Source organism: Microbacterium sp. NPDC079176 (assembly GCF_040686675.1).
Lineage (GTDB): Bacteria > Actinomycetota > Actinomycetes > Actinomycetales > Microbacteriaceae > Microbacterium.
In genome coordinates this window covers 113539-198105 of record NZ_JBFBLM010000002.1, presented here as the reverse complement: position 1 = coordinate 198105, position 84567 = coordinate 113539, and the positions used below count along the sequence as shown (strand labels likewise).

86 protein-coding genes, 3 tRNA genes and 1 pseudogene (1 of these 90 only partly in view) are annotated in these 84567 nt (G+C 67.4%); 21 read left to right on the top strand and 69 right to left on the bottom strand.

The genetic code is table 11. The annotated features are described in order from the left end of the window. Window positions 1–309, bottom strand: a pseudogene (locus AB0P11_RS04990) (hypothetical protein); the annotation flags it as partial. Between the two features lie 360 nt (window positions 310–669). On the opposite strand from AB0P11_RS04990, the gene AB0P11_RS04985 reads away from it, so the two are divergent. Beyond that, window positions 670–1944, top strand: coding sequence for an FAD-dependent oxidoreductase (locus tag AB0P11_RS04985; RefSeq protein WP_056278903.1), 1275 nt, complete (start codon window positions 670–672; stop codon window positions 1942–1944). A gap of 48 nt (window positions 1945–1992) precedes the next feature. Here the strand turns inward: AB0P11_RS04985 and AB0P11_RS04980 are convergent, their stop codons facing one another. The 3 genes from AB0P11_RS04980 to AB0P11_RS04970 form a co-directional block, all read right to left on the bottom strand. Then, window positions 1993–2598 (bottom strand): ComEA family DNA-binding protein, encoded by a 606-nt coding sequence (locus tag AB0P11_RS04980; RefSeq protein ID WP_053096553.1) that lies wholly within the window; start codon window positions 2596–2598, stop codon window positions 1993–1995. A 107-nt stretch (window positions 2599–2705) separates the two neighbouring features. Next, the gene (leuS, locus tag AB0P11_RS04975) at window positions 2706–5282 is read right to left on the bottom strand and encodes a leucine--tRNA ligase (RefSeq protein ID WP_363520849.1); all 2577 of its coding nucleotides are present in this window, start codon (window positions 5280–5282) and stop codon (window positions 2706–2708) included. 33 nt (window positions 5283–5315) lie between these two features. Then, window positions 5316–6641: an anthranilate synthase component I family protein gene (locus AB0P11_RS04970; RefSeq protein WP_363520235.1), complete on the bottom strand. Its 1326-nt coding sequence runs from the start codon at window positions 6639–6641 to the stop codon at window positions 5316–5318. 41 nt (window positions 6642–6682) lie between these two features. Between AB0P11_RS04970 and AB0P11_RS04965 the strand changes: the two genes are divergently transcribed. The 3 genes from AB0P11_RS04965 to AB0P11_RS04955 are packed head-to-tail and all read left to right on the top strand — an operon-like array spanning window position 6683 to window position 9261. After that, entirely contained in the window at window positions 6683–7354 is a 672-nt protein-coding gene (locus AB0P11_RS04965; RefSeq protein ID WP_363520232.1) for a DedA family protein, read from the top strand. Window positions 7355–7358: 4 nt separating this feature from the next. Further along, window positions 7359–8384, top strand: coding sequence for a phosphatase domain-containing protein (locus tag AB0P11_RS04960; RefSeq protein ID WP_056278907.1), 1026 nt, complete (start codon window positions 7359–7361; stop codon window positions 8382–8384). A 7-nt stretch (window positions 8385–8391) separates the two neighbouring features. Next, complete coding sequence (locus tag AB0P11_RS04955; RefSeq protein WP_363520846.1) at window positions 8392–9261, top strand: 3-methyladenine DNA glycosylase; 870 nt, start codon at window positions 8392–8394, stop codon at window positions 9259–9261. 22 nt (window positions 9262–9283) lie between these two features. Here AB0P11_RS04955 and AB0P11_RS04950 read toward each other — a convergent pair whose 3' ends face one another. The 4 genes from AB0P11_RS04950 to AB0P11_RS04935 are packed head-to-tail and all read right to left on the bottom strand — an operon-like array spanning window position 9284 to window position 12736. Further along, window positions 9284–10471 (bottom strand): glycoside hydrolase family 3 N-terminal domain-containing protein, encoded by a 1188-nt coding sequence (locus AB0P11_RS04950; protein WP_363520229.1) that lies wholly within the window; start codon window positions 10469–10471, stop codon window positions 9284–9286. A gap of 4 nt (window positions 10472–10475) precedes the next feature. Beyond that, window positions 10476–11132, bottom strand: a complete 657-nt coding sequence (locus AB0P11_RS04945) for an SDR family oxidoreductase (RefSeq protein ID WP_053096566.1) — start codon at window positions 11130–11132, stop codon at window positions 10476–10478. 57 nt (window positions 11133–11189) lie between these two features. Continuing rightward, entirely contained in the window at window positions 11190–12254 is a 1065-nt protein-coding gene (locus AB0P11_RS04940) for an NAD(P)-binding domain-containing protein (protein WP_295105685.1), read from the bottom strand. Window positions 12255–12295: 41 nt separating this feature from the next. Further along, window positions 12296–12736, bottom strand: a complete 441-nt coding sequence (locus tag AB0P11_RS04935; protein WP_320488664.1) for a GNAT family N-acetyltransferase — start codon at window positions 12734–12736, stop codon at window positions 12296–12298. A 107-nt stretch (window positions 12737–12843) separates the two neighbouring features. Between AB0P11_RS04935 and AB0P11_RS04930 the strand changes: the two genes are divergently transcribed. From AB0P11_RS04930 to AB0P11_RS04920, 3 genes are all read left to right on the top strand, one after another. Next, a tRNA-Ala gene (locus AB0P11_RS04930) sits at window positions 12844–12916 on the top strand. Window positions 12917–13177: 261 nt separating this feature from the next. Beyond that, window positions 13178–14260, top strand: coding sequence for an AI-2E family transporter (locus AB0P11_RS04925; RefSeq protein ID WP_230100734.1), 1083 nt, complete (start codon window positions 13178–13180; stop codon window positions 14258–14260). Between the two features lie 133 nt (window positions 14261–14393). Next, window positions 14394–14576: a hypothetical protein gene (locus AB0P11_RS04920; RefSeq protein ID WP_053099155.1), complete on the top strand. Its 183-nt coding sequence runs from the start codon at window positions 14394–14396 to the stop codon at window positions 14574–14576. 61 nt (window positions 14577–14637) lie between these two features. On the opposite strand, the gene AB0P11_RS04915 is transcribed toward AB0P11_RS04920, so the two are convergent. The 11 genes from AB0P11_RS04915 to rplU all read right to left on the bottom strand — a co-directional run bounded on the left by AB0P11_RS04915 (window position 14638) and on the right by rplU (window position 22412). Beyond that, window positions 14638–14922: a hypothetical protein gene (locus AB0P11_RS04915; protein WP_053096570.1), complete on the bottom strand. Its 285-nt coding sequence runs from the start codon at window positions 14920–14922 to the stop codon at window positions 14638–14640. Between the two features lie 97 nt (window positions 14923–15019). Beyond that, on the bottom strand, window positions 15020–15709 hold the full coding sequence (locus AB0P11_RS04910) for an SDR family oxidoreductase (protein WP_363520223.1): 690 nt from the start codon (window positions 15707–15709) through the stop codon (window positions 15020–15022). Between the two features lies 1 nt (window position 15710). After that, window positions 15711–16094: a ribosome silencing factor gene (rsfS, locus tag AB0P11_RS04905; protein ID WP_042537705.1), complete on the bottom strand. Its 384-nt coding sequence runs from the start codon at window positions 16092–16094 to the stop codon at window positions 15711–15713. Then, window positions 16094–17275: a hypothetical protein gene (locus tag AB0P11_RS04900; protein WP_363520219.1), complete on the bottom strand. Its 1182-nt coding sequence runs from the start codon at window positions 17273–17275 to the stop codon at window positions 16094–16096. Before AB0P11_RS04900 ends, rsfS begins: the two co-directional genes overlap by 1 nt. Then, a complete protein-coding gene (gene nadD / locus AB0P11_RS04895; RefSeq protein ID WP_053096575.1) occupies window positions 17272–17874 on the bottom strand; it encodes a nicotinate-nucleotide adenylyltransferase in 603 nt (200 codons plus the stop codon). Before nadD ends, AB0P11_RS04900 begins: the two co-directional genes overlap by 4 nt. A 6-nt stretch (window positions 17875–17880) precedes the next feature. Continuing rightward, entirely contained in the window at window positions 17881–18105 is a 225-nt protein-coding gene (locus AB0P11_RS04890) for a hypothetical protein (RefSeq protein WP_053096577.1), read from the bottom strand. A gap of 66 nt (window positions 18106–18171) precedes the next feature. Next, window positions 18172–19425: a glutamate-5-semialdehyde dehydrogenase gene (locus AB0P11_RS04885; RefSeq protein ID WP_072591409.1), complete on the bottom strand. Its 1254-nt coding sequence runs from the start codon at window positions 19423–19425 to the stop codon at window positions 18172–18174. Window positions 19426–19434: 9 nt separating this feature from the next. Next, window positions 19435–20220, bottom strand: coding sequence for a glutamate 5-kinase (gene proB, locus AB0P11_RS04880; protein ID WP_053096581.1), 786 nt, complete (start codon window positions 20218–20220; stop codon window positions 19435–19437). Beyond that, window positions 20217–21719, bottom strand: coding sequence for a GTPase ObgE (gene obgE, locus AB0P11_RS04875; RefSeq protein WP_053096582.1), 1503 nt, complete (start codon window positions 21717–21719; stop codon window positions 20217–20219). The genes proB and obgE overlap by 4 nt, the downstream gene beginning before the upstream one ends. A 107-nt stretch (window positions 21720–21826) precedes the next feature. Beyond that, window positions 21827–22084: a 50S ribosomal protein L27 gene (gene rpmA, locus AB0P11_RS04870; protein WP_028501603.1), complete on the bottom strand. Its 258-nt coding sequence runs from the start codon at window positions 22082–22084 to the stop codon at window positions 21827–21829. Window positions 22085–22103: 19 nt separating this feature from the next. Continuing rightward, the gene (rplU, locus tag AB0P11_RS04865) at window positions 22104–22412 is read right to left on the bottom strand and encodes a 50S ribosomal protein L21 (RefSeq protein ID WP_072591411.1); all 309 of its coding nucleotides are present in this window, start codon (window positions 22410–22412) and stop codon (window positions 22104–22106) included. 211 nt (window positions 22413–22623) lie between these two features. Between rplU and AB0P11_RS04860 the strand changes: the two genes are divergently transcribed. Next, on the top strand, window positions 22624–22890 hold the full coding sequence (locus AB0P11_RS04860; protein ID WP_295104386.1) for a DUF4031 domain-containing protein: 267 nt from the start codon (window positions 22624–22626) through the stop codon (window positions 22888–22890). On the opposite strand, the gene AB0P11_RS04855 is transcribed toward AB0P11_RS04860, so the two are convergent. Next, window positions 22855–25392: an Rne/Rng family ribonuclease gene (locus AB0P11_RS04855; RefSeq protein WP_363520213.1), complete on the bottom strand. Its 2538-nt coding sequence runs from the start codon at window positions 25390–25392 to the stop codon at window positions 22855–22857. The genes AB0P11_RS04860 and AB0P11_RS04855 overlap by 36 nt on opposite strands. Before the next feature lie 328 nt (window positions 25393–25720). Between AB0P11_RS04855 and AB0P11_RS04850 the strand changes: the two genes are divergently transcribed. After that, the gene (locus AB0P11_RS04850; RefSeq protein ID WP_363520210.1) at window positions 25721–26776 is read left to right on the top strand and encodes a site-specific integrase; all 1056 of its coding nucleotides are present in this window, start codon (window positions 25721–25723) and stop codon (window positions 26774–26776) included. Beyond that, window positions 26773–27012, top strand: coding sequence for a hypothetical protein (locus tag AB0P11_RS04845; protein ID WP_363520207.1), 240 nt, complete (start codon window positions 26773–26775; stop codon window positions 27010–27012). Before AB0P11_RS04850 ends, AB0P11_RS04845 begins: the two co-directional genes overlap by 4 nt. Here the strand turns inward: AB0P11_RS04845 and AB0P11_RS04840 are convergent. Beyond that, complete coding sequence (locus tag AB0P11_RS04840; RefSeq protein WP_363520204.1) at window positions 27009–27389, bottom strand: hypothetical protein; 381 nt, start codon at window positions 27387–27389, stop codon at window positions 27009–27011. The genes AB0P11_RS04845 and AB0P11_RS04840 overlap by 4 nt on opposite strands. Before the next feature lie 70 nt (window positions 27390–27459). On the opposite strand from AB0P11_RS04840, the gene AB0P11_RS04835 reads away from it, so the two are divergent. After that, a complete protein-coding gene (locus AB0P11_RS04835) occupies window positions 27460–28725 on the top strand; it encodes a protein kinase family protein (protein ID WP_363520201.1) in 1266 nt (421 codons plus the stop codon). Window positions 28726–28763: 38 nt separating this feature from the next. Here the strand turns inward: AB0P11_RS04835 and AB0P11_RS04830 are convergent, their stop codons facing one another. The 7 genes from AB0P11_RS04830 to AB0P11_RS04800 form a co-directional block, all read right to left on the bottom strand. After that, window positions 28764–29345 (bottom strand): recombinase family protein, encoded by a 582-nt coding sequence (locus tag AB0P11_RS04830; protein WP_363520198.1) that lies wholly within the window; start codon window positions 29343–29345, stop codon window positions 28764–28766. Between the two features lie 518 nt (window positions 29346–29863). Next, window positions 29864–30103, bottom strand: coding sequence for a hypothetical protein (locus AB0P11_RS04825; protein ID WP_363520195.1), 240 nt, complete (start codon window positions 30101–30103; stop codon window positions 29864–29866). Next, the gene (locus tag AB0P11_RS04820; RefSeq protein ID WP_363520192.1) at window positions 30100–30546 is read right to left on the bottom strand and encodes a hypothetical protein; all 447 of its coding nucleotides are present in this window, start codon (window positions 30544–30546) and stop codon (window positions 30100–30102) included. Before AB0P11_RS04820 ends, AB0P11_RS04825 begins: the two co-directional genes overlap by 4 nt. A 153-nt stretch (window positions 30547–30699) precedes the next feature. Continuing rightward, window positions 30700–31083 carry a hypothetical protein gene (locus tag AB0P11_RS04815; protein ID WP_363520189.1) on the bottom strand — a complete coding sequence of 128 codons (384 nt, stop codon included), beginning with the start codon at window positions 31081–31083 and terminating at the stop codon, window positions 30700–30702. Further along, a complete protein-coding gene (locus tag AB0P11_RS04810) occupies window positions 31080–31688 on the bottom strand; it encodes a hypothetical protein (RefSeq protein ID WP_363520186.1) in 609 nt (202 codons plus the stop codon). The genes AB0P11_RS04815 and AB0P11_RS04810 overlap by 4 nt, the downstream gene beginning before the upstream one ends. Continuing rightward, window positions 31685–32092, bottom strand: coding sequence for a hypothetical protein (locus AB0P11_RS04805; RefSeq protein WP_363520183.1), 408 nt, complete (start codon window positions 32090–32092; stop codon window positions 31685–31687). Before AB0P11_RS04805 ends, AB0P11_RS04810 begins: the two co-directional genes overlap by 4 nt. 293 nt (window positions 32093–32385) lie before the next feature. Then, entirely contained in the window at window positions 32386–32817 is a 432-nt protein-coding gene (locus AB0P11_RS04800; RefSeq protein ID WP_363520180.1) for a hypothetical protein, read from the bottom strand. A 581-nt stretch (window positions 32818–33398) separates the two neighbouring features. Between AB0P11_RS04800 and AB0P11_RS04795 the strand changes: the two genes are divergently transcribed. From AB0P11_RS04795 to AB0P11_RS04785, 3 genes are all read left to right on the top strand, one after another. After that, window positions 33399–33659, top strand: a complete 261-nt coding sequence (locus AB0P11_RS04795) for a hypothetical protein (RefSeq protein ID WP_363520177.1) — start codon at window positions 33399–33401, stop codon at window positions 33657–33659. Window positions 33660–33686: 27 nt separating this feature from the next. Next, window positions 33687–34289 (top strand): hypothetical protein, encoded by a 603-nt coding sequence (locus tag AB0P11_RS04790; protein ID WP_363520174.1) that lies wholly within the window; start codon window positions 33687–33689, stop codon window positions 34287–34289. A gap of 229 nt (window positions 34290–34518) precedes the next feature. Further along, complete coding sequence (locus AB0P11_RS04785) at window positions 34519–35136, top strand: vitamin K epoxide reductase family protein (RefSeq protein ID WP_053096588.1); 618 nt, start codon at window positions 34519–34521, stop codon at window positions 35134–35136. A gap of 67 nt (window positions 35137–35203) precedes the next feature. Here the strand turns inward: AB0P11_RS04785 and ndk are convergent, their stop codons facing one another. The 5 genes from ndk to AB0P11_RS04760 all read right to left on the bottom strand — a co-directional run bounded on the left by ndk (window position 35204) and on the right by AB0P11_RS04760 (window position 41976). Beyond that, a complete protein-coding gene (gene ndk, locus AB0P11_RS04780; protein ID WP_029261664.1) occupies window positions 35204–35620 on the bottom strand; it encodes a nucleoside-diphosphate kinase in 417 nt (138 codons plus the stop codon). 1 nt (window position 35621) lies between these two features. Continuing rightward, a complete protein-coding gene (locus AB0P11_RS04775) occupies window positions 35622–36044 on the bottom strand; it encodes a DUF4233 domain-containing protein (RefSeq protein ID WP_053096593.1) in 423 nt (140 codons plus the stop codon). After that, a complete protein-coding gene (locus tag AB0P11_RS04770) occupies window positions 36032–37384 on the bottom strand; it encodes a folylpolyglutamate synthase/dihydrofolate synthase family protein (RefSeq protein ID WP_363520169.1) in 1353 nt (450 codons plus the stop codon). Before AB0P11_RS04770 ends, AB0P11_RS04775 begins: the two co-directional genes overlap by 13 nt. Continuing rightward, window positions 37381–40746 (bottom strand): isoleucine--tRNA ligase, encoded by a 3366-nt coding sequence (ileS, locus tag AB0P11_RS04765; RefSeq protein ID WP_363520166.1) that lies wholly within the window; start codon window positions 40744–40746, stop codon window positions 37381–37383. The genes AB0P11_RS04770 and ileS overlap by 4 nt, the downstream gene beginning before the upstream one ends. Before the next feature lie 420 nt (window positions 40747–41166). Next, complete coding sequence (locus AB0P11_RS04760; RefSeq protein ID WP_363520163.1) at window positions 41167–41976, bottom strand: DUF559 domain-containing protein; 810 nt, start codon at window positions 41974–41976, stop codon at window positions 41167–41169. Window positions 41977–42330: 354 nt separating this feature from the next. Between AB0P11_RS04760 and AB0P11_RS04755 the strand changes: the two genes are divergently transcribed. Then, window positions 42331–42981 carry a pentapeptide repeat-containing protein gene (locus tag AB0P11_RS04755; protein ID WP_363520160.1) on the top strand — a complete coding sequence of 217 codons (651 nt, stop codon included), beginning with the start codon at window positions 42331–42333 and terminating at the stop codon, window positions 42979–42981. Here AB0P11_RS04755 and AB0P11_RS04750 read toward each other — a convergent pair. The 4 genes from AB0P11_RS04750 to AB0P11_RS04735 all read right to left on the bottom strand — a co-directional run bounded on the left by AB0P11_RS04750 (window position 42971) and on the right by AB0P11_RS04735 (window position 47940). Next, window positions 42971–44479: an ABC transporter ATP-binding protein gene (locus AB0P11_RS04750; RefSeq protein ID WP_363520157.1), complete on the bottom strand. Its 1509-nt coding sequence runs from the start codon at window positions 44477–44479 to the stop codon at window positions 42971–42973. The two genes, AB0P11_RS04755 and AB0P11_RS04750, sit on opposite strands and share 11 nt — an antisense overlap. Further along, window positions 44476–45288, bottom strand: coding sequence for an ABC transporter permease (locus AB0P11_RS04745; RefSeq protein ID WP_363520154.1), 813 nt, complete (start codon window positions 45286–45288; stop codon window positions 44476–44478). Before AB0P11_RS04745 ends, AB0P11_RS04750 begins: the two co-directional genes overlap by 4 nt. Further along, a complete protein-coding gene (locus AB0P11_RS04740; protein ID WP_363520151.1) occupies window positions 45285–46226 on the bottom strand; it encodes an ABC transporter permease in 942 nt (313 codons plus the stop codon). Before AB0P11_RS04740 ends, AB0P11_RS04745 begins: the two co-directional genes overlap by 4 nt. A 103-nt stretch (window positions 46227–46329) precedes the next feature. After that, on the bottom strand, window positions 46330–47940 hold the full coding sequence (locus AB0P11_RS04735; RefSeq protein WP_285363325.1) for an ABC transporter substrate-binding protein: 1611 nt from the start codon (window positions 47938–47940) through the stop codon (window positions 46330–46332). Window positions 47941–48141: 201 nt separating this feature from the next. Between AB0P11_RS04735 and valS the strand changes: the two genes are divergently transcribed. Beyond that, on the top strand, window positions 48142–50736 hold the full coding sequence (valS, locus tag AB0P11_RS04730; protein ID WP_363520148.1) for a valine--tRNA ligase: 2595 nt from the start codon (window positions 48142–48144) through the stop codon (window positions 50734–50736). Further along, window positions 50736–50951, top strand: a complete 216-nt coding sequence (locus AB0P11_RS04725) for a hypothetical protein (protein WP_056279118.1) — start codon at window positions 50736–50738, stop codon at window positions 50949–50951. The genes valS and AB0P11_RS04725 overlap by 1 nt, the downstream gene beginning before the upstream one ends. Before the next feature lie 66 nt (window positions 50952–51017). On the opposite strand, the gene AB0P11_RS04720 is transcribed toward AB0P11_RS04725, so the two are convergent. Together AB0P11_RS04720 and AB0P11_RS04715 are read right to left on the bottom strand one after the other, a co-directional pair. Continuing rightward, window positions 51018–51236: a hypothetical protein gene (locus AB0P11_RS04720; protein WP_056278923.1), complete on the bottom strand. Its 219-nt coding sequence runs from the start codon at window positions 51234–51236 to the stop codon at window positions 51018–51020. Then, complete coding sequence (locus AB0P11_RS04715) at window positions 51233–51856, bottom strand: helix-turn-helix domain-containing protein (protein ID WP_053096611.1); 624 nt, start codon at window positions 51854–51856, stop codon at window positions 51233–51235. The genes AB0P11_RS04720 and AB0P11_RS04715 overlap by 4 nt, the downstream gene beginning before the upstream one ends. A 156-nt stretch (window positions 51857–52012) precedes the next feature. On the opposite strand from AB0P11_RS04715, the gene AB0P11_RS04710 reads away from it, so the two are divergent. Further along, complete coding sequence (locus AB0P11_RS04710; protein WP_363520143.1) at window positions 52013–54064, top strand: M3 family metallopeptidase; 2052 nt, start codon at window positions 52013–52015, stop codon at window positions 54062–54064. A 22-nt stretch (window positions 54065–54086) separates the two neighbouring features. Here AB0P11_RS04710 and AB0P11_RS04705 read toward each other — a convergent pair whose 3' ends face one another. The 11 genes from AB0P11_RS04705 to AB0P11_RS04655 all read right to left on the bottom strand — a co-directional run bounded on the left by AB0P11_RS04705 (window position 54087) and on the right by AB0P11_RS04655 (window position 64025). Continuing rightward, window positions 54087–54623 (bottom strand): NUDIX hydrolase, encoded by a 537-nt coding sequence (locus AB0P11_RS04705; RefSeq protein WP_056278925.1) that lies wholly within the window; start codon window positions 54621–54623, stop codon window positions 54087–54089. Continuing rightward, window positions 54620–55888: an ATP-dependent Clp protease ATP-binding subunit ClpX gene (gene clpX, locus AB0P11_RS04700; protein ID WP_053096617.1), complete on the bottom strand. Its 1269-nt coding sequence runs from the start codon at window positions 55886–55888 to the stop codon at window positions 54620–54622. The genes AB0P11_RS04705 and clpX overlap by 4 nt, the downstream gene beginning before the upstream one ends. Before the next feature lie 172 nt (window positions 55889–56060). Then, the gene (locus tag AB0P11_RS04695; RefSeq protein ID WP_053096636.1) at window positions 56061–56912 is read right to left on the bottom strand and encodes an aldehyde dehydrogenase family protein; all 852 of its coding nucleotides are present in this window, start codon (window positions 56910–56912) and stop codon (window positions 56061–56063) included. After that, entirely contained in the window at window positions 56909–58351 is a 1443-nt protein-coding gene (locus AB0P11_RS04690; protein WP_053096638.1) for an aldehyde dehydrogenase family protein, read from the bottom strand. The genes AB0P11_RS04695 and AB0P11_RS04690 overlap by 4 nt, the downstream gene beginning before the upstream one ends. Window positions 58352–58361: 10 nt before the next feature. After that, complete coding sequence (gene deoC, locus AB0P11_RS04685; protein WP_072591429.1) at window positions 58362–59363, bottom strand: deoxyribose-phosphate aldolase; 1002 nt, start codon at window positions 59361–59363, stop codon at window positions 58362–58364. Beyond that, window positions 59360–60295 carry a sugar-binding domain-containing protein gene (locus AB0P11_RS04680; protein WP_056278928.1) on the bottom strand — a complete coding sequence of 312 codons (936 nt, stop codon included), beginning with the start codon at window positions 60293–60295 and terminating at the stop codon, window positions 59360–59362. The genes deoC and AB0P11_RS04680 overlap by 4 nt, the downstream gene beginning before the upstream one ends. 157 nt (window positions 60296–60452) lie before the next feature. Continuing rightward, on the bottom strand, window positions 60453–61094 hold the full coding sequence (locus tag AB0P11_RS04675; protein WP_042540774.1) for an ATP-dependent Clp protease proteolytic subunit: 642 nt from the start codon (window positions 61092–61094) through the stop codon (window positions 60453–60455). A 20-nt stretch (window positions 61095–61114) separates the two neighbouring features. Then, the gene (locus AB0P11_RS04670; RefSeq protein ID WP_053096644.1) at window positions 61115–61711 is read right to left on the bottom strand and encodes an ATP-dependent Clp protease proteolytic subunit; all 597 of its coding nucleotides are present in this window, start codon (window positions 61709–61711) and stop codon (window positions 61115–61117) included. Between the two features lie 81 nt (window positions 61712–61792). Then, window positions 61793–62302, bottom strand: a complete 510-nt coding sequence (locus tag AB0P11_RS04665; protein WP_315985294.1) for a tetratricopeptide repeat protein — start codon at window positions 62300–62302, stop codon at window positions 61793–61795. A 66-nt stretch (window positions 62303–62368) separates the two neighbouring features. After that, a complete protein-coding gene (gene tig / locus AB0P11_RS04660; RefSeq protein WP_056278929.1) occupies window positions 62369–63889 on the bottom strand; it encodes a trigger factor in 1521 nt (506 codons plus the stop codon). 62 nt (window positions 63890–63951) lie between these two features. Further along, a tRNA-Pro gene (locus tag AB0P11_RS04655) sits at window positions 63952–64025 on the bottom strand. Between the two features lie 109 nt (window positions 64026–64134). On the opposite strand from AB0P11_RS04655, the gene AB0P11_RS04650 reads away from it, so the two are divergent. Further along, window positions 64135–64208, top strand: a tRNA-Gly gene (locus tag AB0P11_RS04650). Between the two features lie 112 nt (window positions 64209–64320). Further along, window positions 64321–65523: a hypothetical protein gene (locus tag AB0P11_RS04645; RefSeq protein WP_363520134.1), complete on the top strand. Its 1203-nt coding sequence runs from the start codon at window positions 64321–64323 to the stop codon at window positions 65521–65523. A gap of 73 nt (window positions 65524–65596) precedes the next feature. On the opposite strand, the gene AB0P11_RS04640 is transcribed toward AB0P11_RS04645, so the two are convergent. The 16 genes from AB0P11_RS04640 to AB0P11_RS04565 all read right to left on the bottom strand — a co-directional run bounded on the left by AB0P11_RS04640 (window position 65597) and on the right by AB0P11_RS04565 (window position 81514). Next, the gene (locus AB0P11_RS04640) at window positions 65597–65950 is read right to left on the bottom strand and encodes an RNA polymerase-binding protein RbpA (RefSeq protein ID WP_042540778.1); all 354 of its coding nucleotides are present in this window, start codon (window positions 65948–65950) and stop codon (window positions 65597–65599) included. Further along, on the bottom strand, window positions 65950–66198 hold the full coding sequence (secG, locus tag AB0P11_RS04635; protein WP_053096652.1) for a preprotein translocase subunit SecG: 249 nt from the start codon (window positions 66196–66198) through the stop codon (window positions 65950–65952). The genes AB0P11_RS04640 and secG overlap by 1 nt, the downstream gene beginning before the upstream one ends. Before the next feature lie 81 nt (window positions 66199–66279). Then, window positions 66280–67071 carry a triose-phosphate isomerase gene (gene tpiA / locus AB0P11_RS04630; RefSeq protein ID WP_053096653.1) on the bottom strand — a complete coding sequence of 264 codons (792 nt, stop codon included), beginning with the start codon at window positions 67069–67071 and terminating at the stop codon, window positions 66280–66282. Next, window positions 67062–68276, bottom strand: a complete 1215-nt coding sequence (locus AB0P11_RS04625) for a phosphoglycerate kinase (protein ID WP_187249801.1) — start codon at window positions 68274–68276, stop codon at window positions 67062–67064. Before AB0P11_RS04625 ends, tpiA begins: the two co-directional genes overlap by 10 nt. 10 nt (window positions 68277–68286) lie before the next feature. Next, window positions 68287–69297 carry a type I glyceraldehyde-3-phosphate dehydrogenase gene (gene gap, locus AB0P11_RS04620; protein ID WP_053096657.1) on the bottom strand — a complete coding sequence of 337 codons (1011 nt, stop codon included), beginning with the start codon at window positions 69295–69297 and terminating at the stop codon, window positions 68287–68289. Window positions 69298–69412: 115 nt separating this feature from the next. Next, window positions 69413–70039 (bottom strand): superoxide dismutase, encoded by a 627-nt coding sequence (locus AB0P11_RS04615; protein ID WP_042540783.1) that lies wholly within the window; start codon window positions 70037–70039, stop codon window positions 69413–69415. Between the two features lie 187 nt (window positions 70040–70226). After that, on the bottom strand, window positions 70227–71204 hold the full coding sequence (gene whiA / locus AB0P11_RS04610; protein ID WP_042540784.1) for a DNA-binding protein WhiA: 978 nt from the start codon (window positions 71202–71204) through the stop codon (window positions 70227–70229). Between the two features lie 68 nt (window positions 71205–71272). Beyond that, window positions 71273–72145, bottom strand: coding sequence for an RNase adapter RapZ (gene rapZ / locus AB0P11_RS04605; RefSeq protein ID WP_053096659.1), 873 nt, complete (start codon window positions 72143–72145; stop codon window positions 71273–71275). A gap of 30 nt (window positions 72146–72175) precedes the next feature. Next, complete coding sequence (gene uvrC, locus AB0P11_RS04600) at window positions 72176–74089, bottom strand: excinuclease ABC subunit UvrC (RefSeq protein ID WP_053096661.1); 1914 nt, start codon at window positions 74087–74089, stop codon at window positions 72176–72178. Then, entirely contained in the window at window positions 74089–76977 is a 2889-nt protein-coding gene (uvrA, locus tag AB0P11_RS04595) for an excinuclease ABC subunit UvrA (protein WP_053096663.1), read from the bottom strand. The genes uvrC and uvrA overlap by 1 nt, the downstream gene beginning before the upstream one ends. Before the next feature lie 58 nt (window positions 76978–77035). Then, on the bottom strand, window positions 77036–77566 hold the full coding sequence (locus tag AB0P11_RS04590) for a hypothetical protein (RefSeq protein ID WP_363520125.1): 531 nt from the start codon (window positions 77564–77566) through the stop codon (window positions 77036–77038). Further along, window positions 77563–78822 carry a DUF58 domain-containing protein gene (locus AB0P11_RS04585; RefSeq protein ID WP_363520122.1) on the bottom strand — a complete coding sequence of 420 codons (1260 nt, stop codon included), beginning with the start codon at window positions 78820–78822 and terminating at the stop codon, window positions 77563–77565. Before AB0P11_RS04585 ends, AB0P11_RS04590 begins: the two co-directional genes overlap by 4 nt. Further along, entirely contained in the window at window positions 78819–79784 is a 966-nt protein-coding gene (locus AB0P11_RS04580) for a MoxR family ATPase (RefSeq protein WP_056278936.1), read from the bottom strand. Before AB0P11_RS04580 ends, AB0P11_RS04585 begins: the two co-directional genes overlap by 4 nt. Window positions 79785–79794: 10 nt before the next feature. Further along, window positions 79795–80322 (bottom strand): hypothetical protein, encoded by a 528-nt coding sequence (locus tag AB0P11_RS04575; protein WP_157538214.1) that lies wholly within the window; start codon window positions 80320–80322, stop codon window positions 79795–79797. Further along, on the bottom strand, window positions 80319–81050 hold the full coding sequence (locus AB0P11_RS04570) for a DUF4129 domain-containing protein (protein ID WP_363520118.1): 732 nt from the start codon (window positions 81048–81050) through the stop codon (window positions 80319–80321). Before AB0P11_RS04570 ends, AB0P11_RS04575 begins: the two co-directional genes overlap by 4 nt. Window positions 81051–81070: 20 nt before the next feature. Then, the gene (locus AB0P11_RS04565) at window positions 81071–81514 is read right to left on the bottom strand and encodes a MarR family transcriptional regulator (RefSeq protein ID WP_053096674.1); all 444 of its coding nucleotides are present in this window, start codon (window positions 81512–81514) and stop codon (window positions 81071–81073) included. A 45-nt stretch (window positions 81515–81559) separates the two neighbouring features. Between AB0P11_RS04565 and AB0P11_RS04560 the strand changes: the two genes are divergently transcribed. Beyond that, entirely contained in the window at window positions 81560–81802 is a 243-nt protein-coding gene (locus AB0P11_RS04560) for a hypothetical protein (RefSeq protein WP_053096676.1), read from the top strand. A 59-nt stretch (window positions 81803–81861) separates the two neighbouring features. Here AB0P11_RS04560 and AB0P11_RS04555 read toward each other — a convergent pair whose 3' ends face one another. The 3 genes from AB0P11_RS04555 to AB0P11_RS04545 form a co-directional block, all read right to left on the bottom strand. Continuing rightward, entirely contained in the window at window positions 81862–82194 is a 333-nt protein-coding gene (locus AB0P11_RS04555; RefSeq protein ID WP_230100727.1) for a TfoX/Sxy family protein, read from the bottom strand. A 19-nt stretch (window positions 82195–82213) separates the two neighbouring features. Then, the gene (gene uvrB, locus AB0P11_RS04550; RefSeq protein WP_053096678.1) at window positions 82214–84286 is read right to left on the bottom strand and encodes an excinuclease ABC subunit UvrB; all 2073 of its coding nucleotides are present in this window, start codon (window positions 84284–84286) and stop codon (window positions 82214–82216) included. Window positions 84287–84351: 65 nt separating this feature from the next. Further along, window positions 84352–84567, bottom strand: the 3' end of a protein-coding gene (locus tag AB0P11_RS04545) for a GNAT family N-acetyltransferase (RefSeq protein ID WP_056279123.1). It continues 570 nt past the right edge of the window; only the last 216 of its 786 coding nucleotides appear in the window; its start codon lies off the right edge, out of view — the gene reads right to left on this strand; the stop codon is at window positions 84352–84354.

The window sequence follows — 84567 nt, the reverse complement described above, 5'->3', positions numbered from 1 at the left end:
CGACGCCGAGGTGCTGACCTCCCCCGTCACCTCGACCACACGTCCGTCCCACGACGCGGCGCCCTCGCGCGCCGGTGTCGCGGCAAGAGCAGTGACGGAGACAGCGGCGATCGCGGCGAGCATCACGAGCACCACCCCGGCCATGGACGCCGCGGCGGACGACCGCCGCAGCATCCACAACAGCGACGCCGCCGCCCCCAGCACGCCACCGAGAAGGCACCACTGCGCAGCTGGAGGCACGAACACGCAGACCAGGGCGAACGCCCACACTCCGCCCGCGATCGGCAGCAGACGCAGATCCCGGCTCATGCCCGCGCGTCATCGCGCGGTCGAACCCGCGGGTCGCATCTCATCGGCAGCCGGTGCATCAGGACAACGTAGCGGCGTGCGACCACCTCGCAGCGCAACCGCGCCCCGGTCGGTGGACAACACATCGATGCCGACGCGGCGTGCAGGAGCGCCGAATGCGAAGCGATGATCTCTGCGTGAGGACCGCGGGCACTTCGATTCACCGACCGCGGGCCGTTCCGACAGCCGACACCGTCCACCACACCGAGCGACTCAGGCATACTCGGGGAATGGTCGACGTACGCGACATCGCAGAGCACCAGCCCAGTCACCTGACTCTGGTGCGGAACTTTCTGGCGCGCCGAGCAGAGGTCATCGCGAATGCATGACGTGATCGTGATCGGCGCCGGCCTCGCAGGGCTCCGCTGCGCGGGACTGCTCTCCGCTCACGGACTCGACGTCGTCGTCCTCGAGGCCGCGGATGCGGTCGGCGGACGCCAGCGCACCGACATCATCGACGGCTTCCGGCTGGACCGCGGGTTCCAGGTCCTCAACCCGGCCTACCCGGCACTTCGGCGCAGCGTCGATCTCGACGCACTCGCGCTCGGGAGCTTCCCTGTGGGCGTGCGGGTGCGCACGACGGACGGGGTGGCCGAGCTGCGGCATCCGCTTCGGCATCCGCTGTCGATCGTCACGTCTCTGCGCAGCGACCTGGTGAGCGGTCGGGATGCCGTCGCGCTGGCACGCTGGGCCGCGCCGGCACTGGTGCGTCCGCTCTCGCATCTGGCTCGGAACGATGCCACCATGCGCGAGGGATGGGATGCCGCGGGGCTTCGTGGCCCGCTTCGCACCGCTGTACTCGAGCCGTTTCTCGCCGGGGTTCTGGCGGAGAGAGGCGGCGAGACATCGAACGCCTTCGCGCGACTGCTCGTACGCTACTTCGCGCTCGGCCGACCCGGGCTTCCCGCACAGGGGATCGCCGCTGTCCCCGAGCAGCTCGCCGCGCACGCGCGCGCGGCGGGTACTGACATCCGTCTCGGCGCGCGCGCGGGAGGCATCTCAGCAGGAGGAGAGGAGATCACGGTGGGGCTGAGCGACGGCGACTCCGTGCGAGCGGCTCGGGCGGTGGTCGCAGTCGGCGCCGATGCCGTCAGCGACCTCACCGGTCTCGCCCGTCCGGTCACGAGAGGTCTGCAGACGTGGTGGTTCGCCGCCACTGAACCTCCCAGCAGATCCGCACTGCTCACCGTCGACGGCCGAGGTGGAGGCCCCGTCGTGAACACCGTCGTGATGACGCACACCGTGCCCTCGTATGCGCCGGCCGGACGTCACCTCATCGCCGCGACCTGCCTGCTGCCGCGTGGCGGCGCATCCGCCGACGAGTTCGACGTGCGCCGCCACCTCGAAGAGGTCTGGGATACGGACATCAGCGCGTGGCAGCTGATCCGGCGCGACGACATCGTCGACGCGTTGCCTGCCCAACCGGCACCGCTCGGCCCACCGCGATCGCCGCGCTACGCCGAGCGGCTGTATGCAGCCGGGGATCACAGAGACACCGCGTCGATCCAAGGCGCCCTCGCTTCCGGCGAGCGTGCCGCACGTGCCGTCCTGACCGACTCGGGGGCGTCGAGAAGCGGCACGTCGCTGCACAGCTGACGACGCTCGGACTCAGGCGAGAGAGAGACAGCGCCCGCAGACCGCACATCACACCCGCACACCGTCGCGGATGCCGGCGAGCAGCTTCTCTCCGATGCCGGGGACCGACAGCAGGTCATCGACCGATGTGAACCGACCGTTCTCGTCACGCCAGGCGATGATCCGCTCGGCCAGGGCGGGGCCGATGCGCGGCAGAGTCTCGAGCGCCGCCTGATCTGCGGTGTTGAGATCCACCAGATCGTCCGCGGGCGCGCCTGCTCCCGGCGACCCCTCCGCGGCTGCGGCACCCACGACCGGCACGCTGATCTGTTCGCCGTCCGAGAGCACGCGGGCGAGATTGACCGCGGTCAGGTCGGCATCGTCAGTGGTCCCGCCGGCCGCTGCCACCGCATCGACCAGCCGGGAGTCGAGATCGAGGACATAGAGTCCCGGATGCTCGACCGCGCCCAGCACGTGCACGTAGAGCTCTCCCGTCGATCCGCCGCTCTCGGCGGCCTCGGTGGCCAACGGCACCGATTCGGTCGGCACGGCCTGCCCCCGCATCAGTCCGAGTCCGACGGCCGCGGACAGCACGACGAGCGCCAACACGACGGCGGCGCCGACCCCCAGCCGCAACCGGCGCGGCGCCGGTGAGGAAGCGGCGGATTCGGGCATTCCGCAACGCTATGCCAGCGAACGGACGCCTCTCATGCATCCGGCCGCCCGTCGGGGAGAACCCCCGTGGGCGGCCGGATGTGCAGAGCGGCTGGCGACGCGGTCGGTCAGCCCTTCACGACGATGCTGACGATCTTCGGGGCGCGCACGACGACCTTGACGATCTCGCGGTCGCCGATCGAGCGAATGACCCGCTCGTCGGCACGGGCGAGCGATTCGAGCTCGGCCTCGCCGATGCGCGCGGGCACCTCGAGCTGAGCGCGGACCTTGCCGCCCACCTGCACGACGGCGGTCACGGTGTCCTCGACGAGCAGCGCCGGGTCGGCGGAGCGCCAGGTGACGAGCCCGACGGACGGCTCGTGTCCGAGGATCTGCCACATCTCCTCCGCGGTGTGCGGGGCGATCAGATCGAGCATCACGGCGACGGTCTCGGCCGCTTCACGCACCGCCGGATCAGCGGCGCCTGCAGCACCGTCGATCGTCTTGCGGGTGACGTTGACCAGCTCCATCAGACGCGCGACCAGGACGTTGAACTTCGTCTGCTCGACGAGCCCAGGAGCATCTGCCAGCAGCTTGTGCGTGGCTCGACGCAGCGCCGCATCTCCGCCCGCGAACACGACGTCGACAGGAGAGGACACCTCGTGGGCGATGCGCAACGCGCGGGCCAGGAACTTCTGCGCACCGGTCGTCGAGACGTCGGCCCAGTCCTTGTCGTCTTCGACCGGTCCGGCGAACGCGAGACCCACGCGCAGCGCATCGGCGCCGTAGGCGTCGAGCTCCTCTTCGAAGAGCACCAGGTTGCCCTTGCTCTTCGACATCTTGGCGCCGTCGAGCAGGACCATGCCCTGGTTGATGAGGTTCGAGAAGGGCTCGGTGAAGTCGATCAGCCCCATGTCGAACAGCACCTTGGTGATGAATCGCGCGTACAGCAGGTGCAGGATGGCGTGCTCGACGCCGCCGATGTAAGAGTCGACCGGCGACCAGCGGGCGGCCTGAGCCGGGTCGAACGCGACCGTGTCGCTGTTCGGCGACAGGAATCGCAGGAAGTACCACGAGCTGTCGACGAACGTGTCCATCGTGTCCGGATCCCGCAGAACGGGGTCACCGCTGGCGGCATCCACCGTGCGGACCCAGCTCTCAGCGGCGCCGAGCGGCGACGATCCCTTGGGCTTGAGGTCGAGCCCCTCGACGCTGGGCAGCTTCACCGGCAGCTGCTCCTCGGACACGGGGATGATCCGGCCGTCCTCCGCGTGCAGCATCGGGATCGGCGTGCCCCAGAAGCGCTGACGCGAGATCAGCCAGTCGCGCAGACGGTAGTTCTTGGCGGCGCGCCCGGTGCCGGACGCCTCGAGCTGCTCGATCGCACGGGCGATCGCATTGCGCTTGGACAGACCGTTGAGCGGTCCGGAGTTGATCATCCGGCCCTCTCCCGTCAGAGCGATGCCGGTGGAGGCGGGGTTCTGCTCGTCGAGCGCCGCGCCGGTGTCGATCGGCACACCCTCTTCATCGACCTCGATGACCGGCATCGCACCGGTGACGGGCGCCGTCGTGTCGACGACGACCTTCACGGGCAGGTCGAAGGCGCGGGCGAAGTCCAGGTCTCGCTGATCGTGCGCCGGCACGGCCATGACCGCTCCGTGACCGTAATCGGCCAGCACGTAGTCCGCCGCCCAGACCGGCAGCTTCTCGCCATTGACCGGGTTGATCGCGTACCGCTCGAGGAAGACCCCGGTCTTCGGGCGATCGGTGGCCTGTCGGTCGACGTCGGTGGTCTTCTGCACATCGGCCAGGTACTTCTGGAAACGCTCGCGCACGTCGGCCGGAGCATCCGCTGCGAGCTCCGAAGCCAGGTCGGAGTCGGGGGCCACGACGAAGAACGTCGCTCCGTGCAGGGTGTCAGGACGCGTCGAGAACACGGTGACGGGCTCGTCGCGCCCCTCGATGCGGAAGTCGACGTCGGCGCCGATCGAGCGTCCGATCCAGTTGCGCTGCATCTGCAGCACCTTGTGCGGCCAGAAGCCCTCGAGCTGGTTCAGATCATCGAGCAGCCGGTCGGCGTAGTCCGTGATCTTGAAGTACCACTGAGTCAGCTTCTTCTTCACGACCTCGGCACCGCAGCGATCGCAACGGCCGTCGACGACCTGCTCGTTCGCGAGCACGGTCTGGTCGTTCGGGCACCAGTTGACCGCGCTCTTCTTGCGGTACGCCAGACCTCGCTCGTGCAGCTTCAGGAACAGCCACTGGTTCCAGCGGTAGTACTCGGGGTCGGAGGTGTGCAGCACTCGCGACCAGTCGAACGAGACGCCGTAGTTCTGGAACGCCTGCTTCTGCTGAGCGATGTTCTGGTAAGTCCACTCACGGGGATCCGCACCCTGACGGATCGCCGCGTTCTCCGCAGGCAGTCCGAAGGAGTCCCAGCCGATCGGGTTGAGCACGTTGTGCCCACGGTGGCGCCAGAACCGGGCCACGATGTCCGAATACAGGTAGTTCTCCGCGTGCCCCATGTGCAGGTCGCCGGAGGGGTAGGGGAACATCGCCAGCACGTAGCGGCGGGGCCGCTTGTCATCGTCGCCGCCGGTGAGGAACGTCTCGTTCTCCGCCCAGTACTTCTGCCACTTGGCCTGGATAGCGTGCGCCGAGGAGGTCTCCTCGGCGACGGGAGAGGTGGACAGGTTCTCAGACAACGAACGCACGACCAATCTGAAGAGAAAAGGGGATCAGTTCAGGATATCGGAAGCCCAGGCCGCGGGCATTTCCACTCCCAGCGCAGCGAGCGGCGCCCGAGCCTTCGTCGCGACCTCGGCGACCTCCGAGGCGGCGACCGATCGCCAGGTGATCCCCCCGCCTGCGCCGACCACAGCGCCCGCACCGTCGATCACGATGCTGCGGATGACCATCGCGAGGTCGAGCGACCCCTCATCGCCGATGTAACCGAAGCACCCGGCGTAGATACCGCGAGGCCCTCCCTCCAGCTCATGCAGGCGCGTCATCGCCGAGAGCTTCGGCGCGCCTGTCATGCTGCCCGCCGGGAAGGTCGCTGCGAGAAGTTCGCTCGCCGTCGTGCCCGCGGCCGCCGTGCCGCTGACGGTACTGACGAGCTGGTGCACCGCCGGATACGTCTCCACGGCCCACAGCGCCTCGACCCGGATCGACCCGGGTCGGCACACCCTCGACAGATCGTTGCGCATCAGATCGACGATCATGACGTTCTCAGCCCGTTCTTTCGGGTCCGCGGCGAGCTCGTCGGCGAGCTCGGCATCGTGCGCGGCGTCCGCGCCGCGGGGCCGCGTGCCCTTGATCGGCCGCGTGCGGATGACGCCGCCGTCAGCGTGGAGGAACTGCTCGGGGCTCGCACTGAGCAAGGAGCGGCCGCCGATCCGGATGAAGCCGCCATGGTGAGCGGGAGTGGCGGCACGGAGGCGTCGGTACACCGCGACTCCGTCGTGCTCCCCCGGCACGGTGAACCGGGTGGTGAGACAGAGCTGGTAGGCGATCCCCGCTCTGATGAGCTCGCGGCAGCGCTCGATGAGTCCTGCGTACTCCGTCGGAGTGTGTCGCGCCTCGCTGCGTACGGACGAGGCCGCACTGAACACCGTCTCCCCGCGCGGCACGGCGGAGGGGGTGACGCGCGCGACGACGGCGCTCCACTCGTCGAGATCGGCATGGGCTGCGGCAACCCATACGGTGCCGGTCGCATGATCGAACGCCGCCAGCCGGGAGACCCGCAACCAGGCGTCGCCGGGCTCGTCAGCGGCTTCCGATACGGGTGCTCCCGCTGCTCGGGCGCCGGTCTCGTAGTCGTACCAGCCGACCCACCCACCCCGCAGCGGAGGACCGGGATGCGCGGCGGCCGTGCGGGTATCCATCCGCACTTCACCGGGGAACGACGCCGGATCGCCCGTCCCGACGAAGCTCCATCCCTCCGTCGCTTCCGCCCCGGCGTCGAGCCAGAACAGGTCGGCGCACGACCGCTCGAGGGCGAGGAAGAGCGCGTCAGGCGTCACCCGATCGGGCAGGACGCGGGCGCTCAGAGGTTCGGGCACGTTCTCAGCCTAGGCGGCGCGCACTCCCGTATTCTCGAGGGGTGGACGACTTGGTGCCGTGGCTGATCGACTTCATGCGGTCCATCGACCCGATCACTCGCACCCTCGTCGCGGGGCTCGCCGTGATGTTGGAGACGAGCGTCTTGATCGGGCTCGTATTCCCCGGTGACACTGTCGTGCTCGTCGCGTCCATCGGCATCACCAGCCTCCCTCAGGCCGTGGCGATGGTCGTCTCGGTCGTCGTCGGCGCGCTGATCGGCGAGAGCATCGGCTTCTGGCTCGGGCGGTGGGTCGGCCCGCACATCCGTGCCTCCTGGGTCGGCCGACGCGTCGGCGAGGAGAACTGGGTGCGGGCGGAGCGTTACCTCGCCCGCCGCGGCGGCATCGCCATCTTCCTCTCGCGGTTCCTGCCGGTGCTGCATTCCCTCGTGCCGCTGACCGTGGGCATGAGCCATTACTCATATCGGCGCTTCCTCGCGTGGACGGCGCCGGCCTGCCTGCTCTGGGCGACGGCCTACGTGAGCATCACCTCGCTCGCCGCTGGCAGCTTCGATGAGCTCGCCGACCGGGTGCACTACGCGGGATACATCTTCGTCGGCATCATCGCCCTCTTCCTCGTCGCCGTGTTCGTGGGCAAGAAGGTGATCTCGCGCCTCGAGGCGCGCCATCTCGACATCTCCGACGCGAAGGACGCGACCGACGTGAAAGACTGAAGCAATGGCTTCGTCACCTCCGGCGCCCCGGATCCACTGGTTCGCGCGCCTCGAACACCGCCTCCACGTGTGGCGCGAGGGGCGAGCGCGCCGTCGCGGCCGCACCGCGACCATCCTCCCGTTCCCCGGTTACGGCGGGCCCGGCTGGGTGCGTGTCGTCGGTCGCGTTCTCATCGTCCCTCCCGCACGGAGCACGAAGGACGGCGAGCCGGCCAGCGTCCGCGGCTGGCGGAGCTTCGTCGGCATCCCCGTGAGCTTCGCGAAGGTCGCCGTGCAGATCGGCGACTCGGTGCACTATGTCGTCGCAGACCGGGGCGGTGTGATCGACTCGGTCGTGCACGCCGAGCTCGAGCCAGGATGGCAGACCTTCACGTTCTCCGTCGAGGGTCAGGACCCGGTCGAGACGACCGCGTTCATCGTGGCCGAGTCGACCCACTTCGGGGTCGTCTCCGACGTCGACGACACCGTGATGGTCACCGCTCTCCCCCGACCTTTCATCGCCGCCTGGAACTCTTTCGTCGTCGACGAGCACGCGCGCATCCCCGTGCCGGGCATGGCCGTGCTGCTCGATCAGGTGCTCCGCGAATATCCCGGTGCTCCCATGGTCTACCTCTCGACCGGAGCCTGGAACGTCGCCCCGACTCTCCGCCGGTTCCTCGGGCGCCACCTGTTCCCCGCAGGCTCCATGCTCCTCACCGACTGGGGCCCCACGCATGACCGATGGTTCCGCAGCGGACGCGAGCACAAGCTCACCAACCTGCGTCGCCTGGCCACGGAGTTCCCGCACGTGAAATGGCTGCTGATCGGCGACGACGGCCAGCACGACGAGGCGATCTACTCCGAGTTCATGGATGAGCACCCGGACTCCGTCGCCGGCGTCGCCATCCGTCGGCTGCTCCCGGCCGAGGCCGTGCTCGCCGGTGGTCGCGCGGGCCACGAGCCGCACTCCGACGACGTCGCCCCCTGGGTCAGTGCCGAGGACGGCGCGGGGCTCCGTGACCTGCTCGGCAAAGCCGGCATCCTCCGCTGAGGTGACCATGACGCTGGCGCGGGCCGACTGGCTGGAACGCGAACGAGCGCACCAGACGAGAGCCGACGCCCTCACGGCTGAGCATCGGGAACGAGCCGCGCGGGGCGAGAAGCACCCGGTATGGGACTTCCTGTTCACCTATTACAGCTACAAGCCCGCGCAGCTGCGTCGGTGGCACCCCGGCGCCGGGGTCGAGCTCGAGGAGGCCGACGAGCGGCTGACCTGGCGGTGGTACTCCCCCGGCGCGACCGAAGCCGGTGCGGTGCCGGATGCCGCTGCCTTCGCGCGCGAGAAGGCAGACCTCGCCGGCCTCATCGAGCGGATGCTGCGTCGCACCGCCTCTCGACCCGGGCAGTTCGGATGCTTCGGACTGCATGAGTGGGCGATGGTCTATCGAGCGGATGAGCACAGACACGCGGTGCCCCTGCGTCTTGGGCAGGACGCAACGGATCTGGTCGTCGAGAGCCATGACCTCAGATGCACGCACTTCGACGCCTTCCGGTTCTTCACACCCGCGGCCGTGCCTCGCAACCGCACGGAACTGACCCGCGACGAGCAGCCCCTGTTCGAGCAGCCCGGATGCCTTCATGCCGGCATGGACCTGTACAAATGGGCGGTCAAGCTGGGCCCCCTCGTGCCCGGCGAACTTCTGCTCGACACCTTCGAGCTCGCAAGAGACATCCGCCTTCTCGACATGCAGGCCGCGCCGTACGACCTGGCACCGTGGGGTGTCGAGCCCGTACCGATCGAGACGACCGAGGGCAAGGCGGAGTACGTCCGCCGGCAGCGCGTGTTCGCAGAGCGCGGTGGGCATCTGCGCGGCGAGCTGCTGCATGCCTGGCTCGGCTCCACCACCGCCGTCACGCTCGCGGGCTGACCGGCGTGAGCGGGCTGAACGATCAGTCCGCCGGCTCGCACTCCGGGCACGGTGCCCAGTCGGTGGTCGCTGACGTCGACTGCAGGCGCAACGTCATCACGCGGGTGGCCGCGTCGGCGAGCCGATCGGCGGGCAGCACCCCCGCGTCGACCGCATCCGCGAGCCCGCGGACGATCTGGCCGGCGGTGTCGGGAGTCGAACCGGCGATCATCAGCACGAGGTCGCTCCCGGCGACGACCGCCGACACGGCGTTCGTCACGGGGTCGGCGTACTCGGGTATCCCCGAGGACTGCAGCATCCCGAGGTCATCGGTCACGATCACGCCGTCGAATCCCAGTTGTTCACGGGCGATCTCGTGCCAGCGCGCCGACAGAGACGCGGGAGCAGGATCGATCGAGGTGTAGGCCAGGTGGCCGAACATCAGCAGAGAGGCACCGGCCTCGATACCTGCAACGAAAGGCACCGCGTCCGTGGAACGCCACTCATCGATGGTCTCGGCTGTGGCAGGGACAGCACTGTGGGAGTCGCCCGGTGCCGCCCCATGACCGGGGAAGTGCTTCAGCGTGGAGGCGATGATCTGCTCTTGCGCCGTGGTGGCGGCAGCGACTCGCTCGGCGGCCGTCTGGGGGTCGGTGCCGAGTGCCCTGCCGTAGATGAATGACGACGGGTCGGACGTCACGTCTGCGACCGTGCCGAAGTTCACGGTGATCCCCGCTCTCGCCACCAGCGCCGCGCGGGCGGAGAAGGCCGACGACGTGTCGGAGACCGGCTGCGATTTCAAGACGGTCGAGGCGGGGAAACCATCGCCGACGAGGCGCGACACGATCCCGCCCTCCTGATCGACCGCCACGAGCGGAGGCAGCGCGGGGTCGACCGTGAGAGCAGACGTGAGGGTCTGGAGCTCGACGTCGGTCGCCGGGATGTTCGCTCCCATCAGGATGAAACCGCCCAGGCCCTGCTGCATGTAGGCGCGGAGCGCTCCGGCATCCGTCGTCGGGATGTGCCCCATCACAACGCTCGCCGCCTGCTCGACCGTCGTCATCTCGGCGACGAGAGCCTCGGCGTGCTCGCCGATCGCTGGTGAGGAGATCTGCGCATGGGCGAGACCGCCCTGCACCGAGCCGACAGCCGCGGCAGAGGCCGGTCCGGCCGCCGTCGCGAGGGCGACGAACGCCGCGGCACTGACCGCTCCGAAGCGACGTCGCAGCATGAAGTCAGGTGGTGAGAGCGTCGGCGATGGGCACGCCGGAGTCGGCCGTGCCGTTTCCGAATCGGATGGTGCGGCCGAACGTCGAGGGGTTGCCGAGAGATTCCGCGATCACAGCCGCCACATCGGCGCGCGCGACCTCGCCCTTGCCGTCCGGGTCGAGCAGGATACGGCCCGTCGGCTCATCGAACGTGAGCGTGCCGGGGCCGAGGATCGTACCGTCGAGGTCCGTCGATCGCAGGTGCTCGTCAGCCGCCCACTTCGCATCCGCGTAGGCGAAGAACCCGTCGTCCTCAGCTACTCCGTGATCGGCCTTCGAACCGATCCACGAGACCATGACATAGCGCATGACGCCCGCCGCCTCTGCGGCATCCATGGTGCGGATCGCCGCGTCACGATCGACGGCGTACGTGCGATCCGCGGAACCCCCACCGGCCCCGGCCGACCAGACGACGGCATCGTGACCGCGGATGATCTCCGCGAGTTCAGACGTGTCGAGGGTCTCGACGTCGGCGACGAGCGCATGCGCCCCTGTCGCCTCGACCTCCGAGACGTGGTCGGGATTGCGGATGACCGAGGTGACCTCGTCACCCCGCTCGACGAGAAGAGGAGCGAGAAGCAGTGCGATGCGGCCGTGGCCGCCGAAGACGATGATTCGCGACATGTCTTCACCCTACGCGCCCTCGCCGACGTCGGCTCGGGACGAACGGGCCGAGATCGCTCAGGGGCTCCGGACCGATGCGACGGCCAGCGCCCGCTGGACGCCCTTCGCCGCTGAGCGTCCCGCCCTGTTCGCACCGATCGTGCTCGCCGACGGACCGTAGCCGACGAGCTGGATCCGCGGGTCCTGCACCGCGGTCGTCCCCCGCCCGCCGCGGTCGAGCTGGATGCCCCCGGCCGCACTGCGGAGGTGCAGCGGCGCGAGGTGCGCGATCGCCGGGCGGAACCCCGTCGCCCAGAGGATGACGTCGACCCGCTCAAAGGTGCCGTCGGCCCAGCGGACGCCGTCCGGCTCGATGCGCGAGAACATCGGGCGGCGAGCAGCGTAGGCGCCGAGCCTCTCCGCCTCCCGTTCCTGCGGCCGCAGCATGAGCCCTGTGACGCTCACCACGCTCTCGGGAGGCAGCCCCTGGGCGACCCGTCGCTCGACGAGCGCGACAGCGGCTGCTCCTGCTTCGGGCGTGAAGTCGTCGCTGCGCCACACCGGCTCACGCCGCGTCACCCAGAGTGTGTCGGTGATCGGCGCCAGAGCTCCGAGGAACTGGACAGCCGACGCGCCCCCGCCGACGACGAGGACGCGCTTGCCCACGAAGTGCTCTGGTCCCGGATAGTCGACCGTGTGCAGCTGCTCGCCGAGGAACGTCTCCATCCCCGGGTAGTGCGGCAGGAACGGATGCGTCCACGTCCCGGTCGCGTTGACGAGCGTCCGACTGCGCCATTCCTGTTCCCCCGCGCGCACGACCAGGAGGCCATCCTCGTCGACCACCCGGTCGACTCCCACGGGCCGGATCACCGGCAGGCGATGAGCGCGCTCATACGCCGCGAAGTATGCCGGCACGGCCATATTGGCGCGCTGCCCGTCTCGCGGCGGTGGAGAATCCCCCGGCAGCTCCGCCACGCCGTGCACGTCGCGCATCGTCAGAGCATCCCACCGGTGCCGCCATGCGCCTCCGGGCTCGGAGTCCGAGTCGAGCACGACATGACCGATGCCCAGACGGGTCAGATGAAAGGAGGCCGACAGACCGGCCTGACCGGCGCCGATCACGACGCTGTCCAGGATGCTCACGATGATGACAACACCCGCGATCACGCGGTTGTTCCGGGGCGTCAGAGGGCGATCTGGTAGTGCGTGTACCCGGTGTGCGTCGCCACGCTGTCGTAGAGCGCGCGGGCTGTCATGTTGGTCTCCTGCGTCAGCCAGTAGACCTTCTCGCACCCGTTCTCGACAGCCCAGGCACGCACGTGGGCGATCAGCAGCCGCCCCACCCCGGAGCCTCGGGACTCGCCATCGACATAGAGGTCCTCCAGGTAGCAGTAGGGCGACGTGCTCCACGTCGCCGGGTGCGTGAGCCAGTGCACGATGCCGATCGCGCGCCCGTCGCCGTCGCGCGCGACCGCTCCGTGCAGATCCCGCCCCTCGACGATCCGCCGAAACGACTCTGTCGTGATCTCGTCAGGGAGCTCCGTGCCGTAGAAGGTCAGATACCCGCGCCACAGACCGGCCCATTCGTCGAAGTCGGCCTCTACGGTGGCGGTGATCGTCGTCATGCGGTCAGCCTAATGCGACGCGCCCGGGGGCCCCGCGCCGATTGGTGTTGCGCGCGATCCGTGTAGTACTCTGTTCAAGTTGCTTCGAGCAGTGAGGAAGCAGTTCTGGGCCTGTGGCGCAGCTGGTAGCGCACCTGCATGGCATGCAGGGGGTCGGGGGTTCGAGTCCCCCCAGGTCCACCCGATAGAAGGCCCCGCGAGAGATCGCGGGGCCTTCTTCTCGTTCATCCGGCACACCGGCGCGCGCGGGCGCCCTCGTCATCGGCGAAGGGCCGCCCACGGCAGAGCGCCAGGGACTTGCCATCGTCCGCTGCGCCGGATAGAAAGGCCAGGCCGTCTTCGTCACCGAGACGGTCTTCGACGAGGTGGAGGACGCACGTGCTGGGACTGTTCCGACGACCGGAGACCATGTCATCGTCTCTGTCAGACGCGTCGACCCCGATGACGGAGACGCGACTGTGGTCGCGGGGATTCGGCCTCGCCGCCACACGGAGTCTGCAGACCCTCTCGGTGCTCGCCCTGGTCGCCATCGGCGTGCTGGTGATCACGCAGCTCTCTCTCGTGTTCATCCCCGTGACGATCGCGCTGATCCTCGCCTCGGCCATCCACCCGCTCGTCGCGTTCATGCGGCGTCGCGGAGTGCCGTCGATCCTCGCCACCTGGATCGCGCTGATCGGCATCCTCGCGATCCTCGGCGGCATCGTCTGGGTGATCGTGCTGACGGTCCGTTCCCAGTGGGACGATCTGATCGAGTCGGCCACCGACGGCGTGACGCAGGTGACGGCCTGGCTCGACACCCTGCCTTTCGACATCGCATCGATCGATCTCGACGAGGTGTGGGCAGGAGTCGGCGACTTCCTGACCAGCGCCTCGTTCGGACGCGGCGCTCTCGCGGGGGTCTCGGCCACTGCGAGCTTCTTCACCGGCCTCGCCCTGATGATCGTCGTGCTGTTCTTCTTCCTCAAGGACGGACCGCGCATCTGGGAGTTCCTGCTCCGTCCCTTCACCGGGAACAGCTATGAGCGTGCGCGCCGCATCGGCGACAAGACCGTCGACGTCTTCGGAGGCTACATCCGCGGCACGTCGATCGTCGCCGCCGCCGATGCTCTCGGCATCGGCATCGGCTTGGCGATCCTGCAGATCCCTCTTGCACTCCCCCTCGCCGTGATCGTCTTCCTGACGGCGTTCATCCCGCTGGTCGGCGCAACCGCCGCCGGGATCCTCGCGGCTCTCGTGGCGCTCGTCACGCACGGCCCGGTGGCAGCCCTCATCGTCGTCGGCATCGTCGTGCTCGTGAATCAGCTCGAGGGCAACTTCCTTCAGCCGGTCGTGATGGCCCGCTCCCTCAAGCTCCACGCTCTCGTGATCCTCCTCGCCCTGACCACGGGCACCATCCTCGGCGGCATCGTCGGCGCGGTGCTCTCGGTGCCGATCGCCGCTGTCGCCTGGGGCATCATCACGGTGTGGGACGGCCCGCACACCCCCGCGAAGCCGTTCCGCAAGAAGCGCCCCGAAACGGTGTGACGCCGCCGACCCATCGAGTGCCGCAGAATCGTCGCACCGCCGGATACTCCTCCGGACCTCGGTCGTCAACCCACTCCCTGTCTGTGCACGCCCGTCCTATCGTGGCGCGCACATCTCACGAGAGGAGTCGATGATGACCAACAACCCGATACCGCCGCTGGTCCCCCGCCCGGACGACGAAGGAGAGATCGACGGCGTGCCTCACCGCGACGTCGACGGCGAGCCCGTTCTCGACACGGATGCGGATGCCGACCAGGTCGACGGCGCCGCGGCCGACCGCCTGGCGTCGGAGAAGCCGCTGGGCGAGGACTCCTGAGTCCTCGCCCAGCACGCCCCTGCGCGGCAGGCCCCTCCCCGGGTCCTGCCGCGCAGCCTGTTCAGGTCGCGAGAAGAGGGGGCAGGTGCGGGATCGCGATGGGCCTCGTCGCCCGACTCGAATCCTGCACTCGCGTCACCTCTTCGAGAACTTCGTAAGCGGTCGTGTACCGCACTGCCAGAGGCAGGTCGCGAAGCCACACGACCTCGACCTCGGTGTCCGCGTACTCGTAGACGCATGCCACCACGTGCCGCGGATCGTTCGTCTCGTATCGTCGGTCGTTGATCACCCACTCCGACGGTGTGACGCGATGCAGCACGTATCTAGGATCTGGATCTCCGGACATGTGATTCCCTCCAAGACTCTCTCCCCACTCAAGATCATCCCCGCTCCGACCGAAAGGTCACAGGGGCTTGACAGCTGAGACGAGAGACTTCAGGGGGTCACGCCCGAGGGCGGATGGTCAGATCGGTGAGAGCGGCGTCGTCCGGCAGGTCGAGCGCGGTGAGGATCGTCGTCGCGACGGAATCCGCCGTGATGAACCGCTCCGGGTCGTAATCCCGCCCTTCCTGCTGGTGCACTCGTTCCTGCATGGGGGTCGCGGTGCGTCCGGGGTAGATGGAGGTCACCCGCACACCATGCTCGCTCTCCTCGGCCCGCAATGCGTCGGCGAGAGCCTTGAGTCCGTGCTTCGATGCGGCATACGCCGACCAGCCGGCGTGCGCGTGCAATCCCGCACCGGAGTTGACGAACACGATCCGAGCGCGAGAGACGCGCAGCACAGGGAGGAGCAGACGGGTGAGCTCGGCAGGCCCCACGAGGTTGACCGCGAGCTGGCGCTCCCAGAGATTCGCCGGAAGGTCGGCCACGGGTCCGAGGTCGACGACGCCCGCCGCGTGCACCAGCGAGTCGATGCGCTCGGGAAGCGCCTGCTTCGACAATGCCCACGACAGCCTGCCGGGTTGCGCGAGGTCGCCGACGACGGCCGAGGCTCCAGGCAGCGCCGCGGTGATCTCCTTGGCGCGCCCGGCATCGCGGGCGAGCACCACGACCTGATCGCCCCGATCGAGGAGGCGGCGCGCGACGACCGCGCCGATGCCGGATCCGGCACCGGTGATCAGGTGGGAGGTCACGTCAGTCGCGGTCTGCTGCGGCGGAGTCTGCGAGCTCGAACGGCACGACGGGGCAGTCCTTCCACAGACGCTCGAGGCCGTAGTAGACGCGCTCTTCCTGGTGGAAGACGTGGACGATCAGATCGCCGAAGTCGAGGAGAACCCATCGGGCCTCCGCGCGACCTTCGCGGCGGACCCGCTTGTGACCGGCTTCGATGAGCTTGTCCTCGATCTCATCGGCGATGGCGGCGACGTTGCGCTCGCTGTTTCCGGTGACGAGCAGGAAGATGTCGACGAGCGGCAGAGGCTCCGAGACGTTGAGCGCGACGAGATCCTCACCGCCCTTCGAGACGGCGGCGTCGGCCGCGAGCTGGAGCATCTCTTCGGCGGTTTCAGGTGACTGCATCAGAACACATTCGTGGTGAAGGCGACGATCAGGGACACGCCCAGCGCGAGCGCGAGACCACCCGCCACGATCGCGAGGATGAGCATGAGTTTGTTGCCCTTTTCGGGGGCGGGCGGGCGGATGACCTCGCCGGCGGGCTTGATGGTGCTGACGGCCGCGCTGGCGGCGATCGGCGTGGGCGAGGATGCCGGGGGCAGCTCGCCGTCGATGAGCACGGCGTCCACGTCCTTGCCGTCCGTGGTGCCGTGCGCGTGGCCCTGCGAACCGAGTCCCTTGGGAAGTTCGTAGGAACCGGTCACGAGGATCTCTCCCGTGGAGGCGACGGGGCCTGAGAGCGACCCCTCTCCCGGGGAGGGGTTGAAGATGAGGGTGTTCGGAGCGAGATGCTGAGAACCGGTCGAGTCTCCGACGGTTAGCAGCTCGTCGAAAGACGGCGAGAAGGGCTTCCGTGTCTCCGCGTCGTCGCTGAGCAGATCCTGACCGAAGGCGGAGTTGACGACGGGGCGCTCCCCGTCCGCGATGTCGTCGTCGGCGTCGTCCACATCCGCCAGAACGTCGCCTTCGTCGATCTCGTCGGTCGCTTCTGCATCGATTCCGAGCTCCGCGACGGCGGCACTCGTGTCGCCCGCGCCGGAGGTGACCGGCTCGCGGTCGTCGTCCGTCGTGTCGAGGTTCGTCGAGGCGCTGACCGGTGCGGGCAGATCCGCCGCAGCCGAGTCCTCGTCTTCCTGGTCATCGTCGTCAACGACATCGGAGTCGTGGACATCGGGGTCATGGACGTCGGAGTCGGGAGCGTCGGCTGCCTCAGCCGCGGGGACCTCGACGGGCGGAACCTCGTCGGTCGAGTCCGCATCATCCGCACTGTCCGGCGCGTCGGACTCGTCAGCGTCGCCGACGGGAACGGATCCGGTCATGGAGCGTTCGCGCTCGCGAACCTGGCGACGCGTCAGCGGCGTGTTCCCCGGCTCGGTCTCGCCGCGGACGGCCGGTGCCGACGGTGCAGCGGGTTCGGTCTCGGCGGCGTCCTGCTCCTCGGGCGGCGTTGCGGCGGGCGGAGTCGCGACCGCGGCGGCAGCCGCAGCCTCCTCCGCTGAGATGACCGGTGTGGAGCCGGTCAACCGGATCTCACGCAACTGCTTTCGCGTCAGCGGACCCTGTTCCTGCCGATCCGATGTACTCATGCCTTGCTCCGATACAGATGATGCTTCGCGATGTATTGAACGACTCCGTCGGGGACGAGGTACCAGACCGGCTCGTCGTCACGGACCCGCGCCCGGCAGGCCGTCGACGAGATGGACAGCGCCGGCACCTCCAGTTGGCTGACGTTGTCGCTCGGGAGGCCGTCAGTGCTCAGGACGTGTCCTGGACGTGAGACCGCGACGAAGTGGGCCAACTCCCACAGTTCATCATGGTCCCTCCAACTGAGAATTTGCGCCACGGCATCGGCACCCGTGATGAAGAACAGCTCGGCGTCGGGCCGCTTCTCCTTCAGGTCGCGGAGGGTGTCGATCGTGTACGTCGGCCCTTCACGGTCGATATCGACTCTGCTCACCGTGAACTGCGGGTTGGACGCCGTCGCGATCACGGTCATGAGGTAGCGGTGCTCACTGGGGGTGACATCCGACTTCTGCCACGGGTGTCCGGTGGGCACGAAGACGACCTCGTCGAGATCGAAGGAGTGCGCGACCTCGCTCGCGGCGACCAGGTGCCCGTGGTGGATGGGGTCGAACGTGCCGCCCATCACACCGATGCGCGCCGGACGCGAGGTCGTGTCGTTCATATGGGCCTAGTGGCCGTGCCCTGCCTCGTGGCCGTCCTTGCCGTGCCTCGCGGCCCAGGCGTCAGCCTTGGCGGAGTGACGGTTGGCGACGTTCTTGTATGACAGCGTGACCAGGCCGAGGAAGGCGAAGACGATGATCGCGATGACGCCGAAGATCAGCGTCTCGAGCTGGACATTGCCGTGGTGCTCGGTTTCGGCAGCGACCATCGCGATCTGTGCGACGAGGTTCATCCTGACTCCGTTTCGTGGCTGGCGGGCGTGGCTCACGAAGAGCCACAGCGCCCCCTAGTCTAGCCCTCAGCCGCGCGTCTGCCCTGCCCCACGCGCCAGCCATTTCGTGCTGGTCAGCTCGGAAAGCCCCATCGGGCCCCTCGCGTGCAGCTTCTGCGTCGAGATCCCGACCTCGGCACCGAACCCGAACTCCCCGCCGTCGGTGAACCGCGTGGAGGTATTCACCATCACGACCGCCGAGTCGACCTCGGCCAGGAACCGCTCCGCGTTGCGCGAATCCGTCGTGATGATCGACTCCGTGTGGCCGGTGCTGTAGCGACGGATGTGGTCGAGAGCGTCATCGAGCGTGTCGACGACCTTGATCGCGATGTCGAGGCTCAGATACTCCGTCGCCCAGTCCTCCTCGGTCGCGGGGATCACGTTCGAGACGAGGCCGACCACCATGTCGTCGCCGTGAATGGCCACGCCCTCGCTCTGCAGCGCACTCGCGACCAGCGGGACGAGCCGTGGCGCGGCCTGACGGAGCACGAGGACCGTCTCGACCGCATTGCAGACGCTGGGGCGCTGCACCTTCGCGTTCACGACGATGTCCTGCGCCCAGTCGTCAGGGGCGCTCTCGTCGAGGACGATGTGCACGTTGCCGGCGCCGGTCTCGATCACGGGCACGGTCGCCTCGGTCACGACGGTCTCGATCAGCCCCGCACTGCCGCGAGGCACCAGCACGTCGATGTAACCCCGTCCGTGCATGAGGGCGGTGGCGCCGTCGCGACCGAAGTCGTCGACGGTCTGCACCGCTTCCGCGGTGACGCCTGCCTCCTCGAGTGCCTGGCGCATGATCTCGACGAGCACCGCGTTGGAGTCTCGTGCGGCGCTGCCACCGCGCAGGACCACGGCGTTCCCCGAGCGCAGCGCGAGCGCCGCGATGTCGACCGTGACATTGGGGCGCGCCTCGTAGATCGCCCCGACTACCCCGAACGGCACCCGCACCTGCTCGAGAGCGACGCCGTTCGGCATCCGGTGCCCTCCGACGACACGACCGACAGGGTCGGGAAGAGCCGCCACCTGACGGACCGCAGCGGCGAGGGAGGCGACGCGCTTCTCATCGAGGCGCAGTCGGTCGATGAGCGACTCGCCGATGCCGTCAGATCGACCGCGCTCGATGTCTCGGCCGTTGGCCTCGATGATCGCGGCCGCATTCCCCTCGAGAGCCACCGCGATGGCTTCGAGCGCGCGGGACTTGTCGTCGCTGGTCAGTCTGGCCGTGGCGCGGGACGCCTCTTTGGCACGCTCGAGCCGCACCTGCGGGGTCTGGTCGGTCATCCGCCCAGTCTAGGAGAGCGCGGGCTCGAACCAGGTCCCTATGTCGGCGCCCGCGAGGGCCTTGTCGACGAGGTCGGCGCTGGTCACGAGCACACCGATCCCGGACGCGGCCGCCAGTCGGGCGGCGGACACCTTCGTCGCCGCTCCCCCGGTGCCGACACTGTTGACGACCGTCGAGCCGAACTCGAGGCCTGAGAGATCGGCGTCCGGAGCGACGACGTCGATGGGCTCAGCGGTCGGGTCGGACGGCGGCTTGGTGTACAGCGACTCGATGTCGCTGAGCAGCACGAGCGCATCCGCCTCGATCAGCTGGGCCACGAGCGCGCCGAGGCGGTCGTTGTCGCCGAATCGGATCTCCTGCGTCGCGACCGTGTCGTTCTCGTTCACGATCGGCAGGATGCGAAGACCGAGAAGTCGCTCCATCGCCCGTCGCGCGTTGCTGCGCGAGGTCGGATTCTCGAGATCACCGGTCGTGAGCAGCACCTGTCCCGCGACGATGTCGAAAGGACGCAGCGACTCCTGGTAGCGGTACACGAGGATGTTCTGTCCGACGGCGGCTGCGGCCTGCTGAGTGGCCAGGTCCGTGGGGCGAGCATCGAGACGCAGGAACGGGATGCCCGTGGCGATCGCTCCGGAGGAGACGAGGATCACCTCGGCCCCGCGCGCGTGCGCTGCCGCCAGTGCCTCCACCAGAACGGGGATGCGCCAGGAGGACTCCCCGCTGATCGAGGAAGACCCGACCTTGACGACGATCCGTGAGGCTGTGGCGAGATCCGCCCTCGTGCGGGCGGTCACTCCCCGTCCTCGCGGTAGGCCGCGAGCCGCTGAGCCTCGACCTCGGCGCGAGCCTCGGCCTTGGCATCCATGCGCTCGTAGTAGTTCTCACGACGCTCGGAGGTGGTGCGACGCCCGTTGGGGGCGAGACGCGGGTCGGTGCCACGGGGTGCGGTCATCAGCTCGGCCGCAGACGTCATGGTGGGCTCCCAGTCGAAGACGATGCTGTCGCCCTCGCCGATGACGACCGTCGACCCCTGCACGGCACCGAGGCGGAAGAGCTCGTCCTCGACGCCCAGCTTCTCGAGACGGTCGGCGAGGTAGCCCACCGCCTCTTCGTTCTGGAAATCGGTCTGCTGGACCCAGCGCACCGGCTTCTCGCCGAGGATGCGGTAGACGTTGCCGTAGCTGCCGCCCTCGACGCGGATCTCGAAGCCCTTCTTCGGGCCACGCGGGCGAAGGATGACGCGCTCACGCGGGACCTCGGTCGCGGCGAGCTCGGCACGGTGCTGGTCGACGATCTCGCCGAGCGCGTAGGTCAGCGGGCGCAGACCCTCGTGCGAGATCGTGGAGATGTCGAAGACACGGAATCCGCGAGCCTCGAGGTCGGGGCGCACGAGGTCTGCGAGGTCGCGGGCCTCCGGCACGTCGATCTTGTTCAGGGCGATGAGCTGCGGGCGCTCGAGCAGAGGGGTCTGCCCCTCGGGAACCTCGTATGCGGCGAGCTCTCCCAGGATGACATCGAGGTCGGAGATCGGGTCGCGACCGGGCTCGAGCGTTGCGCAGTCGAGCACGTGCAGCAGTGCGGTGCAGCGCTCGACGTGACGGAGGAACTCCAGTCCGAGACCGCGTCCCTCGCTCGCTCCTTCGATGAGTCCGGGGACGTCAGCGACCGTGTATCGCGAGTCCCCTGCCTGCACGACACCGAGATTGGGGTGCAGCGTGGTGAAGGGGTAGTCGGCGATCTTGGGGCGTGCGGCCGAGATCGCGCCGATCAGGCTGGACTTGCCCGCCGAGGGGTAGCCGACCAGAGCGACGTCTGCCACGGTCTTGAGCTCGAGGATGACATCGCCCTCGTACCCGGGGGTCCCGAGCAGCGCGAACCCGGGAGCCTTGCGCTTCGGGGTGGCGAGTGCGGCGTTGCCGAGTCCGCCATGCCCGCCCTTGGCGACGACGTAGCGCTCACCGGGCTCGATCATGTCGATGAGCACCTCGCCGGCCGGGTTCTTCACCACGGTGCCGACGGGAACGGGAAGCTCGAGATCCTCGCCCATGAACCCCGCACGGTGGTCGCCCATTCCGGGGCCGCCGTTTCCGGAGCTGCGATGCGGAGAGTGGTGGTACGAGAGGAGCGTTCCCGTCTGGGTGTCGGCGACGAGCACGACGTCGCCGCCGTCACCGCCGTTGCCGCCGTCGGGGCCGCCGAGCGGCTTGAACTTCTCGCGGTGCACCGAGACACAGCCGTTGCCGCCCTTGCCCGCGCGCAGATGCAGCGTCACGGTGTCGACGAAGCTGACCATGTCTCTCTCCTCAATTGATGCGGCCTGAGATGTGGACTCGGCCGGAAACGCAGATTCGGGACGGGCCGAAGCCCGCCCCGAATCGGATGACTAGTGTCGTGCTGTGATCACTCAGCAGCGGCGACGATGTTGACGACCTTGCGGCCGCCCTTCGCGCCGAACTGGACCGCACCGGCGGCCAGAGCGAACAGAGTGTCGTCGCCACCACGGCCGACGTTCACGCCGGGGTGGAAGTGCGTGCCGCGCTGGCGGACGATGATCTCGCCGGCGAGAACCTGCTGTCCACCGAAGCGCTTGACGCCAAGTCGCTGAGCGTTGGAGTCACGACCGTTACGGGTGGAGCTTGCGCCCTTTTTATGTGCCATGTCCTGGTCTCCTCGGTCTTTACTTGATGCCGGTGATCTTGACGCGCGTGAGCTCCTGGCGGTGGCCCTGACGCTTCTTGTAGCCGGTCTTGTTCTTGTACTTCTGGATGATGATCTTCGGGCCGCGGAGGTTGCCGATGACCTCTGCCGTGACCTTGACCTTCGCCAGCGAATCAGCGTCGGTGGTCACCGAGGCGCCGTCGACGAGCAGCACTGCGGCCAGCTCGATCTTCTCGCCCTGTGCAGCCTTGACACGGTCGAGCTGAACGATCGTGCCGACCTCGACCTTCTCCTGCCGCCCACCGGCGCGCACTACTGCGTAAACCACTTCATACCTGTTTCGTTGGGGAGCTCGCGGCTCCGAGATCTCACGGGAAGACTGTTGCTTGCATGCATCGCGGGGCGACGGGCACGAACGCAAGACTCTCCGCTCCGACCGTCCAGGACGACGCGGCATACGCACCAAGGGACTACTTTACCGGATGCGGGACACTGTGGCAAAACGTGCCGCCCGGTGTGTCCGGTCATAGGCTGGAGGGATGACCGTTCTCGTCGATGACCCCCTGTGGCCTGCGCACGGGCGCCTGTGGGCTCATCTCGTCAGCGATGACACCCTGCAGGAGCTGCACGACTTCGCGAGGGCGCATGACGTGCCCGCGCGCGCGTTCGATCTCGACCACTACGACGTTCCGGAAGAGATCATCCCCCGGCTCCTCACCGCCGGCGCACAGCATGTCGGCGGCAAGGAGCTGGTCAGGCGGCTGATCGCCTCAGGACTGCGAATCCCCGCTCGCGACCGGCGCTGACGGCTCGGAGTTCACCGAGACGGGCGTGCCTGTGAGGGCAGCCGTCGAGACGCGGCGACGACCGCGACCCTGACCGGGCGCCTTCGGCTCGGGAAGAGCATCGAGCACCGAATCGAGCAGCGCCTCCGCCGGGGACTTCGGCGACGACTTGCGGTCGGATCCACGCTTCTTGCGAGGCTTCTTGGCGCGCTCCTGCGGTGCGGTCGCTTCCGTCGGCTCAGCCACGGGAGCGACGGCCTCTGCCGGCTCGTCGGCATTCGGAGTGCGCGTCGAGGCTGCGATCTGCGCGAGTGCCGACTTCGCTCCCTCGGGGATGCTGTGCGTCGTCACCGCGGCCGGAGCAGCGCTCTGCGACTGACCGTTGCCGCCGCGCTGGCGACGGTTGGACTGAGAGCTGCCGTTCCCGTTGCCGTTGCCGTTCCCGTTGCTGCTGGAGCGGTGCTTGACGACGGGGTCGTGGTGGACGATGACGCCGCGGCCGGCGCATACGTCGCACGCCTCGCTGAACGTCTCGAGCAGGCCGAGGCCCAGCTTCTTGCGGGTCATCTGCACGAGGCCGAGCGAGGTGACCTCGGCGACCTGGTGCTTCGTCCGATCCCGGCTGAGGCACTCGATCAGGCGACGCAGAACCAGGTCGCGATTGGACTCGAGCACCATGTCGATGAAGTCGACGACGATGATGCCGCCGATGTCACGCAGCCTCAGCTGGCGGACGATCTCCTCGGCCGCCTCGAGGTTGTTCTTGGTGACGGTCTCCTCGAGGTTTCCGCCCGAGCCGACGAACTTGCCGGTGTTCACGTCGACGACGGTCATCGCCTCGGTGCGGTCGATGACCAGCGAACCACCCGAGGGCAGCCACACCTTGCGGTCGAGCGCCTTCTCGATCTGCTCCGTGATCCGGAAAGCGTCGAACGGGTCGGTCTCGTCCTCATACGACTCGACGCGCTCGAGGAGGTCGGGTGCGACGCTCTCGAGGTAGGCGCGGATCGTGCGCTGCGCGTCCTCGCCCTGGATGAGCATCTTCGTGAAGTCCTCGTTGAAGACGTCGCGGACGATCTTGACGAGGAGGTCGGGCTCGGCGTGCAGCAGTGCGGGTGCCTGCTGGTTCTCGACCTGCTTGCGGATGTGCTCCCACTGGCTGGTCAGCCGCTGGACGTCACGCGTGAGCTGGTCCTCGGTGGCGCCTTCGGCCGCCGTGCGGACGATCACGCCGGAGGACTCGGGCAGGACCTCCTTGAGGATGCGCTTCAGGCGCGTGCGCTCGTTGTCGGGAAGCTTGCGGCTGATGCCGTTCATCGATCCGCCCGGCACGTACACGAGGTAGCGGCCCGGGAGCGAGATCTGGCTGGTCAGACGCGCGCCCTTGTGGCCCACCGGATCCTTGGTGACCTGCACGAGGACGCGGTCGCCCGCCTTCAGCGCGAGCTCGATGCGACGCGGCTGGTTGCCGGTCTCGACGCCGTCCCAGTCGACCTCACCGGAGTACAGCACGGCGTTGCGGCCGCGGCCGATGTCGACGAACGCCGCCTCCATGCTCGGCAGCACGTTCTGCACGCGACCGAGGTAGACGTTGCCGATCAGCGATGCGTCCTGGTTGCGAGCGACGTAGTGCTCGACGAGCACGCCGTCTTCGAGGACGCCGATCTGCGTGCGGCCGTTCTTGGAGCGGACGACCATCTTGCGGTCGACCGACTCGCGACGCGCGAGGAACTCCGCCTCGGTCACGACCGGGCGACGACGACCTGCGTCACGTCCGTCGCGGCGGCGCTGCTTCTTCGCCTCCAGGCGCGTGGAGCCCTTGATGGCCTTCGGCTCGGTGATGTACTCCACGACGCGCTGACGGGGCTGGCGCGGTTCATCGCGCTGCTCCCGCGGCTCACGCTGATCGCGAGTGTCGAGGTCGTCCGAACCGCCGCGACGACGACGGCCGCGGCGACCGGCCGGCTCGTCCTGCTCGCGGTCGGCGATGCGGTCGAACACACGCTCGCGACCCGTGCGCGCAGGAAGCGGCAGGACCTCGGGTGCGTAGAAGTGCAGCTGGGTCGAGACCTGCGAGACGAAGACCTCGGGGAGCAGCCCCAGCGAGACGGCGGTGAGGGGCTTGGGCTCCTCCGGCTTCTCGGGTGCGGTCTCGGCAGCGGGCTTCTCGGCAGCGGGCTGCTCGGCAGCGGGCTGCTCGGGTGCGGCTTCGACAGCGGGCTGCTCTGCAGAGGCGTCGGGCGCGTCCTGCGACGGAGCCTCCGCAGCAGCGGCATCCTCAGCCGGGGCATCCTCGACAGGAGCCTCCTCAGCAGGAGCATCCTCAGCAGGAGCATCCTCAGCGGGAGCCTCCTCCGCAGGAGTCTCCTCGGCCGAGGCGGTCTCGCTCGTCGAACCCTCGCCGTCGTCCGGAGCGTCGGATGCGACAGCCTCCGGAGCGTCGGCGACTACCTCTGCGGGCGCATCAGCATCCGCAGTGAAGTCGAGGGTAGGGGCGTCGTAGTCATTGTTCTCATCGGCCATCTCTGGCTTGCTCCTCGCGCGGACACTTCGTGTTCCGCTAACTCTCATGCGACACCCGCAGGTGTCGCGAACTCATTCGGTGTGCGACCGGCCCATGGCTCTGATCACGAGGGGCATACGGCCCCGAAGTCTGCGTCGATGCGCGCCACGACGGGGTCGAGCGATGCATCACAGGCCATTATCGCACGCCGCACCCAAACGTCCTACATCCCAGGCACCACATGGCATGTCGGGGCGGTGGGCCAAAACGGGTAGGCCAAGATCCGCGGACCACACACTGGATGCCAGCTCTCTCGAAGGCGTAACACGAGCGAGAGGAGCGGCCATTATGAGCACCAAGAAATACCGCGCGCGGATCTGGAACCCGACGATCAAGAAGAAGATCGACCTGGGCTACTACGGCACCGAGGAGGAGCGCGACCTGGTCGAAGCCCAGGCCAAGCTGGACCTGTCTCAGCAACGAACCCCGAAGGCCATCGAGGACCGCACTCGGGGCGGTGAGTTGTTCGTGACTTTTGCAGAGCGGACTCTCCTCGACCGGAAGCGTCGGGTGACCCTGTCGACCTGGACCAACTACCAGGCCATGCTCCGGAAGTGGGTGGTACCCACCTTCGGACAGATGAAGCTCCGCGACATCACTCCCCGCGACGTGGACCGCTGGTTCAACGAGGTACTCCCCCAGGGCTCGCCGTCAAATGCCCAGCGGTACAGCGTTCTCTCCATGGTGATGATCCGCGCGGTGAAGATGCAGGAGATTCCGTCCAACCCCTGCATCGTGGAGGGCGTCGCCGCGACGAAGACGAAGCGACGGCCCACGTGGGCTTGGGAAGACTTCCAAGTCCTCTACGGGGCCGCAGCGACCGATCAGGAGCGAGCCCTCCTCTGGGTGCTCGCTGGCTCGGGATGCCGCATCGGTGAGGCTCTCGCACTCAACGTGGAGGACATCGACATCCTGGGCTCCACGATCACCGTCTCGCACCACATGGTTCGCACGGAGAGGGTTGACGGCACCAAGGCGCACCCGGAACAGGTGCGCTATCTGACGATCCCTCCACAGGCCCTGGAAGCCCTCCAGACGCACTTGGATAGAGCCGGGCGCGTGATGTCCCAGCCGGTCTTCGTGAACTCCCGAGGAGGGCGTCTGGGCTACGACCGGGCACGCCGGACCTTCGACAGCATCCGCTCGTCGCGAGGTCTGGATGACCTGGTGATCCACGACCTCCGTCACCTCAGCCTCACAGCCTTCGGCAAGACCGGCGCGACCCTTGCCGAGATCATGCAGCGCGGCGGGCATTCCGACATGCGCACGGCGCTCCGCTACCAGCACGCCTCTCGTGATCGGGATCGTGCGTTGGTCCAGAAGATGGCGGAGATGATCCCGTGACAACTCCATGGGATCTCAATGCGCTGCTCGTGGACGGCGAGATCGACAGCGACGCTGTCGCTGCAAGGGAGCGACTCGACATCGCCGCTCGTGATCGGGCGTTCGAATACTCCCTGCTGCACGACTTCGAGATGATGCTGGAGATCGCCAAGGCGGCGAGCAAGGCGGCGGAGAAGGAAGAGCGCCGCATAGCTGCTCGGGCTGCGAAGGCCCACGCTGCTGCTCTCGGAGACTAGGGGCGCGGTACCTGAAGCTCCGGCAGACGAGGGTCGTCCAGCTCGAAGGTGAGGTGCCCCTCCTCTGCTGCGTCGATGCAGACGACGGCGTCGATTCTGCGGATGCATGCGATGTCGAGGAAGTCGATGGCTTCGGCTCTCGTGTACGAAGTGAAGGAACCGGCTGTTGGGTGCGCCTGCAAGCCAACGATCCAATCCTCAGCGGTCCCGCATTCGTCGAGGGTCGCGAGGATGGCGGTCTCGCTCTCGCCGGTCTCTTGCTCAGCGGCGATCATGGCCGCGTCGCACGCCGGAGTGACAGTGGGGCTGGAGCTGCACGCCGTGAGCCCCATGACGGACAGAGCGATCAGCGCGAGTGCCTGTCCAACTCGTTTCATGCCCTCAGTATGTCGGTCGTGAGCGACTCGCGTTCGCGACCGCCCTGCGGCTCATCGATACCCTGGGGCCATGAAGACCATGGAGCAGGAGAGGGTCGAGCGCTTCGAGCGGACGTTCTACGACGTCGAGATCGACTCGACCTATCTGGAGCTGTACCGGCGCGAGCAGGTTGCTCCTCGGGCCTTCGCGTACATTCACGCCGGTCTTGACGCAGAGTTCAAGTGGATGAATATCAAGGCTCGAAACGGATCGAACGGTCATTTCAATGCCGACAACTCGCGAAATCTTCTCCATCTCATCGACCGACTCACCGAAGCCCGAACGGTACTCAGCAAGGCCGGGCACGAGCTAGTGATGAGCGCTGAGTATCAGCGAGTGATCGAGAACGCCCCCGCTTGGCTCTCGGACAGTGGCGGCAGCCCGATTCCCGAGGGCTTCACTCCGATTGAGGTGGAAAGCTACGCGCCCGTGCTCAGCTTGGGTGACCAGGCGATCACCCTATCCGACTCGCGGACGGTGAAACTCACCCCAATCGGGGAGGGAGCCTTTGCTGTGGTGCACCGATTCACGGACCCCAACCATGGGCTCACCCTGGCACGCAAGAAGCTGAAGCCCACCGCCGACGACCGCGAGAAGGAGAGGTTCCGGCGCGAGTTCGAGCTGATGAAAGAACTCCAGTTTCCCTACGTTCTGGAGGTCTACCAGTTTCGGGAAGCCGACTGGTCCTACACGATGGAGCACTGCGATGTGTCCCTGGAGCAGTACGTGGAGCGTCGAAACAATCAGCCTGCCTTCGGCTTCACGACTCGCAAGCGGATCGCCCTCCAGTTTCTCTACGGACTCAACTTCATCCACTCGAAGGGCCATTACCACCGTGACCTGAGCACGCGGAACGTCCTCCTGCGAACGTTCGGAGGTTCGGCGGTCCTGGTGAAGCTGTCTGACTTTGGGCTCGCCAAGCGCAAGGGGTCCGAGTTCACCGTGACGGAGACTGAGCTGAAGGGGACCAAGCTCGATCCGTCCTTGGGCTCGTTCAAAGAATTCGGTGCGGTGCACGACATCTTTGCTGCCGGATTTGTCTTGCTGTACATCTTCACGGGGCGGAAGAACGTTGGACGAGGCATCGACGAAGATGTGGAACGGATTGTGCAGAAATGCGTCGATTCGCGGACTGATCGGCGCTACCAATCCGTCATGGAGCTGATCGCGGACGTAGAAGCGCTCGGTGCACCACCCGCCCCAGGAACACCGCCGCGAACGGCCGGCCAAGATCATCCCGCGCGAGAAGTCTTCGATTTCTTGAACCGCGTTTCGGGGACCGAGACGCCCTCGTAGACGTGGTTAGCAGGGCTCTAACGCCACGAGCCCGGGGCCTACTTGGCTGCGAGGTAGCGGTACACGGTCGCGCGGCTGATCTTCAACGCGCGCGTGATCTCGGGCACCTTGTGGCCCTCGTCGTACATCCTCTGAATGAGATGCGCCTGCGTCGCGTCCACCGAGCGAGGGCGTCCACCAGTGATGCCCTGCTCGCGTTTGTGGTCGAGAGCTGCGCGCGTCCGCTCTGAATTAAAGTCGCGCTCCATCTGCGCGAACACGGCGAGCATGCCCATCATGGCCTTGCCGGTCGTCGTCGTAGTGTCGATGCCGTCGAGGGTCCGCACGTGGATGCCCCGGCTCACGAGGGCTTCAATGGTCGTGATGACGTGGCCGGAGTTGCGGCCCAACCTGTCGAGCTTCCACACCACGAGGGTGTCACCCTCCTGGAGCCCGCGTTCCTCGTCCAGCATGTTGTCCCAGGCGGGGCGGCTTGTCTTGGTGCCGCTCACGCCGTGATCGACGTAGATGTCGCGGGCCTGCACCCCGGCCTCAGAGAGCTTGGCGCGCTGATATGCCTCGTCCTGTTCGGCGGTAGAGACCCGCGCGTATCCGATCAGTCGGCCCGTGGTCGTTGTCATGCTCAAAGTCTCGCATCTCGTGTCTCCAAAGGCAAGGGTTTTGCAGAGGATTGGAGACACATTCCACGAGACGCTTTCAGGGGAAGTTTCGATACTCGGCGCGGGCTCCGAACTTGTCTCAGCTCGCGTTCGTTTCTGAGACAGTCGCGCACCCCAGTTCAAGGATCGGTACGAGCATGACTAGTCGGTCCCGTACGACGCGGAGTTGACTGCTCGGTCTCGTCGCTTCGTCGCGCGCACGGTATCAATCGAGATCTTGAAGTGAGCGGCCAGTTTTCGTTGTGACCATCCGGCCCGCGCTAGGTCAACCAGCTCATCCTCCTGCTCAGCGGTGAGGCGTCGGCGTCCTCGCGTGGTTTCGACGCCCTGTCGCCGGAGGATTGCGTGCATCGTGCGAGGGCCGATGTCGAAGACCGCGGACACGGCGGCGATACCGAAGCCTGCTCGTCGCAGAGTCGCGACCATCGCCTCCTGCTCAGCGGAGAGCTTACGGGGCTTGCCTCGACCTCGTGCGGCAGTCATCCGGCGATCCCGAAGAGGTCGAGGGCGTGACTGCGCTGCTCCGTGCTCATGGGCGCGTCGTGCACCTCGCCGTCGCGCTCGATCAGCCGGTACACCCGGCCCTCTGAGGAGCGCACGACGGTGTACCCGTCCATGACCCTCACGTCGGCATCGAGCGGAATCGACCACGTGAGCGCACCGCCTACGGAGACGACACGGCCCACTCCACGGATGCTGGGCTCGTTGTAGGCGCTCATCGTCCCAGGAAGACCTCTCTGAGCTGGGTGAGCTGATTCGGAGCGAGCCCGATCATCTCGCGGACGCCCTGGGGGCGCACCACGAGCACCTGAACTCGTCCTGCCTCTCGGCTGCTGTCGAGGTAAGCGAGTACGGCAACCTGCCGGGACGTGCGGACGATCACATCGGCGGGGATACGGATGTCCTCATCACCGATTCGAATCCACGGCCCCGTAGTGCTGCGGAATCGTGGTTTGACGAGCTTGACGCCGTGCAGCGACATAGCCTGCGCGAACCCGCTCAGCGTCTCCTGCATGGTCTTGGCGTCTTGCGGGCGCTGCGGAGCCGTAACCGGCGCGGAGGGCCGCTCAGGCGGTTGTGAGGCGGGCTGCTGATGCTGCGGTCGAGGATTCTGTCCAGAGCTGCGGAAGGCTCCGATGGTGCGCGCGTGCTTGGTTCTCACGGTCTCCTCCTGGTGACGTTGGTGGTGTTGGTCCGGCTCCCGCATGCGGTTGTCCCAAGGCCCCTCGGTGTGATCGAGCGGAAGCCGGAGTCTGAGAGGTAGTCCCGTGCGCGTTGCACTCACCACAGGAAACGCGCACGGGGGTCTATGGGGTCATGACGGCGGGAGGTTGTCGCCGCGAAGGAGCTTCGTGAAATCTCGAAGCGAGGTGACGACGTAGCTCTCTTCGATTGGTCGGTCACCGCGCCAGAGGACGAACGCGCCGACGCCGACGCCGCGAATCGCGGCGGTTCGCTGCACGCTCTCCAAGTTCTCAGCCAGCCGGTGAGGGCGCAGGCGACTCGTCACGTCGAGGGCCACGCCATCGATGCTGAGATCCGGCGCGAGGGCGACGTCGTCAGTCAGAGAGTCCGACAGGCTCGTCGGCGTGCGCTTCGTGATCGCGGGGATGCCCTGAGAGTCCAAGTAGGACTCTGCGAGATCCACGACGGCGCGGTGGATGCTCCGCGACTTGTTGCCGTACGCCTCGCCGGTCATCGCTTGGCCCCGGCTTCCTTGGCCTCGACATGCTGTGAGAAGCGGATGCCGCCTTCGTCCAACGCCTTCTGCTGCGCGGCTGCTGCGGCAACGGACGGATCTTCGCTGATCCAGTAGTTGGCCGTCGATGCGATGGGTCCGAATCGTGCGTTCACTTCTGCGAGGGCTGCGGCCCGCGCTTCGGCGGTCGGCATGGCCCATGCCTCGGCCTTCGCGGCATCTCGTGCTCGGGTCCATTCGACGTCGCCCACGGTGTTCCACGTGCGGGCGTCGGCGGGAGCCGGTCCGATTCTGAATCTGACCTCACCCCATCGCTGCACCTGCGCGTCGTCGTCATCGATGATCGCCATCCAGCTCTGGCCGAAGTTGTCGTACGAGGCCGCGATCATGTTCTGCGTCACGATGATGTTCTCGCCCGCGGTGGTGATGTGCGCCGTGCTCATGAAGCCATTGCCCAAACTGATGGTGACGCCGGTCACCAGACAGTGAAAGGTGTCAGCGGGTCGCACGGGAAGCTCTGCGCTCGCCGCCTGTGTGCGCTGGGCTACCTCGGCGCGAAGCCGGTCCAGTCGCTGCCGCGGCGTCTCGGTCTGATTGGTGCTCATGAAGCGACCTCTCTCGTTTCTCGAATCGAACTGTTGGCCAGCTCTCGGATGCGGTCGGCCCAGTCGCGTCTGTTGCGACCCTCCATCACGGCGACGATGACGTCAGCGACCTCGGGGCGCTCGCGCACGGTCGTCGCGAGGATGCTCAGCGCGTCTGTGGCGTCCTGGATCGACTCAGCGACATCAGCGCCCAGGTTGTCCAGCGGGGCGAGGATGCCGATCACGCGCGCCTCGGCCTGCCCAGCGAGAAGGGCCGTCTTGTGGTCTCCTGCAAGATCGGCTGTTGCCCGGGTGTCTCGTGCGTGATCGGCAACGTCGAGCAGACGGCCTGCAAGGGTGAGCCCTGGAGCGCCGTCCACCTCGGCCAGTGCTGCACGAGCTGCTGCGGTGAGGTGATCGCGCACATGGCGACGTACGGACTCGGGAGCGAGGCCGTGGTGACCCGCAACGCCTCGAATCGAGGAGGTACCTGCCGTCAGGTCGAACTCGATCTGTGCACGGTCAGGATGGGAGCACAGCACACAGCGACGCCCAGGTCGGGCTGTGGTGATCGCTGTCGTATCCATGTCAACAGGGATATCGGCACATCGGACATCGAAGTGTGTTCGGTGTCCGGTGCTCTGCTGGGACAGCGTGCGTTCGCGCAAACGCCGGTCAGGTCACCAAGGGCTTCGGGATGTGCGGGAGACCTTGTTACCTACCCTTCGCGGAGCGCTCGCCGCATCCGGTCGATGCTGCTCATCGAGACGTCGAGGGCGATGGCCTGTTGCGCCACGGTCATGCCGTCCAGTGCAGCGAGTGCATCGAGGTCCGCATCGGTCCACGAAGGCCTTCGTTTCGAGATCTTGCCGCCGACGCTGCCGAGTCGCTGCATCTCGTGGATGTAGTCCGGGCTCCAGGTGTCTAGCGCGTAACGCGCAGAAGATCGGGCCACGCTCTCGATGGCGGTCAATCCAGATCGGGACTCATCCAGGTAGGTCCGGCGCAGACGCTGCGGCTCTCGCTGCTCGCCATAGTCGTGGTGATACACGAGGTGCCAGCACTGCTGGTGGAGGTAGCGCTCCAGCGCGAGCACCAATAGATCGTGATCGGGAAGTACCGCTTTGTCCCGGCCACGGTCGTTCAGCACGCGACGACACAGACGACGGAGGTGGAGGCGGACGACGTCGAACAGGTCGGACTGACCGCGACGACGGGAAGGTCTGCGCATCGCCTTCCGGGGACCACGAGGATCACGAGCTGCGACGAGATCAGCGACGAGCGCGTCGATCTCCTCATCCCCATATGCCCTGGACGGGCGTAGGTTATCTGACGCGATATACGCGCTAACCGCGGTCCGCTTATCTGACGTGTTTGCACTAACGCTTGCCTGCATCTCCGCAAGGGTTAGCTTGCGAGGAGCGGAGGGGGTGCGACGAGTATCGTCGGCGGGTACGCTGGACATCGAGATCAACAATCTTCTGCCGCCTCGTGTCTGCCAGGACCGGGGCGGCTTTCTCATGCTCGCCCCTGGACGGGTTCAGGGTGAGAGTACCCCCTCTAACGCGAGCTGTCTATATATTGAAAATACGCGCTAACCTGGGATTATTTGGTGCGCGTCACGCGCTAGGTAGGCACAGCTTTGTGCACTGGCGTACGCGCTAACGGCGGGTCGCCCGCGCTTGCCGATGCCTGCGAGTAACGTGCGGGCTACACAGAGAGGTGGCCCCCATGGACTTCCAGATGAACCCCGACTTCCCGCGACAGATGCAGGAGCAACTCAACAAGCTGAAGGCGGTGCTGGACGGCATCTCCACCGAGTACGCCGGTCAGGACGTGGAGGTCATCAAGGAGGCACTCAGCACCCGCTGGAGCGCGGTGGGAAACGGTGCCAACGTGACTGATCCAGATCTCTCGAACGTCGCCACGCGGGTGAGCTTGGGCAAGCGAGTGTGGATGGAAGATAACGGGAAGATCATGTCCGACGACTAGCCGTGCCTGTGCCGATAGCGTCGTGACATGGTCGAAGCTGAAGAGACGCATGATGAGTGGATACCGCTCCCGGATGCAGTCGCCGTACTCCTCGGTCGGCTGACCTTTTACGCCGCATGGTTGGACGACAAGCTCGGTGACGCCGTTGTGATGGGCAACCCGGAAGCAACCCACCTTGCCGAATCCACTCCCGATTGGGCGGCAAGTGGCGCACGTCTTGTGGCAGCCGTGCGCGGTATCACGGCCTTTGCGCCTGTTGGCGATCAGCTCGCTGACCGTCTCGCGGGCCTGAATCAATATCGGAACCTCCTGGTCCACGGCGTGTGGCTCTGGCGACGGGGGGCCGTCATGGTGGTGAAGCGCTCCCTCAACTCAGGTGGGGAGCGGATGGTCGAGTACGACACGCTCTCCTACGAAGAGATCGAGGAGCTGGTGGGCGACTACCAGAAGCTCGGGAAGTATGCGGACCGGTTCGTCGCCGCCCTTAGGAAGTACGTTGAGCGGCCGTATGAGGATCGCTACCGGTGCCCGAATGACGGCACATCACTGGAGGGCTCGCTCGTGGACGACATCATGGTCCAGCTCTGTCCAACCTGCGGATATACCGCCGAGGCGACAGCCGCCCTCTAGCTGACGAAGCCAGCCGCACCAGTGGGCCACGAGGTGGGCCACGATCTGCGGCCCACCCTTGCTAGTGTTGGCCCCGCAGAGAGCTCTAATTTCAGAAATGGCATCGACTTCTGGGCATAGCCGTATTTATCGCACCAAGTGCCCCGGTTCGCGGCATCCTCGCGACTCCGGGTCGTTTTCTCCGGCGCGCTCACGCCCGATACATAGCGATCGCTGAGAGAATCCACACATGAGCGAGCAGCGCACCCGCCCCGTCGTCTATGCCGTGTGGTTGATCATCGCGAGCGTCATCGGCTGGTTCGCCGCCTTCCAGCTGACGGTCGAGAAGTTCGTGCTTCTGGAGAACCCGACCGATGCGCTCGCCTGCGATGTGAGCCCCTTCATCCAGTGCAGCAAGAACCTCGGGTCCTGGCAGGGTGAGATCTTCGGCTTCCCCAACCCGCTGCTCGGACTGACCGGGTGGATGGCCCCGTTGGTGATCGGCGTCGCGATCCTCGCCGGGGCGAGGTTCCCGCGGTGGTTCTGGGCGGCCTTCGGCGCGGGGATCACCTTCGCCTTCGGACTCGTCTGCTGGCTCATCGGCCAGAGCCTTTACGCCGCGAACCTCGGGGTTCTGTGCCCGTGGTGCATGGTGACGTGGGCAGTGACCATCCCGACCTTCTTCGCGACGATGCTGCATCTGACCCGCAACGGCACCTTCACACGCAACGAGAAGACCCGGGAACGCGCCGACAAGCTGATGGTCTGGGTTCCGCTGGCCACCATCCTGGCCTACGCGGTCATCATCATGATGGCGCAGCTGCAGGGCCTGGACTTCCTCGGCGAGATGGCGCGCATCATCTTCTGACCCCGCCTGGACATGACGAAGCCCGCCGCACGATCTCGTGCGGCGGGCTTCGTCGTGTGCGGATCGGTCAGTCGAACCAGATGCCGAGCTCGCGTGCGGCCGACTCGGGGCTGTCCGAGCCGTGCACGAGGTTCTGCTGCACTTTGAGACCCCAGTCGCGGCCGAAGTCGCCACGGATCGTGCCGGGCGCGGCGGTGGTGGGGTCGGTCGTGCCGGCGAGCGAGCGGAAGCCCTCGATCACACGGTTGCCGGCGAGGCGGATGGCGACCGACGGACCCGAGAGCATGAACTCCAGGAGCGGCTCGTAGAAGGGCTTGCCCTCATGCTCCGCGTAGTGCTCGGCGAGCAGGTCGCGGTCGGGCTCGACCAGGCGGATGTCGACGAGGGCGTAGCCCTTCGCTTCGATGCGCGCCAGGATCGTGCCGGTGAGGCCGCGGGCGACACCATCGGGCTTGACGAGGACGAGGGTTTCTTCGGTGGCCATGTCATTCACTCTCTGTCTGAGTCTCAGTCGTGGGCCCGTCGGGACGTCGTGCGTCCAATCGGGCCCCCATGATCGTCGCATACCCCCACATGCCGCCGAAAACCACGACGACGAGCAGGATCGCGGGGACCAGGATAGCCGCCAGAGCGATGACGACCTGCAGGACCCAGCCCGCCGTGATCGCCCACGGCTTCGTGATCATGCCGGCGAGGGCGAGGCAGGCGAGCCCGACGACGGCACCGCCGACGATCCCCCACCATTGCGGGATGCCCGCGGGCAGCGTCTTCAGACCGAAGACCGTGAGCCCCGCGAGGAAGACGACGATGGACTCGAAACCGAGCACGATCGGCGCCAGCTTCTGCACCAGAGTGCGTGGGGGACGCGGCGGACGGGCCGGGCGGGATGCAGCGGTCACGCGCGCCATCCCGACTTCCAGTCCTCTTCCTCGGCGAGAGCGATCGCCTCGCCGGCGAGCACGACCGAGCCGGCGATCACGACGGCCCGGCGATCCGATGACGCCGCCCACTCGCGGGCGGCGTCCGCTGCCTCGGCGAGCGTCGGGTGCACCGTCGCGCGCTGTCCCGTCGACTCGACGAGATCGGCGATGAGATCCGCGTCGCTCGCACGGTCGGACTCGGGCGCCGTGGCGAACACATGGGCCGCCGCGGGCGCGAGCTTCGAGACGATACCGGCGGCATCCTTGTCCGCGAGCACGCCGAGCACCACACCCCACTCGTCGAAGTCGAAGCTGTCATCCATCGCCTGCACGAGCGCCGCTGCGCCGTGCGGGTTGTGCGCAGCATCCACGATCACCGTGGGAGCGACGCCCAACAGCTGAAGTCGCCCCGGCGAGGTCGAGCCCTGCAGGCCCTCCGAGATGATGTCGGCGGCGATCGGCTGCTGCGCCCCGCCGATGAGCGACTCCACGGCTGCGACCGCAAGGGCCGCGTTGTGTCCCTGGTGCGCTCCGTACTGGGGCAGGTACTCCTCGACATACGCTCCGGCGAGACCGCGGATGGTCAGCAGCTGTCCGCCGACGGCGAGCTTCTGCTCGGCGAGTCCGAACTCCTCCCCTTCGAAGGCGATCGTGGCGTTCCTCTCGGCAGCGACACGGCGCAGCACCTCGGCGGCCTCCGCGGGCTGCTGGGCCGACACGACGGCAGCGCCCTCCTTGATGATTCCCGCCTTCACGGTCGCGATCTCGGCGATCGTGCCGCCGAGACGATCGGCATGGTCGATGTCGATGGGCGCGAACACCGCCACATCACCGTCGGCCGTGTTGGTCGAGTCCCACTCGCCGCCCATTCCCACTTCGAGGACGAGCACGTCGACCGGGGCATCCGCCACCGCCACGAAGCCGAGCACGGTGAGCAGCTCGAAGAACGTGAGCGGCTCCTCACCCGCTGCCTCGAGCTCGGCGTCGACGATCTCGACGAACGGTTCGATCTCGTTCCAGGCGTCGACGACGGCGGCATCCTCGATCGGCTCTCCATCGATCACGATGCGCTCGGTGAAGCGCTCGAGGTGCGGACTGGTGAAGAGGCCCGTGCGCAGCCCGTGCGCGCGCAGCAGGGTCTCGATCATGCGAGCCGTCGAGGTCTTGCCGTTCGTACCCGTGATGTGGACGACGCGATACGTGCGCTGCGGATCGTCGAGATACGCGAGGATGCGCGCCGTGCGCTCCTTGCGCGGCTGCACCCAGCGCTCCCCCGCACGACTCAGCAGCTTGTCGTAGACCGCATCGGCCTTGTCGCGTGCGCTCATGCGGCGGGCTCCTTCGTCGTGACGTCGATCGTGACGATGATCGGGCGCTTGTCGGCGCCCAGGGCGGTCGCACCACTGCGGAAGACGCCGTCACCGGGGCTGGTGACCTCCTGCACGAGGGTGTCCATGTCGTCGGTCGCCTGCACCGCGAACGCGACGGCCAGGGTCTCCCCCGCGATCAGGTCCGCATGCGCCTGCAGCGCCTCGGCATCGGCCGGGCCCACGTTCAGTGCCAGAACGATGCGGTCGCTCACATCGAGGTCCGCATTCTTGCGGGCCTCCTGCACGACGCGGATGGCGTCTCTCGCCAGTCCCTCGGCTTCGAGCTCAGGAGTCGTCGTCGTGTCGAGCAGCACGAATCCGCCGCTCGGCACGATCGCGAGCGCCTCCCCCTCGGGCCGGCCGGTGGTCTCGAGCACGAGGTCGTACTCGCTCGGCTCGAGCACGATGCCACCCGCGGTCACGACGCCGTCGACCTCCGACCAGTCGCCGGACTTCGCGGCCTTGATCACCGTCTGCACGTTCTTGCCCAGGCGCGGACCCGCCGCACGGGCGTTCACGCTCAGCCGGTGGCTGATCCCGTATCCGCCGGCGGTCGTGTCCGACTGCTGGACGAGCTCGACCGACTTGACGTTGAGTTCCTCGCGCAGGATGTCCTCGAACTGGCCGAGCGTGGCCGCCAGAGGTGACACCACCGTGAGGCGTGCGAGTGGCAGCCGCACACGGAGCTTCTCCTTCTTGCGCAGGGCGTTGCCGACGCTCGACAGCTCGCGAACCGCATCCATCGCGTCGCGGATCTCGTCCGCCGCGGGGAACGCTGTGTCATCCGGCCAGTCCTGCAGGTGCACGCTGCGTCCGCCCGTGAGCCCCTGCCACACGCGCTCGCTGATGAGCGGCACGAGAGGCGCGGCGACCCGGGTCAGCGTCTCGAGCACCGTGTAGAGCGTGTCGAAGGCGTCTGTGCTCGACCCCTCCCAGAACCGGTCGCGCGAGCGACGGATGTACCAGTTGGTGAGCACCTCGGCGAAGTCGCGCAGACGCGCGGACGCGGTCGTGGAGTCGAGACCCTCGAGGTCCGCTCGCACCTCGCGCACCAGGTCGCCGAGACGAGCGAGGATGTAGCGGTCGAGGACGTCGGTCGAATCAGTGCGCCAGGTCGCCTCGTATCCGCCGGGCTTCGCCGCGTTGGCGTACGTCGCGAAGAAGTACCACGAGTTCCACAGCGGGAGCAGGAACTCGCGCACGCCCGAGCGGATGCCCTCTTCGGTCACTGCGAGGTTGCCGCCGCGCAGCACCGAGCTCGACATGAGGAACCAGCGCATCGCGTCGGAGCCGTCGCGGTCGAGCACCTCGGAGACGTCCGGATAGTTGCGCAGCGACTTCGACATCTTGTAGCCGTCGTTGCCCAGGACGATGCCGTGGCAGCTGACGCCCGTGAACGCCGGTCGATCGAACAGCGCCGTCGAGAGCACGTGCATGACGTAGAACCAGCCACGCGTCTGCCCGATGTACTCGACGATGAAGTCGGCGGGCGCATGCGTGTCGAACCACTCCTGGTTCTCGAACGGATAGTGCACCTGCGCGTACGGCATCGAGCCGGAGTCGAACCACACGTCGAAGACGTCCTCGATGCGGCGCATGGTGCTCCGGCCGGTCGGGTCATCGGGGTTCGGACGGGTGAGGTCGTCGATGTACGGGCGGTGCAGATCGATCTCGCCCTCGGGGTTGCGCGGGAGCGTGCCGAAGTCGCGCTCCATCTCCTCGAGCGAGCCGTAGGCGTCGACGCGCGGGTACTCGGGGTCGTCGCTCTTCCAGATCGGGATCGGCGAGCCCCAGTAGCGGTTGCGGCTGATCGACCAGTCGCGCGCGCCTTCGAGCCACTTGCCGAACTGGCCGTGCTTCACGTTCTCGGGCACCCAGGTGATCTGCTCGTTGTTCGCGAGCAGGTCGTCCTTGATGTCGGTGACGCGGATGAACCAGCTGGACACGGCCTTGTAGATCAGGGGATTCCGGCACCGCCAGCAGTGCGGGTACGAGTGCACGTAGCTCTGCTCGCGCAGGAGGCGCCCCTCGGTACGCAGCAGGCGGATGAGCGGCGTGTTCGCGTCCATCCACAGCTGCCCGGCGACGTCGGTGACGTTCGGCAGGAATCGTCCGCCATCGTCGAGCGACAGGATCGTCGGGATGCCGGCAGCACCGGCCACCCGCTGGTCGTCCTCACCGTAGGCAGGAGCCTGGTGGACGATGCCGGTGCCGTCGCTGACCGTGACGTAGTCGTCGACGAGGATGCGCCAGGCGTTCTCCGTGCCGTAGGTCTCGGCGTCGGCGTAGTAGTCGAAGAGCCGGTCGTAGGTGACGCCCTCGAGCTCGGCTCCGCGCACCGTCGCGTCGACCGCGGCGAGCGCCTCGTCGAGGCTCTCGTATCCGAGCTCCTTGACGTAGCCGCCGAGCAGCTCACGCGCCAGAAGGTAGCGGTGGGCCGAGGCCTCGACGGCGGCATCCGTCGTTCCCGCGACCTGGTGCACGTCGGCGGCTCCTCCGGGACCGGCGGGCAGCACGACGTACTCGATGTCGGGGCCGACGGCGAGCGCGAGGTTGGTGGGGAGGGTCCAGGGGGTGGTCGTCCAGGCGAGTGCCCGCACGGCGGTGAGACCGAGGGCCTCAGCCTTCGCACCGGTCAGCGGGAACGTGACGGTGACCGACGGGTCCTGACGGTTCTGGTACACGTCGTCGTCCATGCGCAGCTCGTGCGCCGACAGCGGGGTCTCGTCGCGCCAGCAGTACGGCAGCACGCGGTATCCCTCGTAGGCGAGTCCCTTGTCGAACAGGGTCTTGAACGCCCAGAGCACGCTCTCCATGTAACCGAGGTCGAGCGTCTTGTATCCGCGCTCGAAGTCGACCCAGCGAGCCTGACGCGTGACGTAGTCCTGCCACTCATGGGTGTACTTGAGCACCGAGTCCTTCGCCTTCGCGTTGAAGACGTCGATGCCCATCTCCTCGATCTGGCTCTTCTCGGTGATGCCGAGCTGCTTCATGGCCTCGAGCTCGGCGGGCAGACCGTGGGTGTCCCAGCCGAAGACACGATCGACCTTCTTGCCGATCATGGTCTGGAATCGCGGGAAGACGTCCTTGGCGTAGCCCGTGAGCAGGTGCCCGTAGTGCGGCAGGCCGTTGGCGAACGGCGGGCCGTCGTAGAAGACCCACTCGTCTTCGCCCTCGCGCTGCTCGATCGAGGCGCGGAAGGTCTGATCGGTCTCCCAGAAGTCGAGCACCTCGCGCTCGATCTGAGGGAACCGAGGGCTCGGGGCGACGGAGGCAGCCTGGTCGGCGGCGGGGCCGAAGGAGGAACGCGGGTAGGTCATGTCGTCTCGCAGGAGTCGTGGCGGATGCTGCTGCGAGGACGATCCGTCCGGCTTGTCGTTCCGGGGACCGCGGTACCACCTCGCGTGCCGCGCCTCACGGCGGAGCCACTCTCACTGCGGCTGTGACGGGCCTGCCCCGCTCGGTTCTACTGAGTCCGCCCTCGCGAGCCGACCGTTCTTCCGAGAGCTCCCCGGTGATGTCCGGATCACAGCTCTTGTCTCCCATTGTACGCGCGGTGCGGCGCGTACGCCTCCTGCCTCCTGAGCGCGGCCGAAGTCCGTGCGCGCTTCCGACGTCGGTTCTGTCTTCGGAGCCCGCGCCCCCGTCGGCCGAATGCACCTCCGTCGGCCAGTCTCCGGGAATTCGGCCGAGGCACGACGATCTGTCCGACGGTGCGAAGCGTCTGAACGGCGGGTCACTCACCCCGCGCGGTGCAGTCCCTGCGCGACCGCGCGCATGATCAGGTCCTGCACGATGTGCCAGTCGAACATGACGTGCGTGTACGACACGCGCATCACGTGATACCCCATCAGCCGCAGTTCGGCATCGTGCCGGATGTCTTCGGATCGCTGTGGACCGACGTGGTGGGCCCCGTCGATCTGTACGACGAATCGGTCGCCGATCAGAGCGTCGACGCGGTGGCCCGCGATCCAGATCTGCACGCGGATCGGCTCTCTCAACCACCGCAGTCGCGCACGAAGGTAGGTCTCCAGCCCCGCGTCGGCGAAAGGAGTGGCCCGTTCGAGAATCAGCCGCGCCGCCGGCTTCCACGAGTATCCGCGCAGAGCTTCCATCGTGACGAGCGACTTGTTGAGCGCTGACTCCCAGGTCGCGAGCGCCCGCTCGAAAGGCTCGCACTCAGCGATGTACGCCAGCACATTCTCGATCGGATCGACGAGCACATCCGGATGACGCGGCACGATCGGACTGCCCCAGTGCACCTGCGCGTCGACACGTCGCTTCCCCGCGGCGTTCGGCCCGACGGCGACGTGTGGCTTGGCCGAATCGTCGTGCAGCCAGAGACCGAGCCGAGCGGCTTGAGTACGGCAGGTCAGCACGACGCCTCGGCGCGCCGCGCTGATCAGCATCCCGTCGGCGGAAGGCACCGCGAGCCATCCTCGTCGCGGCCGGATCAGCACACCGCCTTCGACCGCCGACGCGACCAGGCTCCGAGCGAATCCGCGCTCTTGGATGACGGTGACACGCACGACGCCGCCGAGCTCCGTCATCGTCGCAAGCAAGTCCTCTGACGTTCTCCGCACCCAGCCAGTGTGGGACGTATCGCGTGCGCGTCGCCCCGCGTTCCAGGCTTGTGCGCACAACGGCGTCTCGTGGCGTTCTGTGCAGGAGCGGTCGAGGCGTCCGCAGACGTCGCTCGCTCGCCACTCTCGTGCTCCCACTCTCGCTCGGCCGAATCCACCTCCCTCGGTCCGATTCCGCGCAATAGGCCGAGTGAAGCGCATCCGGCCGAGGAAGGAGCAGCCGAACCGAGGAAGGAGCAGCCGAACCGAGGAAGGCGTGGCCGAACCGAGGAAGGAGCAGCCGAACCGAGGAGTGTCTCACCCACCCCCTACCCTCGAAGCATGGTCCGCTCCCCCGAATCCCCTGCGGCTCCCCGCGTTTCGCCTCCCGACCTTCCCCTCGAGTTCGAGTCGGCGACGGCTCGGCGCAGCGCCGATCTGCTCGCGGCACAGCTCGATCTCGAGGTCGCAGCCGATCTCGCCCACGCCTCACTCGAGCAGTGCACGATCACGGCCGACGCCGACAGTGTCGATCTGACCGGAGCCACCCTCATCGACGTCGACATGACGGGTATCCGCATCGCCTCGCTCAAGATGCGGGATGCCGGCATCCGTCGCGTGCGCATCAGCGGCGGACGCATCGGCACGCTCGATCTGAGCAGCGCCCGAATCGACGAGCTGGAGCTCCGCGACGTGCGGATCGACTATCTGAATCTGGGGGCGTCGAAGGCCACGGACGTCGAGATCACCGCGTGCAGCATCCGGACGATCGACATGCCCCAGGCCGAGCTCGCCCGCGTGCGCTTCACCGACACGCGCTGCGACGAGGTGGACTCCCGCGGCATGCGCGCCGCGCACGTCGACCTGCGCGGGCTCGACGCCTCGGCGTTCCTCGATGCGAACAGCCTCCGCGGCACGACCCTGAGCAGCTTCCAGGTGCAGCAGCTCGCACCGGTACTCGCGGCGGGGATCGGCATCCAGGTCAGGGACTGACGGGCCGGTTCGCTTCGAGCAGCTCCTGAGTGAACGGATGCTGCGGCGATTCGAACACGTCCGTGACTGCACCCTGTTCGACGATGACGCCGTCCTGCATCACCAGCACGTCGTCGGCGACCGCCCCGACGACATCGAGATCGTGCGACACGAAGATCATGGTCAGCCGACGCTCGCGCTGCAGCCTGAGCAGCAGCTGGATCACGCGCTCACGCACCGACGGATCCAGAGCCGACACCGGCTCGTCCAGCACGAGCACCTCGGGCTCGGCAGCCAGTGCCCGAGCGATGGCGGCACGCTGTCGCTGCCCACCCGACAGCGCGGACGGCCGCCGGGTCGCCAAAACGGGGTCGAGGTCGACCTCGGCGAGAAGCTCGGACACCCGCGCGGCCCGCAGCGCCCGAGGCACGCCGCCCGCGGCGAGCGCCTCCCTCAGCGACCGCCCGATGCTCCATCGAGGATCGAATGCGCCGAGCGGATTCTGGTGCACGAGCTGCACGCGGTGCTCGCCGATCCAGCGCAGGCCGCCGTCGTCCGGCTGCTCGACGCCGACGATCATCCGGGCGAGCGTCGTCTTGCCCGACCCCGATTCCCCGACGATGCCGAGTGTGCGTCCCTGATGCACGGCGAACGACGCGTCTTTCACGGCGGCGATCTCCTCGTATGTCCTGGTGACGCCTGTGGCGACGAGCACGGGTGTCACGTCGTCGGTAGAGGTCACACGCGGCTCGTGCATCGTCGCGGCGATCAGCTGTCGGGTGTACGCGTGCTGCGGCTTCTCGAGAACCTCGCCGACGGGCCCGGACTCGACGACCACGCCGTTGCGCATCACCAGCACGCGATCGGCGATGCGACGGACGGCCGCGAAGTCGTGGCTGATGAACACGATCGCGGTGCCGGCGTCGGCGATGTCGCGGAGGAGTCCGAGGATCCTCGCCTGCACCGTCGCATCGAGAGCCGTGGTCGGCTCGTCCGCGACGAGGATCGCGGGTTCGGCCGCGATGGCCGAGGCGATCAGTGCCCGCTGCCTGAGTCCGCCGGAGAGCTCGTGCGGGTACTGCCGCGCTCGGCGGGCGGCGTCCGGCATCCAGACGCGGTGCAGCAGCTCCTGCACTCTTTCGCGCAGCGCCGCTCGTCCGGACCGGAGGCCGTGGAGACGCAGGGGTTCGGCGATCTCCGATCCCACCCGTTGCAGCGGATCGAGCGAGACGAGGGCATCCTGCGAGACGAGCGCGATGCCCGCGCCGCGCAGAGACCGCCAACGCCGCTCGCCGAACCGCGCGATATCCGTCCCGTCGATGAGGAACCGTTCGAACCGCACCCGTGCGTCTGCGGGCGTCAGTCCGAGAAGTGCCCGCGCGGTGAGCGACTTGCCCGCGCCCGACTCACCGACGATGGCGACGCACTCCCCTCGCGCCACCGACAGCGACACCCGGTCGACGACGGGCGTCCCGCCGAAGTCGATGCGCAACCCCTGCAGCTCGAGCGCTTCCGTCACGACGTCCGCCCCTCTGCTCTGGCACGCAGCACGCGGCCGACGATCGTCGCCGCGATCACGGTGACGGTGATCGCGATGCCGGGAAACACGGCGATCCACCAGGCCTGTCCGAGCACGTTGCGTCCTCCGGCGAGCATGAGGCCCCACTCGGGAGTGGGCTCTGACGGGCCGAGACCGAGGAAGCTGAGTCCGGCGGCCGCGAGGATGCTCGAGCCGATGCCGATCGTCGCGAGCACGCTCAGCGACCCGAGCACACCCGGCACGACATGCCGGACGAACGCGGGCGCCGGGGGGACGCCGAGGATCCGGGCGGCCTCGACGTGCTCGGCGCTGCGAAGGGTGCGGGTCTGCACCCTCGCCAGCCGGATGTAGACGGGGACGGCGGCGAGCGTCACGGCGATCGCGATGTTGACCGGTCCGGGCCCGAGCACCGCCACGACCACGAGCGCGACCAGGAACTCGGGGAAGGCCATGAGCACATCGTTCACCCGCATGAGTGCCGCGTCGACTCCCCGCGGGGCGAGGCCGGCGAGCGCACCGATGAGCAGCCCCACGGCGAGCGCGATGCCCGTGGCGAGCAGGCCGATGCCGATCGAGCGCCCGGCCCCGTAGAGCACGCGCGAGTAGACGTCACGCCCGCTCTGATCGGTGCCGAACAGATGCTCGGCGCTGGGCGGCAGAAGCGATGCGCGCACGTCGGTCTGAAGAGGGTCGTGCGTGGCGAGGACAGCGGGGAAGGCCGCAGCGAATGCGAGCACCAGCAGCACGGCCACGGCGCACCAGAGCAGCACGGTCTGCGCGCGCTTCATCGCCTTCCTCCCCGCCCGGTGCGCAGCCGAGGATCGATGAGCGGATGCAGCAGCTCGATCACGAGGTTCACGATCACGAAGACGATGGCACTGAGCAGGATGATCCCGGTGATCACCGGCAGATCGCGGTTCGTGATGGCCGCGAGGGTGACCCGGCCGAGGCCCGCCCTGGCGAACACGGTCTCTACGAGCACCGCTCCTCCGAGCACCGATCCGGTCAGGTAGGCCGCCAGGGTCACGGCATTCGCGGCACCGTGTCTCAGCCCGTGACGCAGCGTGAACCAGGACGGGCTCGCACCCCGCGCCCGCACGGTCTCGGCGAACGGCATCCGCTCGGCCTGCACGAGTCCATCCCGCAGCACCTGGCTGAGCAGCGCCGCCACGGGAAGCGCGAGCGTGATGGCCGGCAGCACGATCGTCGCCGGATTGCGGGCACCCGAGACAGGGAGCCACCCCAGTCCGAATGCGAAGACGCTGAGCAGGATCAGTCCGATCCAGAACACGGGCGACGACAGGATGACGAGCTCGATGCCCGCGGCGACGGCTCGTCCTGCCTGGCCTCGCACCAGCAGGGCGACGGCGAGCGCGAGCAGCACGGCGATCACGAGAGCCAGCGCCGAGAGCTGCAGCGTCGATCCGAGCTGACGGCCGATGACCTCGGTCACCGGCATCCGCAGCTGATACGACTCGCCCAGGTCTCCCCGGGCGAGCTGACCGATGAAGGTCAGATACTGCTCGAGCGGGGGTCGATCGAGGCCGAGCTCCGCACGGATGCCGTCCTTGACCGCCTCGCTCACCTGAGCCTGCGGCCCGAGCATCACCGAGACCGGATCGCCCGGGATGACGCGGAACGCCAGGAAGACGAGTGTCGCCGCACCCCAGAGCACGATCACGACGGATGCCGCGAGACCGGCGATCCGGATGAGCGCTGCCTTCACCGTTGGCGCCCTCTCGACGATCTCTGAGCACCCTCCGGCACGCGGCGCTCGCTCACGAACGATACCGCAGCGATATGCCCAAGGGGGCTCGACGACTCAGCGGTCAGCCGACGCTCACGTCGTAGAACAGCGGACGTCCGTACAGGTCGTAGTCGAGACCGCTGACCCGCTCGCCGACGGCGGTGATCGCCGAGGGGCTGTAGAGCGGGACGATGGCCGTGTACTCCGCATTCCACTCCTGCAGCTGCGTGTAGATGCTGTTGCGCTCGTCCTGGTCGCTGGAGGCGACGGCCTGGTCGAGCAGAGCGTCGATCTCCGGATCGGTGACCTGGGAGGCATTCTGGAACCCCTCGGTGTGCAGGTGCGCACGGAGGAAGTCGGGGTCGACGCCGGAGAATCCCCAGTCCGTCAGGTCGAAGGTCTTGGGACCGTACTGCTCGTTGTAGGCGCCTGGCTCCAGCACCTCGCGCACGACCTCGAACCCGATCCCCTTGAGATCCGACTGGATGGCGTTCGCCAGAGCGGCCCGGTCGTCCGGCACCGGGGTCCATGCGATCCACCGCGCCGACAGGCGCTTGCCGTCCTTCATGCGGATGCCGTCGCTGTCGCGCTCCGTCCAGCCGGCCTCGTCGAGGAGAGCGTTCGCCGCTGCTGCATCGAAAGGCCAGCTGTCCTCGAGGGAGGCGTCGTACCCGGGAGTCGTCGAGCCGAGCACGCTCCATGCTCGTGGGAACTGCCCGAAGAAGATCTCCTCGACGGCGGCGTCGACGTCGATGCCCCGAGCGAATGCCTGGCGCACCTTCTCGTCGGCGAAGACACCGTACTTCTCGTTGAGGTACAGCGAGTACGGCAGGCCGGGGTACTCGACCGAGTCCACGGTGATGCCGTCGCCGAGATCTCCCGCGAGGTTCGGGGGGATGTTGCTCGCGAGGTCCGCCTCGCCGCTCTGCACGACGCCGGTGCGCACGGAGGCCTCCGGCTGGATCTCGACGCGCAGCGTCTCGACCTCCGCCGCATCCTCGCCGTGCGGTCCCCAGGCGTAGTCATCGTTCCGGGTGTACACCAGCTCCTGATCGGGCGTGTACTCGGTGAGCACGAACGGACCGGTGCCGACCGTGACATCGGGCCCTCCGGCCTTCAGCTGGTCGGCGGACTCCGCCAGCACGGCCGGTGAGTAGAACCCGAGCTGCGGCGTGCTGGCGGCCTGCAGGAACGGCGCGTACGGCTGGGTGAAGCTGACCGTGACGGTGTGCTCGTCGACGACCTCCGTACCCGCGTAGAAGTCTGCTCCGAGCATCGACGCCGCCTGCGCCGACTCCGTCTCGGGGTCGACGATGCGGTCGAAGTTCGCCTTGACCGCCTCGGCGTCGAAGACCTCGCCGTCGGTGAACGTCACGTCGTCACGGAGGACGAAGGTGTACTCCGTGCTGTCGTCGGAGACGGTCCACTCCTTCGCCAGCCAGGGGCTGAACGAGCCGTCGTCCTCCTGGAAGACCAGCGAGTCGAGCACTGCCCGCTGCACCATGCCGGAGACGTCGAGCTGGCTCACCTGCGGATCCATGTGCCCGGCAGAGAGGTTCGCGCCCTCGATCGACCAGACGAGCTCTCCGCCGTCGGACTCGGAGGACGGCGCGGCGCAGGAGCTGAGCAGGAGGGCGCTCACGGCGACGGTGGCACCGAGCGGGATCGCGCGGCGCAGGAAGGTGATGGGCATGCTGTTCCTCGGGAGGGAAGGCGAAGGGACGCGAACGCGTCGTTTGTTGGACTGGATCCAATTCTAGAGCGTCCTCTTCACCCCCGGCGCTGCGCGGCAGGACCGGAACTCTGCACTGCCGCGGGCGATTAGACTGTGGGACACAATCCACACTCAGGCACGCTCACACAGTGCCGCATACATCGCTCGAGGAGAACCTTCATGTCCGCTATTCCCGACAAGCCCGCACTCGAAGGTCTCGAAGCGAAGTGGGGTGAGACCTGGTCCGAGCGGGGCACGTACCTGTTCGACCGCATCCGCGCCGCGGAGTCCGGCCGCGAGGGCGTCTACTCGATCGACACTCCCCCGCCGACCGCATCCGGAAGCCTGCACATCGGGCACGTCTTCTCGTACACGCACACCGATGTCAAGGCGCGCTTCGAGCGCATGCGCGGCAAGAACGTGTTCTACCCGATGGGGTGGGACGACAACGGACTGCCCACCGAGCGCCGCGTGCAGAACTACTACGGCGTGCGGTGCGACCCGACGCTCCCCTACCAGAGCGACTTCATCCCGCCGTTCGAAGGCGGCGACAACAAGTCCAGCCGCGCTGCCGACCAGGTGCCCATCAGCCGCCGCAACTTCATCGAGCTCTGCGAACGTCTGACGATCGAGGACGAGAAGCAGTTCGAGGCGCTGTTCCGCCAGCTCGGCCTCTCGGTCGACTGGACGCAGACCTACCGCACCATCTCCGACGACACGATCCGTCAGAGCCAGCTCGCATTCCTGCGCAACCTCGAGCGCGGCGAGGCCTATCAGTCGCTCGCTCCGACGCTGTGGGACATCGACTTCCGCTCGGCGATCGCCCAGGCCGAACTCGAGGATCGCGACCAGCAGGCCGCGTACCACACCATCGACTTCCCGTTCGCCGACGGATCCGGCTCGATCACGATCGAGACCACCCGCCCCGAGCTGCTTCCCGCGTGCATCGCGATCGTGACCCACCCCGAGGGCCCGCACAAGCACCTGATCGGCACGAAGGTGCGCACGCCCTTCTTCGGCGCCGAGATCGAGATCCACGGCCACCACCTCGCACAGCCCGACAAGGGCACCGGCGCCGCGATGGTCTGCACCTTCGGCGATGTGACCGACATCATCTGGTGGCGCGAGCTGCGCACGGCGGCGGGCGACCACCTCCCGAACATGACCACGATCGGCCTCGACGGACGTTTCCTCCCGACGGCGCCGTCGATCGTCGCCGACGCCGACGCGATCGACTGGTACACCGCCGAGCTCGCGGGCAAGACGGTGTTCTCCGCGCGCAAGGCCATCGTCGAGAAGCTGCAGGAGACCGGAGACATGACGGCCGTCGGCAAGCCGTTCAACCACGCCGTGAAGTTCTTCGAGAAGGGTGACCGCCCTCTCGAGATCGTCTCGACCCGCCAGTGGTACATCCGCAACGGCGCACGCGACGCGAACCTGCGCGACGAGCTGCTCGAGCGCGGCACGCAGCTGGGGTGGCACCCGGACTTCATGCGGGTTCGCTACGAGAACTGGGTCGGAGGTCTGACCGGAGACTGGCTCGTGTCGCGTCAGCGCTTCTTCGGCGTGCCGATCCCGCTCTGGTACGGCCTCGACGAGAACGGCGAGCGCGACTACGACCGCGTGATCGCTCCCGATCACGCCAGTCTCCCCATCGACCCGACGACCGACGTGCCGGAGGGATACACCGAGGATCAGCGCGGCGTGGCCGGTGGTTTCGAGGCCGAGGCCGACATCCTCGACACCTGGGCCACCTCGTCGCTCACTCCGCAGCTCGCCGGTGGATGGCAGCGCGACGAGGAGCTGTGGCAGCTCACGGCACCGTTCGACCTGCGCCCGCAGGGACAGGACATCATCCGCACCTGGCTCTTCTCGACCATGTTGCGCTCGACCCTCGAAGACGGGCGCTCGCCGTGGCGCAACGCCGCGATCTCGGGCTTCATCGTCGACCCCGACCGCAAGAAGATGTCGAAGTCGAAGGGCAACGTCGTCACGCCGGCGGACATCCTCGAGACCCACGGATCGGATGCGGTGCGCTACTGGGCCGCCTCCAGCCGCCTGGGAATGGATGCCGCCTTCGACCCGCAGAACCCGACGCAGGTCAAGATCGGCCGCCGTCTGTCGATCAAGGTGCTCAACGCGGCGAAGTTCGTGCTGTCGTTCCCGGTGCCCGAAGGCGCCCAGGTGACGCACGCCCTCGACGCCTCGATGCTGACAGGCCTCGACGCCGTGATCGCCGAGGCGACCAAGGCGTTCGAGAACTACGACCAGGCCAAGGCGCTGGAGGTCACCGAGGCGTTCTTCTGGACGTTCTGCGACGACTACCTCGAGCTCGTCAAGGAGCGCGCCTACAACCAGAACGACGTGGGCCAGGCCTCCGCGGCACTCGCACTGCGCCTGGCGCTGTCCACGCTGCTGCGCCTTCTCGCGCCGATCCTCTCGTTCGCGACCGAAGAGGTGTGGTCGTGGTTCGAAGAAGGCTCGGTCCACACCGCCGCGTGGCCGGAACCTCTCGGCATCGACGGTGACACGGCGGTGCTGTCGGCCGCGAGTGAGGCACTGATCGGCATCCGCCGCGCCAAGACCGAGGCGAAGGCATCGCAGAAGACTCCGGTATCTCGTGCCGCGATCGCGGCGCCCGCCGCCAAGCTCGACGCACTCCGCGCCGCAGCCGAAGATCTCAAGGCCGTCGGCCGCATCGCCGACCTCGAGTTCACCGAGGCCGACGAGTTCGCGGTCACCGCGATCGAGCTCGCTCCGGTCGAGGGGGCATGATGCAGCTGGGTACGCGGTGGGCCACCGGCTCGGAGCCGCCGGCATCCGTTCCCGCCGCGCTCCGGCCGGCGATCGCCGAGGTCGAATCCCGCGGCCTCACCGGACACTGGACGCTCACATGGCTCGAGGGCCGTGCGATCGCCGAGCTCGATGCGGGCTGGGAGGTCGTGCAGACCGGGGCCGGCGACGTGATCGCCCGCCCGTTCGAGGACTGACGAACTCTGATCAGAAAGCCCCCTGTCCGGAACTCCAGACAGGGGGCTTCGCTGCGTGTGGCGATGTCATCGACGCGGCAGGCCGAGCTGCGCGAGCATGTGGTCGACGGCGTGGGGATCCTGGCGTCTGGTCTGCTGCTCGCGCAGGAGATCCAGCGCGAGCGTCCGCCTCTCGGCCCGACGTTCGATGCGATGTTCCACGAAGGCCGTGAGCAGCCCGGCGAGGCCGAGCAGCCTGCGCTCAGTGCGCGTCGGGGCGACGAGTCGGATGGTCGCGCTGGTCATGATTCCTCCGTCTTCGAGTCGGCGGCATCCGCGAGCACAGCACCGGAGGCCGGCAGGTCGAAGAGCTCGGTGCGCAGCGACACCCGGCGCACATCCGGCCCGGTCTGGCCGCGGAATCGCTCGACCGCGCTGTCGACCACCGCCATGAGCTCATCCTTGAGACCCGCCATCTGCGAGGGGGTCATCTCGAGCAGAGTCGTGGCGATCAACCCGGTGTCCTTCCAGCCCTCGGGCACGTCCGTGTCCGGCCGATTCACGTAGGACATCAGGGTCTCGTGGCGAAGTCGGAAGAACTCGGACGAGACGATCTGCGCCGCGGCTCGATTCGCCGGTGACATGCTCTGACTGGGACCGGGGATGTCGATGCGCCCTTCGGGAAGCTCCCACCAGCGCTCTCGGGCCGTGCCGCGGCCCTCGACCTCGTGGATGAGGTCGTGCGCCGAGAGCGTTCGCAGGTGATAGCTGGTCGACCCGGAGGTCTCACCCAGCATCGAGGCGAGCGAACTCGCCGTCTGTGGCCCATGAGTGCTGAGCAGGTCGAAGATCCTCACACGCAGCGGGTGAGCGAGGGCTTTGAGCGCCCCCGCGTCGAGGCGTCGCAACTGCAGTTCGTCTTCCATACCGTCAACGATACTCTTGCAAAGACTTCTTTGCAAGCTAACGTTTGCAAATGAACCTTTGCACGTGTTCTACGGCACACGGCCAGAGCCCGTGTCGTCACGGACGCCGCCCCCGGGAAGCGAGTCCCTGTAGCGGGTGATGGCTAGGCTCAGAGGATGACCGACGTCGCGAATCCCCTGCTTCAGCCGTCCACGCTCCCCTACGGTCTTCCCGACTTCGCTGCCATCAGGCCCGAGCACTACCTGCCGGCATTCCAGGCCGCGTTCGACGAGCACCTCCGAGAGATCACCCGGATCACGATGGTGCGCTCGATGCCCACCTTCGAGAACACGATCGAGGCGCTGGAGCGCTCAGGAGAGCTGCTCGACCGCGTCGCGCACGCGTTCTACACCGTGACCTCGGCCGATGCGACGCCGGAGATCCAGGAGATCGACGAACAGCTCGCTCCGCTCATGGCGGCCCATCAGGATGCCATCACTCTCGACGCTGCGCTGTACTGGCGCGTCCAGCAGGTGCACTCGCACCTCGACGATGTCGAGCTCGATGATGAGCAGCGGTACCTCGTCGAACGGCACCACCGCGAGATGACCCACGCGGGCGCGGCCCTCGGCGACGAGGCGAAGAGCAGACTCACCGCCCTGAACCAGCAGCTGTCGACGCTGAACAACACCTTCGAGCGCAACCTCCTCAACGACACGAACGACCTCGCGGTGGTGTTCGACTCGCCGGAGGAGCTCGCGGGCCTCAGCAGCGGTGAGCTCTCCGCAGCCGCTCGCTCGGCGGCGGATCGCGGCCTCGACGGACGCTTCGTCATCTCCCTCCCGCTGTTCACCGGGCATCCGTACCTGGCGCAGCTCCGCGATCGCGAGTCGCGTCGCCGCATCCTGGCGGCCTCGCAGTCGCGCGCGTCGCGTAACAACGGGAACGACAATCGTCCCGTGCTCGCCGAGATCGTGCGCCTCCGCGCCGAGCGCGCGGCACTGCTCGGCTATGCCTCGCACGCCGCGTACGTGACGGCAGATGAGACGGCCGGCACGCCGGACGCGGTCGAGCGGATGCTGCGCGATCTCGCGGCGCCATCTGCACGCAACGCACGAGCCGAGAAGGAAGCCCTGCAGGCGATCGTCGACGAGACCGAGGCGACCCCCTTCGCGGTCGAGGCGCACGACTGGGCTTTCTACACGGAGAAGGTGCGGACCGCCCGGTACGCGATCGACACGAGCGCGCTCCGTCCGTGGTTCGAGGCCGAGCGGGTCCTGAAGGACGGCGTGTTCTTCGCTGCGACGAAGCTCTACGGGGTGACGTTCGCGGAGCGCCGGGACCTCCGGGCCTACCACCCGGGCGCGCGTGTGTTCGAGGTGAGGGACGCGGACGGGAGCGCGGTCGGACTGTACGTGCTCGATCTCTACACCCGCGACTCGAAGCGCGGTGGCGCCTGGATGAATCCGATCGTGAGCCAGTCGCGCCTGCGCGGGACGCTGCCCGTGGTGGTCAACAACCTCAACGTGGCGCTCCCCGGAGAGGGAGAGCCCACGCTGCTCACCCTCGACGAGGTCACGACGCTCTTCCACGAGTTCGGCCACGCTCTGCACGGCCTCTTCGCCGTCGTCACCTACCCGCACTTCGCCGGAACGAACGTCTTCCGCGACTTCGTGGAGTTCCCGAGTCAGGTCAACGAGATGTGGATCCTGTGGCCCGAGGTCCTCGACAACTATGCCCGGCATCATGAGACGGGAGAGCCGCTCGACCCCGCGATCGTCGAACGACTGCGCGCGACGGAGACGTTCAACCAGGGCCAAGACACGAGCGAATACCTCGCAGCCGCCTGGCTTGACCAGGCATGGCATCGCGTGAGCACGCAGACGGAGATCCTCGACGTGGCCGACTTCGAGGCCGCCGCCCTCGCCGACATCGGACTCGACGATCCTGCCGTGCCGACCCGCTACTCGTCGACCTATTTCGCACACGTCTTCTCGGGCGGATACAGCGCCGGCTACTACTCCTACATCTGGAGTGAGGTTCTCGACGCGGACACCGTCGAGTGGTTCCGCGAGAACGGCGGACTCACCCGCGAGAACGGCGACCGGTTCCGCTTCCGTCTCCTCGGCGTCGGAGGGTCCAAGGATCCGCTCGACGCCTACCGCGATTTCCGCGGGCGCGATGCAGAGATCGCACCGCTCCTGAAGCGGCGCGGACTCGAGGCGTGATCAGGTCGCACGCCGCGTGACCTCAGCGGTCGAGCAGCTCCATCGCCTTGTACCAGGTGAGCTGGTGGTAGCTCTGCGCGAGGTGATCGCCGAGGCCGTCGAGAGACACGACGTGCACGGCGATCGCCTCGCTCTCATCGAGCGACTGCTCGGTGACTCGCACGCAGCCCCGCGCGAGGAAGTGATGCACCCGGTTGGTGTGGCTGCCGAAGTTGGCCCAGGTGGGACCGAGGTCGATCATCTCGTCGGGCTCGTACCCGGTCTCCTCGCGCAGCTCGCGGATGGCGGCCGCTTCCGGTGACTCGCCGGCCTCCAGACCGCCACCGATCGTCCCGACCGCGACGATTCCTGCACCATGGCGATACTCGTCGACAACGATCGCGTGGCCATCCCGATCGACGGCGAGCACCGAGATCCAGTCGCCGTATTCGAGCACGTAGTACGGAGCGATCGAGTGTCCTCGCTCGTCGACGCAGTCATCCGCGCGCACGCGGATCCAGCGGTCTGCATGCACCAGCTTGCTGTCGACCACCCGCCAGGGCGAGGGAGCGGAACTCACGCGCTCTTGCGCTTGCGCTCCATCACGATCGTCGGCGGAGCGCCCTCGTCGACGGCCGCCTGGGTGACGATGACCTTGGCGACGTCTTCGGCCGAGGGGATCTCGAACATGATCGGACCGAGCACGTCTTCGAGGATGGCCCGCAGTCCGCGAGCGCCGGTCTTGCGCTCGACGGCGAGGTCGGCGATCGAACGGAGCGCGCCCTCTTCGAATTCGAGCTGAACGCCGTCGAGCTCGAACATGCGCTGGTACTGCTTGACGAGTGCGTTGCGCGGACCCGTGAGGATGTCGATGAGCGCATCCTGGTCGAGCGGAGACACCGATGTCACGACCGGAAGACGACCGATGAACTCGGGGATCAGACCGAACTTGTGCAGGTCCTCCGGAAGCACCTCGCTGAACAGGTCGAGGTCCTTGCCCTTGTCGTGCAGCGGAGCACCGAAGCCGATTCCGTGCTTGCCGACGCGTGCCGACACGATGTCCTCGAGGCCCGCGAAAGCGCCCGCGACGATGAACAGCACGTTGGACGTGTCGATCTGGAGGAACTCCTGGTGCGGGTGCTTGCGCCCGCCCTGCGGGGGCACCGATGCGACCGTTCCCTCGATGATCTTCAGCAGGGCCTGCTGGACGCCCTCACCTGAGACATCGCGGGTGATCGAGGGGTTCTCCGCCTTGCGGGCGATCTTGTCGACCTCGTCGATGTAGATGATGCCCTGCTCTGCGCGCTTGACGTCGTAGTCCGCCGCCTGGATGAGCTTGAGCAGGATGTTCTCGACATCCTCGCCGACGTAGCCGGCCTCGGTGAGCGCCGTGGCGTCCGCGACAGCGAACGGCACGTTGAGCTTCTTCGCGAGGGTCTGGGCGAGGTAGGTCTTGCCGCATCCGGTCGGCCCGATGAGCAGGATGTTGCTCTTCGCGATCTCGACGCTCTCGGCCTTCTGCTCGGCCGTCTGGAGGGTGCCGTGCGCGCGGATCCGCTTGTAGTGGTTGTACACCGCGACGGCCAGCGCCTTCTTGGCTGGCTCCTGTCCGACGACGTACTCCTCGAGGAAAGAGAAGATCTCGCGCGGCTTGGGGAGTTCGAAGTCCGCCGTGCCGTCGGCGGAGGACTCGGCCATCCGCTCCTCGATGATCTCGTTGCACAGCTCGACGCACTCGTCGCAGATGTACACACCGGGTCCTGCGATGAGCTGCTGCACCTGCTTCTGGCTCTTTCCGCAGAATGAGCACTTGAACAGGTCAGCGCTTTCGCCGATACGGGCCATGCGCGTCCTCCTAGGGGGATCCTGAGATCGTCTACTGAGCCTAACCGCTGCATCCGACACCGGGACGCATTGGCGCGGCGTCGTACATCTCGAGTCCGTATCGCCCGTCCGCGTCTGCACGACGAAGCCCGCCTCCTCGGTGCGGGGAGACGGGCTTCGTGATGCTCGAACGTCAGACGAGGCTCTTGGTGTGCCAGACGGTCTTGACCTCGGTGAAGGCGCCGATGCGCTCCGGAGACGCGGTGACCGCGCCGGGAGTCAGCACGCGCTTGAGCGTCTCGGCGGCGGCGATCTGCATGTCGATCCACTCGAGATCGCCGGCACCGGCCAGATCGAGCGCATTGACGTCCTGGTGCGAGGCGAGCCAGGGCGCCATCTCGGCGGGAGACCCGGTGAGCACGTTGACGACGCCCCCGGGCACATCGCTCGTGGCGAGCACCTCAGCGAGACTGATGGCCGACAGCGGGAACCGCTCGCTCGCGATCACGACGACCGTGTTGCCTGCGACGAGCGCAGGAGCCACGACCGAGACAAGACCGAGCAGCGCGGAGTCCTGCGGTGCGACGATCGCGACCACGCCGGTCGGCTCCGGCACCGAGATGTTGAAGTACGGACCCGAGACCGGGTTCGCGTTGCCCGCGACCTGCGCGTACTTGTCGCACCAGCCGGCGTACCAGACCCAGAGGTCGATCGCCTCGTCGACCTGCGCGGCGGCGGCGGACGTGGAGACGCCCTCCTGCGCGGCGATCTCGTCGATGAACTGCGCGCGGCGACCCTCGAGGACCTCGGCGACCCGGTACAGCACCTGCCCGCGGTTGTATGCGGTGGCGCCGGACCACCCCTTCACGGCGGCACGTGCGGCCACGACGGCATCCCGTGCGTCCTTGCGCGAGCCCTGGGCGGCGTTCGCGAGGAATGCCCCCTTCGCCGACAGCACCTCGTAGGTGCGGCCGGACTCGCTGCGCGGGAAGGCGCCGCCGATCGCCAGCTTGTAAGTCTTCGGAACGGTCAATCGCTTGCTCATGCGGAGGCCCCCTTCAGGTATGCGGTGAGACCCTGACGTCCGCCTTCACGGCCGTATCCGGACTCCTTGTAGCCGCCGAACGGACTCGACGGGTCGAATCGGTTGAACGTGTTCGCCCAGATGACACCGGCACGCAGACGGTCGGCGACCGCGAGGATGCGCGAGCCCTTGTCCGACCAGATGCCGGCGGAGAGGCCGTACGGCGTGTTGTTCGCCTTGGCGATCGCCTCGGCCGGCGTACGGAACGTCAGCACCGACAGGACGGGCCCGAAGACCTCGTCGCGGGCGATGCGATGCGACGCCTCGACACCGGTGAAGATCGTCGGAGCGAACCAGAACCCCTTGTCGGGGATCGCGCAGTCCGCGGTCCAGCGCTCTGCGCCCTCGGCCTCGCCGATGTCGCTCAGCTCACGGATGCGGGCGAGCTGTGCCGCCGAGTTGATCGCGCCGATGTCGGTGTTCTTGTCGAGCGGGTCGCCGAGGCGCAGCGTCGACAGGCGGCTCTTCAGGCGATCGATGACCTCGTCATGGATCGACTCCTGCACGAGCAGTCGGCTTCCGGCGCAGCACACATGCCCCTGATTGAAGAAGATGCCGTTCACGATGCCCTCGACGGCCTGGTCGATCGGCGCGTCATCGAACACGATGTTGGCGGCCTTGCCGCCGAGCTCGAGCGTGACCTTCTTGTCGGTCCCCGCGACGGCCCGTGCGATGTCGCGGCCGACACCGGTCGAACCCGTGAAGGCGACCTTGTCGACGTCGGGGTGACGCACGAGCGTGGCCCCCGTGGAACCGGCACCCGTGATGATGTTGACGACACCGGCCGGCAGATCCGCCTGCTGCAGGATCTCTGCGAAGATCAGCGCCGTCAGCGGCGTGGTCTCCGCAGGCTTGAGCACCACGGTGTTGCCTGCCGCCAGAGCAGGAGCGAGCTTCCACGCGAGCATCAGCAGCGGGAAGTTCCAGGGGATGATCTGCCCGGCCACGCCGAGCGCACGCGGGTTGGCGCCGAGTCCGGCGTAGTCGAGCTTGTCAGCCCACCCCGCGTAGTAGAAGAACCAGGAGGCGACGAGAGGCACGTCGACATCGCGGCTCTCCTTGATCGGCTTCCCGTTGTCGAGGCTCTCGGCGACCGCGAGCTCGCGAGCCCGCTCCTGCACGAGACGTGCGATGCGGAAGAGGTACTTGCCGCGATCGCGGCCGCTCATCTTCGACCAGGTCTTCTCGTAGGCGCGACGCGCGGCGGCGACCGCCCGGTCGACGTCCGCGTCGCTCGCCGAGGCGATCTCGGCGATGTGGCTCTCGTCAGCCGGCGAGATCGTCGCGAAGCTCGAGCCCGATCCGTCGACGAACTCGCCGTCGATGAACAGTCCGTAGCTGTCCTTGAGGTTGAGTACTGCTTTCGACTCCGGTGCCGGAGCGTATTCCAGGAATGACATATGCGGGCTCCTAGTCGATCGTGACGTAGTCGGGGCCGGAGTAGTGGCCGGTGGTGAGCTTCTGGCGCTGCAGCAGCACGTCGTTCAGCAGGCTCGAGGCGCCGAAGCGGAACAGGTGCGGCTGGAGCCATTCCTCCCCCACGGTCTCGGCGACCGTCACGAGGTACTTCACCGCATCCTTCGACGCGCGGATCCCGCCGGCGGGCTTGACTCCGATGCGCTCTCCCGTACCCCGGTGCCAGTCGCGCACTGTCTCGAGCATGAGCAGCGTCGTCGGCAGCGTCGCCGCCGGCTGCACCTTCCCGGTGGAGGTCTTGATGAAGTCGCCACCGGCGAGGATGCCGAGCCACGATGCGCGCTTGATGTTGTCGTAGGTGTTGAGCTCGCCGGTCTCGAGGATCACCTTGAGCGAGGCGTATGAACCGTCGGCACGACGGCATGCCTCTTTCACCTGGGCGATCTGGTCGTACACGAGTCCGTATCGGCCCGAGAGGAACGCTCCTCGGTCGATGACCATGTCGATCTCGTCGGCGCCGGCCGCGACCGCTTCGGCGGTGTCGGCCAGCTTGATGGCCAGCGAGGAACGTCCGCTGGGGAACGCGGTGGCGACCGCGGCGACCGAGATGAGTCCGTCATCCGGATCGCCGTGCAGAGCGCCGAGCGCCTCGACCGCGTCGCCGACCATGTCGCCGTACACGCAGACGGCGGCGACCCGGGGGGTCGTCGGGTCGGCGGCATCCGGATTCTTCGCCTTGGCGACCAGCGAGCGCACCTTACCGGGGGTGTCGGAGCCTTCGAGGGTGGTGAGGTCGATCAGCTTGATGATCGTGTCGAGTGCCCAGGCCTTCGACGTGGTCTTGATCGAACGCGTGCCGAGTGCGGCCGCGCGCTGCTCCAGGCCGACGGCGTCGACCCCCGGGAGTCCGTGCAGGAACCGGCGGAGCGTGGCGTCATCCGGCTCACCGCCGAGAACGTCCACCGCCGATCTGCGGCTGAGTTCTTGGGTCGTCATCGTTCCTCCAACAATGCTCGTGCTGTGGTCTCATCTGTCACCAGAACGCTGCACAGGCCGCTGGTCACGACTGTGCGCGCGATGTCATGCTTGGCGTCACCGGCGGTGACGAAGATCGAGCGCTTCGCGGCGCGCAGGCGCCCGAGGTCGACTCCGACCGTCCGGGCGTCGAGCTGCGGGTCGACGATGTTGCCGTCGGCGTCGATGTACCGCCCGAGGACGTCGCCCACGGCACCACGGCGCGCGAGCTCTTCGACATCGGATGCCGAGAGGTAGCCGTTCTCGACATGCGCGGAGGTCGCATCGCAGGGCCCCGCGGTGAACAGGAAAGCCTGCGCTTCGGCCGCTTCGACGAGGACGGCCGCGACGGTGCGGTCGGCTTCGATCGCCTGCTTGGTCTCGACGCGTTCGAGGATCGCCGGGCTCGGCAGGAGGGACACGTGTCCGGATGCACGCTGGGCGATGGTGACGGCGAGGCCCGCGGCTCCGCCCGAACGGCGGTTGAGGCTCACTCCCCCGTTGAGCTGCACGACGGTGACGCCGGTCGCCCATCCTTCGGGCAGCGACTCTGCGACGGCGCGCAACGTACGCCCCCAGCTGACGCCGAGGGTGCGGGGCACCGGCCGCATCGCAGTGAGGTAGTCGGCCGCGGCCTGGGCGACCCGCTCGAGGGTCCCGTCATCGCCGTCCGGGGAGGGAACGACGACGGCAGCCGTGAGGCCATGGCGTTCGACGAGCTGGCGCTCGAGTCCGAGTCGGCGCGCACGCGGGTGCACGATCTCGATGCGGACGATGCCACGCTCTCTGGCCTGTGTGAGAAGGCGCCCCACCTTCCAGCGGGACAGCTTGAGGAGGGCGCCGATCTCGTCCTGCGTCTTGTCCTCGTCGTAGTACAGCTCGGCGACGCGGACCATGATCAGTTCTTCTTCCATGGCATCCTCCTTCCGTCTCCAGCATACGTCCGTAGCACCGTTCGCGCACCTTGATGCTCATATGAGCACTGACGCTTCCAGTGTTCGCACATTCGCCGGAGACGACGAAAGGACGCCGACCCTGAAGGGCCGACGTCCTCTCACCATGTATATGCGATCACATGCGCTTGCGCGAGGTGAGCACCTGGTCGACGATGCCGTAGTCCAGCGCCTCAGCGGCGGACAGGATCTTGTCACGGTCGATGTCGCGGTTGACCTGCTCGACCGACTTGCCCGTGTGACGAGCCATGGTCTCCTCGAGCCAGGTGCGCATGCGCAGGATCTCGGCCGCCTGGATCTCGATGTCGGATGCCTGGCCGTGCCCCGCCTCGCCCATCGCCGGCTGGTGCATGAGCACACGGGCGTTGGGCAGAGCCAGGCGCTTGCCGGGGTGACCGCCTGCGAGCAGCACCGATGCGGCCGAAGCCGCCTGGCCGAGCACCACGGTCTGGATCTGCGGAGCGACGTACTGCATCGTGTCGTAGATCGCCGTCATCGCGGTGAACGAACCACCGGGCGAGTTGATGTACATGGTGATGTCACGCTCGGAGTCCTGGCTCTCGAGAACGAGCAGCTGCGCCATCACGTCGTCGGCCGACGCATCGTCGACCTGGACGCCGAGGAAGATCACTCGATCTTCGAACAGCTTGTTGTAGGGGTCCTGGCGCTTGAAGCCGTATGCCGTGCGCTCCTCGAACTGAGGAAGCACGTAGCGGCTGGAGGGCAGATCGCCGGCAGAGCGGAAGGTGGGTGCGTACATGAGAGTCCTTTCGCTTTCCGTTACTTGATGTCCTGGTCGGTTCCGCCGCCACCGATGACGTCGGTGGCCGAGTCGCGGATGTGATCGACGAAGCCGTACTCGAGCGCCTCGTCGGCGGTGAACCAGCGGTCGCGGTCACCGTCTTCGTTGATCTGCTCGACCGACTTGCCGGTCTGCGCCGCGGTGATCTCGGCGAGGCGGTTCTTCATCGAGGTGATCAGCTGCGCCTGCGTCTGGATGTCGCTCGACGTTCCGCCGAAGCCACCGTGCGGCTGGTGCAGCAGCACGCGGGCGTTGGGCGTGATGTAGCGCTTGCCCTTCGTGCCCGCGGTCAGCAGAAGCTGACCCATCGATGCGGCCATGCCGATGCCCACGGTGACGATGTCGTTCGGGACGAACTGCATCGTGTCGTAGATCGCCATGCCCGCGGTGATCGATCCACCGGGCGAGTTGATGTAGAGGTAGATGTCCTTCTCGGAGTCCTCTGCGGCGAGAAGGAGGATCTTCGCGCAGATCTCGTTCGCATTGTCGTCGCGCACCTCCGATCCCAGCCAGATGATGCGGTCTTTCAACAGTCGGTCGAAGACGCTCGTAGCGAGGAGGGGTTCTGCAGCCATGTCAGCTCCTGATTCCGTGTTTCAGTGATTCGAATCTACCGGCGACAACGCAGCGCTCAGGCCGTGTTCGCCGTCGGCATATCAGGCGTCGAGTTCCGCGATCTCGTGTGCGTACGCGGTCATCGAGCGGTGGTACCGCGGCAGGTGCGGCACGAGTGCGAGGAGAGCGACCGACAGGCCCCGCGCCGGGCGTCCGGAACTCGCCAGGATCAGCGCGTGGACCGTCGCCACGGCATCCCGGTAGGGGCCGTCCGCCGAGAGCTCCTCCTCCGCACGGATGACGGCGAGGGCATCGTCGTACTCGCCCAGATTGCGCAGTGAACTCGCCAGCTGGATCACGCACTGCGGGCGGTGCTCGTCGTCGAGACCCAGTGCGAGCGCACGCCGGTAGAGTTCGACGGCCTCGGCGGGGCGGCCGGCCGAATCACGCGCCCCAGCGCGCTCGAACTCCGCACGGGCGTCATCGACGCCGCGCTCGGCGGCCAGCGCGTCGATCCGGGCGATCGTCTGGTCTCCGACCTCTTCGCCGGACGCGTCGTCCCACACCTCGTCGATGCGTTCGTCCCAGGTCTTCATGGTCTCCTCGTTCATCTGCTCTCCCACTGACGCGAAAGGGGCGGATGCCGCAGCATCCGCCCCTCATGAGATCGTGTCCGATCACTCCGCCTTGTCGGCAGCCTTCTTGGCCGGAGCCTTCTTGGCTGCGGGCTTCTTCGCGGCGGGCTTCTCGGCGGCCTCCGCGTCGTCGGCCTTCTTCGCGGGCGCCTTCTTCGCAGCGGGCTTCTTCGCTGCCGGCTTCTCAGCGGCGTCGGCGTCGTCGGCCTTCTTCGCGGCAGCCTTCTTCGCGGGAGCCTTCTTGGCCGGCTTCTCGTCGGCAGCCGTCTCGGACTCGGCCTCGTCGTCGGTCACGACGAAGTCGGACAGATCGACGGGCTTGCCGTTGGTGTCGACGACCTTGACCTTGCCCAGGGCGATCGCGAGGGCCTTGTTGCGGGCGACCTCTCCGACGAGCGCCGGAAGCTGGTTCGACGACTGCAGAGCCTCGACGAACTCCTGGGGAGCCATGCCGTACTGCGAGGCGGACTGGATGAGGTACTGCGAGAGCTCCTCCTGCGAGACCTGCACGTCAGCCTGCTCGGCGATCGTGTCGAGCAGAACCTGCGTGCGGAACTGCTTCTCGCTGGCCTCGGTGACCTCGGCGCGGTGCACGTCGTCCTCGAGGCGGTTCTCACCCTCGAGGTGGTTGTGCACCTCGTCCTCGATGAGCTTCGGCGGCACGGGGATCTCGATCTGCTCGAGCAGCGTCTCGACGAGCTTGTCGCGAGCCGCGGAGCCCTGAGTGAAGACGCCCTGCTGCGAGACGCGCTCGGCGAGGCTCGCGCGGAGCTCGGCGATCGTGTCGAACTCGCTCGCGATCTGCGCGAAGTCGTCATCGGCCTCGGGGAGCTCGCGCTCCTTGACCGCCTTGACGGTGACGGAGACCTCAGCCTCGGAGCCAGCGTGGTCGCCGCCCACGAGCGCAGAGCGGAACGTGGTGTCCTCACCGGCGGTGAGGGATTCGATCGCGTCGTCGATGCCCTCGAGCAGCTCACCCGAGCCGACCTCGTAGGAGACGCCCTCGGCGCGGTCGATCTCCGCACCGTCGATCGTGGCGACCAGGTCGAGCTCGACGAAGTCGCCCTTCGCGGCGGGACGGTCGACGGGAACGAGCGTTCCGAAGCGCGCGCGCAGGTTCTCGAGCTCTGCGTCGAGCGCGGCGTCGTCGGCCTCGACGGCGTCGACCGTCAGGGTGATGCCGTCGAATGCCGGGACCTCGATCTCGGGACGCACGTCCACCTCGATGTCGACCAGGAGGTCGCCCGAGAAGTCCTTCTCGTTCGGCCACTGGGTGATGTCGGCGGCCGGACGTCCGACGACGCGGAGCTTGTGCTCGACGGTCGCGTCGCGGAAGAACTTGTCGAGGCCCTCGTTGACCGCGTGCTCGATGACCGCGCCACGACCGATGCGCTGATCGATGATCGGAGCGGGGACCTTGCCCTTGCGGAAGCCGGGGATCTGGACGTCCTGAGCGATGTGCTCGTAGGCGTGCGCGATGCTGGGCTTGAGGTCGTCAGGGGTGACCGTGATGCTGAGCTTGACCCGGGTCGGGGTCAGCTTCTCGACGGTGCTGTTCGCCATTCTGGTGTGCTCTCCTTGTGATTTCCGCGCTGAATCGCGGCTGTCAGGCCGTTGAAGCCATGTCGGGGCGACAGGAGTTGAACCTGCGACCTCCCGCTCCCAAAGCGGGCGCTCTACCAAACTGAGCTACGCCCCGGGGAATCCGCATGCAGATTCAGCCCCACCGAGTCTAACGGACACGAGCACCTCCGTCAGTCCGCTATGATCGATGAGTCGGCACAGTCCTCCCGGATGCAGCTGACAACGGGGCTGTAGCTTAGTGGTAAAGCCTCTGTCTTCCAAACAGATGATGCGAGTTCGATTCTCGTCAGCCCCTCCACTCGAGAAAGGCCCCCGCGATGCGGGGGCCTTTCTCGTCCCCGGGGGTTCTCGCACCGGACGGCTCACTGATTAGAGTCATCATGAGCCGGTTCCCCACGGAGGTCCCCCGCATGACTGCATCCGTCGACGTGGCCACCTCCCCCGCCGGAGGCCACGCACTCCCCCCGCACTTCGCCAGCACCGACGGCGCAGCACCGAATCGCCGAGGACGGCGCATCGGGTTCATGCTGGGCGCTGCGGGAGTCCTGGTCGCGGCGGCCGTCGGCGTGCTCCAGGTCACCGCCAACCTCGGATACGACGGAGCACGCGCCGAGTTCGACGCAGCAGCGGCCTCGGCTCGCGACAGCGCGACGACGGTCCAGCAGGAGCTCGACACGCTCACGTCCGTCATCGATGTCGCTGATCTGCTGAAGACGGCCGATACCGGCGTTCTCACTGTGCCCTCCGCGAGGGACGCGCTCACGACGGCGTCGACGGATGCCGAAGAAGCCGCCGGCCCGGCGGAGGAACTGCTCACCGAACCGCTGCCTTCGGCGGATTCCAAGCCGTCGGCGTTCTGGGAGCTCTTCGCAGCATCCGATCAGCTCGCCGTCGACGCCGGCGACCTGGACGAGCTGGCTGCCGACCTCAACGCGGCGACACCTGCGATGACCGCCGCCAGTGCCGAAGTGACCGAGGCCGGCGTGGCCCTCCTGCGCTCGGCGGCCGACGCAGCCCCGGCTTTCGAGTCGGCACACCTGTCGGCCAAGAACGACGCCGTCATCGCCCTGCGCGATGCGGCGTCGCGAGTACCCGACACCATGCTCCTCGATGTGACGGCGGTCGAATCACTGGTGTCCATGCAGGACGCCGCAGGACAGGTCGTGGCGACCGAACAGGCCGAACTCGCCGAGAAGGCGGGACCGCTGCAGGGCGATCGCCTCGAGATCGAGGCGTTCGCCCGGTCGCTCGCACCCGGGGTGCTGCTCGAGTTCGACTGGAACCAGATCGTCAACAACGCCGGTTCCAACGGCAGCATGGGAGGCCTCACGACCTGGTGGTGGGACGATCCCGACCGCGCCGCCATCGAGCTGTCGAACTCGGTCGCCGAGCAGTGGCCGGCGGACCGGAGCAAGGCTCTCATCGCCCACGAGGTCGGCCACGCGATCAGCGTGAAGTGCGAGGACATGTACGACTCGTCGACGCAGGACAGCATCGAGAAGTGGGCCACGGCGTGGGCGATCAGCATGGGCTTCACCGACGATGCCAACGGCGTCTGGGCGTACGGCTACCCGCCTCAGTCCTACATCGACGCCGCGTACGGGTGCCGGTGAGCACGTCCGCCTGGTACGAGAGAAGCCGCCGCGATCGGATCGCGGCGGCTTCTGTCAGGAGATCAGATCGAGGTCACTGACCCCGACGCTCACGCAGCTGGGTGAGCGCATCTTCGAGAAGCTGGACGGCTTCTGCGTCGGTGCGACGCTCCTTCACATACGCGAGATGCGTCTTGTAGGGCTCCGGCTTCGCGAGGGCAGGCGGGTTGGCCTTGTCGCGACCCGCCGGAAGACCGGACTGCGGGTGGTCGATCGTCTCGGGAATCTCCTCTTCAGGGAGCCCCGCGGCGAAGTAGCGGACCGTCTCGTTGCCGAGACCGTCCCAGTACGAGACCGCGATGCGGTCGGCGTGGTAGCCGTGGTCCTGCTCGCCCATGGGGCCGGAACCCACTCGGGTCCCTCGGATCGCGTTGCCGCCGGTAGCCATCAGATCACCTCGAACTTCGTGATGAGACCGAGCGCCACGATCGACACGAACCACGCCAGAGCGAGGATGACCGTGAAGCGATTGAGATTGCGCTCAGCGAGACCCGACGAGCCGACAGCTGACGTCATGCCTCCACCGAACATGTCGGAGAGGCCGCCACCGCGACCCTTGTGGAGGAGGATGAGGAGAGTCAGCAGGACGCTGGTTATGCCCAGCACCACCTGCAGGACGAACTCGAGAATTTCCACGAGGAAGAGCCTTTCGCTGGGGCAGGATTGCCCCGGTAACGGTCAAGTATACGGTGCGGCGGGGCCGGAGCCCCGCCACACTCACACGCCGACGTGCTTCTCGAAGCGGATGATCGCCGCGAACTCGTCGACCACGAGGCTCGCGCCTCCGACGAGTGCGCCATCGACATCAGGCTCGCGCATGAAGCTGGCGATGTTGGCCGCCTTGACCGATCCGCCGTACAGGATCCGGGTGCGCGCCGCAGCGTCGTCACCGAGAACCTTGGCGATCACCGTGCGCAGCGCAGCGCAGACATCCTGGGCCTGCTGCGGCGTCGCTGCCTGCCCGGAGCCGATGGCCCAGACCGGCTCGTACGCCACGACGATGTCCGCATCCTTCGACAGACCCTGGAGAGCGGCCTCGAGCTGCCCCGCGGGCACTGCGCTGGCCCCGAACTTCTCGAGGTCCTCAGCCGTCTCCCCGACGCAGATGACGGGCGACAGACCGTGCTTCAGCGCGGCCTTCGTCTTGGCCGCGACGACGTCATCGGACTCCGCGTGGTATTCACGGCGCTCCGAGTGACCGATGATCACGTACTTCGCATCGAGCTTCGCCAGGAAGGCTCCCGAGATCTCCCCGGTGTAGGCGCCGGAGTCGTGAGCCGAGAGGTCCTGCGCGCCGAGGGCGAACGGGATCTTGTCGGCGTCGATGAGCGTCTGCACGCTGCGGATGTCGGTGAAGGGAGGGAAGACCGCAACCTCGACCGAGCCGTCCTCGTGCTTGGCGTCCTTGAGCGTCCAGTGCAGCTTCTGCACGAAGGCGACCGCCTGCAGGTGGTCGAGATTCATCTTCCAGTTTCCCGCGATCAGCGGGGTACGGGTGTTCACACCCATCCGAGCACCTCCAGGCCGGGTAGTTTCTTGCCCTCGAGGAACTCGAGGCTTGCGCCGCCGCCGGTCGAGATGTGACCGAACTGGTCGTCGGTGAAGCCGAGCTGACGCACGGCCGCGGCCGAGTCTCCGCCGCCTACGACGCTGAGGCCGTCGACCTCGGTGAGCGCCTGCGCAACGGCCTTGGTGCCGCCGGCGAAGGCCGGGAACTCGAACACGCCCATCGGGCCGTTCCAGAACACCGTCTTCGACCCACGGATGACCTCCGCGAACCGCGCAGCCGTCTCCGGGCCGATGTCCAGGCCGATGCCGGAGGAGCCGAACGCGGTGCTCTCGATGGCGTCGGCGGCGGTGACCTCGTGCTCCGCATCAGCGGAGAACGAGGATGCGACGACGACATCGGTCGGGAGCACCAGCTCCACACCGCGCTTCTCGGCCTCGGCGATGTAGCCGCGGACCGTCTCGAGCTGGTCCTCTTCGAGGAGGCTGGACGCCACCGCGTGGCCCTGCGCCTTCAGGAAGGTGAACAGCATGCCGCCGCCCACGAGGATGCGATCCACGCGCGGCAGCAGGTGCGAGATGACTCCGAGCTTGTCGCTGACCTTCGACCCGCCGAGGACGACCGCGTACGGGCGCTCGGGGTTCTCGGTGAGACGGTCGAGCACGTCCAGCTCGGCTGCGATGAGTAGACCGGCGGCCGACGGCAGCAGCTCGGCGAGGTCGTAGACGCTCGCCTGCTTGCGGTGCACGACACCGAAGCCGTCGGAGACGAGGACGTCTCCGAGCTCTGCCAGCTGAGCCGCGAAGGCGCCGCGCTCGGCGTCGTCCTTCGAGGTCTCCCCCGGGTTGAACCGCAGGTTCTCGATGACGACGATGCCGCCGTCCTCGAGCGAGGCCACGGCCTCCTGCGCCGACTCGCCGACGGTGTCGCGAGCGAACGCCACCGGCTTGCCGAGCAGCTCGGACAGCCGCTGGGCGACCGGCGCGAGACTGTACTGCGGGTCGGGCGCACCGTCGGGGCGGCCGAGGTGCGAGCACACGATGACGCGGGCGCCCGCGTTGATCAGTGCGTTGAGGGTAGGCAACGAGGCGCGGACACGGCCATCGTCCGTGATGATCCCATCCCGCAGGGGGACGTTGAGATCACAACGGACGATGACGCGCTTGCCCTCGAGCGAACCCAGTGAATCCAGGGTGCGCAGAGTCATGGGAGATGTCTCAGAGACGCTCTGCCACGTACTCGGTCAGGTCGACGAGACGGTTGGAGTAGCCCCACTCGTTGTCGTACCAGCTGGAGACCTTGACCAGGTTGCCGCTGACGTTGGTCAGCGTGGCGTCGAAGATCGACGAGTGCGGGTTGTGCACGATGTCGCTCGACACGATCTGGTCTTCGTTGTACTGCAGGAAACCGGCGAGGCGTCCGTCGGCAGCAGCCTTCTTGTACGCCTCGTTGACCTCTTCGACCGTGAGGTTCTCGCGGTCGGTGATCAGCGTGAGGTCGACGATCGAGCCGGTGGGAACCGGAACGCGGTACGACGAGCCGCTCAGCTTGCCCTGGAGCTCGGGCAGAACCTCGCCGATCGCCTTCGCGGCACCGGTCGACGCCGGGGTGATGTTGATCGCTGCGGCGCGTGCACGACGCAGGTCGCTGTGCGGACCGTCCTGCAGGTTCTGGTCTGCCGTGTAGGCGTGAGCCGTCATCATGAAGCCACGGTCGATGCCGAAGGCGTCGTTGAAGACCTGTGCCAGCGGGGCGAGGCAGTTGGTCGTGCAGGAGGCGTTGGAGATGATGTGATCCGTCTCCGGGTTGTACGTGTCCTCGTTCACGCCCATGACGAACGTGCCGTCGACGCCGGTGCCGGGAGCCGAGATGAGGACCTTCTTGGCCCCTGCCTCGATGTGCTTCTTGGCCAGCTCGGCCTTGGTGAAGAAGCCGGTCGACTCGATGACGATGTCGACGCCCAGCTCGCCCCACGGGAGGCCGGCGGGGTCGCGCTCGGCGAACGCCTTGATGGCCTTGCCGTTGACCGTGATGCTCTCGTCGTCGTAGCTGATGTCAGCATCGAGGACGCCGCCCACGGAGTCGTACTTCAGAAGGTGGGCAAGGGTCTTGTTGTCGGTGAGGTCGTTGACAGCGACGATCTCGATGTCCGCTCCCTGCGCGAGAGCCGCGCGGAAGTAGTTGCGTCCGATACGGCCGAAGCCGTTGATACCGATCTTGACAGACACTCAGGTCTCCCTGTTTCTCGTGCGCTGTGCGCAGCAATCGTGCGTGCGCGGTGCGCGGGGGTTTTTGGCTGAGATGGCGTCCCGACGAGACTTGGCCCGTCGGGACGCGACCCGATTACGACAGTACCAGCAGGCCGTTCGTCTTCTCGCGGGCGACCTCGAAGCGCTGGGCGACGTTCTCCCAGTTGGCGATGTTCCACGCGGCCTTCACGTAGTCGGCCTTGACGTTGAGGTAGTCGAGGTAGAAGGCGTGCTCCCACATGTCGAGCTGGAACAGCGGCACGGTGCCCTGTGCCGTGTTCGACTGCTGGTCGAACAGCTGCTGGATGATCAAGCGCTGGCCGATCGAGTCCCAGCTGAGGACGGACCATCCGGAGCCCTGGATTCCGAGGGCGTTCGCGGTGAAGTGCGCCTGGAACTTCTCGAAGGAACCGAAGAACTCGTCGATGGCTGCCTTGAGCTCGCCCTCGGGCTGTCCGCCGCCGGTCGGCGAGAGGTTGGTCCAGAAGATGGAGTGGTTGACGTGACCGCCGAGGTTGAACGCGAGGTCCTTCTCGAGCTTGTTCACGTTCGCCAGGTTGCCGCTGTCGCGCGCCTCGGCGAGCTGCTCGAGGGCGGTGTTGGCGCCGGCGACGTAGGTCGCGTGGTGCTTGTCATGGTGCAGCTCCATGATCTTGCCGCTGATGTGCGGCTCGAGGGCTGCGAAGTCGTAGGGAAGGTCGGGGAGCGTGTAGGTCGCCATGTCGCTTTCATCCAATCCGCGCCGCGCCGCGGCGCTTGCCGATCCTCTGCGCCGCCGATGTGCGACGTAGAGCGGACGTAACTCATCCTAGTGACGACAACGCGTCGCCGACCCTGATCCTTCCCCCATATGACGAAGCGAGGCGACCCCTTGACAGGGATCGCCTCGCTGATGTCGTTCGCTGTGGTCAGACGTCGAGACCCGCGGGCACGGCTGCTTCCGTTCCCGGGATGCCCTCCTGCTGGGCACGCTTGTCCGCCATCGCCAGAAGACGGCGGATGCGGCCGGCGACGGCGTCCTTGGTCATGGGCGGATCAGCGTGGTGACCCAGCTCGTCGAGGCTCGCGTCGCGGTGCGCGAGACGCAGCTCGCCCGCGACCTTGAGGTGGTCGGGCACCTCGTCGGCGAGGATCTCCAGGGCCCGCTCGACGCGCGCGCAGGCGGCGACGGCGGCCTGCGCGGAGCGACGGAGGTTGGCATCGTCGAAGTTGACGAGACGGTTGACGCCCGCACGCACCTCGCGACGCTGGCGCATCTCCTCCCAGGCGACCGCGGTCTTCTGAGCACCCATCTCGCTGAGGATGGTGCGGATCGCCTCGCCCTCACGCACGACGACGCGCGGCATGCCTCGCACCTCGCGCGCCTTGGCGGCGACACCCAGGCGATGCGCCGCGCCCACGAGTGCCATGGCGGCCTCGGATGACGGGCAGGCGACCTCGAGCATGGCCGATCGGCCGGGTTCGCTCAGCGTTCCCGCGGCGAGGAACGCACCCCGCCAGAGACCGGCCACTTCAGCGCGAGAGCCAGTGGTGAGACGGTTGGGGAGTCCGCGGACCGGACGCCGACGCTGGTCGAGCAGACCGGTCTGGCGTGCGAGGGTCTCCCCCGAGGCGATGACCCGGACAGCCCATCGCGCGCCGTCATTCGCCGTGCTCGACTGCACCTGTGCGATCTCCGGTCGGACCCCGTAGATCTCGGCGAGGTCGCGCGCGACACGCTGCGCGAGGATCTCGGCATCCACCTCCGCCTCGACGGCGACCCGCCCGGCGATGGAGTGCAGTCCGCCGGCGAACCGGAGGATCGAGGTGACCTCCGCGACACGCACCGTCGGGGGTGCATTACGGATGCTGACCAGCTCAGCCTTGACGTCGGTCGTTAGTGCCACGACACTCCTCTACGCTCACGCGCCGGATCGCGGCGCAAACCTCCAGCCTACTCTGACGGAGGCTCTTGCTATTCCCTGCCGAGGTCCCGGTGGCGCACGTTGACGGCCACTCCCGGCACGGAGGCGAGCCGACGGGCCAGCTCCTCCGCCATGGCCACGGAGCGGTGCTTTCCGCCGGTGCAGCCGATCGCGACGGTCGAATGGCTCTTGTTCTCGCGCTGATACCCCTCGAGCACCGGAGTGAGTGCCGCCGAATACGAATCGAGGAACTCTGCGGCGCCCTCGCGTGACAGCACGTAGTCCCTGACGGACTCGTCCTGACCGGTCAGGCCCCGCAGCTCTTCGTTCCAGAACGGGTTCGGGAGGAAGCGCATGTCCGCGACCAGGTCGACGTCGGTCGGAAGACCGTACTTGAAACCGAAGCTCATGAGCGTCACACGATGCCTCGCTGCCCCCGCTTCCGAGAAGAGGTCGGAGACCTGGGTGGCGAGCTGATGGATGTTGAGTGCGGAGGTGTCGACCACGAGATCGGCCGACTCGCGGATCGGCGCCAGTCGCTGGCGCTCGACGCGGATGCCGTCGAGCAGAGTGCCGTCCCCCTGCAGCGGGTGGGGTCGGCGAACCGCCTCGAACCGACGCACGAGCACATCGTCCGACGCGTCCAGGAACAGCACGCGGACGGAACCACGCGATCTCAGCGCCCTCGCGACGCCCGGGAAGTCGTCGAAGAGGTTGCGCCCGCGAACGTCGACCACCGCTGCGACCTTCGGCAGAGCGTCACCGCCCATGTCCGTGAGGTCGAGCAGCGGTCGGAGGATCTGCGGCGGCAGGTTGTCGACCACGTACCAGCCGAGGTCCTCGAGTGCGTTGGCTACCGTCGTGCGCCCTGCGCCCGACATGCCCGTGACGATGAGGAACTCGCCTTTGTCCCCGTCAGTCATGGTTACTCCTTCTCCCCCGCTGGCTCCAGCCTAGCGAGTGGAGAGATGCGTATGGATGTTCTGTGCGAGGACAGGACCGATCCCCTGCACCTCCTGGATCGCCTCCAGAGGCGCGGAGCGCAGCGCGGTGACGGAGCCGAAGTGCTTCAGGAGGACCTTGATCCTCGAGGAGCCGAGGCCTGGCACCTCGGCCAGGATCGATGTGATGTCATTCTTGCGTCGTTTGCGCTGGTGCGTGATCGCGAACCGGTGGGCCTCGTCTCTCAGCCGCTGCAGCAGGTAGAGCGACTCGCTGGTGCGCGGCAGGATCACCGGGAAGTCCTCCCCCGGGAGCCAGATCTCCTCGAGCCGTTTGGCGATGCCGCACACGGCGATCTCGGTGTGCCCGGCGTCTCGCAGTGCACGTGCCGCCGCTTCGACCTGGGGCTGTCCACCGTCGACCAGCAGCAGCTGAGGCGGATAGGCGAAGCGCGGTTTGCGCTTGACCTCCACGACGACGTCCTCGGACTCGTCTCCCGCCTCCACGGGGACCGCTGCGGATGCGGGCTCATCGATCTCTTCCGGACGATCGAGGTAGGCGAGTCGACGACGCAGCACCTGGTACATCGAGTCCGTATCGTCGGTGGTCTCGGCGATGTTGAACGACCGGTACTGGTCTTTGCGGGGAAGTCCATCTTCGAAGACCACCATCGAGGCGACGACGTTCGTGCCACCGAGGTGCGAGATGTCGAAGCACTCGATGCGAAGCGGCGCCTCCGACATCCCCAACGCCTCCTGCAGATCGGTCAGAGCCTGGGTTCGTGCGACGTAGTCGCTCGTACGACGGGTCTTGTACCTGATCAGGGCCTGCTGCGCGTTGAGGGTCGCCGTGCGCATGAGATCAGCGCGTTGCCCCCGTTGGGCGATGGCGATCTCGACCTTCTTGCCTCGCCGCTCGCGCAGCCAGACCTCGAGCTCGGCCGCGTCGTCGGGAAGGGTCGGCACGATGATCCGCCGGGGCACATCCTGCGCATCGCCGTACGCGCGCTGCAGCACCTGGTCGACGAGATCGGCTGTCGAGATGTCGATCTCCTTCTCGATCGTCATCGCGCGAACACCGCGGACGCGCCCGCCGCGGATCACGAAGTGCTGCACGGCGGCGGCCAGCTCGTCTTCCGCGATGCCGAAGAGGTCGGCATCCTCGTCGGTCGCGAGCACGAGCGCGCTCTTGCCGAGCACGGCCTCGATCGCGGTGAGCTTGTCACGGTATCTGGCGGCGGCCTCGTAATCCATCGCGGCCGACGCCGCCAGCATCCGCTTGGTCAGCTCTCGGGTGAAGCGCTCATCGCCGCCCGCCATGAAGGCGACGAAGTCGTCGACCATGGCACGGTGCTCCTCGATCGTCACCGTCATCGAGCACGGCCCGCCGCACTTGCCGATCTGCCCGGGAAAGCACGGCCGGCCGGTCTGCATCGCGCGTTTGTAGCTGGAGTCGCTGCAGGTGCGGATCGGGAATGCCTTGACCATCAGGTCGATCGTCTCGTGCACCGCCCAGACCTTGGGATAAGGACCGAAGTATCGGGCACCGGGAATCTTGCGGTTCCTGGTCACGATCACGCGCGGCGCCTCATCACCCAGGGTCACGGCCATGAACGGGTAGGACTTGTCGTCCTTGTAGCGGACGTTGAAGGGCGGATCGAACTCCTTGATCCACATGTACTCCAGCTGAAGCGAGTCCACGTCCGTCGAGACGACGGTCCACTCGACGGACGACGCCGTGGTGACCATCCGCCGCGTGCGTTCGTGGAGCGTGCGCAGCGGAGCGAAGTAGTTCGACAGTCGCTGGCGCAGGTTCTTGGCCTTGCCGACGTACAGCACGCGTCCATCAGCATCGCGGAAGCGGTACACGCCGGGGTTGGTGGGGATCTCACCAGCCCGCGGCTTGTACGGCAGGACGTCGGCCATCAGCTGGCCTTCCGCGCAGAGCGCCCCTCACCCAGGATCTCGGCGAGGAACTGACCCGTGTGGCTGTCCTCGACTCGCGCGATCTGCTCGGGAGTGCCGGTCGCCAGGATCTCGCCGCCGCCCGAGCCGCCCTCGGGCCCGAGGTCGATCACCCAGTCCGCGGACTTGATCACATCGAGGTTGTGCTCGATGACGATCACCGTGTTGCCCTTGTCGACGAGTCCGTTCAGTACCTCGAGGAGCTTGCGCACGTCCTCGAAGTGCAGACCGGTGGTCGGCTCGTCGAGGACGTAGATGCTGCGACCGTTGCTGCGCCGCTGGAGCTCGGTGGCCAACTTGACGCGCTGAGCCTCGCCGCCGGAGAGAGTCGTCGCCGACTGACCGAGGCGCACATACCCGAGCCCGACGTCGACGAGGGTCTTCATGTAGCGGTGGATCGCCTGAATGGGCTCGAAGAACTCGGCCGCTTCCGCGATCGGCATCTCGAGGACCTCGGCGATGTTCTTGCCCTTGTAGTGCACCGACAGCGTGTCGCGGTTGTAGCGCTTGCCGTGGCAGACCTCGCAGTCGACGTACACGTCGGGCAGGAAGTTCATCTCGATCTTGATCGTGCCGTCGCCCGAGCACGCCTCGCAGCGACCGCCCTTGACGTTGAAGCTGAATCGCCCTGGCTGATAGCCACGGACCTTCGCCTCGGGGGTCTCGCTGAACAGCGAGCGGATGCGGTCGAACACGCCGGTGTAGGTGGCCGGGTTGGACCGCGGCGTGCGGCCGATCGGTGCCTGATCGACGTGCACGACCTTGTCGAGGTTGTCGAGCCCTGACACACGCGTGTGCTTTCCGGGAACCGTGCGGGCGCCGTTGAGCCGCGAGGCCAGCACCTGGTACAGGATGTCGTTGACGAGCGACGACTTGCCCGAACCCGACACGCCGGTCACCGCCGTGAGAACGCCCAGCGGGAAGTTCACGCTGACGTTCTTGAGGTTGTTCTCGCGGGCGCCGACCACGCTCAGCATGCGTTTCTTGTCGAGCTTGCGACGCTTCGCCGGAGTGGGGATCTCGCGCGCACCCGAGAGGTATTCGCCCGTCATCGAGTTCGGCTCATTCAACAGAGCCGAATACGGACCGGAATGCACGACCTCTCCACCGTTCACGCCGGCACCCGGTCCGATGTCGACGACCCAGTCAGCGGCTTCGATCGTCTCTTCGTCGTGCTCGACGACGATGAGCGTGTTCCCGAGGTCGCGAAGTTTCAGAAGGGTGTCGATCAGACGACGGTTGTCACGCTGGTGCAGACCGATCGACGGCTCGTCGAGGACGTAGAGGACGCCGGTGAGCCCGGAGCCGATCTGCGTCGCCAGCCGGATGCGCTGCGCTTCTCCACCGGAGAGCGACCCGGCGGACCGGCTGAGGTTGAGGTAGGAGAGCCCGACCTGCAGGAGGAAGTCGAGTCGCAGGCGGATCTCACGCAGCACCTGAGCCGCGATCTTCGCCTCACGATCGGTGAGGGTGAGGGTCTCCATGAACGACCGCGCGTCGGCAAGGCTCAGGTGCGACACCTCGGCGATCGAATGCCCGTGCACCTGCACCGCGAGCACCTCGGGCTTGAGTCGGTTGCCGTCGCACACCGGGCAGGGGACCTCGCGGAGGTACTCGCCCCAGCGCGAGCGCTGCGTGTCGGACTCGGCCTGGGCGTACTGCCGCTCGATGTACGGCACGACGCCTTCGAACCCCGATGCATAGCGCATCTCGCGCCCATAGCGGTTCTTGAACTTGACGGTGACCTTGTAGTTGTCGCCGCGCAGGATCGCGTCCTGAACGTCGACGCGCAGATCCTGCCACGGGGTGTCGAGAGAGAAGTTGAGGTCGTCGGCCAATCCCTCGAGCAGCCGCTCGTAGTACTGGAAGAGCCCCTTGCCCTGAGTGGTCCACGGGATGATCGCGCCCTCGCGGATGGAGAGCTCCTCGTCGCCGAGCATCAGGTCGATGTCGACGGACATGCGGGTGCCGAGACCCGAGCAGGCCGGACAGGCACCGAAGGGCGCGTTGAACGAGAACGTGCGTGGTTCGATCTCGGTGAGGGTGAGCGCGTGGCCGTTCGGGCAGGCGAGCTTCTCGGAGAAGGACTGCCACGCGTCGTCGCCCTCTGCGTCGACGTAGTTGATCTGCACCACGCCGCCGGCGAGCCCGAGCGCGGTCTCGACCGAGTCCGTGACTCGACCGAGGATGTCGTCTGCCGCGACGAGGCGGTCGACGACGACGGCGATGTCATGCTTGTAGCTCTTCTTGAGCGTGGGCGGCTCGGCGAGCTGGATGAGGTCGCCGTCGACGATCGCGCGCGAGTAGCCCTTGGCCCCCAGCTCGCGGAACAGGTCGACGAACTCGCCCTTCTTCTGCGAGACGATGGGCGCGACGATCTGGTAGCGGGTGCGCTCGGGCAGCTCCATGAGCTGGTCGGCGATCTGCTGGACGGTCTGACGTTGGATGCGCGCACCGCACTCGGGGCAGTGCGGAATCCCGATCCGCGCCCACAGCAGACGCATGTAGTCGTAGATCTCGGTGATGGTTCCGACCGTGGACCGCGGGTTGCGGTTGGTCGACTTCTGGTCGATAGACACCGCAGGGCTGAGGCCCTCGATGAAGTCGACGTCCGGTCGGTCGACCTGACCGAGGAACTGACGCGCGTACGCGCTCAGCGACTCGACGTAGCGACGCTGTCCTTCAGCGAAGATCGTGTCGAAGGCCAGACTGGACTTTCCCGATCCGGACAGGCCGGTGAACACGACGAGGGAGTCGCGTGGGATGTCGATGTCGACGTTCTTGAGATTGTGTACGCGGGCACCGCGGACACTGAGTTTTCCTGGGGTTGCAACCGGGACGATAGGCACTGATCAAGTCTACGAGTGGCCACCGACATTGGCTCCGTGAGGGCTCACAGGGAAGCGATCAGTGCTCTCGAGTACCGCGGTTCGCCCGCGTGAGCAGGGTCGCGACGAGTGCGACCACGGCTCCGGCCCCGGCGACAGCGGCCCAGGGCACTGTCGGCAGCGACGCGGGGGTGTCGATGCGCATGACCACCATGACGGCCACGGTGATCGGCTGGGCGATCGCCTGCACGACGATCAGCCTCACCAGGCTCGGACGGAGGGCGGTCACGATCACGCGGGAGCCGGCCGGGATCACGAGGGAGAGCGACATGAGGACATGGATCACCTGCACCGCGAGCACAGCGATCATCGCGCGCCCGACGTCGGGCTCCGAGATCAGCATCCCGATCACGAGGCATCCGATCGACCCCCAGGCCGCGAAAGTCTGCGGAAGAGCGGCGGCGATGATCGCCAGGACGACTGCCGCCACCTGCCATCCGAGCAACGGGCACAGCATGGCAGCACCCGCGGCGACGGCGACGACGAGCGCGCCCCTCACGACGAGTCCCGGGACGGAATGACCCGTCCGTAGCGTGTCGTTCGCTCTCATCGCCTGGCCCTCGCGATCGCACGCATCGCCGAGGACGGGTCCGAGGCCCACGAGACCACGTCGACTCCGGCGCCGTGGAGATCCGCGAACACGTTCCCCCTCTCTGCGAGCACGGTGCGCAAGCCGATCAGCTGCGCACGGGTGAGCCGAGCACGGTCGAGCGGAGGGAGGACATCGACGGCGACGACTCTGTGGCCGCTGGCCCTCCACATCAGCGCGGTCCGAGCGGCGGCGCCCTCGAAGAAGGTCGACAGCACGAAGACCACCGAGCCGTGCGGCACGGGAGGAGTGCGACGGAAAGTCGCGTCGTCTCTCGCCTGGCCCGTCGCGGCGATGGCCGCCACGACCCGTGCCAGGTGCCTCGAGCCGCCGCCGCTCCTCAACGACCGGCCGCCGTGCACGAGCACGTGAAGTGCGACGCGGTCGCCCTCGCCTATGGCCGAGTCGGCGATGGCTCGCGCAGCCTCCCTCGCGAGGTCGAGGGAGGTCACGCCGCTGCGTTCGCGGTCGCCGCTCCCCCACGAGGCGACGACCTCACCCAGATCCTCAGACGTGTCCATGGCGACCACGACCGACGAGTCGCTGAGCGTATTGGTCCGACGGACCAGCAGATCGCCTGGCCGGCGGGACATCCGCGCCGTCGCCCGCCAGTCCACGCGGCGGAGTTCGTCGCCGGGCGCGAAGGGGTGGATGTCCCGGAAGTCGCCGCCCTGACCCGCCCGGCGCCCCTCGTGCGCGCCGTGCGACCCCGTCAGTCGTCGCGGCAGCGGGAGCGCGTCGAGTGATCGGCGGGGCGGGGCCACCTGACGCGTGATGGCGGCGAGGTCCGACGTCGACGAGAGCGCCGCTCCCTCGAAGGAGAACCCCCTCGCTGCCGCCTGGACCGGGATCGTCGGACCGGAGTGCAGGACCTTGCTCCGCGCAGTGAATGTGAAGCCACCGCCGGGCACGATCACGCGTCTGCTGCGACGCTCCGACTGCACGACCACCACCTCGACGGCATCCGCTTCGCTGACCACCGCGATCGATGTGAGCAGCTCGCCATCGCGCCCGGGCACCGGGTCGATCGCGATCTTCACCACCGCGCCGGATGTGCCCCGCGCGATCGCGAGACCGCTCCAGATGGCCAGAGGAAGCCCCATCGCCACCACGTCGGGTCTTCCCGCGAGAAGGCCGACCGCGGCGAGCAGGGCAGCGCCTCCGATCGCCACGGACAACACAGGACCGCGACGCCCCGCGTCGGGTCCGTCCGTCATCCGAGCACTCCGACGGTCGGCGGAACAGCCACCTGTCCGACGACCGAGCGCACCACATCGGATGCCGACGCGCCCTGGGCCCACGCCTGAGGTGTGAGCGTGAGACGATGCGCCAGCACGGGCACGGCGATCCGCTTGATGTCGTCCGGACGGACGAAGTCGCGGCCATCCAGAGCCGCGAGCGCTCGTCCCAGCAGCAGCAGCCCCAGAGAACCGCGCGGCGACGCACCGACCTCGACGTTGGCCGCGGTCCGGGTGGCGCGTGCGATCTCGACGCAGTAGCGCGAGATGTCCGGGTCGACGTGGATGGCCTCGACGGCCTCCTGCAGGGAGATGAGCTGAGCGGCGTCGATGACCGGAGCGATGTGAGCAGCCTCCTGGCGCCTGCTCACGCGGTTCTCCAGGATGCGGGCCTCGCTCTCCGCCGCCGGATAGCCGACGGACAGCCGCACCATGAACCTGTCGAGCTGTGCCTCGGGCAGTGCGTACGTGCCCTCGTACTCGATCGGATTCGACGTCGCGATCACATGGAACGGCGCGGGCAGCGCGAAGCTGTTGCCCTCGACGGTCACCTGGCGCTCCGCCATCGCCTCGAGCATCGCCGACTGCGTCTTCGGCGTGGTCCTGTTGATCTCGTCGGCGAGCAGCAGTCCGGTGAAGATCGGCCCCGGCCGGAAGACGAAGTCCCCCGAGTCCGGTGCGTAGACGTACGACCCCGTGACATCGCCGGGCAGCATGTCCGGAGTGCACTGCAAGCGCCGGAACGACAGCCCCAGCGCCGAGGCGAGGCTGCGCGCGGCGAGCGTCTTCCCCAGGCCCGGCACATCCTCGAACAGCACGTGACCGCCGGCGAGGATCGAGGCGAGAGCGATCTCGACCGGGTCGTCCATGCCCACGACGACTGTTCGCACGGCGGCCAGGATCCGGGCTCCGGTGGCGGCGATCTCTGCGGGGCTCGTCATGGCATCTCCTTCATCGACGCGGCGGTGAGGGCCGCCCGTGGTCGGGGGTCGGTACGTGCAACCGGGGTGACGGTTCGTCCGGCGAGGTGGGATCCAGTCGATCGATCGCGTCCAGCGCCCTCTCGACGTCGACGATCGTCGTCTCCGGTCCCGTCAGGCGCTCCCAGACTCCCGGGTCGATCAGCCGCGGGAGTCGGTCGCGGTGGGCAGGGTCATCCGGATCCACTCCGTGGCGCATCAGCCGCTGACGCAGGATCACCCCGACACGGCGCGTGATCTGCGCTCCCGCGATGCCGGTGTGTGTGTTCAGTGCCCACGCCATGCGAGAGATCTCGGTAGGTCGTCGATCCGGCTCCACGTCTATGCGCGGCGCGTCGAACCCCGGCTCGAGCGGCATCGCGAGCTGCGCGAGCAGACCGACCGCACCGATCAGGAGACCCCATGCGATCACGAACGGCCAGGTGAAGCCGAAGCCGAGGAGCGCCAGAGCGACGAGGACCGCCGCCCCCGCTGCGACCAGCGTTCTGCGGACAGTCACCGCCACACCTCCTCGATGCGTCGCAGGGCCTCTCTCGCCGAGGCCCGGTCGCCCTCGTCGGCCGACCCGGCTCCGAATCGGACGCTCTCGTAGAGACGCAGCAGCGACGCGGCGTCCCCAGCCACCCCGGGCCGCAGAGTGATGATCCGCACCACGAACTCGCCGGGAGTCTCGGTCGCCGCTCGCTTCACCCCTGCGTCTGCGGCACTCTCTTCGAGGCCGATCCACGCGGCGACGATGGCATCAGACGCTCGGGCGCGCTCGTCTATCTGCATGAGCGCCCCGGCGATCCCGCGCTGCATCACAGCGACGGCGATCTCGGGTTCCGGCGCCGAGGTGAGGTGATCGACCTCGGATGCGACCGCCGCCGCGTCACGACGGCCCAGCGGGCGATCCCGCCACGCTCGCAGCAGGGCTCTCGCGGCGATCACGAGGAGCGCGATGAGCCCCGCAGCGACCAGCGCCATGAGGATCACGGCGAGCGTCTGAACGACCGCGGCGGCGGTGGAGTCGATCTCCATCGGCTCGGGAACCCCGGTGGCACCCGGATCACTGGACGGCAGCGGCTCCGCTGTCCCCCGAGGAATCGGCGCGGCGGGGCGGAACGTCGGCGCGCCCTGGATCGCCGCAGCGATCATGGCCACGACGAAGAGTCCCACGATGAGAGTCGAGAGGACCATGCGATCGACGCTCCGGCGCGCAAGACGCGTCTGGGGTTCGCTCGGCATGCCCACACCCTACGGTGCGGTCACTCCATGGCGGGGCGGCGACCCGCGAATGCCGACAACCCGTCGCGCAGTGTGGCTACCTGCTCGAGATCCATCCCCACGGCGGCCATCACCTGTCGAGGAACGTCGAGAGCGCGATCTCGCAGAGCTCGACCCGTGTCCGTGAGGGTGATGTCGAGACGGCGCTCGTCCTCGACGCTGCGTTGTCTGGCGACCAGCCCATCGGCTTCCAGACGCTTCACCAGGGGAGACGCCGTCGCCGGCTCGAGAGCGAGGTCAGCCGCAAGATCGTTCAAGGGACGCGGAGCACGCTCCCAGAGCGCCAGCATCACGAGATACTGCGGATGCGTGAGCCCGAGCGGCTCGAGGATCGGCCGGTAGATCGCCACGACGTTGCGCGCTGCGGTCACCAGGGCGAAGCAGAGCTGATTGTCGAGTTTGAGCAGGTCGTCCGATGCGGTCACGGCTTCGAATATACATTGACCCTAATAGTTAGTACACTAAGCAACATGGCCAGTTCTGACGATCGACCTCCGCTCCGCACTCGGATTCGCGAGGCCGGAGGACTGTACGCGTGGATCAACTCGAATCTGATCCGCTTCGCGGGCCCCGCCTCCGTCGGCCCTTACGAAAAGACTCCCCCGCCGAGCCCGTCCGAGCGGGCGGAGCGCGCCTGCCCGTTGTGCGGTGCGCCGATGAGCGAGCACGAGATCGACCGTTCAGGTCCGAAGACCCTCGTTCACTGCCCCTGACAGGGGATCTCACCCGTCGGCTGAGACTCGTTCTCGCGCGTCAGCTGAGACTCTCGCTCTCAGTCGTCGCGCTGCGCGTCTTGGCGTGCGACGTCGAGCCACGAGGCGAGATCGTCGTCGTCGACGAGCACGCTCGGCGATACATCGAGCCAGCTGGTGCCCATCGTCCGCGCACCCATGACCGCGACCGCCACCCCGGGGCGGGTGATCAGCGAGTCACCGTGCTCGCCATCGACCCGGACGAGCAGAACCCCGCCCGCGCGCGCTCCGACGAGGATGTGCCCATCGAGGAGGAAGGCGCGCGTGCCGAACATGCGCTTCTCCTCGACGTTCTCATCGAGTGTGAGGAGCGCTCGCACTCGATCGGCGAGCTCCTCGCCCGCTGCATCCATCCTGGTGCCTCCGAGCTTCTCAGGCGTGGCCGGCCTTCTCCATCGCGCGCAGTTCCTTCTTCATGTCCTGCACCTCGTCGCGCAACCGCCCGGCGAGCTCGAACTTGAGCTCGGCGGCAGCCGCGAGCATCTGATCCGAGAGGTCCTGGATCACCGCTTCGAGCTGCTGAGCTCCTTCTGCGGCGATACCAGTGCGCCGCAGGTTCGGCGTCGGCGACTTGCCCTTGCCGGTCGCTCTCCCGCGCCCGGACATCATCTCAGCGGTGTCGGCGCCCTCACGCGCGAGCACCTCGGTGATGTCGGCGATCCGTTTACGCAGCGGCTGGGGGTCGATACCGTTCTCGAGGTTGTACGCGACCTGCTTCTCGCGGCGGCGATCGGTCTCTTCGATCGCCTTCGCCATCGAGTCGGTGATCTTGTCGGCGTACATGTGCACTTCGCCGGAGACGTTTCGCGCCGCGCGACCGATCGTCTGGATGAGCGAGGTGCCTGACCGGAGAAAGCCTTCCTTGTCGGCGTCGAGAATCGCGACGAGGGACACCTCAGGCAGGTCGAGCCCCTCTCGGAGCAGGTTGATTCCCACGAGGACGTCGTACACCCCGGCACGCAGTTCGCTGAGCAGCTCGACCCGTCGCAGAGTGTCCACGTCCGAGTGCAGGTATCGCACGCGTACGCCGTGCTCGCCGAGGAAGTCCGTGAGCTCCTCGGACATCTTCTTCGTGAGTGTCGTGACGAGCACACGCTCGTCGCGTTCGACCCGAAGCCGGATCTCCTCGAGGAGGTCGTCGATCTGCCCCTTCGACGGCTTCACGATGATGTGCGGGTCGACGAGTCCGGTCGGGCGGATGATCTGCTCGACCACGCCGTCGGCGATCCCCATCTCGTACTTGCCCGGTGTCGCAGAGAGATAGACGGTCTGTCCGATTCGGTTCTTGAACTCGTCCCAGCGCAGCGGCCGGTTGTCCATCGCGCTCGGAAGCCGGAAGCCGTGCTCGACGAGCGTGCGCTTGCGAGAGGCGTCGCCCTCGTACATCGCACCGATCTGCGGCACCGTCACGTGCGACTCGTCGATCACGAGCATGAAGTCGTCAGGGAAGAAGTCGAGCAGCGTGTGCGGCGGCTCGCCGGGCTGGCGCCCGTCCATGTGCCGGGAGTAGTTCTCGATGCCCGAGCAGAACCCGAGCTGCTGCAGCATCTCGAGGTCGAACGTGGTGCGCATCCTCAGGCGCTGGGCCTCGAGGAGCTTTCCCTGACGCTCGAACTCCTTGAGCCGCTCTTCGAGCTCGTGCTCGATCGTGCCGATGGAGCGCTGGATCACGTCGGTGCCGGCGACGTAGTGCGAGGCGGGGAAGATCGGCACGGAGTCGAGCTTCTCGATCACCTCTCCGGTGAGCGGATGCAGCGAATAGAGCGCTTCGATCTCATCGCCGAACAGCTCGATGCGGATCGCGTGCTCCTCGTATACGGGGATGATCTCGATGGTGTCTCCCCGCACGCGGAAGTTGCCTCGGGAGAAGTCGACGTCATTCCGGTTGTACTGCATCGAGATGAACTGTCGGATCAGCGCGTCCCGGTCGTAGCGCTCCCCCACCTGGAGCGCGACCATCGCCCGGAGGTACTCCTCCGGCGCACCCAGACCGTAGATGCAGGAGACCGTCGAGACCACGATCACATCCCGACGGCTCAGCAGCGAGTTGGTCGTCGAGTGGCGAAGACGCTCGACCTCGGAGTTGATCGACGAGTCCTTCTCGATGAAGGTGTCCGTCTGCGGGACGTACGCCTCCGGCTGGTAGTAGTCGTAGTAGGAGACGAAGTACTCGACGGCGTTGTTCGGCATCAGCTCGCGGAACTCGTTGGCGAGCTGCGCGGCGAGAGTCTTGTTGTGCGCGAGGACGAGCGTCGGACGCTGCACCTGCTCGACCAGCCAGGCGGTCGTCGCGGACTTTCCGGTACCCGTGGCACCGAGCAGGACGATGTCTGTCTCGCCGGCGTTGATGCGCGACGCGAGCTCGGCGATGGCCTTCGGCTGGTCGCCGGCGGGCGCGTATTCGCTGATGACCTCGAAAGGACGGACGCTGCGCGTGGTTTGCATACCTCCAGCGTATGCCGGGCCACCGACATCGGGGCCACGAGAGCCCCCAGCGGAATCCCTGCCCGTCAGTCAGTCGACCGCGTCCACACGTAGGGAGTGGTGGTCGTGACCGTGACGAGCCCGGCCCGCTCGAGGATCGGCCGCGAGAACTCCGTGGAATCCGAGTGCAGATACACCTTGCCGAGGGCGAGGGCGGATCGCGCCCGCTGGGCCGTCAGAGCCCGATAGACGCCGCGGCCCCGCCACTCGGGCAGCGTCGCACCTCCCCACAGACCGGCGAA

Bases quoted from the DNA above. Each gene is read 5' to 3' on its own strand.
- AB0P11_RS04755 (WP_363520160.1), top strand. From the start codon at position 42,331: ATGGTCCGCTCCCCCGAATCCCCTGCGGCTCCCCGCGTTTCGCCTCCC.
- AB0P11_RS04770 (WP_363520169.1), bottom strand. From the start codon at position 37,384: ATGAGCGCACGCGACAAGGCCGATGCGGTCTACGACAAGCTGCTGAGT.
- AB0P11_RS04945 (WP_053096566.1), bottom strand. From the start codon at position 11,132: ATGTCGCGAATCATCGTCTTCGGCGGCCACGGCCGCATCGCACTGCTT.
- AB0P11_RS04935 (WP_320488664.1), bottom strand. From the start codon at position 12,736: ATGACGACGATCACCGCCACCGTAGAGGCCGACTTCGACGAATGGGCC.
- AB0P11_RS04745 (WP_363520154.1), bottom strand. From the start codon at position 45,288: ATGAAGCGCGCGCAGACCGTGCTGCTCTGGTGCGCCGTGGCCGTGCTG.
- AB0P11_RS04710 (WP_363520143.1), top strand. From the start codon at position 52,013: ATGACCGACGTCGCGAATCCCCTGCTTCAGCCGTCCACGCTCCCCTAC.
- tpiA (WP_053096653.1), bottom strand. From the start codon at position 67,071: ATGGGTGTGAACACCCGTACCCCGCTGATCGCGGGAAACTGGAAGATG.
- AB0P11_RS04850 (WP_363520210.1), top strand. From the start codon at position 25,721: ATGAGCACCAAGAAATACCGCGCGCGGATCTGGAACCCGACGATCAAG.
- AB0P11_RS04760 (WP_363520163.1), bottom strand. From the start codon at position 41,976: ATGACGGAGCTCGGCGGCGTCGTGCGTGTCACCGTCATCCAAGAGCGC.
- AB0P11_RS04555 (WP_230100727.1), bottom strand. From the start codon at position 82,194: ATGGATGCAGCGGGCGAGGAGCTCGCCGATCGAGTGCGAGCGCTCCTC.
- AB0P11_RS04810 (WP_363520186.1), bottom strand. From the start codon at position 31,688: ATGAGCACCAATCAGACCGAGACGCCGCGGCAGCGACTGGACCGGCTT.
- obgE (WP_053096582.1), bottom strand. From the start codon at position 21,719: ATGGTCAGCTTCGTCGACACCGTGACGCTGCATCTGCGCGCGGGCAAG.
- rapZ (WP_053096659.1), bottom strand. From the start codon at position 72,145: ATGACTGACGGGGACAAAGGCGAGTTCCTCATCGTCACGGGCATGTCG.
- ndk (WP_029261664.1), bottom strand. From the start codon at position 35,620: ATGGCCACCGAAGAAACCCTCGTCCTCGTCAAGCCCGATGGTGTCGCC.
- AB0P11_RS04560 (WP_053096676.1), top strand. From the start codon at position 81,560: ATGGCCAGTTCTGACGATCGACCTCCGCTCCGCACTCGGATTCGCGAG.
- AB0P11_RS04720 (WP_056278923.1), bottom strand. From the start codon at position 51,236: ATGACCAGCGCGACCATCCGACTCGTCGCCCCGACGCGCACTGAGCGC.
- ileS (WP_363520166.1), bottom strand. From the start codon at position 40,746: ATGACCTACCCGCGTTCCTCCTTCGGCCCCGCCGCCGACCAGGCTGCC.
- AB0P11_RS04860 (WP_295104386.1), top strand. From the start codon at position 22,624: ATGACCGTTCTCGTCGATGACCCCCTGTGGCCTGCGCACGGGCGCCTG.
- AB0P11_RS04885 (WP_072591409.1), bottom strand. From the start codon at position 19,425: ATGACCGACCAGACCCCGCAGGTGCGGCTCGAGCGTGCCAAAGAGGCG.
- valS (WP_363520148.1), top strand. From the start codon at position 48,142: ATGTCCGCTATTCCCGACAAGCCCGCACTCGAAGGTCTCGAAGCGAAG.
- AB0P11_RS04735 (WP_285363325.1), bottom strand. From the start codon at position 47,940: ATGCCCATCACCTTCCTGCGCCGCGCGATCCCGCTCGGTGCCACCGTC.
- AB0P11_RS04835 (WP_363520201.1), top strand. From the start codon at position 27,460: ATGAAGACCATGGAGCAGGAGAGGGTCGAGCGCTTCGAGCGGACGTTC.
- AB0P11_RS04920 (WP_053099155.1), top strand. From the start codon at position 14,394: ATGACCAACAACCCGATACCGCCGCTGGTCCCCCGCCCGGACGACGAA.
- uvrC (WP_053096661.1), bottom strand. From the start codon at position 74,089: ATGGCCGACGTCCTGCCGTACAAGCCGCGGGCTGGTGAGATCCCCACC.
- nadD (WP_053096575.1), bottom strand. From the start codon at position 17,874: ATGAACGACACGACCTCGCGTCCGGCGCGCATCGGTGTGATGGGCGGC.
- AB0P11_RS04585 (WP_363520122.1), bottom strand. From the start codon at position 78,822: ATGACGGACGGACCCGACGCGGGGCGTCGCGGTCCTGTGTTGTCCGTG.
- AB0P11_RS04715 (WP_053096611.1), bottom strand. From the start codon at position 51,856: ATGGAAGACGAACTGCAGTTGCGACGCCTCGACGCGGGGGCGCTCAAA.
- AB0P11_RS04640 (WP_042540778.1), bottom strand. From the start codon at position 65,950: ATGGCTACCGGCGGCAACGCGATCCGAGGGACCCGAGTGGGTTCCGGC.
- AB0P11_RS04985 (WP_056278903.1), top strand. From the start codon at position 670: ATGCATGACGTGATCGTGATCGGCGCCGGCCTCGCAGGGCTCCGCTGC.
- AB0P11_RS04830 (WP_363520198.1), bottom strand. From the start codon at position 29,345: ATGACAACGACCACGGGCCGACTGATCGGATACGCGCGGGTCTCTACC.
- AB0P11_RS04580 (WP_056278936.1), bottom strand. From the start codon at position 79,784: ATGACGAGCCCCGCAGAGATCGCCGCCACCGGAGCCCGGATCCTGGCC.
- AB0P11_RS04725 (WP_056279118.1), top strand. From the start codon at position 50,736: ATGCAGCTGGGTACGCGGTGGGCCACCGGCTCGGAGCCGCCGGCATCC.
- AB0P11_RS04915 (WP_053096570.1), bottom strand. From the start codon at position 14,922: ATGTCCGGAGATCCAGATCCTAGATACGTGCTGCATCGCGTCACACCG.
- AB0P11_RS04615 (WP_042540783.1), bottom strand. From the start codon at position 70,039: ATGGCGACCTACACGCTCCCCGACCTTCCCTACGACTTCGCAGCCCTC.
- AB0P11_RS04960 (WP_056278907.1), top strand. From the start codon at position 7,359: ATGGCTTCGTCACCTCCGGCGCCCCGGATCCACTGGTTCGCGCGCCTC.
- AB0P11_RS04675 (WP_042540774.1), bottom strand. From the start codon at position 61,094: ATGTACGCACCCACCTTCCGCTCTGCCGGCGATCTGCCCTCCAGCCGC.
- AB0P11_RS04980 (WP_053096553.1), bottom strand. From the start codon at position 2,598: ATGCCCGAATCCGCCGCTTCCTCACCGGCGCCGCGCCGGTTGCGGCTG.
- AB0P11_RS04855 (WP_363520213.1), bottom strand. From the start codon at position 25,392: ATGGCCGATGAGAACAATGACTACGACGCCCCTACCCTCGACTTCACT.
- AB0P11_RS04900 (WP_363520219.1), bottom strand. From the start codon at position 17,275: ATGAGTACATCGGATCGGCAGGAACAGGGTCCGCTGACGCGAAAGCAG.
- AB0P11_RS04670 (WP_053096644.1), bottom strand. From the start codon at position 61,711: ATGGCTGCAGAACCCCTCCTCGCTACGAGCGTCTTCGACCGACTGTTG.
- tig (WP_056278929.1), bottom strand. From the start codon at position 63,889: ATGGCGAACAGCACCGTCGAGAAGCTGACCCCGACCCGGGTCAAGCTC.
- AB0P11_RS04890 (WP_053096577.1), bottom strand. From the start codon at position 18,105: ATGAACCTCGTCGCACAGATCGCGATGGTCGCTGCCGAAACCGAGCAC.
- AB0P11_RS04950 (WP_363520229.1), bottom strand. From the start codon at position 10,471: ATGCTGCGACGTCGCTTCGGAGCGGTCAGTGCCGCGGCGTTCGTCGCC.
- AB0P11_RS04785 (WP_053096588.1), top strand. From the start codon at position 34,519: ATGAGCGAGCAGCGCACCCGCCCCGTCGTCTATGCCGTGTGGTTGATC.
- AB0P11_RS04665 (WP_315985294.1), bottom strand. From the start codon at position 62,302: ATGAACGAGGAGACCATGAAGACCTGGGACGAACGCATCGACGAGGTG.
- rpmA (WP_028501603.1), bottom strand. From the start codon at position 22,084: ATGGCACATAAAAAGGGCGCAAGCTCCACCCGTAACGGTCGTGACTCC.
- deoC (WP_072591429.1), bottom strand. From the start codon at position 59,363: ATGACGACCCAAGAACTCAGCCGCAGATCGGCGGTGGACGTTCTCGGC.
- AB0P11_RS04625 (WP_187249801.1), bottom strand. From the start codon at position 68,276: ATGACTCTGCGCACCCTGGATTCACTGGGTTCGCTCGAGGGCAAGCGC.
- AB0P11_RS04925 (WP_230100734.1), top strand. From the start codon at position 13,178: ATGACGGAGACGCGACTGTGGTCGCGGGGATTCGGCCTCGCCGCCACA.
- AB0P11_RS04955 (WP_363520846.1), top strand. From the start codon at position 8,392: ATGACGCTGGCGCGGGCCGACTGGCTGGAACGCGAACGAGCGCACCAG.
- AB0P11_RS04690 (WP_053096638.1), bottom strand. From the start codon at position 58,351: ATGTCATTCCTGGAATACGCTCCGGCACCGGAGTCGAAAGCAGTACTC.
- clpX (WP_053096617.1), bottom strand. From the start codon at position 55,888: ATGGCCCGTATCGGCGAAAGCGCTGACCTGTTCAAGTGCTCATTCTGC.
- AB0P11_RS04590 (WP_363520125.1), bottom strand. From the start codon at position 77,566: ATGAGAGCGAACGACACGCTACGGACGGGTCATTCCGTCCCGGGACTC.
- AB0P11_RS04790 (WP_363520174.1), top strand. From the start codon at position 33,687: ATGGTCGAAGCTGAAGAGACGCATGATGAGTGGATACCGCTCCCGGAT.
- AB0P11_RS04815 (WP_363520189.1), bottom strand. From the start codon at position 31,083: ATGACCGGCGAGGCGTACGGCAACAAGTCGCGGAGCATCCACCGCGCC.
- AB0P11_RS04795 (WP_363520177.1), top strand. From the start codon at position 33,399: ATGGACTTCCAGATGAACCCCGACTTCCCGCGACAGATGCAGGAGCAA.
- AB0P11_RS04840 (WP_363520204.1), bottom strand. From the start codon at position 27,389: ATGAAACGAGTTGGACAGGCACTCGCGCTGATCGCTCTGTCCGTCATG.
- AB0P11_RS04645 (WP_363520134.1), top strand. From the start codon at position 64,321: ATGACTGCATCCGTCGACGTGGCCACCTCCCCCGCCGGAGGCCACGCA.
- rsfS (WP_042537705.1), bottom strand. From the start codon at position 16,094: ATGCAGTCACCTGAAACCGCCGAAGAGATGCTCCAGCTCGCGGCCGAC.
- AB0P11_RS04695 (WP_053096636.1), bottom strand. From the start codon at position 56,912: ATGAGCAAGCGATTGACCGTTCCGAAGACTTACAAGCTGGCGATCGGC.
- AB0P11_RS04775 (WP_053096593.1), bottom strand. From the start codon at position 36,044: ATGGCGCGCGTGACCGCTGCATCCCGCCCGGCCCGTCCGCCGCGTCCC.
- AB0P11_RS04680 (WP_056278928.1), bottom strand. From the start codon at position 60,295: ATGGAAGAAGAACTGATCATGGTCCGCGTCGCCGAGCTGTACTACGAC.
- AB0P11_RS04825 (WP_363520195.1), bottom strand. From the start codon at position 30,103: ATGAGCGCCTACAACGAGCCCAGCATCCGTGGAGTGGGCCGTGTCGTC.
- uvrB (WP_053096678.1), bottom strand. From the start codon at position 84,286: ATGCAAACCACGCGCAGCGTCCGTCCTTTCGAGGTCATCAGCGAATAC.
- AB0P11_RS04570 (WP_363520118.1), bottom strand. From the start codon at position 81,050: ATGCCGAGCGAACCCCAGACGCGTCTTGCGCGCCGGAGCGTCGATCGC.